The 113,736-nt window shown below is 72.4% G+C and carries 108 protein-coding genes, 2 pseudogenes and 1 riboswitch (1 of these 111 only partly in view); of the genes and pseudogenes, 73 read left to right on the forward strand and 37 right to left on the reverse strand.

Going from position 1 to position 113,736, the window contains the following annotated elements; translation table 11 throughout:
• Positions 1-101: 101 nt before the first annotated feature.
• The 4 genes and pseudogenes from ABZ406_RS23310 to ABZ406_RS23325 form a co-directional block, all read right to left on the reverse strand.
• Positions 102-359: pseudogene (locus ABZ406_RS23310) on the reverse strand (hypothetical protein); the annotation flags it as partial.
• Positions 360-1,548: 1,189 nt separating this feature from the next.
• A complete protein-coding gene (locus ABZ406_RS23315; protein ID WP_357765286.1) occupies positions 1,549-2,898 on the reverse strand; it encodes an NAD(P)/FAD-dependent oxidoreductase in 1,350 nt (449 codons plus the stop codon).
• A 109-nt stretch (positions 2,899-3,007) separates the two neighbouring features.
• Positions 3,008-3,322 (reverse strand): annotated as a pseudogene (locus ABZ406_RS23320) (TcmI family type II polyketide cyclase); the annotation flags it as partial.
• 130 nt (positions 3,323-3,452) lie between these two features.
• Complete coding sequence (locus ABZ406_RS23325) at positions 3,453-4,250, reverse strand: BTAD domain-containing putative transcriptional regulator (RefSeq protein WP_357765289.1); 798 nt, start codon at positions 4,248-4,250, stop codon at positions 3,453-3,455.
• Positions 4,251-4,674: 424 nt separating this feature from the next.
• On the opposite strand from ABZ406_RS23325, the gene ABZ406_RS23330 reads away from it, so the two are divergent.
• The 11 genes from ABZ406_RS23330 (at position 4,675) to ABZ406_RS23380 (ending at position 15,721) form a co-directional block, all read left to right on the forward strand.
• Positions 4,675-5,013 carry a TcmI family type II polyketide cyclase gene (locus ABZ406_RS23330; protein ID WP_357765292.1) on the forward strand — a complete coding sequence of 113 codons (339 nt, stop codon included), beginning with the start codon at positions 4,675-4,677 and terminating at the stop codon, positions 5,011-5,013.
• Complete coding sequence (locus tag ABZ406_RS23335; protein ID WP_357765295.1) at positions 5,010-6,770, forward strand: acetyl-CoA carboxylase carboxyltransferase subunit alpha; 1,761 nt, start codon at positions 5,010-5,012, stop codon at positions 6,768-6,770. Before ABZ406_RS23330 ends, ABZ406_RS23335 begins: the two co-directional genes overlap by 4 nt.
• Positions 6,767-7,285 carry an acetyl-CoA carboxylase biotin carboxyl carrier protein gene (accB, locus tag ABZ406_RS23340; RefSeq protein ID WP_357765298.1) on the forward strand — a complete coding sequence of 173 codons (519 nt, stop codon included), beginning with the start codon at positions 6,767-6,769 and terminating at the stop codon, positions 7,283-7,285. The genes ABZ406_RS23335 and accB overlap by 4 nt, the downstream gene beginning before the upstream one ends.
• 19 nt (positions 7,286-7,304) lie before the next feature.
• Entirely contained in the window at positions 7,305-8,735 is a 1,431-nt protein-coding gene (locus tag ABZ406_RS23345; protein WP_357765301.1) for an acetyl-CoA carboxylase biotin carboxylase subunit, read from the forward strand.
• The gene (locus ABZ406_RS23350; protein WP_357765304.1) at positions 8,732-9,487 is read left to right on the forward strand and encodes an SRPBCC family protein; all 756 of its coding nucleotides are present in this window, start codon (positions 8,732-8,734) and stop codon (positions 9,485-9,487) included. The genes ABZ406_RS23345 and ABZ406_RS23350 overlap by 4 nt, the downstream gene beginning before the upstream one ends.
• Positions 9,480-9,884, forward strand: a complete 405-nt coding sequence (locus ABZ406_RS23355) for a cupin domain-containing protein (protein WP_112587250.1) — start codon at positions 9,480-9,482, stop codon at positions 9,882-9,884. Before ABZ406_RS23350 ends, ABZ406_RS23355 begins: the two co-directional genes overlap by 8 nt.
• Entirely contained in the window at positions 9,881-11,155 is a 1,275-nt protein-coding gene (locus ABZ406_RS23360; protein WP_357765308.1) for a beta-ketoacyl-[acyl-carrier-protein] synthase family protein, read from the forward strand. The genes ABZ406_RS23355 and ABZ406_RS23360 overlap by 4 nt, the downstream gene beginning before the upstream one ends.
• A gap of 257 nt (positions 11,156-11,412) precedes the next feature.
• The gene (locus ABZ406_RS23365) at positions 11,413-12,666 is read left to right on the forward strand and encodes a beta-ketoacyl synthase N-terminal-like domain-containing protein (RefSeq protein WP_357765312.1); all 1,254 of its coding nucleotides are present in this window, start codon (positions 11,413-11,415) and stop codon (positions 12,664-12,666) included.
• Positions 12,666-12,983 carry an antibiotic biosynthesis monooxygenase family protein gene (locus ABZ406_RS23370; protein ID WP_357765315.1) on the forward strand — a complete coding sequence of 106 codons (318 nt, stop codon included), beginning with the start codon at positions 12,666-12,668 and terminating at the stop codon, positions 12,981-12,983. The genes ABZ406_RS23365 and ABZ406_RS23370 overlap by 1 nt, the downstream gene beginning before the upstream one ends.
• A gap of 157 nt (positions 12,984-13,140) precedes the next feature.
• The gene (locus tag ABZ406_RS23375) at positions 13,141-13,968 is read left to right on the forward strand and encodes a M55 family metallopeptidase (RefSeq protein ID WP_357765318.1); all 828 of its coding nucleotides are present in this window, start codon (positions 13,141-13,143) and stop codon (positions 13,966-13,968) included.
• A gap of 364 nt (positions 13,969-14,332) precedes the next feature.
• On the forward strand, positions 14,333-15,721 hold the full coding sequence (locus ABZ406_RS23380; protein WP_357765321.1) for a class I adenylate-forming enzyme family protein: 1,389 nt from the start codon (positions 14,333-14,335) through the stop codon (positions 15,719-15,721).
• On the opposite strand, the gene ABZ406_RS23385 is transcribed toward ABZ406_RS23380, so the two are convergent.
• A complete protein-coding gene (locus ABZ406_RS23385) occupies positions 15,649-16,335 on the reverse strand; it encodes a 4'-phosphopantetheinyl transferase superfamily protein (protein WP_357765324.1) in 687 nt (228 codons plus the stop codon). The two genes, ABZ406_RS23380 and ABZ406_RS23385, sit on opposite strands and share 73 nt — an antisense overlap.
• 15 nt (positions 16,336-16,350) lie before the next feature.
• On the opposite strand from ABZ406_RS23385, the gene ABZ406_RS23390 reads away from it, so the two are divergent.
• From ABZ406_RS23390 to ABZ406_RS23445, 12 genes are all read left to right on the forward strand, one after another.
• Positions 16,351-16,617 carry an acyl carrier protein gene (locus ABZ406_RS23390; protein ID WP_357765327.1) on the forward strand — a complete coding sequence of 89 codons (267 nt, stop codon included), beginning with the start codon at positions 16,351-16,353 and terminating at the stop codon, positions 16,615-16,617.
• A complete protein-coding gene (locus ABZ406_RS23395) occupies positions 16,617-16,862 on the forward strand; it encodes an acyl carrier protein (protein WP_357765331.1) in 246 nt (81 codons plus the stop codon). Before ABZ406_RS23390 ends, ABZ406_RS23395 begins: the two co-directional genes overlap by 1 nt.
• Positions 16,855-17,964 carry a beta-ketoacyl synthase N-terminal-like domain-containing protein gene (locus tag ABZ406_RS23400; protein WP_357765334.1) on the forward strand — a complete coding sequence of 370 codons (1,110 nt, stop codon included), beginning with the start codon at positions 16,855-16,857 and terminating at the stop codon, positions 17,962-17,964. Before ABZ406_RS23395 ends, ABZ406_RS23400 begins: the two co-directional genes overlap by 8 nt.
• Before the next feature lie 128 nt (positions 17,965-18,092).
• Positions 18,093-18,539: a beta-ketoacyl synthase chain length factor gene (locus ABZ406_RS23405; protein WP_357765337.1), complete on the forward strand. Its 447-nt coding sequence runs from the start codon at positions 18,093-18,095 to the stop codon at positions 18,537-18,539.
• Positions 18,536-20,152, forward strand: a complete 1,617-nt coding sequence (locus ABZ406_RS23410) for a class I adenylate-forming enzyme family protein (RefSeq protein ID WP_357765340.1) — start codon at positions 18,536-18,538, stop codon at positions 20,150-20,152. Before ABZ406_RS23405 ends, ABZ406_RS23410 begins: the two co-directional genes overlap by 4 nt.
• Positions 20,149-21,387 carry a beta-ketoacyl-[acyl-carrier-protein] synthase family protein gene (locus ABZ406_RS23415; RefSeq protein ID WP_357765343.1) on the forward strand — a complete coding sequence of 413 codons (1,239 nt, stop codon included), beginning with the start codon at positions 20,149-20,151 and terminating at the stop codon, positions 21,385-21,387. The genes ABZ406_RS23410 and ABZ406_RS23415 overlap by 4 nt, the downstream gene beginning before the upstream one ends.
• 74 nt (positions 21,388-21,461) lie before the next feature.
• Positions 21,462-22,553, forward strand: a complete 1,092-nt coding sequence (gene hppD, locus ABZ406_RS23420; protein WP_357765346.1) for a 4-hydroxyphenylpyruvate dioxygenase — start codon at positions 21,462-21,464, stop codon at positions 22,551-22,553.
• Between the two features lie 50 nt (positions 22,554-22,603).
• Entirely contained in the window at positions 22,604-23,512 is a 909-nt protein-coding gene (locus tag ABZ406_RS23425; protein ID WP_357765577.1) for a phytanoyl-CoA dioxygenase family protein, read from the forward strand.
• 1 nt (position 23,513) lies between these two features.
• A complete protein-coding gene (locus ABZ406_RS23430) occupies positions 23,514-24,305 on the forward strand; it encodes a DUF3050 domain-containing protein (protein ID WP_357765349.1) in 792 nt (263 codons plus the stop codon).
• Positions 24,302-25,273, forward strand: coding sequence for a thiamine pyrophosphate-dependent dehydrogenase E1 component subunit alpha (locus ABZ406_RS23435; RefSeq protein ID WP_357765352.1), 972 nt, complete (start codon positions 24,302-24,304; stop codon positions 25,271-25,273). Before ABZ406_RS23430 ends, ABZ406_RS23435 begins: the two co-directional genes overlap by 4 nt.
• 28 nt (positions 25,274-25,301) lie before the next feature.
• Positions 25,302-26,270 (forward strand): transketolase C-terminal domain-containing protein, encoded by a 969-nt coding sequence (locus ABZ406_RS23440; RefSeq protein ID WP_357765579.1) that lies wholly within the window; start codon positions 25,302-25,304, stop codon positions 26,268-26,270.
• Complete coding sequence (locus ABZ406_RS23445; protein ID WP_357765356.1) at positions 26,267-27,625, forward strand: hypothetical protein; 1,359 nt, start codon at positions 26,267-26,269, stop codon at positions 27,623-27,625. Before ABZ406_RS23440 ends, ABZ406_RS23445 begins: the two co-directional genes overlap by 4 nt.
• Positions 27,626-27,711: 86 nt before the next feature.
• On the opposite strand, the gene ABZ406_RS23450 is transcribed toward ABZ406_RS23445, so the two are convergent.
• Genes ABZ406_RS23450 through ABZ406_RS23465 form a run of 4 tightly spaced genes read right to left on the reverse strand, consistent with a single transcriptional unit; the run spans position 27,712 to position 32,239 of the window.
• A complete protein-coding gene (locus tag ABZ406_RS23450) occupies positions 27,712-28,392 on the reverse strand; it encodes an SGNH/GDSL hydrolase family protein (protein WP_357765359.1) in 681 nt (226 codons plus the stop codon).
• Between the two features lie 47 nt (positions 28,393-28,439).
• Positions 28,440-29,417: an aminoglycoside phosphotransferase family protein gene (locus ABZ406_RS23455; RefSeq protein WP_357765362.1), complete on the reverse strand. Its 978-nt coding sequence runs from the start codon at positions 29,415-29,417 to the stop codon at positions 28,440-28,442.
• A 42-nt stretch (positions 29,418-29,459) separates the two neighbouring features.
• Entirely contained in the window at positions 29,460-30,683 is a 1,224-nt protein-coding gene (locus ABZ406_RS23460) for an MFS transporter (protein WP_357765365.1), read from the reverse strand.
• Positions 30,680-32,239, reverse strand: a complete 1,560-nt coding sequence (locus ABZ406_RS23465) for an AMP-binding protein (RefSeq protein WP_357765368.1) — start codon at positions 32,237-32,239, stop codon at positions 30,680-30,682. Before ABZ406_RS23465 ends, ABZ406_RS23460 begins: the two co-directional genes overlap by 4 nt.
• 310 nt (positions 32,240-32,549) lie before the next feature.
• Between ABZ406_RS23465 and ABZ406_RS23470 the strand changes: the two genes are divergently transcribed.
• From ABZ406_RS23470 to ABZ406_RS23495, 6 genes are all read left to right on the forward strand, one after another.
• Positions 32,550-33,827, forward strand: a complete 1,278-nt coding sequence (locus tag ABZ406_RS23470) for an SGNH/GDSL hydrolase family protein (protein ID WP_357765582.1) — start codon at positions 32,550-32,552, stop codon at positions 33,825-33,827.
• Between the two features lie 70 nt (positions 33,828-33,897).
• Positions 33,898-35,109 carry a cytochrome P450 gene (locus ABZ406_RS23475; RefSeq protein WP_357765371.1) on the forward strand — a complete coding sequence of 404 codons (1,212 nt, stop codon included), beginning with the start codon at positions 33,898-33,900 and terminating at the stop codon, positions 35,107-35,109.
• A gap of 7 nt (positions 35,110-35,116) precedes the next feature.
• Positions 35,117-36,112, forward strand: coding sequence for an alpha/beta hydrolase (locus tag ABZ406_RS23480; RefSeq protein ID WP_357765374.1), 996 nt, complete (start codon positions 35,117-35,119; stop codon positions 36,110-36,112).
• Positions 36,105-37,208, forward strand: a complete 1,104-nt coding sequence (locus ABZ406_RS23485) for an alpha-hydroxy acid oxidase (RefSeq protein ID WP_357765378.1) — start codon at positions 36,105-36,107, stop codon at positions 37,206-37,208. The genes ABZ406_RS23480 and ABZ406_RS23485 overlap by 8 nt, the downstream gene beginning before the upstream one ends.
• Before the next feature lie 3 nt (positions 37,209-37,211).
• The gene (locus ABZ406_RS23490) at positions 37,212-38,528 is read left to right on the forward strand and encodes a PLP-dependent aminotransferase family protein (protein WP_357765381.1); all 1,317 of its coding nucleotides are present in this window, start codon (positions 37,212-37,214) and stop codon (positions 38,526-38,528) included.
• 67 nt (positions 38,529-38,595) lie between these two features.
• Positions 38,596-38,856: a hypothetical protein gene (locus ABZ406_RS23495; RefSeq protein WP_357765384.1), complete on the forward strand. Its 261-nt coding sequence runs from the start codon at positions 38,596-38,598 to the stop codon at positions 38,854-38,856.
• A gap of 122 nt (positions 38,857-38,978) precedes the next feature.
• Here ABZ406_RS23495 and ABZ406_RS23500 read toward each other — a convergent pair whose 3' ends face one another.
• Positions 38,979-40,415 carry a glycine hydroxymethyltransferase gene (locus tag ABZ406_RS23500; RefSeq protein WP_357765387.1) on the reverse strand — a complete coding sequence of 479 codons (1,437 nt, stop codon included), beginning with the start codon at positions 40,413-40,415 and terminating at the stop codon, positions 38,979-38,981.
• Positions 40,416-40,435: 20 nt separating this feature from the next.
• A riboswitch (ZMP/ZTP riboswitch) is annotated at positions 40,436-40,525 on the reverse strand.
• A gap of 149 nt (positions 40,526-40,674) precedes the next feature.
• On the opposite strand from ABZ406_RS23500, the gene ABZ406_RS23505 reads away from it, so the two are divergent.
• Entirely contained in the window at positions 40,675-40,809 is a 135-nt protein-coding gene (locus ABZ406_RS23505) for a hypothetical protein (RefSeq protein ID WP_357765390.1), read from the forward strand.
• A 338-nt stretch (positions 40,810-41,147) separates the two neighbouring features.
• Here the strand turns inward: ABZ406_RS23505 and ABZ406_RS23510 are convergent, their stop codons facing one another.
• The 4 genes from ABZ406_RS23510 to ABZ406_RS23525 all read right to left on the reverse strand — a co-directional run bounded on the left by ABZ406_RS23510 (position 41,148) and on the right by ABZ406_RS23525 (position 44,635).
• Positions 41,148-41,648, reverse strand: a complete 501-nt coding sequence (locus tag ABZ406_RS23510) for a hemerythrin domain-containing protein (protein WP_357765393.1) — start codon at positions 41,646-41,648, stop codon at positions 41,148-41,150.
• A gap of 78 nt (positions 41,649-41,726) precedes the next feature.
• On the reverse strand, positions 41,727-42,596 hold the full coding sequence (locus ABZ406_RS23515; RefSeq protein WP_357765396.1) for an NAD(P)H-hydrate dehydratase: 870 nt from the start codon (positions 42,594-42,596) through the stop codon (positions 41,727-41,729).
• Positions 42,580-43,311, reverse strand: a complete 732-nt coding sequence (locus ABZ406_RS23520; protein ID WP_357765399.1) for a histidine phosphatase family protein — start codon at positions 43,309-43,311, stop codon at positions 42,580-42,582. Before ABZ406_RS23520 ends, ABZ406_RS23515 begins: the two co-directional genes overlap by 17 nt.
• Before the next feature lie 52 nt (positions 43,312-43,363).
• Complete coding sequence (locus ABZ406_RS23525) at positions 43,364-44,635, reverse strand: N-acetyltransferase (protein WP_357765402.1); 1,272 nt, start codon at positions 44,633-44,635, stop codon at positions 43,364-43,366.
• Between the two features lie 196 nt (positions 44,636-44,831).
• Here ABZ406_RS23525 and ABZ406_RS23530 point away from each other — a divergent pair, with 196 nt between their 5' ends.
• Complete coding sequence (locus ABZ406_RS23530; protein ID WP_357765404.1) at positions 44,832-45,803, forward strand: DNA primase small subunit domain-containing protein; 972 nt, start codon at positions 44,832-44,834, stop codon at positions 45,801-45,803.
• Positions 45,804-45,812: 9 nt separating this feature from the next.
• On the opposite strand, the gene ABZ406_RS23535 is transcribed toward ABZ406_RS23530, so the two are convergent.
• Positions 45,813-46,319, reverse strand: a complete 507-nt coding sequence (locus tag ABZ406_RS23535) for an Lrp/AsnC family transcriptional regulator (protein WP_357765407.1) — start codon at positions 46,317-46,319, stop codon at positions 45,813-45,815.
• 72 nt (positions 46,320-46,391) lie between these two features.
• Here ABZ406_RS23535 and pdhA point away from each other — a divergent pair, with 72 nt between their 5' ends.
• The 4 genes from pdhA to ABZ406_RS23555 all read left to right on the forward strand — a co-directional run bounded on the left by pdhA (position 46,392) and on the right by ABZ406_RS23555 (position 51,800).
• Positions 46,392-47,591 (forward strand): pyruvate dehydrogenase (acetyl-transferring) E1 component subunit alpha, encoded by a 1,200-nt coding sequence (gene pdhA, locus ABZ406_RS23540; RefSeq protein WP_357765585.1) that lies wholly within the window; start codon positions 46,392-46,394, stop codon positions 47,589-47,591.
• Entirely contained in the window at positions 47,588-48,592 is a 1,005-nt protein-coding gene (locus ABZ406_RS23545) for an alpha-ketoacid dehydrogenase subunit beta (RefSeq protein WP_357765588.1), read from the forward strand. The genes pdhA and ABZ406_RS23545 overlap by 4 nt, the downstream gene beginning before the upstream one ends.
• Entirely contained in the window at positions 48,577-49,932 is a 1,356-nt protein-coding gene (locus ABZ406_RS23550) for a dihydrolipoamide acetyltransferase family protein (protein WP_357765591.1), read from the forward strand. Before ABZ406_RS23545 ends, ABZ406_RS23550 begins: the two co-directional genes overlap by 16 nt.
• A 188-nt stretch (positions 49,933-50,120) precedes the next feature.
• Entirely contained in the window at positions 50,121-51,800 is a 1,680-nt protein-coding gene (locus ABZ406_RS23555) for a right-handed parallel beta-helix repeat-containing protein (protein ID WP_357765594.1), read from the forward strand.
• Between the two features lie 88 nt (positions 51,801-51,888).
• Here ABZ406_RS23555 and ABZ406_RS23560 read toward each other — a convergent pair whose 3' ends face one another.
• Both ABZ406_RS23560 and ABZ406_RS23565 read right to left on the reverse strand, forming a co-directional pair.
• Positions 51,889-53,988 (reverse strand): PQQ-dependent sugar dehydrogenase, encoded by a 2,100-nt coding sequence (locus tag ABZ406_RS23560; protein WP_357765410.1) that lies wholly within the window; start codon positions 53,986-53,988, stop codon positions 51,889-51,891.
• Positions 53,989-54,010: 22 nt separating this feature from the next.
• Positions 54,011-54,976 carry a sugar phosphate isomerase/epimerase gene (locus ABZ406_RS23565; RefSeq protein WP_357765413.1) on the reverse strand — a complete coding sequence of 322 codons (966 nt, stop codon included), beginning with the start codon at positions 54,974-54,976 and terminating at the stop codon, positions 54,011-54,013.
• Positions 54,977-55,746: 770 nt separating this feature from the next.
• Between ABZ406_RS23565 and ABZ406_RS23570 the strand changes: the two genes are divergently transcribed.
• Positions 55,747-57,015, forward strand: a complete 1,269-nt coding sequence (locus ABZ406_RS23570; protein ID WP_357765415.1) for an Ig-like domain-containing protein — start codon at positions 55,747-55,749, stop codon at positions 57,013-57,015.
• Between the two features lie 178 nt (positions 57,016-57,193).
• Here ABZ406_RS23570 and ABZ406_RS23575 read toward each other — a convergent pair whose 3' ends face one another.
• On the reverse strand, positions 57,194-58,210 hold the full coding sequence (locus ABZ406_RS23575; RefSeq protein ID WP_357765418.1) for an SMP-30/gluconolactonase/LRE family protein: 1,017 nt from the start codon (positions 58,208-58,210) through the stop codon (positions 57,194-57,196).
• Positions 58,211-58,394: 184 nt separating this feature from the next.
• On the opposite strand from ABZ406_RS23575, the gene ABZ406_RS23580 reads away from it, so the two are divergent.
• Positions 58,395-58,781 (forward strand): STAS domain-containing protein, encoded by a 387-nt coding sequence (locus tag ABZ406_RS23580; RefSeq protein WP_357765421.1) that lies wholly within the window; start codon positions 58,395-58,397, stop codon positions 58,779-58,781.
• A gap of 119 nt (positions 58,782-58,900) precedes the next feature.
• Here ABZ406_RS23580 and ABZ406_RS23585 read toward each other — a convergent pair whose 3' ends face one another.
• Positions 58,901-59,293: an FKBP-type peptidyl-prolyl cis-trans isomerase gene (locus tag ABZ406_RS23585; RefSeq protein ID WP_357765424.1), complete on the reverse strand. Its 393-nt coding sequence runs from the start codon at positions 59,291-59,293 to the stop codon at positions 58,901-58,903.
• A 283-nt stretch (positions 59,294-59,576) separates the two neighbouring features.
• Between ABZ406_RS23585 and ABZ406_RS23590 the strand changes: the two genes are divergently transcribed.
• Positions 59,577-60,506, forward strand: a complete 930-nt coding sequence (locus tag ABZ406_RS23590; RefSeq protein ID WP_357765597.1) for a TerC/Alx family metal homeostasis membrane protein — start codon at positions 59,577-59,579, stop codon at positions 60,504-60,506.
• Positions 60,507-60,590: 84 nt separating this feature from the next.
• Here the strand turns inward: ABZ406_RS23590 and ABZ406_RS23595 are convergent, their stop codons facing one another.
• The 5 genes from ABZ406_RS23595 to ABZ406_RS23615 are packed head-to-tail and all read right to left on the reverse strand — an operon-like array spanning position 60,591 to position 62,994.
• Positions 60,591-61,316, reverse strand: a complete 726-nt coding sequence (locus ABZ406_RS23595; protein ID WP_357765426.1) for a helical backbone metal receptor — start codon at positions 61,314-61,316, stop codon at positions 60,591-60,593.
• A gap of 56 nt (positions 61,317-61,372) precedes the next feature.
• A complete protein-coding gene (locus ABZ406_RS23600) occupies positions 61,373-61,933 on the reverse strand; it encodes a hypothetical protein (RefSeq protein ID WP_357765428.1) in 561 nt (186 codons plus the stop codon).
• The gene (locus ABZ406_RS23605; RefSeq protein ID WP_357765431.1) at positions 61,930-62,451 is read right to left on the reverse strand and encodes a DUF6286 domain-containing protein; all 522 of its coding nucleotides are present in this window, start codon (positions 62,449-62,451) and stop codon (positions 61,930-61,932) included. The genes ABZ406_RS23600 and ABZ406_RS23605 overlap by 4 nt, the downstream gene beginning before the upstream one ends.
• Position 62,452: 1 nt before the next feature.
• Complete coding sequence (locus tag ABZ406_RS23610; RefSeq protein WP_357765434.1) at positions 62,453-62,806, reverse strand: Asp23/Gls24 family envelope stress response protein; 354 nt, start codon at positions 62,804-62,806, stop codon at positions 62,453-62,455.
• Positions 62,803-62,994, reverse strand: coding sequence for a hypothetical protein (locus ABZ406_RS23615; protein WP_357765437.1), 192 nt, complete (start codon positions 62,992-62,994; stop codon positions 62,803-62,805). The genes ABZ406_RS23610 and ABZ406_RS23615 overlap by 4 nt, the downstream gene beginning before the upstream one ends.
• A 164-nt stretch (positions 62,995-63,158) precedes the next feature.
• Here ABZ406_RS23615 and ABZ406_RS23620 point away from each other — a divergent pair, with 164 nt between their 5' ends.
• Entirely contained in the window at positions 63,159-64,034 is an 876-nt protein-coding gene (locus ABZ406_RS23620; protein WP_357765440.1) for a DUF2726 domain-containing protein, read from the forward strand.
• Between the two features lie 295 nt (positions 64,035-64,329).
• Positions 64,330-65,589, forward strand: coding sequence for a hypothetical protein (locus ABZ406_RS23625; RefSeq protein ID WP_357765443.1), 1,260 nt, complete (start codon positions 64,330-64,332; stop codon positions 65,587-65,589).
• A 127-nt stretch (positions 65,590-65,716) separates the two neighbouring features.
• Here ABZ406_RS23625 and ABZ406_RS23630 read toward each other — a convergent pair whose 3' ends face one another.
• Complete coding sequence (locus ABZ406_RS23630) at positions 65,717-66,064, reverse strand: Lsr2 family protein (RefSeq protein ID WP_088989485.1); 348 nt, start codon at positions 66,062-66,064, stop codon at positions 65,717-65,719.
• 144 nt (positions 66,065-66,208) lie between these two features.
• Positions 66,209-66,832 carry a response regulator transcription factor gene (locus ABZ406_RS23635; protein WP_357765446.1) on the reverse strand — a complete coding sequence of 208 codons (624 nt, stop codon included), beginning with the start codon at positions 66,830-66,832 and terminating at the stop codon, positions 66,209-66,211.
• An 83-nt stretch (positions 66,833-66,915) separates the two neighbouring features.
• Between ABZ406_RS23635 and ABZ406_RS23640 the strand changes: the two genes are divergently transcribed.
• From ABZ406_RS23640 to ABZ406_RS23655, 4 genes are all read left to right on the forward strand, one after another.
• Complete coding sequence (locus ABZ406_RS23640) at positions 66,916-67,647, forward strand: HAMP domain-containing sensor histidine kinase (protein WP_357765449.1); 732 nt, start codon at positions 66,916-66,918, stop codon at positions 67,645-67,647.
• Positions 67,648-67,725: 78 nt separating this feature from the next.
• Positions 67,726-67,842 carry a hypothetical protein gene (locus ABZ406_RS23645; RefSeq protein ID WP_357765452.1) on the forward strand — a complete coding sequence of 39 codons (117 nt, stop codon included), beginning with the start codon at positions 67,726-67,728 and terminating at the stop codon, positions 67,840-67,842.
• Positions 67,843-67,870: 28 nt separating this feature from the next.
• Positions 67,871-70,201, forward strand: coding sequence for an endopeptidase La (lon, locus tag ABZ406_RS23650; RefSeq protein WP_357765455.1), 2,331 nt, complete (start codon positions 67,871-67,873; stop codon positions 70,199-70,201).
• 145 nt (positions 70,202-70,346) lie between these two features.
• Positions 70,347-70,745: a DoxX family protein gene (locus tag ABZ406_RS23655; RefSeq protein WP_357765600.1), complete on the forward strand. Its 399-nt coding sequence runs from the start codon at positions 70,347-70,349 to the stop codon at positions 70,743-70,745.
• A gap of 53 nt (positions 70,746-70,798) precedes the next feature.
• On the opposite strand, the gene ABZ406_RS23660 is transcribed toward ABZ406_RS23655, so the two are convergent.
• Both ABZ406_RS23660 and ABZ406_RS23665 read right to left on the reverse strand, forming a co-directional pair.
• Complete coding sequence (locus ABZ406_RS23660) at positions 70,799-72,532, reverse strand: DEAD/DEAH box helicase (protein WP_357765458.1); 1,734 nt, start codon at positions 72,530-72,532, stop codon at positions 70,799-70,801.
• 96 nt (positions 72,533-72,628) lie between these two features.
• The gene (locus ABZ406_RS23665) at positions 72,629-73,519 is read right to left on the reverse strand and encodes a hypothetical protein (RefSeq protein ID WP_357765462.1); all 891 of its coding nucleotides are present in this window, start codon (positions 73,517-73,519) and stop codon (positions 72,629-72,631) included.
• Positions 73,520-73,651: 132 nt separating this feature from the next.
• On the opposite strand from ABZ406_RS23665, the gene ABZ406_RS23670 reads away from it, so the two are divergent.
• The 8 genes from ABZ406_RS23670 (at position 73,652) to ABZ406_RS23705 (ending at position 81,417) form a co-directional block, all read left to right on the forward strand.
• A complete protein-coding gene (locus tag ABZ406_RS23670; RefSeq protein ID WP_357765465.1) occupies positions 73,652-74,806 on the forward strand; it encodes a histidine kinase in 1,155 nt (384 codons plus the stop codon).
• Entirely contained in the window at positions 74,803-75,408 is a 606-nt protein-coding gene (locus ABZ406_RS23675; protein ID WP_357765468.1) for a response regulator transcription factor, read from the forward strand. The genes ABZ406_RS23670 and ABZ406_RS23675 overlap by 4 nt, the downstream gene beginning before the upstream one ends.
• 36 nt (positions 75,409-75,444) lie before the next feature.
• The gene (locus ABZ406_RS23680; RefSeq protein WP_357765470.1) at positions 75,445-75,963 is read left to right on the forward strand and encodes a 2'-5' RNA ligase family protein; all 519 of its coding nucleotides are present in this window, start codon (positions 75,445-75,447) and stop codon (positions 75,961-75,963) included.
• Between the two features lie 107 nt (positions 75,964-76,070).
• Positions 76,071-76,814 carry a winged helix-turn-helix domain-containing protein gene (locus ABZ406_RS23685; RefSeq protein WP_357765473.1) on the forward strand — a complete coding sequence of 248 codons (744 nt, stop codon included), beginning with the start codon at positions 76,071-76,073 and terminating at the stop codon, positions 76,812-76,814.
• 61 nt (positions 76,815-76,875) lie between these two features.
• Positions 76,876-77,904, forward strand: a complete 1,029-nt coding sequence (locus ABZ406_RS23690) for a cytochrome P450 (RefSeq protein WP_357765476.1) — start codon at positions 76,876-76,878, stop codon at positions 77,902-77,904.
• Positions 77,901-78,698, forward strand: a complete 798-nt coding sequence (locus tag ABZ406_RS23695; RefSeq protein ID WP_357765479.1) for an isocitrate lyase/phosphoenolpyruvate mutase family protein — start codon at positions 77,901-77,903, stop codon at positions 78,696-78,698. The genes ABZ406_RS23690 and ABZ406_RS23695 overlap by 4 nt, the downstream gene beginning before the upstream one ends.
• A 156-nt stretch (positions 78,699-78,854) precedes the next feature.
• Positions 78,855-79,823 carry a DUF5715 family protein gene (locus tag ABZ406_RS23700; RefSeq protein WP_357765482.1) on the forward strand — a complete coding sequence of 323 codons (969 nt, stop codon included), beginning with the start codon at positions 78,855-78,857 and terminating at the stop codon, positions 79,821-79,823.
• Between the two features lie 4 nt (positions 79,824-79,827).
• Entirely contained in the window at positions 79,828-81,417 is a 1,590-nt protein-coding gene (locus ABZ406_RS23705) for an asparagine synthase-related protein (protein ID WP_357765485.1), read from the forward strand.
• Positions 81,418-81,451: 34 nt separating this feature from the next.
• Here ABZ406_RS23705 and ABZ406_RS23710 read toward each other — a convergent pair whose 3' ends face one another.
• The gene (locus tag ABZ406_RS23710; protein WP_357765488.1) at positions 81,452-82,663 is read right to left on the reverse strand and encodes an SLC13 family permease; all 1,212 of its coding nucleotides are present in this window, start codon (positions 82,661-82,663) and stop codon (positions 81,452-81,454) included.
• 170 nt (positions 82,664-82,833) lie between these two features.
• The gene (locus ABZ406_RS23715; protein WP_357765491.1) at positions 82,834-84,279 is read right to left on the reverse strand and encodes a hypothetical protein; all 1,446 of its coding nucleotides are present in this window, start codon (positions 84,277-84,279) and stop codon (positions 82,834-82,836) included.
• Positions 84,280-84,417: 138 nt separating this feature from the next.
• Here ABZ406_RS23715 and ABZ406_RS23720 point away from each other — a divergent pair, with 138 nt between their 5' ends.
• The 4 genes from ABZ406_RS23720 to ABZ406_RS23735 all read left to right on the forward strand — a co-directional run bounded on the left by ABZ406_RS23720 (position 84,418) and on the right by ABZ406_RS23735 (position 89,676).
• Entirely contained in the window at positions 84,418-85,125 is a 708-nt protein-coding gene (locus ABZ406_RS23720) for a DUF305 domain-containing protein (RefSeq protein ID WP_357765494.1), read from the forward strand.
• A gap of 46 nt (positions 85,126-85,171) precedes the next feature.
• Positions 85,172-86,392, forward strand: coding sequence for a histidine kinase (locus ABZ406_RS23725; RefSeq protein ID WP_357765497.1), 1,221 nt, complete (start codon positions 85,172-85,174; stop codon positions 86,390-86,392).
• Positions 86,389-87,054, forward strand: a complete 666-nt coding sequence (locus ABZ406_RS23730; protein ID WP_357765500.1) for a response regulator transcription factor — start codon at positions 86,389-86,391, stop codon at positions 87,052-87,054. The genes ABZ406_RS23725 and ABZ406_RS23730 overlap by 4 nt, the downstream gene beginning before the upstream one ends.
• A gap of 147 nt (positions 87,055-87,201) precedes the next feature.
• Positions 87,202-89,676: an ABC transporter permease gene (locus tag ABZ406_RS23735; RefSeq protein WP_357765503.1), complete on the forward strand. Its 2,475-nt coding sequence runs from the start codon at positions 87,202-87,204 to the stop codon at positions 89,674-89,676.
• Between the two features lie 97 nt (positions 89,677-89,773).
• On the opposite strand, the gene ABZ406_RS23740 is transcribed toward ABZ406_RS23735, so the two are convergent.
• On the reverse strand, positions 89,774-91,036 hold the full coding sequence (locus ABZ406_RS23740) for a nucleotide sugar dehydrogenase (protein ID WP_357765506.1): 1,263 nt from the start codon (positions 91,034-91,036) through the stop codon (positions 89,774-89,776).
• 123 nt (positions 91,037-91,159) lie between these two features.
• On the reverse strand, positions 91,160-92,533 hold the full coding sequence (locus tag ABZ406_RS23745; protein ID WP_357765509.1) for a protein kinase: 1,374 nt from the start codon (positions 92,531-92,533) through the stop codon (positions 91,160-91,162).
• A gap of 536 nt (positions 92,534-93,069) precedes the next feature.
• Here ABZ406_RS23745 and ABZ406_RS23750 point away from each other — a divergent pair.
• The 10 genes from ABZ406_RS23750 (at position 93,070) to ABZ406_RS23795 (ending at position 100,890) form a co-directional block, all read left to right on the forward strand.
• Entirely contained in the window at positions 93,070-93,702 is a 633-nt protein-coding gene (locus ABZ406_RS23750; protein ID WP_357765603.1) for an RNA polymerase sigma factor, read from the forward strand.
• Between the two features lie 16 nt (positions 93,703-93,718).
• Complete coding sequence (locus tag ABZ406_RS23755; RefSeq protein WP_357765512.1) at positions 93,719-94,543, forward strand: hypothetical protein; 825 nt, start codon at positions 93,719-93,721, stop codon at positions 94,541-94,543.
• A gap of 158 nt (positions 94,544-94,701) precedes the next feature.
• Positions 94,702-95,937 carry an ergothioneine biosynthesis glutamate--cysteine ligase EgtA gene (egtA, locus tag ABZ406_RS23760; RefSeq protein ID WP_357765515.1) on the forward strand — a complete coding sequence of 412 codons (1,236 nt, stop codon included), beginning with the start codon at positions 94,702-94,704 and terminating at the stop codon, positions 95,935-95,937.
• Positions 95,938-96,017: 80 nt separating this feature from the next.
• Positions 96,018-97,355 carry an ergothioneine biosynthesis protein EgtB gene (gene egtB / locus ABZ406_RS23765; RefSeq protein ID WP_357765606.1) on the forward strand — a complete coding sequence of 446 codons (1,338 nt, stop codon included), beginning with the start codon at positions 96,018-96,020 and terminating at the stop codon, positions 97,353-97,355.
• A 43-nt stretch (positions 97,356-97,398) separates the two neighbouring features.
• The gene (gene egtC / locus ABZ406_RS23770; protein WP_357765609.1) at positions 97,399-98,199 is read left to right on the forward strand and encodes an ergothioneine biosynthesis protein EgtC; all 801 of its coding nucleotides are present in this window, start codon (positions 97,399-97,401) and stop codon (positions 98,197-98,199) included.
• On the forward strand, positions 98,196-99,161 hold the full coding sequence (gene egtD, locus ABZ406_RS23775) for an L-histidine N(alpha)-methyltransferase (protein ID WP_357765518.1): 966 nt from the start codon (positions 98,196-98,198) through the stop codon (positions 99,159-99,161). Before egtC ends, egtD begins: the two co-directional genes overlap by 4 nt.
• A gap of 217 nt (positions 99,162-99,378) precedes the next feature.
• Positions 99,379-99,966, forward strand: a complete 588-nt coding sequence (locus ABZ406_RS23780; protein ID WP_357765521.1) for a TMEM165/GDT1 family protein — start codon at positions 99,379-99,381, stop codon at positions 99,964-99,966.
• 39 nt (positions 99,967-100,005) lie between these two features.
• Positions 100,006-100,368 carry a DUF1622 domain-containing protein gene (locus tag ABZ406_RS23785; RefSeq protein ID WP_357765524.1) on the forward strand — a complete coding sequence of 121 codons (363 nt, stop codon included), beginning with the start codon at positions 100,006-100,008 and terminating at the stop codon, positions 100,366-100,368.
• A complete protein-coding gene (locus ABZ406_RS23790) occupies positions 100,368-100,688 on the forward strand; it encodes a hypothetical protein (RefSeq protein WP_357765527.1) in 321 nt (106 codons plus the stop codon). The genes ABZ406_RS23785 and ABZ406_RS23790 overlap by 1 nt, the downstream gene beginning before the upstream one ends.
• Positions 100,689-100,692: 4 nt before the next feature.
• On the forward strand, positions 100,693-100,890 hold the full coding sequence (locus ABZ406_RS23795; RefSeq protein ID WP_357765529.1) for a hypothetical protein: 198 nt from the start codon (positions 100,693-100,695) through the stop codon (positions 100,888-100,890).
• 69 nt (positions 100,891-100,959) lie between these two features.
• Here ABZ406_RS23795 and nhaA read toward each other — a convergent pair whose 3' ends face one another.
• Positions 100,960-102,315 (reverse strand): Na+/H+ antiporter NhaA, encoded by a 1,356-nt coding sequence (nhaA, locus tag ABZ406_RS23800; RefSeq protein WP_357765532.1) that lies wholly within the window; start codon positions 102,313-102,315, stop codon positions 100,960-100,962.
• Positions 102,316-102,655: 340 nt separating this feature from the next.
• Between nhaA and ABZ406_RS23805 the strand changes: the two genes are divergently transcribed.
• Positions 102,656-104,119 carry a polysaccharide biosynthesis tyrosine autokinase gene (locus ABZ406_RS23805; RefSeq protein ID WP_357765534.1) on the forward strand — a complete coding sequence of 488 codons (1,464 nt, stop codon included), beginning with the start codon at positions 102,656-102,658 and terminating at the stop codon, positions 104,117-104,119.
• On the opposite strand, the gene ABZ406_RS23810 is transcribed toward ABZ406_RS23805, so the two are convergent.
• A complete protein-coding gene (locus tag ABZ406_RS23810; RefSeq protein WP_357765537.1) occupies positions 104,100-104,654 on the reverse strand; it encodes a low molecular weight phosphatase family protein in 555 nt (184 codons plus the stop codon). The two genes, ABZ406_RS23805 and ABZ406_RS23810, sit on opposite strands and share 20 nt — an antisense overlap.
• 168 nt (positions 104,655-104,822) lie before the next feature.
• Here ABZ406_RS23810 and ABZ406_RS23815 point away from each other — a divergent pair, with 168 nt between their 5' ends.
• The 4 genes from ABZ406_RS23815 to ABZ406_RS23830 all read left to right on the forward strand — a co-directional run bounded on the left by ABZ406_RS23815 (position 104,823) and on the right by ABZ406_RS23830 (position 109,797).
• Positions 104,823-106,070 carry a glycosyltransferase family 4 protein gene (locus tag ABZ406_RS23815; RefSeq protein WP_357765541.1) on the forward strand — a complete coding sequence of 416 codons (1,248 nt, stop codon included), beginning with the start codon at positions 104,823-104,825 and terminating at the stop codon, positions 106,068-106,070.
• A gap of 102 nt (positions 106,071-106,172) precedes the next feature.
• Entirely contained in the window at positions 106,173-107,951 is a 1,779-nt protein-coding gene (locus ABZ406_RS23820; protein ID WP_357765544.1) for a DUF4012 domain-containing protein, read from the forward strand.
• Between the two features lie 14 nt (positions 107,952-107,965).
• Positions 107,966-108,595 carry a hypothetical protein gene (locus ABZ406_RS23825; protein WP_357765547.1) on the forward strand — a complete coding sequence of 210 codons (630 nt, stop codon included), beginning with the start codon at positions 107,966-107,968 and terminating at the stop codon, positions 108,593-108,595.
• 641 nt (positions 108,596-109,236) lie between these two features.
• Entirely contained in the window at positions 109,237-109,797 is a 561-nt protein-coding gene (locus tag ABZ406_RS23830; protein ID WP_357765550.1) for a hypothetical protein, read from the forward strand.
• A 162-nt stretch (positions 109,798-109,959) separates the two neighbouring features.
• Here the strand turns inward: ABZ406_RS23830 and ABZ406_RS23835 are convergent, their stop codons facing one another.
• Both ABZ406_RS23835 and ABZ406_RS23840 read right to left on the reverse strand, forming a co-directional pair.
• On the reverse strand, positions 109,960-111,393 hold the full coding sequence (locus ABZ406_RS23835; protein ID WP_357765553.1) for an MFS transporter: 1,434 nt from the start codon (positions 111,391-111,393) through the stop codon (positions 109,960-109,962).
• Positions 111,394-111,478: 85 nt separating this feature from the next.
• A complete protein-coding gene (locus tag ABZ406_RS23840; protein ID WP_357765555.1) occupies positions 111,479-111,715 on the reverse strand; it encodes a hypothetical protein in 237 nt (78 codons plus the stop codon).
• Between the two features lie 147 nt (positions 111,716-111,862).
• On the opposite strand from ABZ406_RS23840, the gene ABZ406_RS23845 reads away from it, so the two are divergent.
• Positions 111,863-113,023 (forward strand): geranylgeranyl reductase family protein, encoded by a 1,161-nt coding sequence (locus ABZ406_RS23845; RefSeq protein WP_357765560.1) that lies wholly within the window; start codon positions 111,863-111,865, stop codon positions 113,021-113,023.
• A gap of 84 nt (positions 113,024-113,107) precedes the next feature.
• Complete coding sequence (locus tag ABZ406_RS23850; protein WP_357765563.1) at positions 113,108-113,281, forward strand: hypothetical protein; 174 nt, start codon at positions 113,108-113,110, stop codon at positions 113,279-113,281.
• A gap of 54 nt (positions 113,282-113,335) precedes the next feature.
• Here the strand turns inward: ABZ406_RS23850 and ABZ406_RS23855 are convergent, their stop codons facing one another.
• On the reverse strand, positions 113,336-113,736 hold the end of the coding sequence (locus ABZ406_RS23855; RefSeq protein ID WP_357765566.1) for a 5'-nucleotidase C-terminal domain-containing protein. Its footprint extends 1,390 nt past the window's final position; the window shows 401 of its 1,791 coding nt (coding positions 1,391-1,791); the start codon falls outside the window, past its right edge — the gene reads right to left on this strand; its stop codon occupies positions 113,336-113,338.

Here is a 113,736-nt window from a genome sequence, read left to right on the forward strand (position 1 = left end):
TGCCGGGTCGGTGGTCCGCGCGTCGGGGCCCCGTCTGCTGTTCGGGCCTCCGCGCGGGCGCGGGTCGTCACGACGGCGCGCCGAGGGCTCGGAACGTGCGCTCAGGCCGGGTTGCCGGTCGGCAGCACCGCGGCCATCTCGTCGCCGGCACCGGCGAGCACCCGCGCCTGCTGCGGCCAACTGGCCAGCCCCGGTGCGGCCCGCAGGCCGGCGGCCCGGATCAGGTCCCGCAGCGCCTGCTCGTCCAACTCGCCGAGCTGCCGGTACGTGCGCACACCAGCGTCCTGCAGGGCCGCCGCCATCTTTGGCCCGACTCCCTGGATCCGGCGGAAGTCGTCGGCCGGGCCCGTCGGGTCGGCGTCGGCGTCGGCGTCACTGATCGTCGTGTCGGCGTTCGACCGGACCGGAGAGGTTGCGGTGTCCACCGGACGGACCGGCGGCGTCGCCACCGCCGCCACCTGCTCGGCCTCCGTGGCGTCGACTGCGGACTCGGCCTGGGCCGGCTCGGCGGTCTCCGGCGTCGCTGCCGGGTCGACCGTCGTGGCCGTGCTCTCCGCGTCGCCGGACGCCGGCGCGTCGCCGGCCGGCGACGCTTCGGCGGGAGTGCTGTCGGCGGGAGTGGCAGCGACCGGCGCGTCGTCGACGGACGTCGCGACGCCCGACGTGGTGTCGACGGGCGTGTTGTCGTCGGGCGTGGCGTCGACGGGCGTCGCGTCGACCGCTGTCGTGTCGACCGGCGCATCGTCGATCGGCGTGGTCGCGGCCGGCGTCGTGTCCAGCGGTGCCGTGTCGGCGGGCGCGATGTCGTCCGCCGGCTGGCGGGGGGCGACAACGGCCGCCGGGGCGGGCTGCTGGTCGACGGTGGCGGGCTCGAGGGCCGGCTCCTGCCGCAGCTCACCGGTGTCGGACGGCTCGGCGTCCGGTACCGGCGGCGGGTCCTCGGTCAGCGCCATGTCCGCCGGGTCGACGGTGCTCGGGGCGTCCGCCGGCACGGGCACCGGCGTCGGACCGTCCGGTGCGGTCACCGCGGCCGGCTCGCTGACCGTGTCGACCGGCACCGGCTCGTCGGCGACAGCGGTGGGTGCCGGGTCGACGGCGGCCACCGGCTTAGCCTCATCGGTGGTGGCAGCCGGCGTGGGCGTGGAGATCACGGCCAGGCCGGCGACGGGGTCACCATCCACAATCGAACTACCCTGTACGCCCCGCCGGCCGCGCAGCAGCCACCCGGCGGCCAGGCCCAGCAACACTGCCAGCACCACTATCAGCGAGTGTCCGAAAGACCACGCCACGGCGAACCTCCCTCTCAGCTCGTTGCAAAAGTCACGAGAAAAACTCGCCGCAGCTTCGCACACGCGTATTGCCGGCGACAGGCAGGATCGGTCGTCAGTGGTGCGGGGAGGCCGGCCACCTCAGCCGGTGCCCGTCGGGTGACACGGCGTCGTCCGTCACCGCGAAACGCGTCCGGATCGGACCAGGCCCGGCAGATCTCGGACGCGACGAGACCCGGGCCCGGCGAGGGACGCCGAGCCCGGGTCGGGCGATGCGGGCTCAGTCCCGGTCACCCTCGTAGGTGTGGAACTCGTCGACGAACCGGCGTCGCAGCGGTGGCACCCGGCTGGTCACTCCGAAGTAGCCGCGCGCGCCGAGCAGCGCGAGCCGACCCACCACCGGCCGGTACATCCGATCGTCGCCGCTGGTGCCGCTGCGGTTCAACGATTCGGCCACCCGGGCGAAGCCGTACGGCGCCATCACCGCCTCGTAGTCGGCGACCGCCTGAAGCAGTGTCTTGTCGCCGGCGGTGAAACGGCTGAGCTGCGCACAGAGCAGGCGGGCGTCGCGCAGCGCGGTGTTCGCGCCCACGCCGCGACCAGGGGTCATGGTGTGGATGGCGTCGCCGAGCATCGTGACGGTGCTGCTCTTCCAGGGCGGCACGGGCTCGGAGGTGGACACTCTGATCGGTAGGGCGCTGGCCGGGTCCGCGCGGGCGAGCAGTTCCCGTAGGTGCGGGTGCCAGTTCGCTGTGAGGTCCAGGGCGACCCGCACCAGGTCCTCGCCGCGGCGTTCCATGATGTCGGTCGGGAAGCGGTTGGCCGCACTCCAGATGATCAGGTTGATGTTGTCGGTGGTGGTGTCGTGGGCCAGGCCCGGCCAGTCTCGGAGCAGCGCGGCGTCGGGTTCGCTGACGTCGGGCTTGATCCCGCGTCCGGCGTCCCACTTGAACTCCATGACGTGCAGCACGCCCATCATCCCGCCGACTCCGAAGATCAGCGAGATGCCCTGCTGGACCCGCTCGGGGATCAGACCGCGGGTGTGCGGGGTCAGCGGGATGCGGGTGGCGATGTTGATCGTCCCGGCGTCGCTGACGACGGCGTGCGGCAGGTACTGACGGCGTACGGCGGAGTGGGTGCCGTCGGCCGCCACCAGCAGGTCACCGGTGGCGGTGGTGCCGTCGGCGAAGTGCGCGGTGACCGTGCCGTCGTCGCGTTGCTCGTACCGGGTGAAGGTCTTGTCGAACTGCACCACGTCCTCCAGGCCGGTCAGCAGAACCTGGCGCAGCACCATCCGGGCCACCGAGTGTTCGGTACGCACCGGGTCGGCGCTCGGCCGCAGCGGGAACGACGCGGTCTGGCGGAGCCCCTGGGTGACGACGTTGAAGTAGTGCGGCGGACGGGCGCACGTGGCCAGGAAGGTGGCGAAGAGCTCCGGCGGCAGGCACTCCCGCAGTGCCCGGCTACCGGTGGGCCCGATGCCGACCCGGTAGCCGAGCAGCCCTTCGGCGCGGTCGCGGTGTCGTTCGTAGACGGCGACGCTGATCCCGGCGCGACGCAGGCCGTGCGCCAGGCACAGCCCGCCCGTGCCCGCGCCGATGATCAGGACGTGCGGCGGCGCGGCGGACATGTCAGCCGGCCGGGTGTGCGGCGGGTGCCTCGGTGCTGGCCGGGCGCGGGGCGGGCGTCTCGACACCGGCCGGGGGAGCGGTGGTGTCGGCGGTGGGCGTGCTGGTGACGTCCCACCGGTAGAAACAGCCGGCGATCGCGTCCCGGGGCGAGCGCCAGGTCGGCAGGTACGGCGACGTGTGCGCGGAGAGCCGTTCGTTCACCTGCTTGAAGAGCGGGTGGTTGCGGGCTGCCGCCAGAGCGTCCGGGTCGACGTCGTCCGAGGTCTCCAGCACGTGTACGCACAGGTCGTGCAGGCAGTACAGGGATCGGTGCGTGACGCCGGTCAGGCCGGGGAGTTCGGTGGCGTCGGATTCGGCGAAGATCTGCGCGACCCGCCCCTCCGCTCCTGGGATGATCCGGCTGACGATCAGTAGACGACTCATGGGACCCCTTCCGCCGGTGGCCTTCCCGACCCCTCGGGAGTCGGCGCCACGTGCTCTGTGCGCCCACCGTGCCGCAGTGCCTGTCACATCACCGTCACGTACGCCGACCGGTCGGTGACGGGTGGTGCCGTCAGGGACGCCGGACGGCCGGTGACGGTCGGTCGGTGACGGCCTCGCGGGTGGCCTGCCGGATCGGGGCGAGGGTGTCGTCGAGCAGGGCGCTCATGGCGGGGCTCGGCTCCAGCCGTAGTTCCCGGCGCAGGAGGTCCCGGTAGACGTAGAAGGCGTGCACCGCCTCGAAGGCGTTGCCCTCGGCCAGGTGGATGCGGACCACCAGCCGGTGTGGTGTCTCCCGTAACGGCTCGGCGGCCATCGCCTCCAGCGCCGCTTCGAGGGCCTCGCCGTGCCGCCCCGCGGCCAGGTGGTGCCCGGCCACCCGCTCCAACATGTGCAGGCGCAGTTGGCGCAGGCGCTCCCGGTCCAGCAGCACCCAGTCGTCGTACCAGCCGGGGAGAAGGTCGTGCCGCCCGGCGGCGAGCGCACCGGCAGCGGTGCGGGGGTCGTCGCCGTCGCGGACCCGGGCCGCGGTGCCGACCAGGTCGTCCACGTCGAGCCGGACCGCCGGGCCGAGGCGGACGGTGTCGCTGGCCACTGTCATCGGGCAGCACGGGTCCTGTCGGAGCCGCCACAGGGCGGTACGCAGGGAGGACAGCGCCCGTTCCTCCGACGCGTCCGGCCAGAGCAGCCCGGCGAGCTGGCTGCGGGTGGCGCCGGGGCGGAGCCCGATCAGCGCGATCACCCGTTGCAGCCCGCGCGGCACCACGACGGGCACCGCCTCGCGGAGGAGTCGAAAGCCGCCGAGCAGGTGCAGTGAGACGCCCTTCTCGGGCGGGTCTCCGGCGGTCGGCACGGACGGATCAGCGGCCACGGCGGCACCCCCTGCGGAACGCTCGTCCCGACTGTCTGCTGTGTCCCGGATCGGTTACCCGCGACGCCACTGTCGACCCCGCCGATCGCGGCGTCGCCGGACGGGACCCCGCCCGCCGAGGCGCCGGGCTGACCAGGCTGAAGATTATCAATAACGGTCACGTTGCGTCAACGTCAGCGTGGACCTTCTATCTGCGCCGGTCAACCCGAGATCGGTTCTGAACTGCATAAACATTAGTGCTTCCCGCACGTCGGGCACATAGCTGATACACAGGTTGCGTCAACGCAGCGTCACCGTCAGGCGTTGCTGGTCGGCCCGTCACGGTGACGCCGCCGTGACGAGGATCGGCGCATCGTGTCCGCAGTCGTCCAGCGCGTCCGGGGGCCACCCGTCGCCGGCCGGACGCCGTGGGGGGAGGCCCAGTATGGACCGATCGCTGATCATCGCGAAGGTGGATCCGACCGCCGAGGAGCGGGTCGCCGAGATCTTCGCCGAGTCGGACGCGACGGAGCTGCCGCGCCTGGTCGGCGTCCACCACCGCTCGCTGTACCGACTGCACGACCTCTACGTGCACCTGCTCGAGACCGCACAGCCGGCGGAGGGCGCGGTGGAGGCCGCTCGTGACCACCCCGAGTTCATCCGGGTCAGTGAGCGCCTGCGCCCGTACGTCTCGCCGTACCTGTCGACCTGGCGTTCGCCGCGCGACGCCATGGCGCGGTGCTTCTACCGGTTCGACGCCCCGGACAACGGGCGGCGGTCGTGACGGCCACCGCGCCGCGTGAAGAGCAGCTCTGGTTCCGCTGCGCGGGCTGCGCCAGCCTGCTCTACCGCAAACGGCTGCGCCGTAACCTCGACGTCTGCCCCGAGTGCGGAGAACACGCCCGACTCGGCGCGCCGGAACGCCTGCGCCAACTGGTCGACCCGGGCTCGCTGCGCCTGCTGCCCGACCGGCTGCCGGAGGCGGACCCGCTCGACTTCGTCGACGTGCTGCCGTACCCGCACCGGCTCACCGGCGCGCGGGCCGGCACCGGCCTGGCCGAGGGGGTCGTCTGCGCCACCGCCACCATCGGCGGGCACCCGGTGACCCTGGCGGTGATGGACTTCCGCTTTCTCGGCGGCAGCCTGGGCTGTGCGGTGGGCGAGCTGATCACCCGGGCCGCCGAGCGGGCGCTGGACGACCGCACCCCGCTCGTCCTGGTCACCGCCTCCGGCGGGGCGCGGATGCAGGAGGGCGCGCTGTCCCTGATGCAGATGGCCACTGTCAGCCAGGCCATCGCCGCGCTGCGCGAGGCCGGGCTGCTCAGCGTGAGCGTCCTCACCGACCCGACCTACGGCGGGGTGGCCGCCTCGTTCGCCACCAACACCGACCTGGTCCTCGCCGAGAGCGGTGCGCGGATGGGCTTCGCCGGCCCCCGGGTGATCCGCCAGATCACCGGGCGGGCCCTGCCGGAGGGCTTCCAGACCGCCGACTTCCTGCTCCGACACGGGCAGGTCGACATGGTGGTGCAGCGCCGGTCGCTGCGCGGACGACTGGTGGCGCTGCTCGCCGCGACCCGCGCCGGCCGTCCGACGCCTCCGCCCGTACCCCGGCAGGAGCCGGCCGCCCGCCACGAGCGTCTCGCCGACGACGGCGCGGCGGTGACGCGGCCGGCGGTCGAGGGAGCCGGCGGCACCCCCACCCCCGGTGACACCAGTGCGGTACGCGACGCGTGGGACACCGTCCGGATGGCGCGGCACCCCGGGCGACCCACCACACTCGACTACCTGGACTCCGTCTTCGACGGGTTCGTGGAGCTGCACGGTGACCGGCTCGGCGCGGACTGCCCGGCCATCGTGGGTGGGTTGGCGCGGCTGGCCGGCCGGCACGTGATGGTCATCGGCCACCAGAAGGGGCACACCACCGCCGAGCTGGTCGCCCGCAACTTCGGCATGGCCAGCCCGGCCGGGCACCGCAAGGCGCTGCGGCTGATGCGCCTCGCGGCCCGCCTCGGCCTGCCCGTGGTCACCCTGGTGGACACCCCCGGCGCCGACCCCGGGGTCAGCGCCGAGGAACAGGGTCAGGCCGCCGCCATCGCCGAGAACATCCTCACCCTCACCGTGCTGCCCACCCCCGTGCTGACGGTGATCACCGGTGAGGGCGGCAGCGGCGGCGCGTTGGCGCTCGCGGTGGCCGACCGGGTGCTGATGCTGGAGAACGCCGTCTACTCGGTGATCAGCCCGGAGGGGTGTGCGGCGATCCTCTGGCCGGACCGGTCCGCGGCGCCGCAGGCCGCTCGCGCGTTGCGACTGACAGCGCCCGACCTGTGCCGGCTCGGTGTGGTCGACGAGATCGTGTCGGAACCGTCGAGCGCCGCGCACGACGATCCGGCGGAGACCGCCCACCGGCTGCGCGCCGCCCTGCTGGCCAACCTTCTTCCGCTGCTGGACGTGCCACCCGCCATGCTGGTCCGCCTGCGCCGGCAACGCTTCCGCCGGTTCGGTGGCGCGAACCGCGCCGGCGCCGGGGTGGGTCGGCGATGACCGCCGGAGACGGGACGGTGTCGACAGTCGACGCGTCCGACGAGGTCGGGCTGGACGGCGAGGAGGCGCTGGCCGGCCTGCGCCGGCAGGCGCAGCACCTGATCGCCGAGCTGGCCGGGCCGGTGCGCCGGATCCGGCTGCGCAGTGGGCCGGCGGTGCTGGAGGTCGAGTGGCATCCCGACGAGGCGGCCCGACCGGATCGACCTGCCGTACCGGCCCAGGCGACTCCGGCAGCAAGCGCCCCGCCCGCGGTGCTCCGGCCGTCGGTTCCCGGGCGGGCCACCGTGCGGGCACCGATCGTCGGCACCTTCTACCGGGCGCCGGAGCCCGGCGCCGGGCCGTTCGTCGCGGTGGGCGACCTGGTCCGCCCGGGTCAGCCGGTCGCCATCGTCGAGGCGATGAAGTTGATGAACGAGGTCACCGCCGACCGGGCCGGTCGGGTGGCCGCGATCCTCGTCGAGGACGGCCAGCCGGTCGAATACGACCAGCCGCTCGTCGAACTCGACCCGGCGTGACGGCGCGGGGTGGTTGACCATGTTCGAGACCGTGCTGATCGCCAACCGGGGTGAGATCGCGTTGCGGGTGCTGCGCGCCTGCAAGGAGCTCGGCGTCCGGACGGCGGTGGTCTACTCGGCCGCCGACGCCGACTCGGCGGTGGTGCGCCGCGCCGACCAGGCCATCCGGATCGGGCCGGCGTCCAGTCGGCGCAGCTACCTCAACGCCGCCGCCATCGTGGAGGCGGCCCGGCAGGTGGGCGCGCAGGCCGTCCACCCCGGCTACGGCTTCCTCTCCGAGGACGCCGACTTCGCCGAGATCTGCGCCGACAACGGCTTGGTCTTCATCGGCCCGCCGCCGGCGGTGATGGCCGCGCTCGCCGACAAGTCCTCCGCCCGGGCGTTGATGAGCCGCGCCGGCCTGCCGCTGTCGCCGGGCAGCGTCGCGCCGGTGCCGACCGCCGCCGCCGCGGCCGAGGTGGCCGAGAGCGTCGGTTACCCGGTGATCGTCAAGGCCGCCGCCGGTGGCGGGGGCCGGGGGATGACTGTGGTGCGCACCCCAGGCGAGCTGCGCCGGGCGTACGCGCGTACCCGGGCCGCCGCGCAGGCCGCCTTCGGTGACGACCGGGTGTACGTCGAGCGGTACCTCACCGAGGCGCGGCACGTCGAGGTGCAGGTGCTCTGCGACACCCACGGCAACGGGGTGCACCTGGGCACCCGGGACTGCTCGGTGCAGCGCCGGCACCAGAAGCTGGTCGAGGAGGCGCCCGCCCCGGCGCTGCCCGCCGCGGTCCTCGACACCATCGCCGAGACCGCGTTGCGGGGTGCCCTCCAGGTCGGCTTCGTCGGTGCCGGCACGCTGGAGTTCCTTGTCGACGCCGAGGACAAGTTCCACTTCCTGGAGATCAACTGCCGGATCCAGGTGGAGCACCCGGTCACCGAGATGGTCACCGGAATCGACCTGGTGCACGAGCAGCTGCACATCGCCGCCGGGGTGCCGCTGCGCTGGCGGCAGGAGGAGATCCGCCTGCACGGCGTCGCCATGGAGTGCCGGGTCAACACCGAGGACCCCGAGCGCGGCTTCGCCCCCACCCCCGGCCGGTTGGAGCGGTTCACCCCACCCGGCGGCCCGTTCACCAGGGTCGACACCCACGCCAGTGCCGGTTACCTGGTCGGCCCCTGGTACGACTCGCTGCTCGCCAAGGTGATCGTCTGGGCGCCCGACCGGGAGTTGGCCCTCAACCGGCTGGAACGGGCCCTGGACGAGTTCGACATCGCCGGTCCGGGCATGCACACCACCATCCCGTTCGTGCGGCGGGTGCTCGACGACGCCGCCTTCCGCAAGGGCCGCTACACCACCGGCCTGGTCGACCGTCTGCTCACCGCGCCCGCGCGGGGGCCGGCGGCCACCCCCGCACCGCGCACCGCGCCCGCCGCAGATCCCGACGCAACCCACAGGAGGACCCGATGACCGTCACCCATGGTCGCCCGATGACCGCCGAGATCACCGACATCCTGGTGGCGCACTGCGGGCTGGACGCCGACGCCGCGGCCCGGGCGCCCGCCGCGTCGCTCGAGGAACTCGGCATGGACTCACTCGCCCTGCTGGAACTGTCGGCGGTCGTCGCCGACCGCTGGCAGGTGAGCATCCCCGAGCAGGCCGGGCAGTTGAGCATCCCGGCGGTGGCCGACCTGGTCGCCCGCCGCGCCGACCCGCCCGGGCACACCGAGAACAGCGTGGTCATCGACGCGCCGCTGGGGCTGGTCTGGGAGATCACCAACGACGTGGCGAACTGGACCGAACTGTTCACCGAGTACGCAGTGGTGGAGATCCTGCACCGCGAGGGACACACGGTGCGGTTCCGACTCACCATGTACCCCGACGAGAACGGGGTGTCCTGGAGCTGGGTCAGCGAACGCACCGCCGACCCGGTGAGCAGGCAGGTGCGGGCGCACCGGGTGGAGACCGGACCGTTCGAGTACATGCGCATCCACTGGCGCTACACCGAGGAGGCAGGCGGCACCCGGATGACCTGGACGCAGGACTTCGCGATGAAGCAGACCGCGCCCGTCGACAACGCCGGGATGACCGAGCGGATCAACACCAACAGCGTGATCCAACTCGCGGTCATCAAGGACCGGTTGGAGCGGATCGCCTTCCAGCGCGCCGACCAGGGGACCCTCACCACGAGCGACGCCCGCACGGAGGCCGACGATGAGTGACCTGAGCACCCGCCCGATCGCCGCCCGGGACGTACCCGCCGACCGCCGTCGCGGCGGCGAACTGCGGGTGCTGCTCGGCCCCCGCACCGTCGGCAGCACCTCGGGCTTCCTCGGGGTGGCAACCCTCGAACCGGGGGAGCGGATCGCCGAGCACTACCACCCGTACAGCGAGGAGTTCCTGTACCTGGTGCGCGGCGCCATCACCGTCGACCTGGACGACCAGCCGACGTTGCTGGCCGCCGGCGAGGGGCTGTTCGTGCCGGTGAACGTGCGGCACCGGCTGCGCAACACCGGCGTCGAGCCGGCCGAGGTGGTCTTCCACCTGGGCCCGCTCGCCCCCCGGCCCGAACTGGGTCACGTCGACACCGAACTCGTCGAACAGCGAGGCGGCTCATGACCGGGCGCCGCACGGTGGTGACCGGCATTGGGGTGGTCGCCCCGGGCGGCGCCAGCCGGGACCGCTTCTGGAAGACCATCACCGAGGGGCGGACCGCCACCCGGCGGATCAGCTTCTTCGACCCGTCGGCGTTCCGGTCGCAGATCGCGGCGGAGTGCGACTTCAACCCGGTCGCGGCGGGGCTCAGCGACGCCGAGGTGCGGCGGGCCGACAGGTACGTGCAGTTCGCGCTCGCCTGCTCCGCCGAGGCCGTGGCCGATGCCCAACTGGTCCTCACCGACGCGGAGCGGGACCGGGCCGGGGTGGTGCTGGGCACCGCGGTCGGCGGCACTATGGCGTTGGAGCAGGAGTACGTCACCGTCAGCGAGCACGGCCGGCGTTGGCTGGTGGACGGGGCGCGCGGTGGCCCGTACCTCTATCAGGCGTTGATTCCCAGCAGCCTCGCGGCGGACGTGGCGTGCCGGCACGGGCTGCACGGCCCGGCGCAGGTGGTCTCCACCGGCTGCACCTCGGGCATCGACGCCATCGGGTACGCCCACCAGTTGATCGTGGACGGTGAGGCGGACGTGATGCTCGCCGGTGCGGCCGACTCACCGATCTCACCGGTCACCGTCGCCTCCTTCGACGCGATCAAGGCGACCAGCCCGGACAATGACGACCCGGCGCACGCCTCCCGCCCGTTCGACGCCGACCGGCACGGGTTCGTGCTGGCCGAGGGTGGGGCGGTGCTGGTGCTGGAGGAGGCGGGGCACGCCCGGCGGCGGGGAGCCCACATCTACTGCGAGGTGGCCGGCTATGCCAGCCGCAGCAACGGCTTCCACATGACCGGGCTGCGGCCGGACGGGCTGGAGATGGGCCTCGCCGTCACCGACGCGCTCCGGCAGGGCCGCATCCTGCCCGAACAGGTCTCCTACATCAGCGCGCACGGCTCGGGCACCCGGCAGAACGACCGGCACGAGACCGCGGCGTTCAAGCGGGCGTTGGGCGAGGCGGCGTACCGGATACCGATCAGCTCGATCAAGTCGATGGTCGGGCACTCGCTCGGCGCGATCGGGTCGATCGAGATGGCCGCGTGCGCCCTCGCCATCGAGTTCGGCGTGGTGCCGCCGACGGCGAACTGGAGTACCCGGGACCCGGAGTGCGACCTGGACTACGTACCCAACGAGGCGCGGGAGGTCCCGGTGGACGTCGCCCTCTCGGTGGGCAGCGGGTTCGGCGGCTTCCAGTCGGCGATGGTCTTCCGGCGGCTCCTCGGCGCGGTGGCGACGTGAGCGAGCGGAGTGCTGGCGTGAGCGAGCGGAGTGAGCGAGCCATCGGGCACAGCAGCGTGGCGTCTCGGGCCGGCGCGGAGCGAAGCGGAGTGCTGGCGTGAGCGAGCGGAGTGAGCGAGCCATCGGGCACAGCAGCGTGGCGTCTCGCGCCGGCGCGGAGCGAAGCGGAGTGCTGACGTGAGCGAGCGGAGTGAGCGAGCCATCGGGCACAGCAGCGTGGCGTCTCGCGCCGGCGCGGAGCGAAGCGGAGTGCTGGCGTGAGCGCCGAGGTCGCCCGTGCCGTGGTGACCGGCATCGGGGTGGTCGCACCGAGCGGCATCGGCGCGGACGCGCACTGGCGTACGGTCCTCGCCGGCACCCGCCGGACCGGGCCGATCACCCTGTTCGACCCGTCCGGTTATCCGACCCGCTTCGGTGGTGAGGTGCCCGGCTTCACCGCCGACTCGTACGCGGACAGTCGACAACTGGTGCAGACCGACAGGTGGACGCACCTCGGCTTCGCCGCCACCCGGTTGGCGTTGGCCGACGCCGGCCTGCCCGACCGGGCCCCCGACCCGTACGGCTACGCGGTGACCCTGGCCAGTTCGTCCGGCGGCAACCTGTTCGGTCAGCGGGAGCTGCAACGGCTGTGGGGCGGCTCGTCGCGCACTGTCGGGGCGTACCAGTCGATCGCCTGGTTCTACGCGGCGAGCGTCGGGCAGCTCTCCATCCACCACCAGTTCAAGGGCCCGAGCGGGGTGCTCGTCGCGGAGTCGGCCGGCGGGCTGGACAGCCTGGCGCACGCCGCCCGGGCGGTGCGCCGGGGCACCCCGGTGGTGATCGCCGGGGCCACCGAGTGCCCGTTGAGCCCGTACGCGCTGGCCTGCCAACTGCGCTCGGGGCTGCTCAGCGACGTCGCGGACCCGGAGCGGGCGTACCGGCCGTTCGACGCCACGGCCAGCGGTTACCTGCCGGCCGAGGGGGGCGCGGTGTTCGTGGTGGAGGAGCTGGGGCATGCCCTGTCCCGGGGCGCCCGGGTCTACGGCGAGGTGAGCGGGTGGGGTTCCACCCACGACGCCGCGCACACCACGGCGGACAGCACCGGTGACCCGGCCCAGTACGCGCGGGCGATGCGCCTGGCCCTGGATCGGGCGGGCGTCGCCGCGGCCGGAATCGACGTGGTGCTGCCCGACGCGCTCGGGGTGCCCCGGTACGACCGCAGTGAGGCCGAGGCGCTGCGGGCCGTGTTCGCCGACCGGCCGCCCCCGGTGACCACCCAGAAACCGCTCACCGGTCGGGCGTACCAGGGCGGTTCGGCGTTGGACGTGGCCACCGCGCTGCTCGCCTTCGCCCACGACACGCTGCCCGCGTCCGCAGGGCCGGACCAGGTGGCCGAGGGTTGCGAGCTGGACTTCCTGCGGGAGCACCGCCGGCCGCGCAGCCGGCTCGCGCTGGTCTGCGCACGAGGCTTCGACGGGTTCAACAGCGCGCTGGTCCTTCGCGGGGCCGCGCCGATGAGGGAAGAGGCGTGATGAGCGACAAACGGGCCCGGGTGGTCTTCCTGGTGCGGGTGCCGGTGCCGCGCACCGAGCAGTTCCTGGCCGCGTACGAACAGGTGCGGCACCTGGTCGCCGGTGGTGTGCCGGGGCACCTGGTCGACCAGGTGTGCCGCTCGTCGACCGACCCGGAGCAGTGGTTGATCACCAGTGAGTGGGCGAGTCTGGCCGACTTCGAGGACTGGGAACGCACGCCGGAGCACCGCGACCTCGTCCGCCCGATGCGGGAGTGCTTCACCGACGCCCGTTCGCTGCGCTTCCACATCCACGCCCAGACCCCACCCCTGCCCTGAGGCCTAACGCCCGCTCTCTCCCGGCGATCTTGCACTTACTGTCGCGACAAAGGGGTGCAAGTCGCGCGTCTCGGCGACCGAAAGTGCAAGATCGGCGCGGTGGGGCGGCTACCGGCCCGGTCGACAGTGCGGCGGGAGCGCGTAGGGTCCCAGAACCATGAAGGTGCTGATCTCGGTGGACCTGGAAGGCATCTCGGGGGTCGTGCATCCCACCGAGACGAACCCGGATCGGTACGACTATGAGCGGGGCCGGGCGTTGATGACCGCCGAGGCGAACGCGGTGATCGCCGGGGTGCGCGATGCCGAGCCCGACGCGGTGGTGTGGGTCGCCGACGCCCACGGGACGTTTCGAAACATCCTGCCGGAGGACCTCGACCGGCGTGCTCGCCTGGTGCGGGGCAAGCCCCGCCCGCTGGGCATGCTGGCAGGGCTGGACGAGGACACGGATGCGGTGCTGCTGGTCGGTTACCACGCCCGGGCCGGTGCCGGGCCCGCCGTGCTGGCGCACACGATGAGTGACGCCATCCTCGACGTCCGGGTGGCCGGACGGTCGCTGGGCGAGATCGGCCTCAACGTCGCCATGGCCGGGCACCTCGACGCGCCGGCCGTGCTGCTCAGTGGGGACGACACCGCCTGCGCCGAGTTCAGCGACCTGGTGCCCTCGGCCGTCACCGTCGCCGTGAAGCAGACCCTGGGCCAGGCCGCCGCAGTGGCCCTGCATCCGCAGGAGGCACGGGAGCGGCTACGGCTCGCTGCCGCCGACGCGGTCGCCCGGCGCGCCTCGATCCCGCCGATGAAGGTGGCGGGGCCGCTGGACGTCGAGGTCGACCTGTACGGGCCGTACATGGTCGACCTCGCGGTCCTGGTGCCGGGTGTGACCCGCGCCGGTGGCGGCCGGACGGTCGCCTTCCGCGCCGCTGACGTCGCCGAGGCGTACCGGCTGGTCCAGCTGCTCGTCCAACTCGCCAGCATCAAACCGGCCTGACCGGCGGCGTCCCCATCCTGGGCTGAGACCGCGGCCGCACGGTCACCTCTGCCGGGCTCGCCCGGGCAGGTGCCGTGACGGGCCGCGCTGGTCGGGCTCACCCGCTGAGCGCGACGCCATCGGCCGTCCGGCTGGGGTCGGGCGACGGTTGTGCGTGGCGTCATGGCTCGGTGACGCTCTGCCGAATCACCCGCCTGATCCTGCCCGCCGAACGGGCTGTCGGCAATCCGGCTGGCCGCTGCTTTTGATCCATCCATTCGCATCTAGCAATGGTCCGGTGGGAGTCGTATGGTTCCCCGCAGCACCCCGACAAGCGTACCTGATGGGCGGATTCGCCCTCTTTCATGCTGGGCGGTGAACGGCAGTGACGGCAGAAGATCCTACGGCGACAGACCCCGGCTGGGTGGACGACGTCCTCTTTGCGGGCCACCCGACCGACGTTTGTCTCCGTCTGCCCGACCCCGTCGACCGGGCCACACTGCACCGGCTGGTCACCACCGCGCAGGCGCGGTTGACCGCCGCCGGACTGCGCCCCGGTGGCGCCGCGGCGCTGCGGTTGCCGCCGTCGCTGGCGTACGTCGTGAACCTGCTGGCCACCTGGCGCGCCAGTGGACAGGCGATCCTGCTCGACCACCGGCTCACCGACCACGAGGTGGAGCGCGCGCTGCGTCGGCTGACCCCGCAGGTGGTTGTCGCTCCGGTGCGTACCGGCGGCGGCGCGCTGAAGATCTTCGTCGACGTCACCGAGGGCGTCACAGGGTACGCCGACCGGCCGGCGGTCAGCGGCCACGCCGTGATCCAGCTCAGCTCCGGCTCCACCGGCCCGTCGAAGGTGATCGGCCGTACCGCCGCCGACCTGGTCGCCGAGGTGCACCGGTACACCCGGATCGACGGGGTGGCAATGCCCGGCGAGCGGATCATCCTGCTGCCCTCGATGGTGCACGTGCTCGGCCTGGTCGGCGGCCTGCTCTACGGGCTGCACGCGGGCGTGGAACTGGTTCCGCCGGAGCGGCTCAGCGGCGACGCCGTGCTGGCCGCGATCAGCGCCGACACCACGCCCGCCACCGTCCTCGGTGTGCCGTTCCACATCGGCCTGATGGCCTCCACCCGCCCGGCCGGGCCGCTGCCGCAGCTACGGCGGATGACCACCGGGGGCGAGTTGGTGCCCGCTGCCGTCGCCCGGGCGTTCACCGACCGGTACGGGGTGCCGCTGGGCAACATGTACGGGATGACCGAGGTCGGGGTGATCGGCACCGACCTGCACGGGGCACACCGACAGTCGATCGCCCCCGCTCCCGGGATCGAGGTCCGGGAGTCCGGAGGTGAGCTGTGGGTGTCCTGCCCGGCGTCGCCGTACGTCGGGCTGAGCGACCCGACCCGGTGGTCCGACGGCTGGCTGCACACCCGCGACGCCGGCACCGTCGACGAGGACACCGGCCTGGTCACGGTACGCGGTCGGCTCGACTCGCAGGTGTCCGTCGGCGGGATGAAGGTCGACCTGACCGAGGTGGAGGCCACCGTCGCCGAGCTGACCGGGGTGGCCGCCGCCGTGGTGGTCTGGGACGACGGCATCACCGCGTACGTCCAGCCCGACGGCCCGCTGTCGGAGGAGACGGTCGACAAGCTCCTCGCCGAGCGGCTGGCCGGCTACAAACGACCCCGGGTGCTGCACCTGCTCGATCAGTTGCCCCGTACCACCACCGGCAAGCTGGTCCGCTCGACCGACGCGCTGCGCTCGGCGGTGACCCGGTGACCGGGCCGCTGCACCACCTCGACGTCGACAGGCCCGCTCGCGTGCACGGCGACCGCCAGGACGAGGCCCTCACCGATCTGCGGGTGACCGACCCACAGGGGCTCGGCGCCGGGCACCGGCCGCACCGGCAGCCCCGGCGTCGGCATCAGCCGGCGCAGCCCACCGTCGCGCAACCCCCGCCCGAGCGCCTTGCCGACCGCCTCCTTGGCCGTCCACAACCGCAGGAAGTCGACAGTCCGGCGGGCCTCGGGCCGATCGCCCAACCAGGCCACCTCGGCGGGCGGGAACCAGCGCTCGGCGAGTTCGAGCGCCGGCAGCGGACGGACCAGCTCCACGTCCACCCCGACCGCGCCGGCCCGACGCGCGGCGACCGCCACCAGCCCGGCGGTGCGGCTGATACTCACCGCCAGCTCGACCGGCCTGGTCGCCTCGTCGACCCGCACGACCGGCCGTCCTTCCCGGTCGTGCGTCAGCACCAGTTCGGTGTCCACGCGACCGAGCAGCAGGGCACCCGCCAGCCGCACCAGCACAACGGCCGGATCCGGCTGACCGCCGACGTCCCGGCCGACCCAGATGTAGGCGGTGTCCCGACCGGACACCGTCAGCTGATCCACGCAGAGAGGGTATCCATGAGAGCCGAGGTCCGCGCCTTCGTCGTCGAGCAGCTCGCCGACATGAACTACGACGTCGAGGGGCTCGACGACGACACCACGCTCGGCCCGTCCGGCGTCGACCTGGAGTCCCTCGCCCTGGCTGACCTGTCCGTCCGGGTCGAGGACCGTTACGGCCTGACGTTCGCCGACGACGAGTCGGAGCAGATGGCCCTCATGACGGTCGGCGAGTTCACCACAATGGTCGCCAATCGCGTCACCCAGGCGACGAGCGACAGATCCTGATGAGCGGTCAGCCCGATCTGGGGCGAGCTGACCTGATGACCATGCTCGCCGAACTCAGCGCGAAACCGGCTGCCGAGGCGTCCGACCGGATCGGCTCGATGGAGCTTGCCTGGCTGGTGCACCTCGTCGAGCAGCGTTACGACCGCCGGCTCGACCTCACCGACGACCAACTGGCCGGTATCCGCACCGTCGATGACGCCCTGGTGGTGTTCCGGGCGTCGCTCACCGCCTCCGCGGATGGTTAGGGCGCGCGTCGCCCAGCTCACCGGCGTGTACGCGGTAAGTGCCCTGGGGCGGGGCGCTGATGCGCAGCTCGCCGGTGCGCTGGCCGGGGCGCCGGCGTTCGGGCCGGTCGACCGGTTCGACACCGCCGCCCGCCGGGTCACCGTGGCGGCCACCCTGCCCGAGGTCGGCTCGCTCCCCGACGAGCTGGCCGCCGCGATCGACGCGGCCTGCCGGGCGGCCGGTCTGGACAGTGCGCGGCGTGCGGGGTGTGCGCTGCTGCTCGCGGTGCACGGCGGTCCAGCCCTCGCCGCGGGCCCGACCCCGACCGTGCTCGCCGGGCAGCTCGCCGCCCGGTGTGGACTGTCCGGTCACACCCGGGTCTACACCAGCGCCTGCGTGTCGGCGAGCACGGCGGTTGCCGACGCGGCAGCCCGGATCACCAGTGGTGACGTCGAGCGGGTGGTGGTAGCTGCCGGTTACCTGGTGGAGTCGGACCAGTTCGCGCTCTTCGACGCCGGTCGCGCCCTCGCTGTCGACGGGGCGGTCCGCCCGTTCAGCGCCGGTCGCCGGGGGTTGCTGCTCGGCGACGGCGTGGCCGCCGTGGTGCTGGAGTCGAGCACCGACCGGCGACGCGGCGTCCATCCGGTGGCCACGGTGGCCGGGTGGGGACGGGCCGGCGACGCCTTCCATCCCTGCCAGCCGGAGCCCGGCGGCACCGGGTTGGCCCGCGCGGTCGACGCCGCGCTGCGCCGGGCCGGGCTGCCACCGCAGGCCGTCGGCTACGTCAACGCCAACGCCACAGGCACCGCGCAGAGCGACGCCGCCGAGGCGGCCGCACTGCACCGGGCCTTCGGGGGGTACGCCGCCGAGGTCCCGGTCAGCTCCACGAAGTCGGTGCACGGGCACGCGCTGGAGGCGTCCGGGCTGCTGGAACTGGTGGTCACCGCCCTCGCGCTGCGACAGGGCGAGTTGCCGGTGAACGCCGGCTGGCTGGGCGCCGACGACTCCTGCCCACTGAATGTGGTGACGAACCGTCCCCGAAGGACGGAAGCCACCCACGCCCTGACCCTCAACGCGGCCTTCGGCGGCGCCAACACCGCTCTGCTGGTCGGCGTCGGATGAGCGCCCCGAGCTCACCGCGATGGCGCACGTCTCACAACGACGACTCCGACCGACCACCCGAGACCGCACGATCGCCGGGGGAGAGAGCACGAGCCCGGTGGCCCGAGGCTGAGGACGTCGGGAGCACCGTGGCGGCGGTGCCCGGGTTCGTGCACTCGGACTTCGCGCCGGTGGTGGTGGCCGTCGCCGAGCGGTGTCTGCGCCGGGGATACGGGGCGGACGGGGTGCCCGCCGGGACGCGGACGGGAATCGTGCTGGTCAGCGCCAGCGGCGATCTCGCCAGCGCCCGGCACGTGAGGGAGACCGTCGAGGCCGGCGGGCGGGTCGGCCCGCTGTTCTTCTTCCAGTCCGTGCCCAACAGCGTCGCCGGGCACGTCGCGGCCCGCTGGCACCTGCGCGGCCCGGTGGTCTGTCTCAGCCCGACCGGCGACCCGTACACCGACGGGGTCGCCGAGGCCGACCTGCTGCGCGACGACGGCGACGCCGACGAGGTGTTGCTGATCCTGATCGAACAGGCACCCGACGGGCCGACCGAGGCCACCGCGGTGCTGCTGGGGGGAGGAGCACGACCATGAGGACACGGGGACTGCGCGGCGCACTGGCCGCCGACACCGAGCTGGGTGCGGGAAACGTCCTGGCCCGGGTACTGGCGCACGGCGCCGACCCGGACGGGCCCGGCCTGACCTTCGACACCGCCGTCGACGGGCAGCCCGCCGAGACACCACTGACGCTGGGACTGCTCGACGAGCGGGTCGCCGCCCGCGCCGCCTGGCTGCACGAGCAGGGGGTACGCCCCCGCGACCCGGTCGCCGTCTGGGCCACCGCCGCCGCCGACATGGTGCTCAGCTTCCTGGCGCTGGCCCGGCTCGGCGCGATCCCGGCGCTGATGAACGGCAAACTCCGCCCGGAGATCGCCGCCGAGTACATCCGCCGACTGCGGGGCGTCGGTGTGCTGGCCGACGACGCGCACACCGCGCTGCTGGCCGGGCACGACCTGGGCGTACCGCTGCTCGGCACCCCCGCGCAGGCCGGCGCTGGTGACCCGGCCGCGGCCCCGGCGCAATACCGGCACCACCCGGACGACCCGATCGTCATCACCCACACCTCCGGGACGACCGGGGTGCCCAAGGCGGTGCTGCACTCGCACGCCAGTCTCTTCGCGGCCACCCGGCACCTGCTCACCATGCCGCAGGCGCAGGGCACCACCCGGATCCTCAACGCGCTGCCCGCCCCGCACACCGCAACGGTGCTGATGGTCAACCAGGCGCTCGGCAACCGCGCGCAGATGTTCCTGCTGTCCGATCAGGGCGGCGAGCGGGTGCTGGACGCGATCCAACGCTGGCGCCCCGACGGGGTGTTCGGTTTCTCGGTCACCTGGGCGGAGCTGGCCCGGTTCGACCTGTCCGGGTACGACCTGGACTCGGTGCGGTTGTGGTTCAACACCGGCGACGCCTCGCACGAGCCGCACATCCGTCGCCTCGTCGGTGTCGGTTGGCACGACACCGTCACCCGCGACGGGGTGGCGAGGGTGCCCGGCTCGGTCTTCATCGACGGGCTGGGCTCCAGCGAGATGGGACACTCGATGTTCCACATCACCCACCGCGCCGACACCGACAGGTACGGCCGCTGCATCGGGCGCCCGTACCAGTTCGCCAGGGTCGCCGTGCTCGACGCCGACGGCGAGCCGGTGCCGGTCGGCGAGGTGGGTTTCCTGGGCATCGACTCGCCGTCGCTGTTCCGGGGCTACTGGAACGACTCTGTCACCACCTACCGTTTCCGCCAGCGCGGCTGGTACCTCACCGGCGACCTGGTCCGCGTCGACGCCGACGGCCGCTACTACCACCTGGACCGGGCGGTGGACTCGGTCGACGCCGGTGACGGGCGGCGCCTCTACACGGCGCTGTCCGAGGAGCGGATCCTCGCCGCCTGCCCGGACGTCACCGACTGCACTGTGGTGATCGTCGCCGAGGCCGGCGAGGTCGTCACCGACGTGCTGCTGGAGCTGGCCGCCGGCGCCGACGAGGCCGAGGACCGTACCGAACGGGTCCGCGCCGCCCTCGGCCCGGACGTCGGGGCAACCCTGCGCCGGGTCGTGCCGGTGCGCTCCTCCGACATCCCGGTCACCGTGACCGGCAAGGTCCGCAAGGTGGTCCTGCGCGAGCGCTACCTCACCGAGGCCCGTCCATGACCGCGTTGATCACGGGGATGGGTCTGTTCACCCCGGTCGGGCGGGGCGTCGAGGAGACCTTCGACGCGCTGACCACCGGCCGGTCCGGGCTGACCCGCCCGCCCGAGGGACATCCGGCCAGGGAATCGCTCGACGTCGCCGGCCTGTTGCCCGACATCGACCCGCGGACCGTCGCGTCCGGGCCGGAGACCAGGGTGCTGGACCGGATCGTCGTCCTCGCCCTGCTCGCCGCCGCCGACGCCCTCGCCGACGCCGGCATCGAGGTGGGCCGCGACGTCGACAGCGACCGGATCGGCGTGATCGTCGGTGGGGTCGGGGGAATGGCCACCCTGGAGTCGCAGGTGCTCGCCCGGGCGGCCCGTGGTCGGGCGGCGGTCAGCCCGTACCTGCTCACCGGGATCCTGCCGAACATGCCGGCGGCGCGCATCGCCATCGCGCACCACATCCGCGGCTACAGCTCGTCGGTCGGCACCGCCTGCGCCTCTGGCGCCCAGGCGATCGCCGACGGGGTCCGGCTCATCGCAACCGGAGAGGTCGACGTGGTGCTGTGCGGAGCCAGCGAGGCGCCGCTCTTCCCGACCTTCGCCGACACCTTCGGCAACGCGCGGGCGTTGGCGCGCGCCGGCACCGACCCGGGCCGGGCGAGTCGGCCGTTCGACACGTCCCGCAGCGGGTTCGTCCTGTCCGAGGGCGCCGCGCTGCTGGTGCTCGAACGCGCCGAGCACGCGGCGGCGCGCGGCGTGGCCGGGTACGCCGAGGTGGCCGGACACGGCGCGACGACCGACGCGTACCACCCGACCGCCCCCCGCCCGGACGGGGCCGGCGCGGCGGCGTGCATCCGACTGGCGTTGCGCAGCGCCGGTGTCCCGGCGGCGGCGGTCGGCTACGTCAACGCGCACGGCACCGGTACGAAGCTCGGTGACATCGCCGAGACCACCGCCCTGGCCGACGTCTTCGGCGTCGGTGGCGTGCCGGTCAGCTCCACCAAGGCGCTCACCGGTCACCTGCTCGGCGCCTCCGGGGTGTTGGAGGCGGCGGCCACCGCGATGGCGCTCGGTCGGGGGCTGCTGCCGCCGACGTACCACCTCGACGATCCGGACCCGGCCTGCCCGGCGGACCACATCCGTGGCACCCCCCGCAAGGCCGACCTGGAGTACGCGGTCACCAACTCGTTCGGGTTCGGCGGCCAGAACGTGAGCCTGCTGCTGGCCCGTGTCGCCGAGCCGAGGGGGTGATCGGCGCGGCATCCCGGGCGGGGCGGGCCCGGACGGCAACAGGGGGAATCGGGTGGGAAGGGTTTTGAGGGGACATGGACATCCGTGGTATCGACCACATCGAACTCTACGTGGGGGACGCGCGGCAGGCGGCCTTCTACTTCAGCACCGCCGTCGGCTTCGACATCTGTGGCCAGGGTGGCCCGGAGACCGGGCTGCCGGGGCAGCGCTCGCTGCTGCTCTGCCACGGCGACATCCGGTTGCTGCTCACCTCCGGGTTGAGCGCCGAGCATCCGGCCGCGCGGTACGTGCAGCGCCACGGTGACGGCATCGCTGTCGTCGCGGTCGAGGTCGACGACGTGCCGGCCGCGTACGCCGAGCTGCTGGAGCGGGGTGCGACCGGCGTGACGGCGCCGACCACCCGCACCGGCGCGGACGCCGAGGTGGTGATCGCCGAGGTGGACGGCTTCGCCGACGTGCGACACCGGCTGGTACAACGCCGGGGCGGTGGGAGCGAGTTCCTGCCCGGCGCCATCACGGCGGCGCCCTCCACGGCGGACGACCACCCGCCGGTGCTCGCCGAGATCGACCACCTGGCGGTCTGCGTGCCGCCCGGCCAACTCGACGAGACGGTCCGGCACTTCGAGGCGCTGTTCGACTTCGCGCAGATCTTCGAGGAACACATCGAGGTCGACGGCCAGGCGATGAACTCCAAGGTGGTGCAGAGCCCGTCCGGGCGGGTCACTGTGGTCCTGCTCGAACCGGACCAGACCCGGCGGCCGGGGCAGATCGACGCGTTCCTCGACCAGCACGCCGGTGGGGGAGTGCAGCACCTGGGGCTGCGTACCGACGACATCGTCGGCGCGGTGGAGGCGCTGTGCCGGCGCGGGGTGCGCTTCGCCGGCACCCCGGCCAGCTACTACGACGCCCTGGAGGCGCGGGTCGGTCGGGTGGAGGCCCCACTGGACCGGCTGCGTGAGCTGGGGGTGCTTGTCGACTCCGACCACGACGGTCAGCTGTTGCAGATCTTCGCCGAGTCGATGCACGTGCGCCGCACGCTCTTCCTGGAGCTGATCGAGCGGCGCGGCGCGCGGGGCTTCGGCAGCGGCAACATCAAGGCGCTCTACGAGGCCAAGGAACGGGAGTTGGCCGCCGTGGCGGCCACGCCGCAGGGGGTGGGGGCGTGAGGAGTGAGCCGGGTCTGCGCGACCCGCAGTCGCGAACCGAGGAGGGCACAGTGAGCCTGACCGCCGAGGAGCAGGCGTTGCTGCCGTCCGACGACGACGTGCGGCACTACGCCGAGCACGGCTGGTACCTGTCCGGGAAGGTGTTCACCGACGACGAGGTGGACGCCCTCGCCGCCGCCACGCAGCGCTACTACGACGGGGAGCGGGACCGGCGGCTGCCGGTACGCCCACCGAAGCTGGTCTACTGGGAGCCGGCCATGGGCCCGGTGCAGCGGCACAACGACTACGTCCACCACGAACACGACGGGCTCGGTGCGATCCTGCGCAAGCCGCTGATCGGCGCTGTCGCCGCCCGGCTGGCCGAGGCCGACGAGATCCGGGTCTTCCAGTCCACGCTCATCTACAAGCCGCCGATCTCCGGCGAGCCGAGCAACATCGTGCCCTGGCATTTCGACAAGCACTACTGGGCGTCGTCGTCGTCGGAGAAGATGCTCACCGCGTTCATCCCCTTCCACGACTGTGGGGAGGAGATGGGCACCATCACCATGGTCGACGGTTCGCACCGGTGGAAGGAGATCGGCGCGGACGACACAGTGGTGCGGCACTTCGCCGACCGGGACCGTAGCCAGTTGGAGGAGATGCTGGCCGAGAACGCGGCGTACAACGGCGCGGAGATCCGCAAGATCCCGATGGTGATTCCCAAGGGGCACGTGAGTTTCCACCACTGCCGGACCTACCACGGCAGCGGCCCCAACGTCAGCGGTCGCCCCCGACAGGCGATCTCGCTGCACCTGCAGGACGGCGACAACGCCTGGCGGGAGTTTCCGCTCTCCGACGGCACGCTCGCCTCGTACAACCACGACGTGCTGGTCCGCCGCACCCACGACGGGCGGCCGGACTACGCGGACCCCGACTACTGCCCGGTCATCTGGCGCCACCGCGCCCAGCAGGGAGGCTGACATGTCACGGTACGACTGGGGTAAGACGCACCCGGGCATCGAGCGGTTGGAGCGGGCGGTGACCGACAGGCGCGACGCCGTGGTCAAGCACCCGCTCTACGCCAACCTCGACACCCACGAGGCGCTCGTCACCTTCATGGAGCACCACGTCTTCGCGGTCTGGGACTTCATGTCCCTGCTGAAGTCGCTGCAACGGCAACTGACCTGCGTCACCGTTCCGTGGATCCCGACCGGCCCGACCGGCAGCCGCCGCCTCATCAACGACATCGTGATGGTCGAGGAGAGCGACGAGTTGGGCGGCGGCTACATCAGCCACTTCGAGCTGTACGTGGGGGGCATGGCCGAGGCCGGCGCGGACACCACTGCGGTGAACACCCTGATCGACCTGCTGCGCAGCGGCCGGCCGGTCACCGAGGCACTCGCCGAGGCCGGGGTGCCGCAGGCGTCGGCGAGGTTCGCCGCGACCACCTGGCAGATCATCGAGTCCACCCCGGTGCACTGCCAGGCGGCGGCCTTCGCGTTCGGCCGGGAAGACCTGATCCCGGACATGTTCACCCAGGTCGTCTCGGTCAACGAACGCAGCAACCGGCTGCACACGTTCGTCGACTACCTGGAGCGGCACATCGAGGTCGACGGCGAACAGCACACCCCGATGGCCATGCAGATGCTCGCCGACCTGTGCGGCGACGACGACACCAAGTGGCAGGAGTGCGCGGACACCGTCAACACCGCCCTCGCTGCCCGGGCCCGGCTCTGGGACGACATCCTGGCCGCCATCAAGGGGCCCGCGTGACCGACGCCGACAGGGTCCGGCTCTACCGCACGGTCCGGCTGATCCGCCGGTTCGAGGAACGGGCGGTGGAGCTGGTCCACGGCGGGCAGATCGTCGGCGGCATCCACCCGTACCTCGGTCAGGAGGGGATCGCCGCCGGCGTCTGCGCGGCGCTGGGCGCCGACGACGTGCTCGCCGGCACGCACCGCGGGCACGGGCACGTCCTGGCCCGCGGTGCCGACCCGGCCCGGATGCTCGCCGAGCTGTGCGGCCGGGTCACCGGCCTCAACGCCGGCCGGGGCGGTTCGATGCACGCCGCCGACCTGAGCATCGGCGTGCTCGGCGCCAACGCGATCGTCGGCGCCTCCGGGGCGATCATCACCGGCGCGGTCTGGGCCCACCGCCGTCGAGGCCGCGACACGGTCGGGGTGAGCTTCTTCGGCGACGGCGCGGTCAACGAGGGGATGCTGCTGGAGGCGTTCAACCTGGCCGCGCTGTGGCGGGTGCCGGTGCTGTTCGTCTGCGAGAACAACGGCTACGCCACCACCATGCCGGTCGCCGGTGCGGTGGCCGGCAGCATCGCCGGCCGAGCCGCCGCGTTCGACCTCCCAGCCGTCGTGGTCGACGGCCAGGACCCCGAAACGGTACGCGTCGCCGCGGCCGCCGCCGTCGGCCGGATGCGCGCCGGTGGCGGCCCCGAGCTGATCGAGGCCCGGACCTACCGCTTCGACGTGCACCACACCTTCGAACACGCGGTACGCCTCGACTACCGCCCGCCCGACGAGGTGACCCGGGCCCGAACCCGGGACCCGGTCCGCATCCAGGGTGAACGCCTCACCGACACCGACCGCGCGGCAGTGGACGCCGAGGTCGAGGCGACAGTCGACGCGGCGGTGCGGTTCGCCCTGGACAGCCCGGAACCCGACCCGGCCGACGCGCTGACCTACCTGTACGCCAGCGGTCTGACCGCCCGCACCGGAGGTGGCTGAATGACCGCACACACCGGAGGTGGCTGAGGTGCCCCGACTGTCGTACCGGCGGGCGTTGACCCGGGCCCTCGCCGACGAGTTGGCCCGTGACGAGGCGGTGTTCCTGCTTGGCGAGGACGTCCAGGTCGGGGCGTCGCTGGTGACCACCGGGCTGGCCAAGCGGTTCGGCACCGAACGGGTCCGTGACACCCCGCTGTCCGAGCAGGCGTTCACCAGCTTCGCGACCGGGGCGGCGCTGGCCGGGCTGCGACCGGTGATCGAGTTCCAGATCCCGTCGCTGCTGTTCCTCGTCTTCGAACAGATCGTCAACCACGCGCACAAGTTCCCGCTGATGACCGGCGGGCAGTGCAGTGTCCCCGTCACCTACCTGGTGCCCGGGTCCGGCTCGCGGACCGGGTGGGCCGGGCAGCACTCCGACCACCCGTACAGCCTCTTCGCCCACGTCGGCGTGGTCACCGTCGTGCCGGCCACCCCGGCCGACGCGTACGGGCTGCTGGTCACCGCGATCCGCCACGACGACCCGGTGGTGGTGTTCGCACCGGCCGCCGCCATGGACGTGCGTGAGGACGTGGACGACCTGACGCCGGTGCCGCTGGGCCGGGGCCGGATCCACCGTTTCGGCGACGACGTGACAGTGGTGGCGGTCGGGCACCTGGTGCACGACGCCCTCGCCGTCGCCGAGGAGGTGGCCGACCAGGTCTCGGTGGAGGTGTTCGACCCGCGCACCCTGTACCCGTTCGACATCGACGGCCTCACCGAGTCGGTGGCCCGCACCGGGCGGCTCGTGGTGCTCGACGACGGCAACCGTTCCTGCGGGATGGCCGCCGAGATCATCACCTCGGTCGTGGAACGGGTCCGGCTGCTCGCCCCGCCGCGCCGGGTCACCCGGCCGGACGGGGCGGTGCTGCCGTTCGCCCCGGCACTGGACCGGGCCGTCCAGCCCAGTCGGGACCAGCTCGCCACCGCCATTCACCTGACCATGAAGGACGGATCATGACCGACCCGAACTACCAGTGGCCGGCGGCTGACCGGGCCTGGACCAGCCTGCCGGAGCCGACCCGACGGGCCATGGTGGCCAGCGGGGCGGCCGCCTGGGAGCAGGTCTTCCACGGCCGGGCCACCTACAACAAGCAGTGGCGGTTGGCCCGCCCCCCGGTGCTCGTCGCCGATGCCTGGCGGGAGCTCAACGACGTCTGTGACCGGCTCGCCCAGCTCATCCTCGACGCCTGCCGTCGTCGGGCCGGCACCGCCGGTGAGCTGCGCCAGCTACTCGGGGTACCGGCGGGGGAGACCCGGCTGCTGGACGAGGCCGAGCCGCTGACCGAGGCGCTGCTGGCCGCGTACCGCCCGGACGTGATCTTCTCCGACGGGGTGCCGAAGTTCGTCGAGTACAACATCGACAGCAGCCTCGGCGGTGGGTTCGACGCCGACACCGTCATCCAGCGGTACGCGCGCCTCTACCAGGAGCAGGGCATCCTCGACGACCTGCCGGTGCGGGCCGCGCCGTCCCTGCTCGACCAGCGGTTCGTGGCGATCCGCGAGGAGCTGCGGCTGCCCGAGGGCGCCCGGGTGGCGCTGCTGATGGACTTCGACGGTGACTACCCGGGCCTCGACGACCCGCAGACGTTCATCCGGATCCTCGACCCCCTCGCCGTACGGGCCCGGGACTTCGGCATCGACCTGGTCATCGCACCGGTCGCCACCGCCACGGTGGACGCCGACAACCGCCTGGTCGTGGACGGCGCGCCGGTCGACGCGTTGTTCCGGCTCTTCGTGCCCAACCGGGTCACCCCGACCGCCGGCCTGGACGCGGTGGCAGTGGCCCTCGCAGCCGGCACCCTACCGATGTACGTGTCGGCGGCGGCCTGGCTGCTCGGCAACAAGACCACGTTCGCCTGGCTGTGGGAGGACGTGGACGGGCTGCCCGCCGACGACCAGACGCTGATCCGTCGACACGTGCCGTACACGGTGTCGTTGACCGCCGCGGTGCTCGACCGGGCCCTCGCCGAGCAGGCCACCCTCGTGGCGAAGCCGGCCGACGGTTCGGCCGGGCACGGCGTGCTGCTCGGCCCGGAGTTGGGCGCGGCGGACTGGGCCGACGGGGTGCGCGCCGCCGTCGACCAGGGCGGCGCCATCCTTCAGGAGTACCTGCCGACCGACCGGGTGTCGATGGACTTCGTCCAGATCGAGACCGGTGAGACGGTCACGGCCGACGTCCCGTACTCCCTGGCCCCGTACCTGTTCGGTCGCCAAGCCTCCGGCGGCCTGGCGAGAGTCGGCTACCCGGGCTGCGACGGAATCCTCAACCTGGCCCACGGCGTCCTCCTAACCGGAATCCTCCTAACCCCCTAACCCCCTGACCCCCTAACCCCCTTTGCTTGCGGTGATCAAGGGGTTTCGGTCACGACACGCCGGGGTCGTTGACGCAAACCTCTTGATCACCGGGGACGGCGGTGGGGGGAGAGGGCGCGGAGGGTTTCGGCCGTTGCTATGGCGTCGCTGCGGGCGCTGCCGTGGCGGCCGTCGGTGCTGTAGAGGGTGGGGTCGGCCGTCAACGGGTGGTCGGTCAGGTGCACGTGGATCGTGTTCAGGCGTTCGGCCAGGGCGGCCGTGTGGGCCGACAGGCGGCGCATGCGTTCGCCCAGGCCGGGCCGGAGGTGCGCGGGTACCGCCGGGCTGTGCGAGACGTCGAACATGCCCACTGTGATCACGTCGGCGCCGACCTCGCGCAGCGCGGCGATCATGGCGGTCAGCTCGGCGTCCACCGCGCCCGCGTCGTACGCCGGGTGGAAGGCGTCGTTGCCGCCGCAGACGACCAGCGCCAGGTCCGGTGCGAGGGCCAGCGCCGGGGCGAGCTGGGTGGCCCGCACCTGGTGCGCGCGCAGCCCGCGCCGACCCAGATTCCGGTACGCCAGCTCGGGGCGAACGGCGGCCAGCTCGGCGGCGATCCGGTCGACCCACTGGACGTCCGGGTAGCCGGGTGTCGGCTCACACATGCCCTCCACGACGCTGTCGCCGAGCGCCACGAACCGCCGCCACGGGTGCCTGTTCAGCAGTTCGGTGGCCTCCCCGGGGCGCAGACAGTACGGGTCCGTCGATTCGGTGAGGGTCGATGGCATGCCGGCACGCTAGCCGACCGTTGGCCTGCTGGGCCAGGCTCAGCCGGTCAGGCTGACCTCGACCAGGTGCGCACAGGTCCGAGCACGCCACCGCCGACCGGTCGGGTTTCAGCGCGGTGCTCGGCGAGCAGTTCGCCGAGCACCCGCTCGGCCCACTCGGCCTTGGCGGGGTCCCGATCGTCGAGTGTGATGAGCGCCTTCCACAGCGCCCAGCCTCGTCCCCGTTCCCAGGCGGCGTCGTCGAGACCGAGCGCGGCGCGGAAGGCCGCCCGGCTCGGGCCTTGCAGCAGGGTCCAGGCGATCACGGTGTCGCAGGCCGGGTCACCGACGGCGGAGCAGCCGAAGTCGATGACCGCGGTGAGTCGGCCGTCGCGGACCAGCAGGTTGCCGTCCGCGACGTCGCCGTGGAACCACACCGCCGGCCCGGCCCAGGGGGCGTCGAGGGCGGACTGCCAGATCCCGGTGACCACGTCGACGGGGATGTGGTCGTGGTGCGTCTCGATCGCCGCCCGGGTCTCCGCGTCGTAGGTGGACAGGGGACCACCCCGCCAGGCGCTGTGCGGGCCGGCCGCCGGGCCGTCGGTGGCGTCCACGCCGCGTAGGGCGCGCAGGAAGCCGGCGAGGTCGGTGGCGAACCGGGTCAGGTCGCCGATCCGCTCGCGTCGGGCGGTCCGCCCGTCGACCCAACGGTAGACCGACCACGGGTACGGGTAACCGGCAGCGGGACGGCCGTGGGCCAGCGGCACGGGGATCGGCACCGGCAACTGTGGTCCGAGCACCGGCAGCCAGCGCTGCTCCTTGGCGACCTGGAGGGCGTACCCGGCGCCGCTGGGCAGCCGCACGGTCATCTCCTCGCCCAGGTGGAAGGTGCGGTTGTCCCAGCCGTCGACCTCGACCGGGCGGATCGGCAGCTCCGCCCACCGGGGAAACTGCTCGGCCACCAACCGGCGGACGAGGGCCGTGTCGATCCGGTCGGCCACGGCGGCGTCGGACACCGGCACGCCGTACGTGGGTTGTTCGCTCACCGGCCCGAGCCTGCGGCAGCCGGGTCGGGCCCGCAACCGGGTTTACCGGGTGGCGACGGCCGTGCGGGGCGCCGGCGCCTCCGGGCCGGATGCCCGGCTCAGCAGCGGGTACGCGGTGACCACCAGGCACGCCGCCGCCATGGTCAGCAGGGCCGGGGTGAGCCCCAGGGCGTCCACCGACCAGCCGCCGAGCAGCGCGCCGACCGGCAACCCGACGAACGCCAACGACCCGGCGATGCCGATCACCCGGGTCTGCAACTCCGGTGGTACCCGCTCGTAGAGGGCCACCCCGAGCAGCGGGTTGACCGCCGCGATGCCGATGCCGGACAGGAACGTCACCACGAGCACCACCGGTAACTCGTCGCTTATCGCCAGGGCGACCAGCCGGGGTGTGCCGGCGACCAGCGCGCCGACCAGGAACGTCAACCGCCGGGGCAGCCGGGGCCCGAGTGCGGTGAACACCAGGTTGCCCAGCAGCGCTCCCGCCGAGAACGCCGCCAGCACCAGGCCGAGACCGCTCGGGCCGTGCAACTCCCGGGCCACCCAGACCGGGATGTAGACGGCCACGCTGGCGTTGGCCACCATGTTCAGTGCCGAGATGACGGCAAGCATGCCGAGCAGCGGCCGATCCCGGCCCAGGTAGCTGAAGCCACCTCGCAGGGCGCGCAGATAGCTCTCCGGCTGCGCGGGTTGGGCCGGGGCGGCCGGTGGGCGGACCAGGACGCCGATGAGCAGCGCGCAGACGCCGAAGCTGGCGGCGTCGATGAGGATCGCCTCGGTCACCCCGAACACGGCGATCAGCAGGCCGCCCACCGCGGCGCCGAACAGGGTCACCACCCGGCTGAGCCCGTCGTACGCGGAGGTCAGCCTGATCAGCGGCACCCCGGCGGCCTCCGCGGCCGGGCGGAACATGACGTGCTTCACCCGGTCGCCGATGCCCCGCAGCGCGCCGGCCACCGCGACGAGCGCCACCAGCGGCGCGAAACCCAACCACGGGGTCAACGCGACGACGACCATCGCCACCGCGCTGCCCGCGTCGCAGAAGATCGAGGTACGGCGCAGACCGATCCGGTCCGCCCAGGGCGTGCCCAACGCGCTGGACAGCAGGTACGGCAGGGTCTCGGCGAACGCGACGAGGCCCATCTTGGTGGGGCTGCCGGTGGTGACGAGCACCAGCCACGGAATGGTCACCACCGAGATGCGGGTGCCCAGATTGGAGATCAGGTCGGCGCTGACCAGGACGACCAGTTGCCGGCGGGGGTTCACGCCCCGACCGCCGCCGCCCGACGGGCCGCGTACCGCGCCCGCAACGCCCGCTTGTCCACCTTCATCGACCGGTTCACCGGCAGCCGGTCGACGAACTCCACGGCGGCCGGTGCCCACATCTCGTTGAGTTCGGCGGTCACCAGGTCGATCAGTTCCGCCTCGCTGACCGTCGCGTCAGGCCCGAGCACCACGTACGCGTGCGGCACCTCCCCGACCGTCTGGTCCGGTACGCCGATCACGGCGGCGGCCCGTACCTGCTGGTGCCCGACCAGCACGTCCTCGATGGGACGGCAGAAGATCGCCCAGTTCCGGCGATGCGTCACGATCATGTCGTGCGCCCGGTCGACCAGGTAGAGGTAACCGTCGTCGTCGAGGTGGCCGATGTCGCGGGTCCGCACCCACCCGTCGACGAGCGTCTGCGCGGTCAGCTCCGGCTGGCCGTGGTAGCCGGCGAAACTCAGTCGGGTGTGCACCCACACCTCGCCGTCGCGGCCGGTCGGCAGCACCGTGCCGTCGTCGTCGCGGATCTCGACGCGGACGTCGCCGTAGGGCCGCCCGCAGGACCGCAGCCGCTCCGGGTGCTCCGGATCGTCGGTCAACCCGGGCAGCGCGGTGATCACGACCGCCTCGCTGAGGCCGTACACGATGCGCAGCACCGGGCCGAACCGTGCGATGGCCTGGCGCAGCCGGGCGGGCGCGGCGGGCCCGGCGCCCACGTTGAACATGAACATGGCGGAGAAGTCCGCGCCGACGAGCGCCGGGTGGTCCAGCACCTCGTAGAGCATCGGTGGGGTGACGAACGTGGAGTTGATCCGCTCCCGCTGCACGGTGTCCACGAAGGCCACCGGGTTCCAGTCGTCGCGCAGGAACAGCACGCCTCCGGTGAACAGGTTGAACAGCGTGGTGATCTGCCCGCTGGCCAGCCACATCGGTGAGTGCGACAGGTGCCGCAGCAGCGGAAACCCGGCGGCGCGGAAGTCGGCGGCCAGGGTGAGGATCTGGGCGTAGAAGCTCTCCCGGTGGTGCACCAGTTTGGGGCTTCCGGTGGTGCCGCTGGTCTGGAGGAACGACTCGGGCGCCGGCACCGACGACGGCAGGCCCGTCACGTCGGCGTCGACGGTGAGGTCGGGGCCGGCGCCGCCCGCGCCCAGACAGCACACCGGCGTGCCGGGGAGCGCGGCGGCCAGCTCCGGGCCCAGACCGGCCGGGTCCCGGGCGTCGTAGACCAGGGCGTCCGGACGGGCCAGGCTGATGAACTCGTCGACCTCCCGGCGCGCGGTCACCGGGGCGACCCACATCGTCCGGCAGCCCAGCAGATGCAGGGCGAGTTGCAGCAGCGGACCCTCCACCGCGTTCGCGACAGTCACCAGCACCGCCGACCCGGGCCGTACGCCGTGCCGGGTCAACGTCGCGGCCATCGCCCGAACCCGCGCGGCGGCCTCGGTGTAGGTGAGTCGCCGATCGGCGCCGACGAGCGCCTCCCGGTCGCCGAATTCGGCGAAGAGGTCCAACACCCTGTGCACGTAGGTCGTCGTGTGCCCGGGTCCGTCAGTCATCCGGCAGCCCCCATCCCAGATTGGCGGTCCCCGGGCAGCTCCCGGTGACGACGCGACGGTGGCGCGCTCGGCGACCGCACCGCCGCCGCCTGGAAGCCTAGGCGCGAAACGGCTGGTCGGAACCGTGCCGAAGGGCGATCCCGGCGGCCCGCCGGACATTTGATCGCGTCGATCAGGTTGATTGACGCCTGTCAGCGGCGGCGGCTAGGTTTCTGGACCATCGTCCAGGCGGGCGCCGTCAGCGGACGGCCCTGGGCTGCCCCACGATGGAGGTTCCATGGCAACGGCAACCCCGAAGAGATGGCCCGTGATCGCCGCCGCGGCCGCGCTGTTGGTCGCCGGCACACCCGCCGTCGTGGCCAGCGCCGGTCCGTCCGGCACCGCGGCCGACCGACCCGACCGCGCCGAGTGGGCGGGCAGCTGGGCCACCGCTGTCACCCGGGGCAACTCGGTCGGGTTGACGAACACCGGCCTCAGCAACCAGAGCGTCCGGATGATCGTGCACGTCTCGGTGGGCGGCCCGGCGGTGCGGGTCCGTCTGAGCAACCTCTACGGCGAGCAGGCGGTGCAGGTCGGTCGCGCCACCGTCGCCAGGCCGAACACCGCCACCCCCGACGACGTCTCCGACATCGACGCGGCGTCGGTGCGCCCGCTGACCTTCACCGGTGCCACCACGGCGACGATGAACCGGGGAGCGGAACTGCTCAGCGACCCGTTGGCCTTCCCCGTCGCGGACGACAGTGACCTGGTGGTCACCCTGCACTTCCCGACGCCGACCGGCCCGACCACGTTCCACGGGCAGTCCCAGCAGGCCAACTTCATCGGCGCCGGGGATCTGACCGGGGCGGCCGAGGGCACCGGGTTCACCACCCGTCCCACCTGCTGCTGGTTCTTCCTCTCCGGCGTCGACGTGCAGCGCAAGGGCAGCCCTGGCGCGCTTGTCGTGCTCAGCGACTCCATCGGCGACGGCAACGGCAGCACCGTCAACGCCAACCGGCGCTGGCCCGACCTGCTGTCGGACCGGCTGCTCGCCGACCGGCCGGACAGGCGCACCCCGGGGGTGCTCAACCTGAGCCTGGCCGGCAACCGACTCAACCACGAGGGCACCGAGCCCGGCGACGGTAACTACCCCGGCTACTACCAGCTCGGCCCGAACGCGGCGGCCCGGCTCAACGAGGACGTCTTCCCCCAGACCGGGGTGCGGACCGTCGTCACCCACCTGGGCATCAACGACATCTGGATGTCGAACGACACCCCCGAGGCGATCATCGGCACCCTGCGGCAGATCAACCAGCAGCTCCGGCAGCGTGGGCTGACCAGCCTGGTGGCCACGTTGACGCCGTACGAGGGGCACGGGGCGCCGGGGGTGTGGACGCCGGAGAAGGAGGCCACCCGCCAGGCGGTGAACGCGTACCTGCGGGGCAGCCGGGAGTTCGACGGTCTGCTCGACTTCGACCGGGTGCTGCGTGACCCGGCCCGGCCCAGCCAACTGTTGCCCGCCTACGACTCGGGGGACCACATCCACCCGAACGACGCCGGCAACCAGGCACTGGCCAACGCCGTGCCGCTGCGCCTGCTCGACCTGTGACATCGACCGGGGGCGGCGGGTGATCCCCGCCGCCCCCGGCGGCCACCGACATCCTGGGGAGGAGTTGGCCGTGGACGTGCAAGAGTTACTCACCGGCCTGTACAGCGAAGAGGGCAGACAGGATCCGTACCCGTGGTACGCCGGTCTGCACCGGCTCGGCCCGGTCAGCGCGGTGCCGGCCCGCGCCGAGCACCGTACTGTGGCCGCCGTCGCGGTCGGCTACGACGTCGTCGACGGGTTGCTGCGAGATCCGGAGTGGACGAAGCAGCCGCCGCCGGGCTGGGAGGAGCAGGACATCCTGCGGACTTTCCAGACCTCGATGATGTTCGTCAACCCGCCCGATCACACCCGGATGCGGCACGTCTTCTCCCGCACCTTCACGCCGCGGCGCCTCGGCGCGCTGGAACCGGTGATCGTGCGGGTGGTCGACGAGCTGCTGGACCGGATGGCGGACGCCGGGGATGGCGTCGTCGACTTCGTGGCCGACTTCGCGTACCCGATCCCGGCCCTGGTGATGGCCGAGTTCATCGGCATCCCGGCGGCCGAGTTGCCGTGGTACCGCGAGCGGGTGGAGTGGATCGACGAGTTCCTGGACGTGGCGGGGAAGACCCCGCAGCGGCTCGCCGCTGCCAACACCGCCGCCCAGGAGTTGCGGGCGTTCTACCGGGAGTTGATCGGGCACCGCCGCCGGGTGCCGGGGGACGACCTGCTCAGCGGGTTGGTCGAGGCGCTCGACTCCGGGGAGGTGGAGCTGACCGAGGATGAGCTGATCAGCAACCTCATCGTGCTGTTCAACGCCAGCTTCGTCACCACCGTGTACATGTTCAGCAACGGGCTGCCGTTGCTGCTGGCCCACCCGCGGACGGTAGCGGCGCTGCCCGCCGACGCGACACTCGCGCAGGGCTGCGTCGACGAGGTGCTGCGGTTGGCGAGCCCGGTGCACTTCCTGGCCCGCGCCGCGCCGGTCGACACGGTGCTGCACGGCATCCCGGTCGCCGAGAACGACAACGTGCTGATCATGATCGGGGCGGCGAACCGGGACCCGGCCCGCTTCCCGGCCCCGGACACCTTCGACCCGACCCGTCCCGGCCCTCCGTCCCTGGCCTTCGGGGTGGGTCTGCACTTCTGCCTCGGCGCGGCGGTGTCGCGGCTGGAGGGTCGGCTCGCGCTACCCCGGCTGTTCGCCAGGTTCCCCGCGCTGACGGTCACCGAGACACCGACGTACAGCGGCAGCCTGTTCCTGCGCGGCATCGACAAGCTGCTGGTCAGCACCGGCGGATAGGAGCGACATGGCAGTGCACCCGGAGGTGGCCGCGTACCGGGCGGCCCGTGCCACGGCCGGCACCCCGCCGCTGTACGCGCAGACCCTCGCCGAGGCGCGCGCCGCGGACCTGGCGGCGATCCGTGCCGGCGCCGGCGCGGTCGAGCCGGTGACCGAGGTACGCGACGAGCTGATCCCCGGCCCCGCCGGGGAACTGCCGGTGCGGGTGTACCGGCCGGCCGGGTCGGGTCCGCTGCCGACGCTGCTGTACTTCTTCGGCGGCGGCTGGACGCTCGGCAGCATCGACACCGCCGACGGCATCTGCCGGCGGCTGGCCAACACGGTGCCCTGCCAGGTGATCACCGTCGGCTACCGCCTCGCCCCGGAACACCCGTTCCCGGCGGCGGTGCACGACTGTCACGCGGCGACCTCGTGGATCGCCCGCAACGCCGACGAGTGGGGCGTGGACCCGACCCGGCTGGCGGTGGGAGGGGACAGCGCCGGTGGGAACCTGGCCGCCGCTGTCACCCTGCTCAGCCGTACGGACGGGCCGGCGCTCGCCGGGCAACTGCTTGTCTACCCGAACACCGACTCCAGCGGCGAACCGACCGGCGACGACGACCCGGCGCTGTTCAACAGCCGATCGGTCGCCTGGTACCGGACGCACTACTTCGCCGACCCGGCGCACGCCACGGATCCGCTGGCGTCGCCGCTGCTCGCTGACGACCTGTCCGGGCTGCCGCCGGCTCTGGTGATCACCGCCGAACTGGACCCTCTGTGCGCCGAGGGCCAGCGGTACGCCGAGCGGCTGCGCGACGCGGGGGTGTCCACCCGGTTGGAGCACTACCCGGGCATGATCCACGGGTTCTTCGCCATGCCGGGAACCTTCACCGACGGGCGACGGGCGCAGGGGAGCGCGGCGGCGTTCCTGCGGGAGCGCTTCGGGCTGCCTTCCACGTCGGACGAGCTGGCGGGCCCGGGCGAGGCGGCTGCCGCTACGGGTGCGGCGGCGGGCGATGGGTGAGCGGGTGCTGGCCGACGTGCCGGCCGTGTCGCTCGCCGACTACGCCGAGCGGGCCCGCGCCACGCTGCCGCCGGACGTGTGGGACTACCTGGCCGGCGGGAGCGCGTCAGAGGTGACCCTCGCCGCGAACCGGCGCGCCCTGGACCGGGTGGCGGTGCTGCCCCGGGTGCTGCGCGGGGTGGACACCGTCGACCTCGGCGCTCACCTGCTCGGCCGCCGGTACGCGATGCCGGTCGCGGTGGCACCGATGGCCTACCAGCGGCTGGTGCACCCGGACGGGGAGCTGGGTCTGGCGGCCGCCGCCGGCGCGGCCGGTATCCCGTACCTGGCGAGCACGCTGGGCAGCACACCCATCGAACAGGTCACCCGAGCGGGCGCCGACGTCTGGTTCCAGCTCTACTGGCTGCGGGACCGGGCACTCGTCCGCGACCTGCTGGACCGGGTCGTCGCGGCCGGCTGCCGGGCGCTCGTGGTCACCGTGGACGTCCCGGTGCTCGGCCGACGCCCCCGGGACCTGCGCAACGCGTTCCGGCTGCCGGACGAGGTGGTCGCCGCGAACCTCCCCGACGGGCGCGACGCGTTGGCGCACGCCGGTGCCCCCGGGGTGTCCGCGATCGCCGCACACACCGCCGCGTCGTTCGCACCGGCGCTTCGCTGGGCGGACCTGGCGTGGCTGCGGGAGCAGGTCGACCTGCCACTTGTCGTCAAAGGGCTGCTGGACCCGCGCGACGCGACCGAGGCGGTACGCGTCGGCGCGGACGCGGTGGTCGTCTCCAACCACGGAGGGCGGCAACTGGACGGCTCCCCGGCGAGCGTCACCATGCTGCCGGAGGTCGTCGACGCGGTCGGGGACCGCTGCCAGGTGCTGCTGGACAGCGGCATCCGGGGCGGCACTGACGTGCTGCGGGCGCTGGCGTTGGGCGCGGCCGGGGTGCTGGTCGGCCGACCGCTGCTCTGGGCCCTCGCCGTCGGCGGCGAGGCCGCGGCCCGAACCGCGTTGGCCCTGCTCGTCGCCGAGCTGACCGACGCGCTCACCCTGGCCGGCTGCGCCGACGTGGCGGCGGCGGCCGAGCTGCGCACCCTCGGGGTGGGCTGAGAGGTGGCCACCGAACCGGTCGACCTGACCGCCGCCGACCTGCACCCGGCGCTCGGTGACCCGGCGCTGACCTCGATGAACTTCCTCAACGAGGTGTCCGAACGGTATCCGGCCGCGGTGTCCCTCGCGGCCGGTCGGCCGTACGAGGAGTTCTTCGATCTGGCGGCGGTGCACCGGCACCTGGACACCTTCCACAGGCACCTCGTCGACGACCTGGGACACCAGCCCGAGCAGGCCCGGCGGCTGCTGTTGCAGTACGGCCGGACCAAGGGCATCGTGCACCACCTGATCGCCCGCAACCTCGCTGTCGACGAGGGGCTCACGGTCGACCCGGAGGACGTCGTGGTGACCGTCGGCTGCCAGGAGGCGATGTTCCTGGTGCTGCGGGCGTTGCGGGCCGGGCCGGCGGACGTGCTGCTCGCGGTCGCCCCGACCTACGTCGGACTGACCGGGGCGGCCCGGCTTGTCGACCTGCCGGTCTGGCCGGTCGCCGGTGGTCCGTCCGGGGTCGATCTGGCCGACCTGGCCGCTCAGGTACGCCGAGCCCGGGCGGCGGGGCTGCGGCCGCGCGCCTGCTACGTGATGCCGGACTTCGCCAACCCCTCCGGCGTCAGCATCGACACCGCCCACCGGCAACGGTTGCTGGACCTGGCCACGCAGGAGGATCTGCTGCTGCTGGAGGACAACCCGTACGGCCTGTTCCACAGCGACGACGGGCCGCGCCCGCCCACCCTGAAGGCGTTGGACACCGGGCGGCGGGTCGTCTACCTGGGCTCGTTCGCCAAGACCGTGCTCCCCGGCGCCCGGGTCGGTTACGTGGTGGCCGACCAGCGGGTGGCTGGCCCGGACGGACGGGTCGGCCCGCTCGCCGACCAGCTCGCGATGATCAAGAGCATGGTCACTGTGAACACGTCACCGATCGCGCAGGCGGTGATCGGTGGCCGGCTGCTCGAGCACGGGTGCAGCCTGGTGACCGCGAACACCCGGGAGCGATCCGCGTACAACCGGAATCTGCGCCACCTGGTGGCCGGCCTCGCCCGGCGCTTCCCGGACCGGCCGGGGGTGGTGCGGTGGACGGTGCCGGCCGGTGGGTTCTTCGTGGTGGTGACGGTGCCGTTCCCGGTCGACGACGCGCTGCTGGACCGCTCGGCGCGCGACTACGGGGTGCTGTGGACGCCGATGGCGCACTTCTACGACGACACCGCGCCGGTGTGCGCGTTGCGGTTGTCGGTGAGCGCCGTCACACCGGAGCAGATCGATGTCGGGCTGGATCGCCTCGCGGCGCTGATCACCGACGAGCTGACCCGTCGGGCGGGTTGACACAGCGCGTTCATCGGATGGCAATGCGCGACGACCCGCGTGCGGCCGTCCTGGGTGGACGGTCATAATGAGCCGCATGGTTGCCTGGGAGTACGCCCTGCTCGTCCGTCGCTATCAGGGACAGGGCCGCAATTTTCACGTCTCGTTCGTCTGGTATGCGCCGGACGGGTCCCGCAAGGACATCACCGCCTACGGCGACACCGCCATCGCGCACCTCAACCGCGCCGGTCGCGAGGGGTGGGAGCTGGTCTCGGCGGCCGAGGACGTCAACAACGTCCAGGGCAGCACCGAGGTCCACCGCTACCACCTGAAGCGCCCCTTGGGCTGAAGCCCCGCCCCGGGGCGCCGCCGCCCGTCCGCGTCGATCATGGAGTTGTGGTGGTGGACAACAGCCGCTGACCACACTGATCCGGGCACCACAACTCCATGATCGACACGAGTCGGCTCGGCTCAGCTCAGGTCGACGCCGGGGTAGAGCGGGTACGTGGCCAGCAGATCGGTGGCCTGCCGGGCGACCTTGTCGGCCAGGCCCGCGTCCAGGGTGTACTTCGCCTTCGACGGGGTGCCGTCGGCGTTCGCCCCGGCGGTGGTCTGGGTCAGCACGGTGTGGATCAGCTCGGCGGTCTGGTCCATCTCGGCGGTGCCGAGACCCCGGGTGGTCAACGCCGGGGTGCCGATCCGGATGCCGGACGTGTACCAGGCCCCGTTCGGGTCCTGCGGAACCGAGTTGCGGTTGGTGACGATGCCCGAGTCGAGCAGCGCCTGCTCGGCCTGCCGGCCGGTGAGCCCGTAACCGGACACGTCGATGAGCACCAGGTGGTTGTCGGTGCCGCCGGTGACAAGCGTCGCGCCCCGACGCAGCAGACCCTCGGCGAGGGCCTGCGAGTTGTCCACGATCCGCTGGGCGTAGTCGGCGAAGTCGGGCCGGCGGGCCTCCGCGAGCGCGACCGCCTTGGCGGCCATCACGTGTGGCAGCGGACCGCCGAGCACCATCGGGCAGCCCCGGTCCACCTGGTCGGCCAACTCCGGCTGGCAGAGCACCATGCCGCCGCGCGGGCCGCGCAACGACTTGTGCGTGGTGGTCGTGACGATGTGGGCGTGCGGCACCGGGTCGAAGTCGCCGGTGAACACCTTGCCGGCCACCAGGCCCGCGAAGTGCGCCATGTCGACCATGAAGGTGGCGCCGACCGAGTCGGCGATCTCGCGCAGGATCCGGAAGTTCACCTTCCGGGGGTACGCCGAGTAGCCGCCCACCAGGATCAGCGGCTTGAACTCGCGGGCCGCCTCGGCCACCCGGTCGTAGTCGATCAGGCCGGTCGCCGGGTCGGTGCCGTAGCTGCGCTGGTCGAACATCTTGCCGGAGATGTTCGGCCGGAAACCGTGCGTGAGGTGGCCGCCCGCGTCCAGCGACATGCCGAGCATCCGCTGGTTGCCCAGCTCGCGGCGCAGCGTGAACCAGTCGGCCTCGGTGAGGTCGTTGACCTGGCGGACCTGGGCCTTCTTCAGGGCGGGGGACTCCACCCGGTCGGCCAGCACCGCCCAGAAGGCGACCAGGTTGGCGTCGATGCCCGAGTGGGGCTGCACGTACGCGTGCGCGGCGCCGAACAGTTCCCGGGCGTGCTCGGCGGCGAGCGCCTCGACGGTGTCGACGTTCTGGCAGCCGGCGTAGAAGCGGCGGCCGACGGTGCCCTCGGCGTACTTGTCGCTGAACCAGTTGCCCATCGCGAGCAGGGTCGCCGGGGAGGCGTAGTTCTCGCTGGCGATCAGCTTGAGCGACTCCCGTTGGTCGGTCAGCTCGGCGCCGATGGCATCGGCGACCCGCGGCTCGACAGCCCGGATCACCTCAAGGGCACTGCGGAATGCGGTGGACTCGGCGTTGCGGGACATGCGACCTCCAACAGAACGTGCGGGAAGGCCCAGGCGCTCGGCAGACGTCCACGTGACGAGGCCGCTCCCCGATGGTTGTCCATCCCCACGCGCCAGTAACGGCCCGAGCCGATCCTACCGGGCCGGAACCGGCCGTTCGGGCCGCCCTCCGGGAGGCGACCCCGCCGACGTGGTTGGGCGTTGCGTCGCGGGGCACACAAAAGGTGACCACCGCGCCGTCACGGGTGCGGCCAGGGTTCGCACAGAAGGAGTCGAGAACATGGCCACACCCACCACCGACCGACCGCTCGCCCTGGTGACCGGGGCGTCCAGCGGAATCGGGTACGAGCTGGCGGCGCAGTTCGTCGCGCACGGCTTCGACCCGGTGATCGCGGCCAGGGCTTCGCGGCGATGATGAAGGGAGAATCAGACGGTCACCGCCGGCTCCCTGGTGAACAAGGTGCAGACCGCCGCCGGCAAGATCATTGCGGACAAGCTGAAGTCCGAGCAGCACCGCCGGATGGCCGAGCCCGGCTCAGCAACCTGACCCCGCCCTCACCCCTCCCCCTTCTTCCCCGCGCGATCTTGCACTTTCTGTTGTTGGTTTGCGGCGATTCGTGCCTTTCGTCGCGACAGAAAGTGCAAGATCGCGGGCCGGGGCCGGGGCCGGGGTGGGGTGGGGTGGAGGGCTTTTGGTTGGGGCGGGCGAAGGGCCCGGCGGATGCCGGGCCCTTCGGGGGTGCGCGGTGACTCTCAGGCCGTGACCGCGTCCACTGCCTTCTTGATCGCCTTGGGGTCGGTGGGGGTGCGGGGAGCGTCCGCGCGCAGCGCGATCATCTTCTCGCCGATCTCCTGGAGCTGCTTACGGCCCAGCGCGTCGCGGACCTTGGGGAACCACTCTTCCTCTTCCTCCTCGACGTGGTGGGTGACGTTCTCGATCAGCACCGTCGTCTTGGCGTTGAACCGCTCGTCGCCCGCGTCCATGCTGGCCAGTTCGGCGCAGAGCACGTCGGCGACGTGGTGTTCCTCGTACGACTCGAGGATGTCGTCCTCCAGGTCGGGCAGCAGTCGGCGGACCTCCGGGTACATCACCTCGTTCTCCAGATAGGTGTGCACCGTCAGTGCCTCCAGGATCTGGTCCACCAGCTTCTGCCGCTGGCTCGCCGGCCCCTCCTCGGCGTCCTGGAAGGCCTTGAACAGCCGGCGCATCTCCTTGTGGTCCTCTTTGAGCAGGACGATGGCATCGGTCGACACCGGTATGACCTCCCTGAAAAGTCTGGCTGGTGGGGTTCCGGTACCCCCACGTCGCACGCGGAAACAGGTGAAACCGCCTCAGACCATCGCCAGGGTGCGCGGGATCTCGTCGAGCAACTCGCGGGCCAAAAAGCCGATCCGGCCGTAGCGGGGGATCAGCCGTTGGCCGCTCACCGAGTGCGCGAACGAGCCCCAGCAGGCCGCCTGGGCCGGGTCGGCGCCCCTCGACAGCAGGCCTGCCAACAGCCCGGCGAGCACGTCTCCGCTGCCGGAGGTGCCCAGCCCGGCGTCGCCGCTCTCCTCCCGCCAACGCCGTCCGTCCGGTGCGGCCACGTGCCCGTACAGGGACACGACGGCCTCGTACCGGGCGGCCAACTCGGCCGCCTCGGCGTCCAGGTCGTCGCCCGGGTCCCGCCCGAGCAGGTGCCCGGCCTCGGTGACGTTGGGGGTGAGCACCACCGGCCGGCCCGACCCGACCAGCAGGTCCGGTGCGTGGCTGAGGGCACCGAGGGCGTACGCGTCGAGCACCAGTGACGTGTCCGGACGGGCCGCCTCCAGGACCAGGGCGAGCAGGCGGTTGGTCTCGTCGATCGCTTTCAGGCCGGGGCCGAGCGTCACCACGTCGGCCTCCGTGACAAGGGCACCGAGTTGGCCCTCCCGGTCGGCGGCCACCGCGCCGTCCGCGGTCTCCGGCAGACCGATCACCAGCGCTTCGGGCACCTGGATGCTCAGCGCGGCGGCGCTGGACTCGGCGGCGGCCAGTTGGAGCACCCCGGCGCCGGCGCGCAACGCGGCGACCCCGGCGAGCAGCACCGCACCCGGGGTGAAGCGGGAACCGCCGACCACCAGAACGGTGCCCCGGTTCTCCTTCCCGCCGACCGGCACCGGCAGCGCCCAGTCGCGCAGCAACGCCGGCGTGATCACCTTCACCTCAGACCGGCTCGGCATGGATCTCGTCCTCCCTGGTGGGTTGGGCGCCCTGCTGACGCAGGTGCTCGACATGGTTGAAGGCGGTGAGCGTCAGCCGGTCCTCGCTGTCCGCCGACCACTCGGTGATCGAACAGTTGGCGATGACGTCCTGCCGGGTGAGCGCCATCAGCTCGTCCTCGGTCAACCCCTCCACCAGATAACGAAGCAGGAAGACCAGCGCGTCGTGACCGAAGAGCAGCACCCGGCAACCCTCGTGGTCCCGGCGCAGGTCGCCGAGCAGCGTCCGCAACCGCAACGCCACGTCCGTCCAGGACTCCCCGCCCGGCGGTCGGTAGTAGAACTTCCCCAACCGCTCCCGGCGGTGGGCCTCGTCCGGGTAGCGTCGCCGCACCCCGTGCCCGGTCAGCCCGTCGAGGATGCCCAGCTCCCGGTCACGTAGCCGCTCGTCGCGGTGCACGGGAATGTCGGTGCCGGCAAGCGCCAGCCGGGAGGTCTGCACCGCCCGCAGGTATGGCGACACCACCGCGACGTCCGGACGCTTCGCGTCCGGCAGTTGGGCCAGCCAACGGCCGGTGGCCCGCGCCTGCTCCTCGCCGGTAGCGGAGAGCGGCACGTCGGCGTCGCGGTGGGTGAGGTCGATCAGCTCCGCGCCCGACGCCTCGGCGTTCGTCGCCGCGACGTTCGCGGTGCTCTCGCCGTGCCGGACGATCCAGAGGGTTGCCAGTTCCGCCATGCGGCCCCCCTACCCGGCGCGAGCGTCCGGTAATCGGACCGCCGCCCGCTGGCTAGCGGCGGCTCTGCCAGGGACGCAGCCCTACCCGGGGTGTCGACTCGTCGCGCCGGCGGAAGAGATACGTGAAGGACAGTGCGGCCAGGGCCAGGAGTACGGCTCCCGTCCAGGCCCAGGGAACCGTCGGGGCGGGGTGACGAACCGCGAGGACGCCCAGCACCGGCGCGGCGGCGACGAGGAGGGACAGGGCGGTCGTGCTGACGGTTTGGCGAAAGCGTGCCGAGATGGCGAAGCTCGACCGGTCGTAGACGAGCAGGGATGCGCCGAAGAGGGCTGCGGCAGCCAGGGCGACGCCCACCGAGGAGGTGATCTTCGCGAAGGTGACCGGTAGGGCGATGAGGAACGGGAAGACACCACCGAACTCCGACAGCACGTTGCCCCACTTGGTGTACCGGCCGAAGCTGTTGGTGCGCAGCCGGGCCAGCTCACCGGAGGTGTTGGCATAGATGATCAGCGACGCGGTGGTGGCCAGGGCGGAGCACATCAGCAGCACCCGCACCCCGTCGGGATAGGCCGGGGAGGTGAACGACAGGCCGAGCACGAACGCGATCGACGCCAGGATGCCGCTGGAGAAGGCGATCCCGGCGGCGCTCTCGTCGGACTGCAGGGCCGCGAAGTCGTCCTTCTCGAACCGGGACAGTTCCAGGGCCGGCCCGGCGGGGAGGTTCACCAGCCCGGTGATGACGTTCTGCTCGCCGGCCAGCAGGGTGGCGATCTGCGCCGACGCGGCAACCGGGATCAGGTAGCGCTCGTCGGCGTCGACGTACTCCACGCGCGACTTGTGCTGGCAGTAGTAGCGGTCGCGTCCCGGGCCGAAGTAGTCCGGGACGATGGTGCGCACGACGAACCCGCGGGACAGCAGCAACCCGAGCATGGCCAGGTTCTCCGGGCTGGTCACCGTGGAGATGGTCGGGTGGGGTTGCACCCCGACCGTCCGTGCCCGGGCGACGAAGTCGTCGAGCAGTGCCGCGCCCACACCGGTGCGCCGGTGATCCGGGTGCACCCCGAGCCCACTCAGATAGAGGTGATGGGCGCTCGGCAACTCGTACTGGAGGAAGCCGACGATCTCCGTGCCGGCGCGGACCACCCGGACGTGCCCGGCGGCGACGCCGTTCTCGATCTCGCTCGGCGCCGCTGGCTCGTGCGTCGGGTCGCCGGGCGGGAAACAGAGCGCGTCGAGGGCGAGCAGGGCGGGGATGTCCTCGGCCGACGCGTCGTCGATCTGGACGGTGGGTGCCCCGCCCGATCTGGTCTTCTGCTGGCGCACGACGCCATACTGCCCCACCGGGTCAAGGGGTTCGATCGACGCCGGCCGGTGCCCGGCCGGGGCCTTCGAGCCGCTGTGGTGGTCGCGGTCGGGCCGGTTCGCGGTGGCTGGCGGCGACTCCGTCGTTCGGTCGGGAATGGCGCTGATGGTGGTCGGTGCCCTGCTGACGACCTGACCGCCGGGTACCCTCGGTGGCGTGGCAACGCCCGCGGAGGAGATCCAGGTGGGGGAGCGGCTGGTCCGCGTCTCCAGCCCCGACAAGCCGTACTTCCCGGAGCGTGGGCTGACCAAGTTGGACGTGGTCAGGTACTTCCTGGCGGTGGGCGACGGCATCCTGCGGGCGCTGCGGGACCGGCCGACGATGCTGGAACGGTGGCCCCGCGGTGTCTTCGAGGGCGCGACCATCGCCACCCGGCAGACCAACCGGGGTGACGCGTTCTACCAGAAGCGGCTGCCGGCGGGCGCGCCCGAGTGGGTGCGGACCGCGCACATCACGTTCCCCAGTGGCCGTACCGCTGATGAGATCGCGCCGAGCGAGTTGGCGGTGGTCATCTGGGCCGCCAACCTGGGCACCCTGCGGTTCCACCCGTGGCCGGTGACCGCCGGCGACGTGGAGCGTCCCGACCAGTTGCGCATCGATCTGGACCCGATGCCCGGCGTCGGTTTCGAGCAGGTGGTGCCGGTGGCGCACGAGGTGCGGGCGTTCCTCGCCGAGCTGGGCATGACCGGCTACCCGAAGACCACGGGTGGTCGGGGCCTGCACGTCTACCTGTCGATCGAGCCGCTGTGGAGTTTCGGTGACTGCCGGCGGGCGGTGCTCGCCCTCGGCCGGGAGATGCAGCGCCGGCTGCCCGACCTGGTCACCACCACCTGGTGGCGTGAGCAACGGGACCGGCCGGTCTTCGTCGACTACAACCAGATGGCCCGGGACCACACCGTGACCTCGGCGTACTCGATCCGGCCGACGCCGGCCGCGCTGGTCTCCGCGCCGCTGGACTGGTCGGAGCTGGATGAGGTCCGCCCGGAGGACTTCGACGTGCTGAGCATGCCGGCCCGGTTCGCCGAGCGCGGCGACCCGCACGCCGGCCTGGACGGGGACCGGCACTCGCTGGAACCGCTGCTGGAGCTGGCCGACCGGGACGGGCTGGAGGCCCCGCCGGAGCGCTGAGCCCAGCGGTCACGCCCAGGGGCTGCCCGCCCCGTCGAACTCCTCGAACACCAGCCAGGTGCGGGTGGACAGCACCCCGGGGATGCCCTGCACCCGGCCCAGCACCACGTCACGCAGCGCGGCGTTGTCCGGCGCACGCACCAGCGCGAGCACGTCGTGGTCACCGCCGAGCAACGCCGCGTGCTCGATGTAGCGCACCTGGGCCAGCTCGGCCGACACCTCCCGCCAGGTGTTCTGCTCGATGGTCAGGGCGATGTACGCCGAGGTGCCCAACCCGGCGGCCTCGGGCGCCACCTGGGCCCGGAACCCGGTGATCACCCCGTCGCGGAGCAACCGTTCCACGCGCGCGTACGCGTTCGTGCGGGAGATGTGGATGCGTTCGGCGAGGGTGCGCACCGACGTCCGGCCGTCGCGGACCAGCTCGTCGAGGATCCGCCGATCCACCTCGTCCAACGTTCGGGCCGATCGTCCCGATCCCGTGCCCCGGCTCGCTTCGTCGGCGGTCTCCTGGCTCACCGCTGGGCCTCCCGCATGCCAACCGTCCCGCCTTCTGTGTCGATCTTGAGTCAATCATCCACAAGCGGAAGCATAGGCTCACCACACGTCCCAGGAGGTTCCGCCGTGACGACCACTCCCCAGGCGGTCCGCAGGGCATCCCCGCGCACCCGTCGAACGGTCACCCCGCCCGACCCGGCGCGCTCGTTGCTACCGGACGCCGAGCCGGTCCGCCTGCTCGCCGAGAACGGCACGCCGCTGCCCGCCCGCGCCGACTACCCCGAACCACCCGCCGAGGTGCTGCGCGAGATGTACCGCCGGATGGTGCTCGGCCGCCGCTTCGACACCCAGGCGACGGCGCTGACCAAGCAGGGCCGGCTCGCCGTCTACCCGTCCTCCCGAGGTCAGGAGGCCTGCCAGGTCGGCGCGGTCCTCGCGGTCCGCGACACCGACTGGGTCTTCCCCACCTACCGCGAGTCGATGGCGCTGGTTGCCCGAGGCATCGACCCGGTCGAGGTGCTGACCCTGCTGCGCGGCGACTGGCACTGCGGCTACGACCCGACCGAGGTACGCACCGCACCGCAGTGCACCCCCCTCGCCACCCAGTGCGTGCACGCCGCCGGCCTGGCATACGGCGAGGCGTACCAGGGTCGCGACACGGTGGCGCTGGCCTTCATCGGCGACGGTGCCACCAGCGAGGGCGACTTCCACGAGGGGATCAACTTCGCCGCCGTGTTCAAGGCGCCGGTGGTCTTCTTCGTGCAGAACAACAGGTACGCGATCAGCGTCCCGCTGTCGCGCCAGACCGCCGCGCCGTCGCTCGCCTACAAGGGCGTCGGGTACGGCGTACCCAGCGAGCAGGTCGACGGCAACGACCCCGTCGCGGTGCTCGCCGTGCTCACCCGCGCGGTCGCCCACGCCCGCGCCGGCAAGGGGCCGTTCCTCGTCGAGGCGCACACCTACCGGATGGAACCGCACACCAACGCGGACGACGCCACGCGTTACCGTGACGGCGCCGAGGTCGACGCCTGGCGGGACCGGGACCCGGTCGCCCGGCTGGAGACCTACCTGCGCGCCCGCGGTGTGCTCGACGACGCGGCGGTCGCCGAGATCGCCGAGCAGGCCGAGGCGTACGCCGCGGACCTGCGGCCCCGGATGAACGAGCAGCCGACCGTCGACCCGCTGAGCCTCTTCGACCACGTCTACGCCGAGCCCACCCCGCAGCTGATCGAACAGCGTGAGCAGGTTCGTGCCGAGCTGGCCGCCGCGCACGCCGAGGAGAGTGACGCCTGATGGCCACCACCATGGCGAAGGCTCTCAACGCGGCGCTCGCCGACGCGCTCGCCGCCGACGACCGGGTCGTCGTCTTCGGTGAGGACGTCGGCGCGCTCGGTGGCGTCTTCCGGATCACCGACGGCCTGCAGGCCCGCTTCGGCGAGAAACGGTGCTTCGACACCCCCCTCGCCGAGGCCGGCATCGTCGGCTTCGCCGTCGGTCTGGCCATGTCCGGCCTGCGCCCGGTGGTCGAGATGCAGTTCGACGCGTTCGCGTACCCGGCGTTCGAGCAGATCGCCTCGCACGTGGCGAAGCTGCGTAACCGCACCCGGGGGGCGCTGAGCGTGCCGATCGTCATCCGTGTGCCGTACGCGGGCGGGATCGGCGGGGTCGAGCACCACTGCGACTCGTCCGAGGCGTACTACGCGCACACCCCCGGGCTCAAGGTGGTCACCCCGGCGACCGTCGACGACGCGTACTCGCTGCTGCGCGAGGCGATCGAGGACCCCGACCCGGTGGTCTTCATGGAGCCCAAGAAGCTCTACTTCGCCAGCGACGAGGCGTCCCTGCCGACCCGCACCGAGCCGTTCGGCCAGGCGGTCGTGCGGCGGCCCGGACGCGACGCCACCCTGGTGGCGTACGGGCCGGCGGTGCCGGTCGCGCTGGAGGCCGCCGAGGCAGCCCGGGAGGAGGGGTGGGACCTGGAGGTCGTCGACGTGCGCACCATCGTGCCGTTCGACGATGCCACGATCACCGCCTCGGTCCGCCGCACCGGTCGGTGCGTGGTGATCCAGGAGGCGCCCGGCTTCGCCGGCGTCGGCGCGGAGATCGCCGCCCGGGTGCAGGAGCGCTGCTTCCACGCGCTGCACGCCCCGGTGCTGCGGGTCGCCGGGCTGGACATCCCGTACCCGGCGCCGATGCTCGAGCACACCCACCTGCCCGGTGTGGACCGGGTGCTCGACGCGGTGGCCCGTCTCCAGTGGGACGACCAACCGGACGCGCGTTGGGCGGCGGCATGACCATCGTCGAACGGACGCAGGTCTTCCTCCTGCCCGACCTGGGTGAGGGGCTGAGCGAGGCCGAGATCGTCGAGTGGCGGGTCGCCGTGGGTGACGTGGTCACCGTCGACCAGAGCGTGGTCGAGGTGGAGACCGCCAAGGCCGTCGTCGACGTGCCCTGCCCGTACGCCGGCCGGGTGGTCACCCTGCACGGCGCGGCCGGTGAGGTACGCCCGGTCGGCCAACCATTGATCACCATCGCGCCGCTGGACGGGGGCGACGAGCCCACCGGGCACGCCACCTACCGCGAGGAGGAGCGGGCCGGCTCGGGCAACGTGCTGATCGGGTACGGCACCGGGCACGGCGGCGCCACCCGCCGTCGGCGTCGACCCCGCCTGGCGGTGGCCCCCGAACCGGCCGACGTCGGCCCGGCGGCCGGCGCCGTTACCGAGGCGTCCGGCGACCCGACCCGGTCGCCCGCCGCCCTGGTCATCTCGCCCATCGTGCGGCGGCTCGCCCGCGAGCACGGCGTCGACCTCGACACGGTGCGGGGCACCGGACCCGGGGGAGTGATCCGCCGCGCCGACGTGGAGGCCGCGCTGAGCGCGCCCGCCGCCCGGCTCGCCGCCGTGCCGGACCCACAGGTCGGGTCGGCCCCGGTCGGCGACGGCGACGTGATCGTCCCGCTCACCGGCGTCCGCAAGGTGATCGCCGACAAGCTCTCCCGCAGCCGGCGGGAGATCCCGGAGGTGACCATCTGGGTCGACGTGGACGCCACCGGCCTGCTGGAGACCCGCGCCGCGATCAACGCGGCGACCCCCGACGCGCCGGTGAGCATCCTGGCCCTGCTGGCCCGGATCTGCCTCAGCGGGTTGCGCCGGTTCCCGCAGCTCAACGCCCGGGTCGACACCGAAGGACAGCGAATCATCCAGTCCGCCGGGGTGCACCTCGGCATCGCCGCGCAGACCGACAGAGGTCTGCTGGTGCCGGTGCTGCGCGACGCCCAGCGGCTCACCACCGCCGAGCTGGCCGCCGAACTCGCGGCGACCACCGCCGCCGCGCGGGCCGGCAGCCTGCCCCCGGCCCGGCTGACCGGCGGCACCTTCACCCTCAACAACTACGGGGTGTTCGGCGTCGACGGCTCCACGCCGATCATCAACCACCCCGAGGCGGCCCTGCTCGGGGTCGGGCGGATCGTGGACAAGCCGTGGGTGGTCGACGGCCAACTCGCCGTCCGCAAGGTCACCCAGCTCAGCCTCACCTTCGACCACCGGGTCTGCGACGGCGGGGTGGCCGGCGGCTTCCTGCGGCACGTCGCCGACTGCGTGGAGCGCCCGGCGCTGCTGATCGCCGCCGTCTGACGCGTACCCCCTCGGCCCCGGCGCTGCCCGAACGGCGCCGGGGCCGACACACGTCCGGGCCTCGCGGGCGGCGGGCACGGGTCGGGGTTTCCGGCCGGCGGGCACGGCCGGGGTTTCCCGGCGGCCGCACCGGGAAGTCGGCCCCGCCGGAACGCACCGGACGCGTCGAAGGGAGCCGGCCTGTGGCCGTGGCGAACGAGCTGCTACTGAACTCGGTCCGGGTACGACGGCCCGCCTCGGCCGGCGCCCCGCTGTACTGCGACGCGCTGGAGTACGGGCTGACCGGTGACGGCGCGACGAACGACCAGCCGGCGCTCGCCGCCCTGGTGGACCGCCTCGGCGCCGGGTACGCGTCCGACGGGCGAGCCCGGGTCATCTACTGCCCGCCGGGCATCTACTCGATCCGGGACGCGGGCACCGTGTGGCGCAGCGGTGTGTCGCTGATCGGCGCCGGCCCGGCGGCGACCCGGTTCATGCTCAGCAACGAGGGCAACCGGGCCGACCCCACCCCGTTGGCGTTCTGGACCACAGTGCAGCACGGCGCCGACCGGGACCGGCACATCGCCGACTGCACCTTCTCCGACTTCCAGATCGACGGCTCCGGCGTCGCCATGGCCGAGTACAACTACCTGGCCAAGGGCCTCGGCCTGCAGTACGTGGTGCGGGGCGTCTTCCGCAACCTCTACATCCACCACACCGCCGCCACCGGTCTGGGCTGCGACTTCCTCCAGGACTCCCTGATCGACGGCGTGGTGGTGGTCGGCTGTGGCCGACTGGACAACGGCGAGCAGATGGGCGGCGCCGGCATCGGGATCGGCATCGGCGGCTGGGGTGCGGTGGAGCGGCTGACCATCGCCAACTGCACCGCGCTGGCCAACGGCACCAACGGCATCTTCCTGGAGTTGCAGAAGGACTACTGGTCGCCGCCGCGCGGCTACCGCATCATCGGCTGCCACAGTCAGGGCAACCGCTTCGGCATCTCCGACTGGGGCGCTGACGGCCTGATCGTCTCCGCCTGCACGATGACCGGGAACCTGGAGACCGGGTTCGACGTGTCGGCGCAGGGCACCTCCGCCGTGGCCGGTCGCGGCGGGCTGCTCACCGACTGCGTCATCGACGGCAACATGTGCGACGGGGTCAGCATCGGCAACAGTCCCGGCCCGTACACCGTCCGGGGCAACCGGATCAGCGGCAACGGTCGGTACGGCTACCACTCGCACGACTTCGGGCGCGGGTACCGGGGCTCCGTGCGGGACGTGGTGATCGAGAGCAACGAGTTCTGGGGCAACGGCCTCGACGCGATCCGGATCGACCACCAGATGACCGACGCGGTGGTGCTGAACAACCGGATCCGCAACAACGGACGGCAGTACGGCGAGGGCGCCGGCGGCACTGGCGACGGCGTCCGCTACAGCGAGCGGTGCCTGGTGGACCGGTCGGCCAACTGGCCGCACGACGGACACCGGGGCAAGGTCCTGCGGGTCGGGAAGGCAGTGGCCATGGTGGCCTCCAACACCGGCGACGAAATCACCCTCGCCCCGGTCCGCCCGGACGCGTTCACCGCGTGGAGCGGGGACGTGCCCCCGCCGGGATGCGGATACGAACTGGCCGCCGCCCCGAAGCTGCGGGCCGGCATCACCATCAACGCGCCGTTCGACTCGGCCACCGTCCGGGGCAACCGGATCTGGGACAACCACGACAACCCCACCCAGACGCACGGCCTCTGGATCACCGAGCGCGGCAGTTGCGTGGACTGCCGGGTCGAGGACAACGACCTGGCCGGCAACGCCGACGACGGAATGCGACTGGACACCCCGCCGGTGAGCGGACGGTGGCGGGACAACCACGTCGACAGCGGCTGGAGCTGACCGGCCCGTCGGGCGCTCGGCCCTCAATGACGTGCGGCGGCGGCCGGATCGCTCCGGCCGCCGCCACTGTCTCGGTTGAGCTAGCTGGTCAGCCAGCCAGACCGGCCACCGGCGTCGGGTCGAGGACCACCGTCACCGAAGCGGACTGCGCGGGTACGCCCGGGTCGGTCGGCGCGTCGGTGTACTCCGCCACGAACACCGCGGTCAGGTTGTCCGCGCCGCTGTGCCCACCGTCCAGGAAGGTGGGAATGGTGCCGGAGCAACCCGTCGACGTGGACAGCGGGTGCCCGTGCTCGTCGTGCCCGAGCACGTAGGTGACCTTCACCCGGGAGCAGTCCACTGGCAGGTCGTCGGTGACCTTCACCTCGTACGCGACCGTCTGCCCGAACTGGAACGGCTGCCCGGCCTCGGGGGTGACGAACTCGATGACCGGCGCGGTCGGCCCGACGACGAGCGGCAGTGATGCCGAGGCGGACCGTCCGGTGCGGTCGGTGACCTTCAATGTCGGCAGGTACGAGCCGTTCTCCGGGAACGTCCAGGTCGCGTTCGGGTTGGTGCTGTCCACCGAACCGTCCGCGTTGAAGTCCCACGCGTAGCTCAGCTTGTCACCGTCCGGATCGGTCGTGCCGGCGCTGGAGAAGGACACCGTCAGCGGAGCCTGCCCAACGGTCGGCGTGCCGCTGATCTTCGGGATCGGCGTGCGGTTGCCCCGGACGAAGTCGATCCGGGACAGCTGGGCGTCCGGGTTCTCGGCGAAGTAGCCGTCGCCGTACTCCAGGACGTAGAGCGCGCCGTCCGGGCCGAACTCCATGTCCATCGGGTTGTCCACCACCAGCGACGGTGCCACCGGACGGATGTCCGCGACGTCGCCGTCGGAGTCGAGACGGAACTCCTTGATGTAGTCGCGGGTCCACTCGTAGAACAGCGGCACCCCGTCGTAGTAGGCCGGCCAGCGGGTACGCGACGTGCTGGTGCCGTCGTACTCGTACGCCGGGCCACCCATCGGGGCGATGCCGCCGGTGCCCAGCTGCGGGAACTCGGCCGAGGGGGCAGCCGCGTACCAGACCTCCGGCTGCTCGACCGGAGGCAGCACGCGCTTGCCGGTGTTGTGCGGCGAGTCGTTGACCGGGCGCGCGCAGTTGAACTTCGCGCCGGACTCGCCGGTGGCGAAGTCGTAGTCGCGGTAGGCGATCGTCGGCGTCACGCAGTACGGCCAGCCGTAGTTCGCCGGCTTGTCGACGCGCATCCACCGGCCGTGACCGGCCGGGCCTCGCTCCGGGTTCGGGTTGGAGGCGTCCGGCGAGTAGTCGCCCACGTACACGTCGTCGGTCCGCCTGTCGACGGCGAACCGGAACGCGTTGCGCAGCCCCATCGCGTAGATCTCCGGACGCGTCTGCGCAGTGCCCGGCTTGAACAGGTTGCCGGACGGCACCGTGTAACCGCCACCGGCCTTCACCTTGATCCGCAGCAGCTTGCCGCGCAGGTCGTTGGTGTTCGCCGCGGTGCGCTGGGCGTCGTACGCCGGGTTGCGGTCGGCCCGCTCGTCGATCGGGATGTAGCCGTCGGAGGCGAACGGGTTGGTGTCGTCACCTGTCGACAGGTACAGGTTGCCCTTGCTGTCGAAGTCGATCTGACCGCCGACGTGGCAGCAGATGCCCCGGTCGGTCGCCACGTCGATGATCTGCTGCTCGCTGGCGAGGTTCAGCTTCGTCCCGTTCAGCTTGAACCGGGACAGCCGCAGCGCGCCCTTGAACCGCTGCCAGTCCGCCTCGGTGCCGGTCTCCGGCGCGTCGCCCTCGTTGACGCCCGGGGTCGCCGGGTCGTCGACCGGAGTGTCCAGCGGCGGCGAGTAGTACAGGTACACCCACTTGTTCTGGGCGAAGTTCGGGTCGATGGCGACCCCCTGCAACCCCTCCTCGTCGTGCTCGTACACCGGAATGTCGGCGGCGAGGGTGTTCAGGCCGGTGCGCGGGTCGTGGATGCGGACCTCACCGGTGCGGGAGGTGTGCAACACCCGCAGGTCGGGCAGGACGGCGAGGCTCATCGGCTCGCCCGGGAAGTCGTTGAGTGTGACTTTCTGGAAGCTGCTGTCCGGCGGTGGGGCCGGCGCTGCCGCCGCCGCCGACGGTGGAACGGCCAGACCGGCCGTCACCAGCAGCAGTGCGGACGCGAATGCGGTCCTTTTCATCAAGTGAGTCCCCCGGGTGGTTTCAGTACCGAAGTGAGGCGAGATAGTCGAAGCCGACGCGAGCGGTGTCCAGGGCGTCGGCGGGGGAGCGCGGCGCGGTGCCCGCGTCGTCACGCTCCACGATGTACTCCTCGATGCCGGCTTCCCGCTCGTGGGCGAAGATGCGGCCGAAATCGATAACGCCGTCGCCGAGGTCGGCGAAGCCACCCTCGACGTCGAGGTCCTTGACGTGCACCTGGCGGATCCGGCCACGGTTGGCCCGGATCACGTCGACCGGGTCGTGCGCACCCCGCCAGGTCCAGTAGAGGTCGAGCTCGAAGTGGACCAGCCGGGGATCGGTCTGGGAACTGAGGATGTCGAACCCGGTCGAGCCGCCGGTCAGCGGCACGAACTCCAGCTGGTGGTTGTGGTAGCCGAAGTCCAGCCCCGCGCGTTCGGCGAGCCGGCCGGCGCGGTTCAGGTCCCGGGCCAGGGCCCGGTAGACCGCGGGGTCCCGGATCGGCTGACCGCTCGCGTCCCGACCGAAGTACGGGTGGACGATCTTCTTGCAGCCCACGATGTTGGCGTCGGCGAGCGCCTGTTCCCAGGTGGCCTCGTCGAACGGCTGCGGGATGCCGACGTGTCCGGAGGTGGACCGCAGCCCGGCCTCGTCGAGCGCGGCCCGGAACTGTGCGGCGGTGCGTCCGACGAACCCGGCGTGCTCCACCCGCCGGTAGCCGATGCGGCGCAGCCCGTCCAGGGTTCCGGGCAGGTCGGCGGCCAGCTGGTCGCGCAGCGTGTAGAGCTGGATGCTGATCCGGTCGACCGGCACCCGACGCCGGCCCTGGGCCTGTCCGGTGGAGGCGGCGGGCGCGGCGACGGCCGGGCCGGCGAACAGGCCGGCGGCGCCGACGGCGGCCGCGGAAACGGTCGCGGCGCGCAGCACTCCACGCCGACTGACCGGCTCGGAGGCCGGTGCCGGCCCCGGTCGGTTGAGTTGTTGATCCATGGTGGTGGTCCCTTCCTGACGGCTGGTACGCCGTCGGCGGCGGTCGACCTGACTGCCGTCTGCCGGACGCGCCGAACCGGCCGGAGGCGGGCTCCGGCTGGACGGTGAGGAACAGCGCGCGGGTGCGGCCCGGACCCATCGGGGGGCGGAACGCGGCGACCCGGCAGGGGTGGCGGCAAGTTGATCGACGAATGGGCAACCCTCTATCTAGATCCAGACCTTACCCTTGCTTCCGGACGAAGGCAAAGCTTCGTCGCGTTCGGCAGAAGTTTCGCTTCAAATGACAAAAGTCGGCCCCCGAGGTGCGCCACCGGGCCTGACCTTCTCCTTCCCTCGCCCGCTGCGACGCGCCCCGCCCACCGCACCGACCCCGCCACCCAGTGGCCCCGCCCGCAGCCGGCGCGTGATCGACTCGGCTTCACGGAAGTCGCGGTATCCCGGTCGGCCGGACACCCCGACATCAACGAACCCGAGTCGATCAAGCGCGGCCGACCACACCGGTATCCCAGATCCGGCCACGCGCGGTTCGAGGGCGGCCGGAGGCAGGTCCGCGTCGCTCCCCACCGCCTGAGCATTCGGACAGTCGAGGTCGGGTCGCTCAAGCGGAGCAGAGCGCACGACACGGGTCGGTTGATCCCCTGTTCCGCCAACCGGAACATTGTTGGAAAATGCGCCGATAAATGCGCCGCCGATTATTCCGAATGCCGCAAATGGTCTGCTCGGGCGGGCAAGAATGTGGCGGAGGGAAGTCGAAAACGGGGGGATGAAACATGACGTCTAGGCGGCGATTGACGCTGTTGGCGGTAACCATCGCGGCCGCACCACTCGTCCTGGGTGCGTGCACCGCCGACCGGGGTTCGGCGACCGGTTCGGCCAAGAAGCACGCCGCCGCGCCGGAACTCGCCGTGACACCGGGGGACAAGGCCCGGGACGTCCCGATCAGCGCCGAGGTGGGCACCGTGGTCAAGAACGGGCGGGTCACCGGCGTACGCCTCACCGATGACAAGGGCAAGCAGGTGAACGCCGAGCCGCGCGACGACGGTTCGGGTTGGGTGCCGAACGCTCCGCTGCAACCGCGACGGACGTACACGGCCGAGGTGACCGCGACAGGTGACTCGGGCGCCACCACCACCCGCACCACGACGTTCACCACGATGGCCAAATCGACCAAACCGCAGATCACCAGCACTCTCTATTTCAACGGCAATCGGACGTACGGCACGGCGATGCCGGTAACGGTGGCGTTCGACCCGGGAATTCCGAAAGCGGCCAGAGCGGATGTTCAACGCCGGTTGTTCGTGAAGACCAATCCACCCCAGCCGGGTGCCTGGTCGTGGCTCGAGGATGGAAGTCAGGTCTATTACCGGGCACCCGATTTCTGGAAGCCGGGTACGACAGTGAGCGTTCGCGCCGGTCTGGAGGGTCTGCCGATCGGAAAGGACCGGGTCGGCGACGCGGAGCGGACCGCGACCTCGAAGATCGGACGACAGGTCTCGTTGGAGATCGACAACGCCACCAAGCAGATGACGGTGCTGCGCGACGGCAAGCAGGTTCGCCGGATCCCGGTCAGCCTGGGTAAGCCGAGCACGCCGAGTTCCAGCGGCAAGATGGTGATCATGGAGAAGCACGAGCGGGTCACGTTCGACACCCGGGGTGAGCCGAACGGTGGCTACGTGGTCGACGTCGACGACGCCCAGCGCTACACCTGGGGCGGCGAGTTCATCCACTCCGCCCCCTGGTCCGAGGGGGACCAGGGCAACACGAACGTCTCGCACGGGTGCGCGAACGTCTCCGCCACCGCCGCCGACTGGTTGATGGGGGTGACGCAGGTCGGTGACCTGGTCACCGTGAAGGGCACCGAAGTGGAGTTGCAGCCGGGCAACGGCTGGACCGCGTGGAACGTGAGCTGGGACGAGTTCGCCCGCGGCAGCGCCCTGCCGGTGCCGCCCGGCCTCAAGCCGGCTCCGGTCGCTCCGGCGCACCCGGGCGCGGTGGCCGGCGGGTCGCCCGCACCGGCGCCCTCGGTCAGCGGTCGCTGAGACACCCCGAGCGGCAGAACGGGCCGGCCCGCCACCACGGCGGACCGGCCCGCCCGTAGCCGGAAGATGGACACCCCATCGCGTCGATCTTGCACTTACTGTCCCGACATGGAAGACATTCCACGCATAACGGCGACGGGAAGTGCAAGATCGATGGAACGGGGGTGGGGGCGGGGTGTCAGGGCAGGGGTACGCGGGCGACCCCGGAGCCGGTCAGGCTGCCCAGCCAGAGATGGTCGTCGTGCTGGCGTACCCCGGTGATCATCGAGTAGTGCCCGCTCGGACCGTGCAGCGTCCGGCGGACCGCGCCCGCGTCGTCGACCAGGGCGACCAGCCCGTAGCGGCGGGGCTGCGGTTGCATGGCGTCGGGCAGCAGCGCGGCGATCTGGCGCAGCCGCGGATGGGGCAGCAAGCGCTCGGCGATCGGCACCCGTGGGCTCGGTAGCGCGATCCAGTACGTCCCGTCACCCACCGAGGCGAGGTTGTCCGGGTACGCGGGCAGGTCGGCGAGGACCCGCACGCCGCCGCTCAGCTCGACGCGCAGCAGGCGGTGCGTGCTGGTCTCCACGAGCATCAGCGCCGACTCGTCAGGGGTCAGCGCGATCCCGTTGGGAAAGTACAGCCCGTCGGTCACCACCTCGGTGCGGCCGCTGCCCGGGTGGTGGGCCAGCACCCGGCCGTTGGGGCGGTGTTCCAGCAGGTCCCGCTTCCAGTGGGAGACCGGGAACCGGTCGGAGCTGTCGGTGAAGTAGATGGTGCCGTCACGGCCCACCGTCGCGTTGTTGGCCAGGTGCACCGGGGGTGCCGTCCCGGTCAGTTCGCGAACCCCGCCGTCCGGCGTGACCCGCAGCAACCCGCGGTACGCGTCGCAGACCACCAGGGCCTCGCCGGACGGGTCCAGTTCGATGCCGAGCGGACGGCCACCGGTCTCGGCCAGCAGCCGGGGTTCCGTGCCGGCGGGCGCGTCGACCGGCCACCACCAGAGCCGACCGTCCTCGTCGCCGCTGATCACCCGCCCGGCGTCGTCGACAAGGACGTCCTCGGGGCCGACCGCACCGGCGGGCAGGGGGAACAACTCGGCCTGGTCGAGCCGGCGGTCGGTGGGGGCCCAGGCCCCGGCAAGCGCCGGTGGGCTGGTCGCCGGCTCGCGGACGGGGCGGATCAGCCGGGGCGGACGGGGCCGGGGGATCAGCATCGGCCTATTCTCCACCCCGGTGCCGGCCGACCTCCGGGTTCCGCGCCCGCGCGGCGTGCCGCCCGGGCCCCCGGGACTCCACCCCGAGAGGGAGGCGGGGAGCCTCGGGGTATGCCCCTGGGCGTACCCGGAATCACTCCGCGGAGGGGCGAAAGTGTCGGTGGTGCCGGCTAGATTTCTCAGCATGGAACAGCACAGCGACCGGCTCGACGTGCAGGTCAGCGTGGGTGACCAGATGGTCCTCGTGCGGGTGGCCGGCGAGGTCGACATCGCCACGGTGGCCGCGTTCCGGTCCGCGCTGTGGTCGGCACCGGCGCGCCCGGTGCTGCAACTGGAGATGTCCGGGCTGCGGCTGCTCTCCGCCGCCGGTGTCCGCACGCTGCTCGCCGCGCATCTGCGCGTGCGGGCCTGCGGTGGCGAGCTGGTCCTGGTCGACCCGAGCCCGGTGGTGGCGCGGGTGCTGCGCGTCAGCGGGCTGCACCGCGTGATGCCGATCCTGGAGCTCGTCCCGCCGATCGAGGCCGCGCGCCGCCCCGTGGTCGCGACCACCGACCTGCAACTGGCCGCCTGACCCCGACCGGCAAGTCGGCCCTCACCTGACCGCCTGGTCCCGGTGGACGAGGTCGCCCCGCCGCCACTCGTGGGCGCTGTGTGGGGCCGCCGGCCTGATCCGGCGACCCCGACGATCGGTCAGCGCACGCCGAGCAGGTCGACGACGAAGACGAGCGTCTCGCCCGGCTTGATGACGCCACCGGCACCCCGGTCGCCGTACCCCAGGTGCGGCGGGATGGTCAGGCGGCGGCGACCGCCGACGCGCATGCCGGCGACGCCCTGGTCCCAGCCGGCGATGACCTGACCGCCGCCGAGCGGGAAGTCGAACGCGTCGCCCCGGTTCCAGGACGAGTCGAACTCGGCACCCGTGGAGTGCGAAACGCCCACGTAGTGCACGCTGACCAACTGGCCCGGCTCGGCCTGCGGGCCGTCGCCCACGGTGATGTCCTCGATCACGAGGTCGGCCGGCGGTGCACCCTCGATCGGACCAACCTCGGGCTTGCCCGAACGGGCGCCTGCTGCCTGGGTCATGCGGGGATCTCCTGCCGTGTTGGGTGATGTGTCCGGTCGTCGTCGATCCTGCCGGATCACCCCTCACCGATGTGCGGCGGACCCGCAACCTGCTCTGCACGCCCATCCGCCGTCCACCGTCGGTGGCGCCGAGCGCGACGGTTCGCGGCGCCCGACCCGAGTGCGACTTCGGCGGACCGTCCGATACCGGGTGGGGTGTTCACCTAGGCTCGGACAAGGCCGGCGGGCCTGGTTCACGGGCGGTGCGCGGTGGTCGATGCGGAGGGCCTCGGTGGCTGAGGCGATGGTCGCGGTCCCGCTGTGGGCCTGGGCGGCGGTCGGCGCGGTGATCGCGGTGCTGCTCACCGTGGACGTGCTCCTGCACCGGGACAACCATGTCATCGAGCTCCGCGAGGCGCTGCTGTGGAGCGCGGTCTGGATCGGCGCGGGCCTGGTGTTCGGGTTGGTCGTCTGGTGCGGCCTGGGCGACGACCCGGCCATCGCGTACTTCTCCGGCTACCTGCTGGAGAAGGCGCTCTCGGTGGACAACGTCTTCGTCTTCGCGCTGCTCTTCGGCTACTTCCAGGTGCCGCCGGGCTACCAGCACAAGGTGCTGTTCTGGGGTGTCGTCGGTGCGCTCGTCTTCCGGCTGCTGTTCATCTTCGCCGGTGCGGAGCTGCTGGAACGGCTCACCTGGGCGGCCTTCGTGCTGGGCGCGTTCCTTATCTGGACCGGCTGGCGGCTGGCCGTACGAGGGAAACCGGACGTCGACCCGGAACGCAACCTCGTGGTGCGGGTGTTCCGGCGGTTGGTGCCGACCGACGCCCGATACCACGGCGACCGCTTCACCGCCCGGGTGGCCGACCGACGGGTGGCGACGTTGCTACTGGTGGCGCTCGTCGCCATCGAGGCCACCGACGTGGTCTTCGCCATCGATTCGGTGGCGGCGATCCTCGCCATCACCACGAACACCTTCCTGGTCTGGACGGCCACCGCGTTCGCCGTCCTGGGGCTGCGCAGCCTCTACTTCTGCCTCGCCGGCCTGCTGCGACACTTCGGCTACCTGCGGTACGGGCTCGCGCTGCTGCTGGCCTTCGCCGGGCTGAAGCTGATTCTCGCCGAGACGCCGGTGGGCAAGCTGCCGGTCTGGTTGACCCTGGCCGTGGTGGTGGTGACGCTGGCGGTCTCCATCGGCGCCAGCACGATGGCCGCCCGCGGCCGGCCCGCCGGCTGAGCTGCCGGGCCGGCCCGCCGGCTGAGCTGCCGGGGCGTGGCGTTGCGCCGGGTCGCGTCGTGAGCGTCGGGCGGCGGTCGGGGGTCAGCCGACCAGCACCGGCCGGGACAGCTGGTCGGCGAGCAGCGCGGGTGCCTCGGCCAGCGACGGGCCGTACCAGGTGAGGTGCCGGCCGGAGAGCAGGGCGCACGGTACGCCGGGAAACGCCTCCGGCCCGTCGTCGGCGGTGAACCGGTACGGCTCGTCGGGCAACACCACCAGGTCGGGCTCGCTGTCGCGTAGCTCGGTGAGGGTAGGACGGGGATACCGCTCGGGGTGCCCGTCGTAGGTGTTCAGCACGCCGAGGCGCCGCAGGACGTCGCCGGCGAACGTGTCGCCGCCGAGCACCACCCACGGTCGTCGCCACACCGGCACCACCGCTCGGCGGGTCGACGCCGGCCGGGGTGGCGTGGCCCATGCCCGTCGGGCGGCCCGGAGCCAGTCCGGCTCGGACGGCGCACCCAGCTCGGTCAGCAGGTCGCCCAGCTCGGTCAACGCGCCGGGGACGGTCTGCGGATAGGTGACCCGCACCGGTACACCCGCCGCCCGCAATGCCTCCGCGTCGGCCTTGCGGTTCTCCTCCACGTTCAGCAGCACCAGGTCCGGCCGCAGGGCGCGCACCCGGTCCAGATCGGGGTACTTGCTGCCGCCGACCCGGGTCACGTCGAGCCCGGCCGGGTGGCTGCACCATTCGGTGGCCCCGACCAGCACACCCGGCACTGTCAGCGCCACCGCCTCGGTCAGTGACGGCACCAGCGACACCACCCGCACCCGCGTACCTCCGTTCGCCGCCCGCACCGATCATGCCCCCTCGGGTGGGCGTCGGGTCAGGGGTGGCCGGGCTCGATGCGGGCGGTCACGTCGAGGTGGGCGGGCTGGCAGCCGGTCGTCGCCGCGAATCGGCGGACCGCGGCGCGCACGTGCTCGCGTACGCCGGCGGCCCGCGCGTCGGCGGTGAGGTCCACCCGGATCCACACGTCGGGGTGCGGTGGCGCGCCGGTGAGCACCACCCGGGCCCGGCGTACCCCGGGGTTGCCGGTCAGGTCGCGGACCAGCGCGTCGGTGAGGACGTCGGCGGCCAGTCGGGTGCGGCCGGGCCGGCGCCCGGGGTGGCTCAGGGTGCCGCGCAGCGTGCCGTCCGGATTGCGCAGCTCCCCGGCCAGCAGGCGCTGCCCGGCCAGCGCGAACAGCAGGCCGGCAACGGCAGCGGCCAGGGTGCTCCACGGTGCGGCCATCCGCCACCTGTCGATCAGGTCGGCGCCCAGCAGCAACGCCGTCGGGTCGGTGCCGGGCAGCGTGCCGAGGCTGGCGGCCAACGCCGTCGCCCCGCCCGCCACCAGCAGCAGCGCGATGATCGTCCACAACAGTCGGTGCCCGGCGTTTGTCACGCCGTCCGCCGACGAGGCGACAGCCGGACGTCTATCCGGGCGGGACGGGGCGCGGTGAGGCGGTGCAACTCCTGGTGCACGGCGAACTCGATCTCCGTCCGGGCGGCCGGGTCGCCGGTCGCCTGGACCCGTGGACGCCACTGGCCGCCGCGGCGTCGGACCCGCACCCGGGCGCGCCGGATGCCCGGTACCGCGCTGACGGCGTCGGCGAGCCGCCGCTCCACACAGCGTCGGTGCAGGTGCCAGCCGTCGTGGTCGTGGGTACGGAGGCGATCCGGCGTCCAGCGGCGCAGCTGGGCCACGAGGACGGCCAGGCCCAGCAGGAGCGCCCCGCCCGCGATGATCCGGACGGTGGGGTCCCGCCACCGGGTGCCGCTCAGCGCGTCGAACCAGCCGGTGGTGTCGAGCGGCGTCGGGTGGTGCAGGGTGAGCAGTAACGCCTGGACGGCCACCGCCGCCCCGCCGATCAGCAGGACGGTCGCCAGCAGCAACGAGGCAACCCGGTTGGCGGCGCGCATCTCAGTCGTCCTCCGGCACGGCGGGGTGCCCGTCGACGCCGGGAACGAGCAGGTCATCGACGGTGACTGTCACCACCGCCACGCTGAGCCCGGTCCGGGCGGCCACCCGCTCGGCGACCACCGCCCTTACCGTCTCGGCGATCGTCGGCACGCTGTGCCCGTACCAGGTGATCAGATGCAGGTCGAGTGCGACGGACCCGTCGTCCAGGCGGACCGCCGCCGGACGGACGACGGACACGCCAGGTACGAGGCTGGCCGCCTGCACCGCGATCTGTGCGACGTCCGCGGCGTCGCCCGGACCGGTCGCGGCCAGTTCGGTGCGAGGGTTCGTCCCCGTGGACGGGCGGGTGGTCATCGGCGTCGCCGAGCGTCGGCGCGGCGGTCGCCGAGACCTGTCACCGCGAGGTCACCGTCGAGCACCCGGACGACCAGCCAGCCGAGCAGACCGGCGAGCACGGCGAGGGCGGCCACACCGAGGCCGGCGAGCGCCCAGACCGCCACGGCGAGGAACCCGGCGAGGAAGCCGAACTGCTGTCGCGACATGGTCACCTCCGAGCCGGTCGGGTGCCGGCGGTGGCTGGATACACCCGGTGGCCATCCCTGGAACGTCGGCGCTACTGTGATCCCGGTCACATCGGAAGTCGATCGCCGATGATCGACCACCTAGACTCGGCCCGGATCGACCGACCGGCGGATGGATCAGGCAGATGACGAGCACCGGGACCGACGACCGCGGTCGGTTGCGGGCGATGCCCGCCGAGGCGGAGCGCGGCGCTCTGCTCAGCCGCGCCGGCCACCAGGTCCTGTCGGCACGCCGGCTGAGCGACCTGGTCCAGGGTCGACCACCCGGTGTCACCGGCAGTCAGTGGACCTCGGCCAGCCGCGCCAGCTTCGACTTCGTCGTCTACGCCGCCGACAGCGGCCTGCCTGTCGTCGCCGTCGAGATCGGCCCGGTGCCACCCGCCGGCTCGGCGGAACAGCGGGCGGAACGACTCAAGGACGCCGTGAGCGCCGCCGCCGGCCTGCCCGTCCTGCGGATCGGTACGCCGACATTGCGCGCCGCCGAGCACGGCCGCCGCTTGGTCGAGTACGTGATCGACGCGCGCGGCTACGCCGCCGGCGGAGTCACCGCCACCGGCACCGAACCGGCGCCGGTGGGCTTCCGGGACATCCTGGGCCGGCTGCCGGACGGGCGTACCGGGGCGGTGAACGACCTCGGTGCGCTGACCCGCGCGGCGGCCTTCGAGGCGTACGTGGCCGGGCAGGTGGCCGATCCGATCGTGCGAGGACTGCACGTCCGCTGGGTGGACGGGCCGGCGCAGGGGTGGAGTTGGGTGCAGGTACGCCCCGACGCGTGCCTCGTCGAGCGGGTCTCGGTGACCGAACACCGCTTCTCCTGCGGCATCGACGCGGCCCGGCTGGCCGAGGATCTCGCCACCGTCGCCGTCGGGGAGCGACTGCGGGAGAACGCGGTCGCCGATCTGCTGCCGCGCGCCGAGTGGACCGCCCAGATCGCCGCGCTCAGCCAGCGCCGCCGCGAACTGGTCGGCGGGTTCGCCTTCGACCACCTCTGCGCCGACTGAGCGGCCCTCGTTTCACCTGCTGACCCCTGCTCCGCACCGGCTCCGCGTCGGGTCGCGGCAATTTCCTGTGCGTCTGTTGAACCTTCCCGGCCGCCGCCCCGTACTCCTGCGCGAATGAACAGGATCTCCCCATCCGCGTCCACCAGGCGCGGGAGACGGTGCGGAAAGGGCATCGTCGGCCATCGACGCATTACCAGGTGGGTCACGGCGGGTCCCCGCCGCGACGTGCCAACTCACATCCGTCGGTCCGCCGAGGGCAGAAATCCACTACCGGATCGAGAAGGAGAGCAATTCGATGCGCAGGTCCACTCGGGCGCGCCGGCCTTCCGGCAACGCGCGGAGCAAGCGTCTGCTGGCAGTTGTCGGCACGCTCGCGGTCTTCGGCGGAGTTGTCGCCGTGACTCAGATTTCGTCGGCCCAGGACCGGCGGACAAATAAGCCCCGTCCGGTCGCCGGTCAGTGCGTGGAACCGAGCCCGGGCGCTACCGCGCCGACTGGCGGCGGCTCGACCAGCCGGACCTGGCAGAACGGTCGGTGGGTGCGTAACCACTGGGGTGACGGGCAGCAGTCGGTCCCCGAGTGCGAGGACGGCAAGGACGGCACCGTGGGCACCGGCACGGCCATCGCCTGTCCGGACGTGGCGGCGAAACTGCCGCAGGTGCCGAACCGGGCTCGGGCCGAGGTGGACCGCAACCTCGCCCAGTTGCAGGCCCAGATCGCCGAGGCGGACCGTCGGTTGGCGGCCGAGGGCAACAAGGGTGAGGCGTTCATCCGCAACGCGATCCTGCAGCCGTTGGCCGACAAGCGGCGTGCCGTGCTGGACCGGATCACGACCGCCATCGACCGGGCCGGACCGCGGCCGCAGGGTCTCGCGCAGCTCGCCCAGTGCCAGGTGCAGCCCACTGGGAACACGGGTGGCAACAACGGTGGCGGGAGCACGCCCACCACGACCCCCGGTGGCGGCAACACCGGCGGTGGGAACACCGGCGGTGGCACCGAGCCGGGCGCCGGGCTCGGCGTGCTCGCCAACGACTGCGACGAGAGCCGGCTCGAGCCGCACGACGGTTTCCAGAAGGGCAACCGTTGCGTGAGCACCGAGTTCGGTGAGGTCGGCGCGGCCGCCAACAACCCGTCCCTGCTGATCACCCAGTTCCCCGAGCAGGTCGGCCAGAACCAGGCGTTCACCCTGCGGGTCAGCACCCGCAACCTGATCCGGGACCGCTTCCTGGCCGCCGGTCAGGGTGGCTATTACGTGGAGAGTTCCCTGCTCAACGACCAGGGCCTGGTCCGCGGTCACTTCCACACCGCCTGCCGGATGCTGGACAGCCTGACCGCCCCGCCGGAGCCGCAGGAGGTGCCGGCGTTCTTCGTCGCCACCGAGGACGGTCGTGGCGGCGCCCAGCCCGACGAGGTGACGATCCAGATTCCGGGCCTGCCGGAGTCGGGTACCGCCCAGTGTTCCGTGTGGGCCGGTGACGGTTCGCACCGCCTGCCGATGATGGAGCGGGCCAACCAGACCCCCGCCTTCGACTCGGTGCGCATCGACGTCAACTGAGCTGACGTGCCGGCGGCGGCCGGCCACCCCTGGGGACGACCCGGGGTGGCCGGCCGCCGCCTCGCCACTGGTGCCCGGACACACGACGGGGCCCCACCGTTTGCGGTGGGGCCCCGTCGAAGTCGGGTCAGCGGCTCTTGTACGCCTCGACGACCTCGACCGGGATCCGACCCCGCTCGGAAATCTTGTAGCCGTTCTTGACGGCCCATTCCCGGATGGCCCGGTTCTGCTCCCGATCCATTCCCGCGCCGGCGGGTCGCCCCGGCCGTCGGACCGATCGGGCACTCTCCACCGGACCGCGCCCGATCCGCCGACCCGCATTGATGTACGGATCGAGCGCCTTGCGCAGGACGCCCGCATTTTCGTCGGAGACATCGATCGTGTAGGCCACGCCGTCGAGACTGAACTCAACCGTCCGGTCGGCCTTCCCACCGTCGAGGTCGTCGGTCAGGACCGTGATTACTTTTCTCGCCATTGCCGATTACTCCCTGTGTGCGGCGGGATGTGTCCAAAGTCTGACCTATCACCCCGGTAATCCGCAACAATATGCCTTCCATTCATTCGGCGCGTCGCGATTCCGTTACCTGGCAAAACCGTGAATCAGTCCGGTGACGAAGCCTCATTCCCCGAGGATGCCGCGGTGACCGGCGACGGCGGCCGCCTCGGCGCGGTTCGAGACCCGCAACTTTCGCAGCAACGCGGCGGTCATCCGTTTCACAGTCCGTTCGGAGACGTGCAGTTCTTCGGCGATGTCGACGGTGCAGCGGCCGGCGGCGATCGCCCGCAGCAGCCGCCGTTCCTCGCCCTCCAGGTCGACGGGCGCGAAATGGGTGGGCCGCAGCATGGCGCGCAGCAGTTCGGCAGGCAGCACCGCCCAGCCGTCGAGGATGGCCAGCAGCGGAGGCAGCAACTCCTCCGGTTCGCTGGTCTTGGGCAGGAAGCCCTCGGCGCCGGCCCGCAGTGCCTCCACCGCCGGCCCGGGATCGGTGGAACCGGACATCGCGACCACCCGTACGCGAGGGGTGGTCCGCCGGATCGCGGCCACCGCCCGGACGCCGCCGGGCGGCGGCATGTGCAGGTCGACCAGCGCCAGGTCGGGGCGGCAGTTGCTGACCAGCGCCGCCGCCGCGGCGGCGTCACCGGTCGAGGCGACCACTTCGGCGCGGCCGTCGGTGGTGATCGGGAGCAGCAACTCCAGGCCGCGGACGAAGAGGGGGTGATCGTCGACGACGACGAGTCGCAAGGTGGAGGCTCCCGGCATGTCTGCGCCGTTCCCCAGCGGGTACCGATCATGCGGGTTCGCACCAGACGAGAGGAGTCGGGTGGATGCGCGTACGGCACGGTTTGCGGGACCTCCTGCGAGGGTTGCGGCCCATCGAGCCGACCTGGGGCGGGAGTCGACCCGCGGCGGCCGATTCGGATTTGCTGCTGAGGGTGCTGTGCCACGAGTTCCGCACGCCGATCAGCACCCTGACCTCGCTGACCCGCGCGCTCGCCGACGAGCGTCGCGAGCTGACGGGCGACGACCGGCGGGCGTTGAGTGAGCTGGCCCGCGACCAGGCCGCCCACCTGCAGAGCCTGCTGCGCGACGCGACGGCCGGCACCGGAGTCCTGACGCTGCCGCCGCGTCCGGAGCCCGCCGTCGCGCTGGCGGGCATCCTGCGGGAGGCCGCCGCGCTGGTGCCGGCCGGCCGACGGCGGGCGCGGACCACCCGGCGGGCGGCCTCCTGTCCGGTGCCGGCCGGACGCACCCGACAGGTCCTTGTCAACCTGGTGCAGAACGCGTTGCGGCACGGGCCGCCGGACGGGCAGGTCGGTCTGTACGCCACGGTGCGTGGTCCCGATCTGAGCATCCTGGTCACCGACGAGGGTCGGGTCGACGACGCGCTGCTCGTCGCGCTGCGGCGTCCGGCGCCGGCGGTCGGAATGACCGGGCTGGGTCTGTGGATCGTCCGGCAGCTCGTCGCGACGGACGGGGGAGCGTTGCGGGCGCACCGGCTTCGGCCCCGGGGCGTGGCGCTGGAGGTCCTGCTGCCGATGGCGCGCCCGCCGCGCTGACCCGGCCGGGACACCCGTTGGCCGACTTCCACCTGAACGTTCACCGCCGAGGCGCAGGGCCGTCTCCAGGTGGCCCGGTTGTTCCACCTGACCGACGGCCCCGGCATCAAGCAGATGCTGCGCTTCCTGCTGGCCGGCGGGCGAGTGGTCTGGGTCACAGGCCGGAACAAGGGGAACGCTTTGTTACTTGAGTGAGACACGCTCAACTAACGCGAGGTGTTCGATGGCAACTCTTCCGGTACTTCCCCTGACCGACGCCGTGCTGCTGCCCGGCATGGTCATCCCGGTGACCCTCGACCCGACCACCCAGGCCGCTATCGACGCGGCGCGGGCGACCGGCGACCGCAAGCTGCTGGCCGTGCCGCGCATCGACGGCGAGTACGGGCCGGTCGGCGTGGTCGCCACCATCGAGAAGGTCGGCCGGCTGCCCGAGGGTGAGCCCGCCGCCGTCATCCGTGGCCTCTCCCGGGCCCGGATCGGCTCCGGCGTGCCCGGCCCCGGCGCCGCCCTCTGGGTCGAGGCGACCGAACTCGACGAACCCGCCTACGCCGGCCGGGCCCGCGAACTCGCCCGCGAGTACCGCGCACTGGTGACCTCCGTGCTCCAGCAGCGGGGCGCCTGGCAGGTCATCGACGCGGTGGAGCGGATGACCGACCTCTCCGAGCTGGCCGACTCGGCCGGCTACGCGCCCTGGCTGACGCTGGAGCAGAAGACCGAACTGCTCGCCGCGCCGGACGTCACCGCCCGGCTGGAGCTTCTCGTTGGCTGGGTGAAGGACTACCTGGCCGAGCAGGAGGTCACCGAGCAGATCAACAGTGACGTCCGCGAAGGGCTGGAGAAGTCCCAGCGCGAGTTCCTGCTCCGTCAGCAGCTCGCCGCCATCCGCAAGGAACTGGGCGAGGACGAGCCGGACGGCTCCGCCGACTACCGGTCCCGGGTGGAGTCCGCCGAGCTGCCCGAGAAGGTCCGCGAGGCGGCCATGCGCGAGGTCGGCAAGCTGGAGCGGGCCAGTGACGCCTCCCCGGAGGCCGGCTGGATCCGTACCTGGCTGGACACCGTGCTCGAAATGCCGTGGGGCACCCGTACCGAGGACAACACCGACCTGGCCGCGGCCCGGGCGGTGCTCGACGCCGACCACGCCGGCCTGGCCGACGTGAAGGACCGCATCCTGGAGTACCTGGCGGTGCGCAACCGGCGGGCCGAGCGCAACCTCGGCGTCGTCGGCGGCCGCGGCTCCGGTGCGGTGCTGGCCCTCGCCGGCCCTCCCGGCGTCGGCAAGACCAGCCTCGGCGAGTCCGTGGCGCGGGCGCTCGGGCGTAACTTCGTCCGGGTCTCGCTCGGCGGCGTCCGCGACGAGGCGGAGATCCGCGGGCACCGGCGCACCTACGTGGGGGCGCTGCCCGGTCGGATCGTCCGCGCGCTGCGCGAGGCCGGTTCGATGAACCCGGTCGTGCTCCTCGACGAGGTGGACAAGCTGGCCGCCGGCTACGCCGGTGACCCGGCCGCCGCCCTGCTGGAGGTGCTCGACCCGGCCCAGAACCACACCTTCCGGGACCACTACCTGGAGGTCGACCTCGACCTGTCCGACGTGCTCTTCCTGGCCACCGCGAACGTGGTGGAGTCCATCCCCGGCCCACTGCTGGACCGGATGGAGCTGGTCACCCTGGACGGGTACACCGAGGACGAGAAGGTCGCCATCGCCCGCGACCACCTGCTGCCCCGGCAGCGGGAGCGGGCCGGGCTGACCGTCGACGAGGTGGGCGTCGCCGACGAGGCTCTCGCGCTGATCGCGGGGGAGTACACCCGGGAGGCAGGTGTGCGGCAGCTCGAGCGGGCCCTGGCCAAGATCCTGCGCAAGGTGGCGGTGACGCTGGCGACGGACCCGACGCCGGTACGCGTCGGCACCGACAACCTCGCCGGTTACCTGGGTCGGCCGAAGTTCACCCCGGAGTCGGCCGAGCGTACGGCGGTGCCCGGCGTGGCCACCGGCCTGGCCGTCACCGGCGCCGGTGGGGACGTGCTCTTCATCGAGGCGACCAGCATGGAGGGCGAGCCGGGGCTGACCCTGACCGGCCAGCTCGGTGACGTGATGAAGGAGTCGGCGCAGATCGCGCTCTCCTACCTGCGCTCCAACGGGCGGCGCTTCGGCATCGACCCGAACGCTCTGGCGGGACGTCGGATCCACGTCCACTTCCCGGCGGGCGCGGTGCCCAAGGACGGCCCGAGCGCCGGCATCACCATGGTCACCGCCCTGGCGTCGCTCGTCACCGGTCGCCCGGTCCGGCCCGAGTTCGGGATGACCGGTGAGGTGACGCTCTCCGGCCGGGTCCTGCCGATCGGCGGGGTGAAGCAGAAGCTGCTCGCCGCGCACCGGGCCGGCCTCACCGAGGTGATCATCCCGGCGCGCAACGAGCCCGACCTGGACGACCTGCCGACCGAGGTGCGCGAGGCGCTGACCGTGCACACCCTGGCCGACGTGGCCGACGTGCTCGCTCTGGCGTTGCGCCCGGCCGACGTGAAGACGCTCGACGGTCCGGCGCTCTTCGCAGTCTGACGTACGACCCGGCAGGCCCTCGCCGTCCACGAGACGGCGGGGGCCTGCCGCTCTGTACGTGTCCCGCCGGACCGTACTGTCGTGCTTGAAAACTCAACTACCTCTCCGCCGTGCGGCGGTACCCCCGGAGGAAACCCCTGTGAACATGGTGCTGTGGATCGTTCAGATCCTGCTCGCCGCCATCTTCGGCGGCATCGGCGTGGTCAAGCTGACCCAACCCAAGGAAAAGCTGCACGAGACGATGGGCTGGACGAAGGCCGCCACGCCGATCCAGGTCAAGGCCATCGGCGCCCTGGAACTGCTCGCCGGCATCGGGCTGGTGCTGCCCGCCCTCACCGGCATCGCCACCGTGCTCACCCCGCTCGCCGCGCTCGGGCTCGTCATCATCATGATCGGCGGCATCGTGGTGCACCTGAACGGCGCGCGGAAGGCCACCGCGCCGGAGCGACGCACGGTGGAGATCCAGGGGATCGTGACGTGCGTGGTGCTGCTCGCCCTCGCCGCGCTGGTGGCCTGGGGCCGCTTCGGCCCGTACTCCTTCTGATCGGAGTCGCGCCGTCGGCGACCGTCGTACTCCGGCGGTCGCCGACGACACGCTCAGCGCTCGTCGCCGCCGCGGTCCCGGCGCACGGTGGCCTTGCGGCCCTTGATCGTGCTCTGCCGCAACCCGGAGATGACCTCGTCGGCCACCCCCTGCGGCACCTCCACCAGCGAGAACCGGTCGGCGATCTCGATCGAGCCGATGTCCCGGCCGCGGATGCCGGTCTCCCCGGTGATCGCGCCAACCAGATCCTGCGGGCGCACCCCGGCGCGTCGACCCAGGCCGACGAAGACCTGGACGGTGTTGCCGCCGGCGGAGCGCGGCCGGCCCCCGCCCCGCCGGTCGCCACCCCGGCCGCCGGTCTCCGGTCGACCCTCGCGCGGTCCGCGCACCGGAGCCTGCGGGATCTCCACCTCGTCGTCGGAGCCCGGCGACGTCACCTCGTGGGCCAGCTTCACGGCCGCGAGGGCGACCTCCATCAGGTCGAACTCGTCGGTGAGTGTCTCGACGATCACCCGGAACGGGTCGAGGTCGTCTTCCAGCAGGCTCTCGCGCAGGGCCGCCTGGGTCAGTTCCAGCCGTCGGGTGCGCATGTCGGCCACGGTGGGGATCTTGTCGATGCTGATCCGCTGGCCGGTGACCCGCTCGATGGTCTTGAGCATCCGGTGCTCACGCGGCTCGGCGAGGGTGATCGCCACGCCCTCGCGGCCAGCCCGACCCACCCGACCGATCCGGTGCACGTACGACTCCGGGGCGGACGGCACGTCGTAGTTGACGACGTGGGTCAACTGCTCGACGTCCAGCCCCCGGGCCGCCACGTCGGTGGCCACCAGCAGGTCGGCGGTGCCCGCCCGCAGCCGGCCCATGACCCGGTCGCGTTGCTCCTGGCTCATGCCACCGTGCAGCGCCTCGGAGCGGTAGCCCCGACCGTTCATCGTCTCGGTCAACCTGTCGACCTCCTCCCGGCTGCGGCAGAACACGATCGCCGCCGTCGGGGACTCCACGTCCAGCACCCGGCCCAGCGCGGCCGGCTTGTGCGCCCGGGTCACGATGTACGCGCTCTGCCGCACCCGGGGCGCCTCACCGGCGACCTGCTGCTCCCGGCCGATCTCGATCCGCACCGGCTCCCGCAGGTGCTGGCGGGCCATCCCGTCGATGCGCGACGGCATGGTGGCCGAGAAGAGCACCGTCTGACGCTGCGCCGGAGCGTGCTCCAGGATCGCCTCGATGTCCTCGGCGAAGCCCATGTCGAGCATCTCGTCGGCCTCGTCCAGCACCACCGTCGCCAGACCGCCGAGGCGCAGGGTGCCCCGGGCGATGTGATCGAGGGCCCGCCCCGGGGTGGCCACCACCACGTCGACGCCGCTGTCCAGTGCGCGCAACTGCCGGCCGATCGGCTGCCCACCGTAGATCGGCAGCACCCGGGCCCCCAGGTCCTTGCCGTAGCGGTGGAACGCCTCGGAGACCTGCACCGCCAACTCCCGGGTCGGCACCAGCACCAGCGCCACCGGGTCGCCGCCCTGACGGTGGGGTGTCATGAGGTTCAGCAGCGGCAGCGCGAACGCCGCCGTCTTGCCGGTGCCGGTGGCCGCCTGACCCAGCAGGTCCCGACCCTCCAGCAGCGGTGGGATGGCTTCCCGCTGAATGGGGGTCGGCTCCTCGTACCCGAGGGCGGAGAGCGCGCCCAGCAGTTCGGCGCGCAGCCCGAGGTCGGTGAAGGCACTCACCTCGTCGGTGCCGTCGGGGGTGGCGTCAGTCGGTGCGTCGTGCTGTGCAGGTGCGGAACTCATGCGTCAAGCTTTTCATCACGCCGTCCGGGCCGTTGCGGCGACTGCCACAAGAGCGGTCGCCGAGCTCGTTCCGCGACCCCGGCGGCGGGGCATCGGTCAGGCCTCGGTGGTGAGGATGGCCAGCACCATCACCCCGGCGAGGGCCACGTCGAGCACCACGCAGAACTCGGCGTACCCGCGCGGCACCACCCGGCCGGTGCGGTGGTTGACGAGGTCCCAGCCGGCGTGCGTCAGCCACCCCAACGCCACCAGCCACGCGGCCGTCCGCCCCCCGACCGCGACGGCGACAAGCGTCAGGGCGCCCCAGGCGACCAGACCGGCGACCTGGATGGCGAGCACGCGGCGCCCGCCCAGCTTGCGGCGGGCCGCGCCGATCAGCAGGTAGCCGCCGGGCAGCACCAGCATCGTCCACGGGCTGAGCACCGTCGGGTCGACCCACATGTCCACCGTCAGCAGCAGCGCCAGCCCGCTCGGCCAGTGGCGGGCGAGCGCCACCACTGCCGGATGCCGGCGGATCGGCACCGGCGTCTCGTGCCGATGACGCACCGCCACCAGCACCATGGCCGGCACCATCAGCAGATGACCGCCGAGCATCAGGGCGTCGGCACCCACCAGGCCCGCCCACCACGGCACGAGCAACAGCAGGAACGGTACGTACATCGCGGCGGCCATCTCGACGACCCCACGCCAGTGGTGCGCCCGGTAGCGCATCCACACCGTCATCCCGACCGTCATGTTCGTCGCCATCACCAGTGCGGCGACGTCCGGCCGGGCCAGCGCGTCGCCGACGCCCAGGGCGGCGCCCGTCACCTCCCACAACGGCCCGAGCAGCACCATCCCGGCGACCATCGCCAGTGCCATCTCGGCCAGGTGCCACAGCAGCCGCCGCCTGCTGCTGGTCGGGGCCGCGGTGGCGGTGGCGGTGGGCAGGGGGGCGCGTGACGGTAGGGCCGTGACGCTGTCCGCGTACATCCTGGTGTTTTCCATACCTCGACCCTGCCGGTGCCCCCGGTGCGGCCGGCAGCCCCGATCGTCACGGGAAAACCGTGCGGACCGCACGGTCCGACCATGACAGTTCGCACTGGTGGACAGTGCCGGGGTTGGTCCTAGGATCGATGCGTGGCGAGCGAAGCGGTGACACCCCGGGCGGACCGCCGGCTGCGCCGCGCCCGGCAGGCGACGCTCGCGTCGCTGGCCACCGGCGTCTGGGCGAGCGTCCTGCTTCCGGCCGTCGGCCTGACCCACGAACCCGACCAGGGCCGGGTGGCGCTCGGCGCGGTCGGCGTCCTCGCCTTCGTGATCACCCAGACCGTCGTCCTGTACGCGGCGGTGACGCCGTGGCTCGACCCGCGCTGGCGCCGTCGGGCCGAGCTGGGCCTGGTGGCGGTGGCGGTGGCGACCGTTCCGCTGGTGGGTCCGGTGGCGGCCGGCAGGTGGCCGACGTGGGCCTGGCTCGGCGCGGCACTCATCGGCATGACGCCGCTGCTGGTGCGGTGGCGGGTCGCGGTGGCGGTGGCGGTCGGCGTCCTCGCGGTGTCGGTGGCGGTGGCGTTCTGGACCGGCGGCTCCGTTGCGCGCCACCTCGTCGTGACCGGTGGGATCGGGGTGGCCGTCGCCGCGGTCAACGGGTTCCAGGTCTGGTTCTGGGGCCTGCTCGTGGAAGCGCGGCAGGGCCAGGCCGCCCAGGCCCGGCTGGCCGCCGCCGAGGAGCGGCTGCGCTTCGCCCGCGACGTGCACGACGTGCTGGGGCACCACCTCACTGTGATCGCGTTGAAGGCCGAACTCGCCGCGCGGCTCGCCGCCGTCGACCCGGACCGGGCCGGGCGGGAAGCCGCCGAGGTGCAACGCCTGGCCGCCTTCGCGCTGGGCGAGGTGCGGGAGACGGTGCACGGCTACCGGGCCGTGGACCTCGACGAACAGCTCGCCGCTGTGGTGGGGGTGCTGCGCTCCTGCGGGGTGCGGTGCACTGTTCTGCCGCTGCCGGTGGACCTGCCACAGCCCGCCGCCGTCGAGTTGGCGGCGGTGCTGCGCGAGGCGAGCACGAACGTGCTGCGGCACAGCCGGGCCGACTGGTGTCGGATCCGCATCGACCGGGAGGATGACGTGGCCAGGATGACGGTGGCCAATGACGGCGCCGACGGCGGTGGCCCGGACGCGCACAGCCACGGCCTGCGCGGGCTGGCCGAACGGCTCGCCGCTGCCGGGGGCGAGTTACGGGTCCGTCGGGAGGACGCGATCTTCACCCTCGAAGCCACAGTGCCGGCGGCGTCGTGATCCGCGTCCTGCTCGCCGACGACGAGGATCTGATCCGGGTCGCCGTCGCCGCGCTGCTCGGCCTGGAACCGGACATGGAGGTGGTGGCGCACGCCTCCGACGGGCCGACAGCCGTCACCGCGGCCCTGGCGCACCGCCCCGACGTGGCGGTGCTGGATCTGGAGATGCCCGGCCTGGACGGCATCGCGGTGGCCGCCGAGCTGACCCGGGTTCGACCCGACTGCGCGGTGGTAGTGCTCACCGGGCAGGGTCGGCCCGGTCACCTGCGCCAGGCGCTGACCGCCGGTGCCCGGGGGTTCCTGCCCAAGGGTGCGCCGGGTGGGGCGCTCGCCGACGTGATCCGCCGGGTGCACGGCGGCGGCCGTTACGTCGACCCGTCGCTCGCCGCCGACGCGTTGACCCTTCCCCCGTGCCCGTTGACCCCCCGGGAGCTGGAAACGCTGCGGCTGGCCGAGGTCGGTGCCCCGGTCGCGGTGATCGCCAGGCGGGTACACCTGTCCACCGGCACCGTGCGTAACCATCTGTCCGCCGCCGTGCAGAAGCTCGGCGCCGCCGACCGGGCCGAGGCGGTGCGCACCGCACGGGACAACGGCTGGCTCTGAGCATCGCCGTCGGCGTCGTCCCGGTAGCGTGTCGAGGTGCGTACGGTGGAGTTGGTCTGCTCGCCCGGTCTGGAGGTCGCGGTCCGGGCGGTCTGGGGTCGACTGGCCGCCGCCGGGTTGCCGAGCCTGGCCCGCAACATCCATCCGACCAACCGGCCGCACCTCACCCTCGCCGCCGTCGACGAGTTCCCGCCCGGTGTCGAACATCGCCTGATTGAGCTGTTCGACGCGGCGCTGCCGGTGCCGGTGACGCTCGACCGGGTCGTCGTCCTCGACGGCAGCGCCCCACTGGTCTGGCTCGTTCGACCCACTCCGGCGCTGACCGCACTGCACGCCGCCGTCTGGGACGTCCTCGCCGAGGCCGACGGACACCGCCCGTGGCACGCGCCGGACGCCTGGGTGCCGCACCTCAGCCTGGCCCTGCGGTTCCGCAACGCCGACCTGAGGATGGCCCGCGCCGTCACCGGTGGGCAGCGCCCGACGGGCGATTTCGACGCCGCCCGCAGCTACGACGGCACGGACCGGACGGTGACCGCGTTGAGCCGTCGCGGATGACCACCGTCGCGCGGCCGCACCACCAGCCCGAGCGTCTTCGTCCACGTGAGGGAGGCCCCCCGGGTAGTCGTTCACCGGCCCGGCGCCTGCCTTCCTAGACTGGGGCGATGAGCGTTGGGACCGACGGTCGGGGGATGGCCGAGCTGGCGGCCCTGTTGGCCGACGGCACCCGCGCCGGGATGTGCGTGGCGCTGCTCGACGGGCGGGCGTGGACCGCCGGTGAGCTGGCCCGGCGCGCCGGGGTCGCCCCGTCGACGGCAAGCGACCACCTCACCCGACTCGTCCGGGCCGGGTTGCTCGTCGAGGAACGGCAGGGCCGACACCGTTACCTGCGGCTGGCCGGGCCGTCGGTGGCCCAGTTGATCGAGGATCTGGCTGGGCACGCCCCGGCCGCGCCCACACCGACCGGGTCGCTGCGCGCGGCGACCGTCACCGCCTCCCTGGCGTACGCCCGGACCTGCTACGACCATCTCGCGGGGCGTCTCGGTGTGCTGATGTACGACGCGCTGCTGCGCGAGCGCCGGCTCGACCGGTCCAGCGGGCTGGCGCTGACGCCCGACGGGTGGGCCTGGGCGGCCGGGTTGGGCGTACCCGTGGAGGTGCTGCGTGCCGCCCGCCGCCCGGTGGTTCGCGACTGCCTCGACTGGACCGAACGGCACCAGCACCTCGCCGGGGCGCTCGGCGCGGCGCTGTGCCGCCGCTTCACCGACCTGGGTTGGATCAGCCAGGGCACCGGCCGCGCCGTGCGTCTCACTTCCCGCGGCCGCCCTGGGCTGGCCGCCGCCCTGGCCATCCCCGAACACACCCTCGACCCGCCGGCAGCCCCGCCGGCCACGAGCGGCCGCGCCTGACCGGCGACCGCGGCGGGATCGTTCGGTCCGGGGCGAACGGTTCGCGCCCTACGGTCGGGCGGTGACTGACACCTGGCCTGTTGTCGCGCCCGCCCCCGGAACCCCCACGTGTGGGCCGCCCTCGTTCGCGTCGGAGCGCGGTTGGTGGGTGACCCGGCACGCGGACGTGCTTGCGGCGCTGACCGACCCGGCGTTCCAGGTGCCGTCCGTCGACAGCGGCCCGCCCGGCACCCTCGCCTGGCTGCGCGCCACGGTCAGCCGGTTCAGCCCACCCGAGCGGCACGCCGAGCGTCGGGCGGTCGCGGCGGTGGCGCTCGCCACCGTGGACCCGGACGAGCTGCGGGACGACGCGGCACAGCTGACCGGGGCCGTCCTCGACCGCGCCGGCGACCGCGTCGACGTGATGCGGGACCTGGCCCGGCCGGTGCCGCTACGGGCGTTGGCCGATCGCCTCGGCTTCGCTGATCCGGCAGCCGCCGGTACGGCGGTCGCTGTCGTCGCGGCGGCGTACCACCCGGGGGTGGATCCGGCGTTGACCGCGCGGGCCGACCATGCGGTCGCGGCGCTGCTGGCGCTCGCGCCGCCGGCCCTGCCGGAGGTACTGGCGAACCTGATCGGTCTGCTGGTCCAGACGTGCGACGCGACAGCCGGCCTGATCGGCGCCGCCGCCCATCACCTGCTGCCCCCGGGTGGTGCGCCGACCGCGGCGCGGACCGCCGACCTGCTGGCCGAGGTGCTGCGGCTCGACCCGCCGGTCCGGGCCACCCGACGGGTCACCGTCGTCGGGGTACGCCTGGGCGGGCGGGACCTGCCTGAGGGCAGCCCCGTGCTGCTGCGCTTCGACGCGGCCAACCGTGACCCGCTGGTGTTTCCCGAGCCTGCGGCGTTCCGGCCCGGTCGGCCCGGTGCCGGGCTGTTGACCTTCGGGGCGGGGGAGCGGGGCTGTCCGGGCGACCGGCACGCGCTGGCGCTGGCCACCGGGGTGTTCGACGCGCTGCGGGGCCGCTGCCGGCGCGGCCCGAACCCGTTGCGGCACGAACCGCACCCCACCCTGCGGGTGCCGACGAGTCTGGAGGTGAGCATCCGATGACCGACAGTCGTGCCGCGTTCCACGCCCTGCACCGGGCCGGCCACCCGCTGCTGTTGCCCAACGCGTGGGACCACGCTTCGGCCGCCGCGCTCGCCGCGCGTGGGCATCCGGCCATCGGCACCACCAGCCTCGGTGTCGCCGCGACCGCCGGCCTGCCCGACGGCGTGGCGGCCACCGCTGTGGAGACCCTCGCGCTGGCCCGCCGGCTGGCTCGGCTGCCGGTGCTGCTCACTGTGGACGTGGAGGGCGGGTTCAGCGACGACCCGGCGGAGGTCGCTGGGTACGTGGCGGAGTTGGCCGGTCTCGGCGTGGTCGGGATCAACCTGGAGGACGGTCGCGCCGACGGCACCCTCGTCGACACCGAGGTCACCGCTGCCAAAGTCGCGGCGGTGAAGGCGGGAGTGCCGGAGGTGTTCATCAACGCCCGCACGGACACGTGGTGGCTCGGGGTGGACGACCCACTGCCGCGGACCCTTGCTCGCGCTCACGCCTACCGGCTGGCCGGTGCCGACGGGATCTTCGTGCCCGGGACCGTCGACCTGGCCGTCCTGCGCGTCCTCACCGAGCGGATCGACGCTCCGGTGAACGCGCTGTACCAGCCGGGCGGGCCGGGGTTGACCGAGTTGGGCAGGGCCGGGGTGGCCCGGGTCAGCACCGGCTCGCTGCTGTTCCGGGCCGCGCTGGGCGCCGCCCTCACCGCAGCCGACGCCGTCCGCCTCGGCGGGTCCGCCGCACCGACGCGACTGCCGTCGTACGCCGAGGTGCAGGCCCTGGTGCCGGCGGACGGCGACTGACGGTGGTGGCCAGCGCCCGGTCCACTCTGACGGATGCGTCATCCACGCACCCTTCGAGGGGAGATAGGAGGAATGTTCGGTCCGGTCCGGTCCTGATGATTACGGTGTGTTTCAGGGCGAACCACCCAGTGCCGTGACCGGAGAGAGGGACCCGTCATGCGAGTGCCCAGCCGTAGCCCGGGACAGCAGCCCGGTTCGCCTCCGCAGCCCACCGCTCCGGCCCGCCGTCGCCCCTCCGGCGCGACCCCCCGCCGCGTTCCCGCCGCCGCCCCCGACCTGGCCGCCTACCGGGCCGCCGTCGCCGAACTGTTGGTCGAGGTCGGCGCCCTGGCCGACGCGGCGAGCACCCGGGCCCGGCAGGTGCTCATCGACGAGCGACTGCGCGAGCCGGCGCTCGCCGCGGTCCTCGACGCCACCCCGCAGGGGCTGATCGGCGCGCGCGAGACGCTGCTGTTGGAGATGGCCCGCTACCAGCCGAACGACCGCACCTCGGCGGGTGACCTCGGCGCGCTGGTCCGGATCTACCTGCTCTCCCGCATCGACGTGCTGTGGTGGCAGGACGCCCCGACCTTCGTCACCGACGACCAGGTCAACGGCAGCGCCGAGCTGGTCGACCTGGAGTGGCTGCGTCGCCGCGACCTGCTGCGCTTCCGCTATCAGCAGCAGCCCGCCACCATCCTGGGCCGGGCCGCGCGCGGGCTGCGTCGCCGGCTGCGCCCCGACGCCACCCCGCGCACCGCCGGGCTGCTGTTCCGCCGCGCCCGGCGTGAGGTGGTGGCGCTGCTCAACGACATCGGACGGGAGTTCACCGCCGCCGCGCCGCCGGCCACCCCGCCGCTCTGGGTCACCAGCCTGGTCCGCAGCGCCGAGCACCAGTACCGGCTGCGCCGCCTGGGCTACGCGGCGATGCTGCCCAGCGGGCACTGCCTCGGCTACTCGGCGGACGTCGAGCTGGCCTGGTTCGAGCGTTTCGGCGCGCGGGACACCCTGGCGGAGCTGCTGCTGAGCCGGCAGGAGGCCGGCGAGCTGAGCGTCATCGACGAGGGGCAGGCCTGGCACCTGTGTCTCGCGCCCACCGCCCGGCGTCGCCTGCGCCGGGCGTACGAGGCCGAGATGGGGGTCTGAGCCGGTGTGCGGCATCGCGCTGAGCATCGGCCCGGAGGCCGACCCGGCGACCTTCCGGCGAATGCTCACCGCCCTGGCCCCGCGCGGCGAGGTCACCGAGACCCGGTCCGAGAGCGGGCTGCTCGCCGGCACCCGCCGGCTGCGCGTCGTGGACCGGGACCGGGCGGTGCAGCCGTGGACGTCGACCGACGAGCGGTGGCTGCTCTGCTTCAACGGCGAGATCTTCAACTACCGGGAGTTGCGGGCGCAACTGACCCGCCTGGGGCAGGCCTTCCGCACCGAGAGCGACACCGAGGTGCTGCTCGCCGCGTTCCAGCAGTGGGGCGAGGCGGCGGTGACCCGGCTCCGCGGTGAGTACGCCTTCGCGGTCGTCGAACGGGCCACCGGCCGGGCGTACCTGGCCCGCGATCCACTCGGGGTCAAGCCGTTGTACTGGTCCCGTCGGCCCGGCTGCCTGCACCTCGCCTCCGAGGTCAAGGCGCTCGTCGGGCACGGCGCCCCGATCGCCGAGGTGCCGCCCGGGCACCACGGTTGGGCCGAGGTGGACGGGCACGTCCGCCTGAGCCCGTACGTCGACCTGCTCACCATCGGTGACGGCCTGCCGGTCATCGACGACCCGGACGAGGCCGCGCTGCTGGTCCGCGCCGCGCTCAGCGACGCGATCCGGATGCGGGTGGAGACCGACCTGACCGTCGGGGTGGTGCTCTCCGGTGGCCTGGACAGCTCGTTGACCCTGCGGCAGGTGCGGGACATCCACCCGGACTGCGTCGCGGTGACAGTCGGAGTGGCGGACAGCCCCGACGTGGCGTACGCCCGGCGGCTCGCCGCCGACCTCGACGTGCCGCACGTGGTGGTCGAGCTGCGTCCGCGTGACATCCGGCTCGCCGACGTCCGCGAGGCCATCCGGATCTCCGAGTTGACCGAGTACGGCGACATCATCAACGCTGTCGTGTCGGTGCCGATCTTCCGGCGGCTCCGCGACCTGGGCATCAAGGTGGTGCTGACCGGCGACGGCTCCGACGAGCTGTTCGGCGGGTACCCGATGTACCACCAGGTGGGCCCGGCGGCGTCCCGCAGGCTGTTCCTGCACCGGATCCGCAACCTGTGCCGCACCGAGTTGCAGCGCGTCGACCGTGCCGCCATGGGACACGGGGTGGAGGCCCGGGTGCCGTTTCTCGACCTCAGCGTGGTGGAACTGGCGATGCGGCTGCCGCTGGACCTGAAGCTGCGCGACGGGCAGGAGAAGTGGATCGTCCGCCGGGCGTTCGCGGACGTGCTGCCCGACTACATCCTCCGCCGTCCGAAGAACCCGATGTCGTACTCGTCGGGGTTGCACGAGCGGGTCCGGCTGTACAAGCCGCTCTTCGCCCGGCTGCACCGCTCGTTCGGATACGACCTGCAGGAGCCGGTCCGCCGGGACTTCGACACGGTGCTCAGCCGCTGCGACAACGACCTGGACCGGGCCATCGCCGCGGGGCTGACCCGCACCGACTACACGGTCCTGGAGCATGCCCGCGACCTGGTCGGCGCGGCCAAGTGGAACGCCGCCCCGATGGTCCGTCGGCTGGTCGGCCCGCGCCCGGCCCGGCACTGACTGCCGCCTGCGCCGCGTCGCGACGATCGCCGGATCAGGTCACCAGCAACAGCGCGCCGACCGCGGCGAGCGTCGCGGTGACCGCGAGCAGGGTGCTGGTCAGCACGAACCGGGTCACCGGCACCGCCACCCGGGCCGCCCGGCAGCGCTCGAACCAGAGCAGGGTGGCCAGCGACGCCCAGGGGGCGGCCAGCGGGCCGACGTTGGTGCCGATCAGCAGGGCCAGCAGCCGGGTGTGGTCACCGGTGGGCAGCACCGACTCGCCGGCCAGGTAGGCGGGCAGGTTGTTCACCGCGTTGGCGAGCAACGCTCCCGTGCCACCGGCGCGCAGCGCACCCCACGCGCCGCCGTCGTCACCGAGCAGGGTGCCGACCAGGTCGTCGAGCCCGTGCCGGCCGAGGGTCTGCACGACCAGGAACAGGCCGGTGACGAAGAACAGCAGGCGCACCGGCACCAACCCGGGGCGCAGCGTGGCGCGGGAGCGGACCAGGAACCCGACAAGCACCAGCGCGAGCGCGACGGTGGAGGCGATCTCGATCTCCACGCCGGCGAGGATGCCGGCGACGAAGATCAGGCAACCGGCGAGCGCCGTACGGTGCAGCACCGGGTCGGGTGGCACGTGCCGGGTCGGCGGGACGAAACGTCCACCGGCGGGCCGCTCCCGCCGCCACCACCCGAACCAGAGCAGCGCCATGGTGACCGTCACGGCGGCGAGCTGCGGCACCGCCATCCGGGCCGCGTACGCCAGGGGTGCCAGCTCCACCCGGTCGGCGGCGAGCAGGTTGGTCAGGTTGGAGACCGGCAGCAGCAGGCTCGCGGTGTTCGCCAGCCAGACGGTGGTGACGGCGAGCGGGGCGGCGGGGATCCGCAGGTTCCGGGCCAGCGCGAGCAGCACCGGGGTGAGCAGGACGGCTGTGGTGTCGAGGTTGAGCACGAGGGTGGTCAGCGTGGCGAGTCCGCCGCAGAGCAGGAACAGGGCCGCCCAACTGCCCCGGGAGGCGATCGCCAGTCGGCTGGCCAGCACGTCGAAGACACCTGCCACGGCGGTCAGTTCGGCGAGCACGATCACGGTGCCGAGGAACAGCAGCAGGGGCAGGATCCGGTGCAGGGTGGCGGTGGTCTCCGCGCGGGGGAGTAGACCGCTCAGCGCGCAGGCCGTGCCGACCACGGCGAGGAAGGCCGCCACCAGGTCCAGCGGGTGGGGCCGCCGGCGTGTGGTCGGTTCGGGCGGGGCGGCAGGTGTCACATCTGCTCACGTTGGCACAGCCCCTTGTCGGCTGCCTGGTAACCCCGTGCGCTGGTGACCGGCCCCACCGTTTGCGCGAGTTGCGGGCGGCGCGACGCCGCTCCCGCCCGGACGCGGCCGGGCCCGGCCCCCGAGGATGGGGGGACCGGGCCCGGCGTCGTGCGAGGTGCCTACCAGCTGAGGTAGCTGGGCTGGGTCTGCACGTTGAGCTCCGGGTAGCGGATCAGCTTGGCCGTCCAGGTACGCCAGTCGTTCAGCTCCAGGACGTCCAGGCCCTTCACCATGTCGTTGGAGTAGATGTGGCCGTTGTAGTAGTACGCGGACCAGGTGCCGCCGCCGACGAACGTGTCGGCCGAGAGCGGGCCGCGCTCCCAGAAGGCGATCTCCTTCGGGTTGGCCGAGTCGGTGAAGTCGAACACCGAGATGCCACCCTGGTACCACGCCTGGACCATGATGTCCTTACCGAGCACCGGGATCAGCGAGCCGTTGTGCGCCACGCAGTTCTCGGTGTCGGCGTTCGCCCGGGGGATCTTGTAGTAGCTGCGGAAGGTCATCGTCCGGGCGTCGCCGCGGCCGGTGACGTCGTAGATGGCGTCCGCGCCCCGGTTCGGGCCGACGGCCTCGTTGCAGGTCGCCGCCCCGCCACCACCCAGCTCGTCGGTGAAGATCACCTTGGTGCCGGAGTTGTTGAAGGTGGCCGAGTGCCAGAACGCGAAGTTGACCTCGTCCCGGACCCGGTTGATGACCCGGGGCGCCTCGCGGTTCTTGATGTCGAGCAGGATGCCGTCACCCATGCAGGCGCCGGCGGCCAGGTCCTTCGACGGGTAGGCGGTGATGTCGTGGCAACCGGTGGTCGCCGAGCCGGTGTCGCTGCCGGGGAAGCCGCCGTCCGGGAAGAGGTTCGGCGTCGCGACGACTGCCGCGTCGGTCGGCTTCTTCACCGGCACCTTGATGATGGAGATGGAGTCGTGTGGCGGCTGGCAGTCCGGGAACTCGGCCCGCGGGCTGTACGACGAGACGTACAGGTAGACGGCCTTGCGGTCCTTGCCCGGCACGAGGGTGTGGGTGTGTGAGCCGCAGGCCGTCTCGACGGACTTGATGTATCGCGGGTTGGCCTTGTCCTTGATGTCGAAGACCTTGATGCCCTCCCACGACTCCTTCACGTTCGCTCCCTGCGTGGTGCTGTTGCAGGAGTCGTCGCTGCGGGACGAGTCGGTGGAGAGGAAGAGCAGGTCACCGTGGACGGAGATGTCGTTCTGCGACCCCGGGCAGAGCACCCGGGCCTTGACCGTCGGGGCGCTGGGCCGCGAGATGTCGTAGATGACGAAGCCGTTGTAGTTCCCGGCGAACGCGTACTTGCCCTGGAAGGCGATGTCGCTGTTCGTCGCGTCCAGCGGGGCGACCTTCGGCAGGTTGGCGATCTGGCGCAGGTTGGGGCTGCTCACGATCTCGTCGACGCCGGGGATGGTGTTGGTGAGCGCGGGAGCCGTGGCCGCCTGCGGCACCGTCTGGGCGTTGCTCGCCGGGGCGACGAGGGCGCTGGCGACGAGGAGGCCGGTCGTGGCGACCGCCACGACACGCAGTTGTCGTAACCGTGGCTTGTGGAGTCTGATCATCGGCGGGGCCCTTCGCAAGGGGGAGACGATTGTTGACACGTTACCGTCCGACGAAGATCGTCGATGTGAGCCGGATCACATGAATGTGGGTTCTTCAATGGATAGCATCGCGATGACCTCGACTGCAGGGAGTGGCCCATGACCAACCGCCGCGCACGCACCCTGGCGGTCGTCACACTGGCTCTCGCATTGCCCCTCGTGGTGTTCGTGATGATCCGCCTCGGCGACGACACCGGCACGGGCACCCGACGGCCGGTCTCCGCACCCGCCACCTCCGCCGCGTCGCCGACGGTCAGCCCCGTCCCCACCGACCTGACCGTCATCGCGCCCGGCCGTCCGGGCGAGACGGCGGCCACCCGCCCCGCGCACGAGGTCAGCGACGCCGGCCCCGCCCCGCACAACTCGCTGGACGTCTGGTTCGTCCGGATGATGATCCCGCACCACGCGCAGGCCCTGGCGATGGCGGAGCTCGCCCCCGACCGGGCCGCCGACCCCGACGTCCGGGCCATCGCCGACCGCATCCGGGCCAGCCAGGGGCCGGAGATGGGCATGATGCGCGGCTGGCTGCAGACCCGTGGCCTCCCGGCGGAGGAGCGGGGGCACGACCACGGCACCATGCGGGGCATGCAGTCACCCGAGGCGATGCGGCAGCTCGCCGCCGTCCGTGGCGCGGACTTCGACAGGCTCTTCGTCCAGATGATGACCGCACACCACAAGGGCGCCATCGAGATGGCCACCAACCTGCTGACCGTCGGCTCCGACCTGACGCTCAACGAGTTCGCCAACTCCGTCGCCACCGAACAGACCGTCGAGATCGACCGCATGCGCGAGATCCTCAGCCGCTGAGCCCCGTGCGGGCTGCGAGAGCCGAACCTCCCGGCACGTACGCTGGGTGACCGTGAGGACCACCCTGTTCGGCCGTCCGCTGCGCGGCGTCGCCTTCGACGTGGCAGTCGCCGCCCTGGTGGTGCTCCTCTCCCTGGCCGCGGCCGTCAACCAGCCGGGTGGTTGGGCGGCCACCGCCGTCGGCGTGGGGATGGCGGTGGCGCTGCTGTTCCGCCGCACCCACCCGAGCGCGGTGACGGTGGCCATCGCGGCGCTCGCTCTGATCCAGGTGATCGCCCGCTGGGGTCCGCTCGTCTACGACGTGGCCGTCCTGATCGCGCTCTACAGCGTGGTGAAGTACGGTCGACGTCTGCGCGACGGCGTCCTGGCCGGCGCGGTCGCGGCCGTCGGCGTGCTGCTGGCCGCCGCACAGACCCCGAACGTCATCCAGTGGTGGGTGACCGCGCTGTGGTACGCGCTGGTCACCGGCGCGGTCTGGTTGGTCGCGCTGAACGTGCGAACCCGCCGCCTCTACGTCCTCAGCCTTGAGGAACGGGCCACCACCCTGGAACGGGAGCGGGAGGCGGAGTCCCGGGCGGCCGTCGCCGAGGAGCGCACCCGGATCGCCCGTGAGCTGCACGACGTGGTCGCCCACAGCATGGCCGTGATGATCGTCCAGGCTGACGGCGCCCGGTTCATGCTCGACCGTGACCCCGCCCAGGCGCGTACCGCGGTCAAGGTGGTCGCGGACACCGGCCGGCAGGCGCTGGAGGAGATGCGCCGCCTCGTCGGCGTCCTGCGCGACGCCGGTCCGGCCGGCGCGGACGGCACCGACGGGTTGGCGGTGGCGGCCGACCCCGCGCACCGACGCCTCGCCCTGGCCGAGCTGCCCGAGCTGCTGGCCCGCTTCGACGACGCCGGGCTGCACGTCCGCAGCACCGTCACCGGTACGCCACCGGCCCTGCCCCCGGGCCTGGAGCTGACCGTCTACCGGGTGGTGCAGGAGGCGCTCACCAACGCGCTCAAGCACGCCGGCGTCGGTGCCACCGTCGAGGTCGTCCTGTCGTACACCGCCGACGCCGTCGTGGTCCGGGTGGTCGACGACGGTCACGGCCGTCCGCTGGTCAGCCCGGCGCCGCCCGGCGGTCACGGCCTGCTCGGCATGCGGGAGCGGGTGACCGTGTACGACGGCAGCCTCACCGCCGGTCCCCGGCTGGGCGGGGGCTGGCAGGTCGAGGTCCGGCTGCCGCTACCGTCAGAGCCGGCAACGGAGGTGATCGCGGCATGACGGTCCGGGTAGTGATCGTGGACGACCAGGCGCTGGTTCGCGCCGGGTTCCGGATGGTCCTGGACTCCCAGCCCGACCTGGAGGTCGTCGGGGAGGCCATCGACGGCGCGGACGCCCTGCGGGTGCTCGCCCGCACCGAGGCCGACGTCGTCGTGATGGACATCCGGATGCCCACCATGGACGGGGTGGAGGCGACCCGGCGGCTCTGCGCCGATCGGCCCACCGGTCTCCCTCGGGTGCTGGTGCTGACCACGTTCGACACCGAGGCGGACGCGTTCGCGGCGCTCCAGGCCGGGGCGAGTGGTTTCCTGCTCAAGAACGTCCCGCCGGAGGAGTTGCTGGCCGCCATCCGGGTGGTGGCGCAGGGCGACTCGGTGGTCGCCCCGTCGATCACCCGGCGACTGTTGGACCGGTTCGCCGGGCAGCTCGGCGCCGCCCCGAGCGCCGACCCTCGACTCGCGCAGCTCACCGACCGGGAACGGGAGGTGCTGCTGCTTGTGGCCCAGGGGCTGTCCAACGCGGAGATCGCCGCCCGGGTGCACGTGGCCGAGGCGACGGTGAAGACCCACGTCGGCCGGATCCTGGCGAAACTCCACCTGCGCGACCGGGTCCAGGCGGTGGTCCTGGCGTACGAGAGCGGGCTCGTCACGCCCGGCGGATGACGCCGCGTACGACCTGGGTCGTAGCGGCCGGCGGGTGCACCGCGACCCGGGGTGCACGCCTGGCGAGCGCGTAGGTGGAGGTGCACGGACCGGTGCCGGCCATAGCGTCGGAGGGGTCCGATCCGCCACCCGCTCCGGGAGCCCTCCATGATCCGCCTTACCCTGCGTTCGCTGCGCGCCGAGGCGCTGCGCATGCTGCTCTCGGCGCTCGCCGTCGTGCTCGGCGTCGCGTTCGTCGCCGGCACGATGATCTTCGTCGACGGGATGCGGGCCGGGGCGTACCAGCGGGCCGGCACCTTCGACCGCCACACCGACCTGGGGGTCTACTCGGCCGGCCGGGAGGTGCTGCCGCCAGCTCTTCTCGAGCGGGTGCGGACTGTCGACGGGGTGGCCGCCGCCGCCGGTGAGTTGACCAACACCGCCGGGATCGTCGGTGCCGACGGTCGTCCGGTGCTCGGCTTCACCATGCTCGTCTCCGTTCCCACCGAGGAGGCGTTGCGGTCGTACGACGTGGTCGCCGGCCGCTTGCCCGACCGGGCCGGGGAGGTGGTGCTCGACGCGCCGACGGCAGCCGAGCAGGGCTTTCCGCTCGGCGCGGCGGTGCGGATCGGCGCCACCGGCGGGGCGGCCCGCCCGTACACACTGGTCGGCACCGTCGACGTGGCCGGCACCGCCCGCGATGTCGGCGGTCCCTTCGTCGGCCTGGTCGGGCCGGACGCGCTGGCCCTCACCGGCGAGCGGGGCTACGGCCGGATCATGGTGGCGGCCCGACCGGGCGCCGACGTCGCGGCGCTGACCGGGCGGGTACGCGCCGTGATCGGTGCCGAAGCCACTGTCAAGAGTCGACAGCAGATCCTCGACGAGGCGGTGGAGGACGCGGTCCGTGACGTCGACCAGTTCCGCATGCTGTTGTTGATCTTCGTGGGGATCGCGATCGTGGTGGCCGGTTTCGTGATCGCCAACACCTTCGCGATCGTGCTGGCCCAGCGCACCCGACGGACCGCGCTGCTGCGCCTCGTCGGCGCCACCCGGGGGCAGGTCTTCCGGTCCACGGTGCTGGAGTCGGCAGTGCTGGGCCTGGCCGCCTCCGCGCTCGGCGTGCTGCTCGGGGTGGGCCTCGCCGGCGGGATGCGGCTGCTGCTGTCCCGACTGGACGTGCCGGTCAGCGGAGACCTGACAGTGACGAGCGCGACAGTGCTGACCGGCCTGCTGCTGGGCACCGGCCTCACCGTGTGCGCCGCCCTGCTGCCGGCCTGGCGGGGGACCCGGATCGCGCCGGTGGCCGCGCTCACCGACGCCGCAGTGCAGCCCGGCCGGGGTGCGGGTCGGGTGCGACTGAGCATCGGCGCGGTGGTGCTCGCCGTCGGTGTCGCCGCGCTGGCCGGCGCCGCCAGCGCCGGTCAGTTGCTGCTGGTGGCGGCCGGTGGGGTGCTCACCTTCTTCGGGATCGTGCTGTTCGGGCCGGTGCTCGTCCCGGCGCTGATCCGGGTGTTCGGCTGGCCGGCACGACGCGTGCTCGGCGCCACCGGCGAGCTGGCCGTCGCCAACACGGTGCGCAACCCTCGGCGGGTGGCAGCGACGGCCACCGCACTGGTGATCGGTATCGGACTGGTGTCGGCCTTCATGGTCGGCGCGCGCAGCACCAAGGACGGCATCGAACGCAGCGTCGACGCCCAGATCGGCACCGATTTCGTGGTCAGCGGAATCGGTCAGGACCTGCCGGCAGCGCTCGTCGGCGAACTCGCCGCCCGCCCCGAATTGGGTGTCGTGCACGAGCAGCGCGCCACTGTCGTCGGCGACGTCGAGATCCGCGCGGCCCACCCGGCGCTCGTCGGCCGAACGCTGAGCGGGGTGCTGGCCGGCGACGCCGAGCGGGTCGGGCCGGGGCAGGTGCTCGTGCACCGCGAGCTGGCACGGGCCCGCGGCTGGCAGGTCGGCTCGCCGGTGACCGTCCGGGGCAGGCAGTTCCGGGTGGCAGCCGTGGTCACCGACGACACCCCCGGTGGCGACGCGCCGGCGGGCCACGTCATCGACCTGTCCGACCAGGACTTCGCCGCACTCTTTCCCTCCCAGCGCGGCTACCTGGCCGAAATCGACCCCGCCGCCGGGGTGAGCCCCGAACGTGCCCGCGAGGCGATCACGGCAGTGCTCGGCCGCTACCCGACGGTGAACCTGATGGACCAGGGCGCATACAAGAAGATGCTCACCGGCACCGTCGACATGCTGCTCGCGTTCGTCACCGCGCTGCTCGGCCTGGCCGTGGTGATCGCCCTGGTCGGCGTGGCGAACACGCTGAGCCTGTCGGTCGTCGAACGGACCAGGGAGAACGCCGTGCTACGGGCGGTCGGGCTCACCCGAGGGCGGATGCGGGCGGTCCTCGCCGTCGAGGCGGTGCTGATGGCGCTCGTCGGCGCGGTGCTCGGCATCGGGCTCGGCACCGGAGTCAGCGCGTCCACGATGGCCCTGCTGGACCGCCTCGGTGGCGACTTCCACGTGGTGCTGCCGCTCGGCCAGCTCGGGCTGATCCTCGGCGTCGCGATGCTGGCCGCCCTGCTCGCCTCGGTGTTGCCGGCCCGTCGGGCGCTGTCCCGCCCGGTCGTCGAGGCGCTCGCCGACCAGTGAGCCCGAACCGGGGGGTTTCGTCCCGTCCACCGGACGGACATCCGCCGGCCGGTCCCGCCATCTTCCCCGGCGGCGGGACCGGCCAGCGGTGCCGGGTCTACAGGCGTTCGACCATTGGGCCGACGCACCGGTTACGGGTGTCGAAGACGTAGCGGGCGTGCTTGACCACGAGGTCGTAGTCGAAGGTGTCATGGTCGGTGACCACCACCACCGCGTCGGCCGCCCGAATCTCCCGCTCGGTGAGCCCCACCACGGTGACCCCCGCCGGGATCTGGTGCGCCTCCGCGTACGGCTCGACGGCGTGCACCTCGGCCCCGAGGGCCTGGAGCCGGCGCGCCACGTCGACAGCGGGCGAGTCGCGCATGTCGCCGGTGTTCTTCTTGTACGCCAGACCGAGCAGCAGCAGTCGGGCGCCGCTGACGGCACGACTGTCCCGGTTCAGCCCCGCCATGATGCGCTGCGCGACGTGTTCGGGCATCTCGTGGTTGACGTCGTTGGCCAGCTCGATGAACCGGAACTGCCGTCCGAGGCGGCGCTTGACCTGCCACGACAGGTAGCACGGGTCGATCGGCAGGCAGTGCCCTCCGACGCCGGGGCCGGGCCGGAACGGCAGGAAGCCGAACGGTTTGGTCGAGGCGGCGTCGATCGCCTGCCAGACGTCGATGTCGAGGTGGTGCGAGAGCATGGTCAACTCGTTGATCAGCGCGATGTTGACCTGGCGGAAGGTGTTCTCGATCAGCTTGGTCAGCTCGGCGACGCGGGTGGAGTCCACCGGAACGGTGCGTTCCACGAGGCGCTGGTAGAACTCGTCCACCCGGGCCAGCGATGCCGGGTCCACCCCGGAGACCACCTTCGGGGTGTTCTCCAGCCGCCAGGTCGGGTTGCCCGGGTCGATCCGCTCCGGGCTGTAGCCGAGGTGGAAGTCGCCGGGGCTGGTCAGCCCGCTGGCCGACTCCAGCAGCGGGCGCAGCAGTTCCTCGGTGGTGCCCGGGTACGTGGTCGACTCCAGGATCACGGTGCAGCCAGCCCGGACGTACGGGCCGATACCGATGCCGGCCTGCTCGACGAAGCTCAGGTCCGGGGTGCCGTCGCGCAGCGGGGTCGGCACCGTGATGACGCAGATGTCGAACCCGTCCGCGTCGGTGTACTCGGTGCTCGGGTGGTAGCGGCCGCTGCCCAACGCCCGGCCCAGCCGATCGGCCGGGATGTCCTCGACGAACGACTCGCCGGAGGCGAGGCGCTTCACCCGGTCGGCGTCGACGTCGAGACCGACCACGTCGAGCCCCGCCTCGACGGCCCGCATGGCCAGCGGTAGTCCGACATACCCCTGACCGATGACGACCAGCTTCTCAGCGCTCACCCAGGCTCCCACGGCAGATGGTGTAAATGGCCTGCTGAGAGCCTAGAGGCGTCTTCGGCGACGTAAGTCCGTTTTGGGGATATCGGTGCTCGTGGGACTGGCGCGTCGGCGACAGAGGGTGGCTCAACCGCCCGCCGGCACCTCCGGATCGACCGGGGCGGTGGACGTGGGGGACGGATCGGACGGCGGCGCACCTGTCGTCGGCGGCGCGCCGGTCGTGGGTGCCGCGCTGGTCGGCGGCGCCGCCGTCACGCCCACCGTCGGCGACGGGGGGCCGACAGTCAGGCTGGGCTGCGGGCTCGGTGTGGCCGAGACCGAGGCCGACGGGGCGTTGCCGGGGACGTGCGGCTTTCCCGGCCGGCCGGGTTCGACGCTGGTGACCTGCTCGTTCGCGGCGGGCAGGTCGACGGGGCCGCTCGGCGCCACCGTCGGCGGGGTGGTCGGCAGGTGGACTGCCGGGTTCTCACCGGCGTTGCGGGCCGCGGCCAGTGCCGCACCGAGCCCGACCAGCGCCACCAGCACGACAGCGGCAGCGCCGACCAGCGGAGCCCGGCGCCGCTGGGCACGCGAACCGGTCGCCACGGCCGCGCCCGCCGGCACGTCGGTGCGGGTGCTGGGACCACCGTCGCGAAGCGCGAGCGGCGTGGCCATCGCCGTCGGCGGCTCGCCGCCGGTGACCGCCGTCCGGGCGGCCTCGGCCATCGCCGCCCCGCTGGTGAACCGCTCCAGCGGGTCCTTGGCCAGGGCCCGCGACACCAGGGCGCGGACCGCCTCGGGGATCTCGTGCGGCAGCTCCGGCGGCTCGTCGTCCAGGTGCCGCACGGCGACCTGGAGCGGATTGTCCCCGGTGAAGGGCGGACTGCCGGTGAGGCAGCAGTAGGTGACCGCACCCAGGGCGTAGATGTCGGTGGCACCGCTGACCGGCCGGCCGGCGGCCTGCTCGGGAGCCATGTAGAGGGCGGTGCCCGGCACCGCGTTGGTGCTGGTGATGCTCGTGATGTCGGTGGAGCGGGCCACGCCGAAGTCCACCAGGACGACTGTGCCGTCCTCCTGCACCAGCAGGTTGCTGGGCTTGACGTCGCGGTGCACGATGCCGCCGCGATGCGCCGCGTTGAGCGCTGCGGCCGCCTGCGCCACGATCGACATCGTCTCGGCCACGTCGAGCCGCCCGGCCGCCTCGATCCGCTTGGACAACGGCTCACCGGCGACGAACTCCATGACGAGGTAGTCCGCCCGACCGCCGCCGGGCAGGTCGTCCTCGCCGCAGTCGAAGACCTGCACGATGCCCGGGTGCCGCAACGCCGCCATGATCCGAGCCTCGGCGCGGAACCGGGCGATGAAGTCGGGGTCGGAGACCAACGCCGGCAGCAGGACCTTGACCGCGACCTGCCGGCCGAGGATCAGGTCGGAGGCACGCCACACGTCGCCCATGCCGCCCGTGGCGACACGTTCGTCCAAGCGGTAGCGACCGCTGAGCACGACCTCCGATGACAACACCGCATTACCGTACCCAGAGTGGCGCGGGCCGGCGCGCTGCGGCCGGGCCACCCGGCGGCTGGTTCGGCAGTGCTGGTCCGGCTGACCAGTGTGGACGCTCGGTCCCGGTGACGCTACGGAGGTGTGCTGTCACGAAAAGCGACAATTTCCGTCGTCCGAGCCCTGAAAGGTAGCTGGGAACCCTCTCTGGAAGCCATTGGCGTCTCCTGCTCACGCGCCGTTACGACAACGCGCCGTCGCGGCGGGTTGATAATTGTCACTCTTCCGTGACACGACGCCGACTTGTCGCTTCGAGGGCCCCCTCTTAGCGTTAGCCCGGCTCGGGCCCGCCCGCTTACCTCTGCGGGCAGCGCGGCGATCGACCACCCTGGCGTCGGCCCCGGACACGACAGTCGGCAATCATTGTCGCGGGCGCAATCAGAGCGGCGGAGGGCGGTGTGGGTGCGGGTGCTGATCGGACGGACGGTTCGTACCGTGCGGCCTGCCCCGGCGCGTTGGGCCGGGTCGGCACGTTCCCGGCGATGCGTGGGCCGCTCATGACCGCCGACCTGTCGGAGGCGGTCAGCGCCGCGCAGGCCGGAGACGAGGAGGCGTTCCGCTTCCTCTACCGCAGCCTCCAGCCCGGGCTGCTGCGGTATCTGACCGCGCTCGTCGGGGCCGACGCCGAGGACGTCGCCTCCGAGACCTGGCTCCAGATCTCCCGTGACCTGCCCGGCTTCACCGGAGGTGAGTTCCGGGCCTGGGCGGTCACCGTCGCCCGTAACCGCGCGATGGACCACCTGCGCCGGATGCGCCGCCGCCCCGCGCTCCCCGTCCCGGTGCAGTCGCTCGTCGATCTGGCCAGCGACGCGGACACCGCCGAGCGAGCCAGCGAGACGATCGGCACCGAGACCGCCCTCGCGCTGATCGCCACCCTGCCGCCCCGGGAGGCCGAGGCGGTCCTGCTGCGGGCCGTGATCGGGCTGGACGCGGGATCCGCCGGCCGGGTGCTGGGTCGCCGGGCCGGTGCCGTGCGGACCGCCGCCCACCGCGGCCTTCGGCGGCTCGCGGTCCTGCTCGAGCGGGACCACCCGGCCGGGTCACCGACCGGGGTCGAGGCGGTGCCCCCACCGCGCACCGGGGGCGGTCCCGCCGTACGGGCATCGCACGTCGAACCGGCGGACGGCTGACGTGAGGGGACTCCCGATGAACCCGTTCCGGCGGGCCGACCGCGCCGACGCCGAGCGGCTGCTCGACTCGGCCCACGCCCGGCTGGACGCCACGCCGGATCAGGCCCGCTCCGCCGCGCCCCCGCAAGCCGAGGCGAGGGCACCCGAGGCGCCTCCGGGTGCCCCGAACGTGCCCCCGGCCGAGCCGGTGGCCGCGTTGCTCGCCGCGGCGGCCGGCCCCGTCCGCCCGGGCGAGTTGGCCGGCGAGGAGGCCGCGCTTGCCGGGTTCCGGGCCGCCCGGGCCGACCCGTCGCCGGCCGTGCCGCAGCGGCCCCACCGCCGCCGGGTGACCACCGGCGCGGTCGCCTGGATCGGCGCCGTGGCGGCCACCGCCACCGCCGGGGCCGCCTTCGCCGCTGTCACAAGGGACCGGGCGCCGGACCCGGTCGTCCCGGCGCCGTCGCGCCCGTCACCCTCGCCGCACCACAGCGAAACCCGTTCGGCCGCGACCGGTCGGCCGGTCACCCCCGGTGCCCCGTCGCCGGTGGCGCCCTCGCCGGTCACCGCCACACCACCGGTCAGCCCCGCCCCTGCCGAGCAGTTGCACGGGCTGTGTCGCGCGTGGCGGGCGAAGAAGCCCGAGCAGCGGGAGAAGGCACTGCGCACACCTGCCTTCCAGCGGCTGGTGACCGCCGCCGGCGGCCCGGCCGAGGTCGAGGCGTACTGCCAGCGGCTGGTGGCCGAACCGAAGCCGACCGAATCGGTGCCGGTCGCGCCCTCCGAGTCGGCGAAGGGCAAGCCGTCCCCATCGACGAAGGCGCCACCGTCGCCGCCGCGACCGGGGCACCGCACGGGCGGTTGAGGGACGGGCCGGTTGCGGCGGTGTGGTTCCGCCCTGTACCGGAAATTCGTCTGTTAGACAGAGGTTGGTGGCACCGTGCTCGCCCCCGACGGTGTCGGTGGGTGGGTTTACGGTGGCACAGTGTGCCGGACCCGGCGCACGGAGAGGGGGCAGGACCCTTGGTGACGTCACCCGACCTGGACCGCAGCGCCATTCTGCGCGAGTCCGCAGCCGCAGTCCGACACCTGGCTCGGATCTGCTTCAAGACCGGCCCACCCACCTACACCGGCGTCGAACTGGAATGGACCGTGCACGACGCCGCCGATCCCGCCCGACCCGTCGACGTGACGCGGCTGCGGGCGGCGCTGGGGCGGCACAGCCCCACCACGCTGGATGCGACCAGCCCGGCCGAGCCGCTACGACACGGCGGGATGGTCACCCTGGAGCCGGGTGGCCAGTTGGAAATCTCCACCCCGCCCCGCCCCTCGGTCGCCGCGCTGATCAACGCCACCGAGGCCGATATCGCCCAGGTCACCGACCTGCTGGCCGCCGCCGGGCTGATCCTCGGCCGCAGCGGCATCGATCCCCACCGACGGCCCCGCCCGGTGGTGGAAACCCCCCGCTACAGCGCGATGCGCGTTGCGTTCGACCGCCGTGGCCTGGCCGGCCGCACAATGATGTACAGCACCGCCGGCCTGCAGATCTGCCTCGACGCCGGCGAGCCCGACCAGGTCGCCGACCGCTGGGCCGCCGCCCACGCGGTCGGGCCCGCCCTGCTCGCGACGTTCGCCTCCGCCGCTCGACACGCCGGTCGACGCACCGGTTGGGCTTCCGCCCGGATGGCCGCCTGGCTGGCCATCGACCCGGCCCGCACCCGTCCGGTCTGGTCGCCCGCGCGTGCCGGGGACGATCCGACCGACACCTGGATCAGCTACGTGCTGGCCGCGCCGCTGCTCTGTCTGCGCCGACACGACGCCGACTGGGCCGCGCCACCCGGCGTGACCTTTGCCGACTGGCTCGACGGCGCGCTGCCCCAACCGCCCACCACCGACGACCTCGACTACCACGTCAGCACTCTCTTCCCGCCGGTGCGGCCGCGCGGCTACCTGGAGTTGCGCTATCTGGACGCCCAACCCGATCGGGACTGGCGGCTGCCGTTGGCGGTGCTGACCGCCCTGTTCGGTGACCCGGGCACCGTGCGCGAGGCGTACGCGGTGGCCGCGCCCGTGGCGGAGAGCTGGTCGGTCGCCGCCCGGCACGGCCTCGCCGACCCGGCGCTGGCCGCCGCCGCGGCGGCCCTGCTCGACCTGTCCCTGACCGCCCTACCCCGGCTGGAGCTGTCGGCCGGCACCCACGACGAGATCCAGCGAGGTGTACGACGGCGGCTGGCCGCCGCAGAAAGGGGAGACCAGTGAGCGCGAGGAGTGAGCCGGGGTTGCGAGCCTCGCAGTCGCGAACGGAGGGCGGCTCGGTGAGCGCGAGGAGTGAGCCGGGGTTGCGAGCCTCGCAGTCGGGTCGGGTCGACGGGGAGCGGTTGCGCGACCGCATCGCTGTGGAGTTGGCCCGGGCCCGGGCCCGCACCACGTTGTTGACCGAGGTGGTCGACGACGGCGATCTGATGAGCCAGCACTCGCCGCTGATGTCCCCGCTGGTCTGGGATCTTGCCCACGTCGGAAATCAGGAGGAGCTCTGGTTGGTGCGGGACGTCGGGGGCCGGGAGCCGGTCCGGTGTGACATCGACGAGTTGTACGACGCGTTCAAGCAGCCGCGCCGGGACCGCCCGGCGTTGCCCCTGTTGGCGCCCGCGGAGGCGCGCGCCTATCTGGCGACCGTCCGCGACAAGGTGCACGACCTGCTCGACACGGTGACCTTCACGGAGCGACAGTTGGTGGCCGACGGCTTCGCCTTCGGCATGATCGTGCAGCACGAGCAGCAGCACGACGAGACCATGCTCGCCACCCACCAGCTGCGCGAGGGGCTGACGGTGTTGCACGCCCCGGCGCCGCCTGAGCCGTCGGCCCGGGTCGGCGCGGAGGTGCTGGTGCCGGCCGGTGCGTTCACGATGGGCACCGACACCGACCCGTGGGCGTTGGACAACGAACGTCCGGCGCACCGGGTCGACCTGCCGGCGTACGTCATTGACGCCGCCCCGGTGACGAACGGCCAGTACGCGGCGTTCATCGCCGACGGTGGCTACTCCGAGCAGCGTTGGTGGAGCCCCGCGGGTTGGGAGCATCGTGTTCGGGAGCAGCTCATCGCCCCGATGCACTGGCGTTCCGACGGCGACGACTGGTCGTACCGGCGTTTCGGTCAGTGGGCGCGGGTGCGCGTCGACGAGCCGGTGGTGCATGTGTGCTGGTACGAGGCGCAGGCGTACGCGGCGTGGGCGGGTAAGAGGCTGCCGACGGAGGCGGAGTGGGAGAAGGCGGCCCGGTGGGATCCGGCGACCGGGCGGTCACGCCGTTACCCCTGGGGGGACGACGACCCGACCGAGGCGCACGCCAACCTCGATCAGCGCCATCTGCGCCCGGCGCCGGTGGGCGCGTACCCGGCTGGGGCGTCGCCGTTGGGTGTGCACCAGCTCATCGGGGATGTCTGGGAGTGGACCTCGACGGCGTTCGACGGGCATCCGGGGTTCTCCGCGTTCCCGTACCGGGAGTATTCGGAGGTGTTCTTCGGCGGTGACCACCGGGTGCTGCGCGGTGGCTCGTTCGGCACCGATCGTTCTGCCTGTCGGGGCACCTTCCGCAACTGGGACTATCCGATCCGCCGGCAGATCTTCAGCGGTTTCCGCTGTGCCCGGGACGCGCGACCGGACGAGTCGGACCGGTGAGTCGCCGTACGAGCGGCGGCCCGACGGCGGGCCGGGGGCGCTGATGTGTCGCCACCTTGCCTACCTGGGGCCGCCGGTCACCCTTGCCGAGTTGTTGTTCGACCCTCCGCACTCGCTGGTGCGGCAGTCCTGGGCGCCTCGTGACATGCGGGGTGGCGGCACGATCAACGCCGACGGGTTCGGTGTGGGCTGGTACCCGGGTGCGGGTGAGCCGGTGCGGTACCGGCGGGCGCAGCCGATCTGGAGTGATCCGACGATCGCCCAGCTCGCGGCGGTGACCCGCAGCGCGGCGGTGGTGGCGGCGGTGCGTTCGGCCACTGTCGGGATGGCGGTGCTCGACGACGCGGCGGCGCCCTTCGCCGAGGGGCGCTGGCTGTTCAGCCACAACGGTGTGGTCCGCGGCTGGCCGGACGCTGTGGTGCCGCTCGCCGCCGGTCTGCCGGTGCGTGACCTGCTCACCCTGGATGCCGCCACCGACTCGGCGTTGCTCTGGGCGCTGGTGCGGCACCGGTTGCGCGCTGGTGCCGACCCGGCCGAGGCGGTGGGGCGGACGGTGACCGACGTGGCCGCCGCCGCACCGGGGTCGCGCCTCAACCTGCTGCTCACCGACGGGCAGCGGGTGGTGGCAAGCGTGGCGGGGCATGGGTTGTCGGTCCGCGAGACGCCGAATTCGGTGCTGCTCGCCTCCGAGCCGCACGACGACGATCCCGGGTGGCGGTCGGTGCCGGAGGGGCACCTCGTCGTCGCCACCGCGGGTGAGGTGCGGGTACGTCCACTGCCGACCCCGGTGCGCCGTCCCGGGCCGGTCGACGACTGTTTGTCGAACAAAGGAGCGAGCCGATGACCGCGGAACCCCTGGAGATCTACCTCGAAGAGGGCGACCTGGAGCGCGGCCTGCGCGACGACGTCCGGGCCGGGCTGAGCGCCGGGCGGAAGTGGCTGCCGCCGAAGTGGTTCTACGACGCCCGGGGCAGCGAGCTGTTCGAGGAGATCACCCGTCTGCCCGAGTACTACCCGACCCGTGCCGAACGGGCCGTGCTGGCCGCGCACGCCCCCGACATCGCGACGTTGACCGGGGCCAAGACGCTCATCGAGTTGGGCTCCGGGTCGTCGGAGAAGACCCGGCTGCTGCTGGACGCGTTCACCCGTCGGGGCGGGCTTGGCACGTTCGTTCCGCTCGACGTGTCGGTGAGTGCGCTGCGCGGGTCCACCGCCCAGATCGCCGCCGACTATCCCCGCCTGCGGGTCCGGGGCATCGTGGGGGACTTCACCCGGCAACTGGACCGGTTGCCCACCGGCGGACGGCGGTTGGTGGTGTTCCTCGGTGGCACCATCGGCAACCTGTTGCCCGCCGAGCGGGCCGAGTTCCTGGCGGCGATGCGCGCCGCGCTGGAGGTCGGCGACTGGCTGTTGCTCGGCACGGACCTGGTGAAGGACCCGTCGGTGATGGTGCCCGCGTACGACGACGCCGCCGGGGTCACCGCCGAGTTCAACCGCAACGTGCTGCACGTGATCAATCGGGAGTTGGCAGCCGACTTCGACCCGGCGGCCTTCGAACATGTCGCCGTCTGGGATCCGGACCACGAGTGGATCGAGATGCGGTTGCGGGCGACCCGGCCGATGAGCGTGCGGGTGCTGGGGCTGACTGTCGACTTCGCGGCGGGGGAGGAGCTGCGGACCGAGGTCTCGGCGAAGTTCCACCGGGAGGGGATCGCCGCGGAGCTGGCGTCGGCGGGCTTCGCCACGGCGGAATTCTGGACCGATCCGGACGGGCTTTTCGGCGTGACGCTGGCGCGAGCGCGGTGAGCCAGTTCACCCGGCACGACCGGGCTGGGCGGTGATCCGATAGGCTTGTCCCGCGAAGGGGAGTAGCCCCCAATGTCGTGGTCGACATACTGGTGCGTTCCGCATCCGGCCACGCGGCCCCGGTTCTCCCGGGGCGGGCGAGACCTTCGACTCAGGCTGTTGCAGCCGGGTCGAGGGCGCCCCTGTACCTCCTCCCGGCCAGAACGGGAAGGACGTCATGGAGGGATTTTTCGCCGCGCTGGTCGTCAGCTTCGGCGTCATCTTCGTCGCCGAGCTGGGGGACAAGTCCCAGCTGATGGCGCTTACCTTCGCCACGCGGTTCAAACCGATACCGGTATTGATCGGCATCACCGTCGCCACGGCGGTGGTGCATCTGGCGTCGGTCGCGATCGGGGTGGGTCTCGGGGCGGTGCTGCCGACCGACTGGATCTCCCTGGTGGCCGGTGTGGCGTTCCTCGGGTTCGGTGCGTGGACGCTGCGCGGGGACAAGCTCACCGAGGAGGAGAAGGGTAAGGCGGAGAAGACGAGCAAGACCGCGATCGTGGCGGTGTCGGTGGCGTTCTTCCTCGCCGAGTTGGGCGACAAGACGATGCTCGCCACGATCACGCTCGCCACCAAGTATGGCTGGTTCGGCACCTGGCTCGGCTCCACCATCGGCATGGTGGCGGCGGACGCGCTTGCCATTCTGGTCGGCCGGATGCTCGGCCGCCGGTTGCCGGAGAAGACCATCAGGTACGGTGCCGCGATCCTCTTCGCCATCTCCGGTCTCTGGCTGATCCTGGAGGCGGTGAACCAGCTGACCTGAGCGCCGACTAGCTGCCCCGTGGGCGGGTAACGGCCCGGGGTGGAGCCGGCCGAGTTGTTGCGCCACGGCGACCAGGTGCTGGTGGCAGTGGTGGAGGTGGCCGGCGCGCTGGTGATCTTCGTTGGTGCGGTGTGGGCGGCGGTGCGGTTCGTGGTCGAGGGGCTGCGACACCGCACCGCCGCCCATTTCACGCCGATCCGGCTGTCGCTGGGTCGCTTCCTGACCCTCGGCCTGGAGTTCCAGCTGGCGGCCGACGTGCTGCGGACGGCGGTGTCTCCGTCGTTCGCGCAGATCGGCCAACTGGCCGCCATCGCGACGATCCGAACGGCCCTGAACTATTTTCTGGGCCGCGAGATCCGTCAGGAGCAGCGTCAGGTGGCCGAGGGGGAGCGTCGGCCGTGATGGCCGTCCTGGTCACGGCGGTCACCGCTCTGGCGCTTGTCAGCGGGGTGGTCACCACGCTCAGCACCGGGGCCCTGCGCAGCGGCGTCCGGGTACTGCTGGACCTGCTCACCGCGGCCGGCCTGCTGCGGCTCGCCGGCGAGCCGGGTTGGAACGGTCTGGCTGGCGCGGTGGCGATCATCGCACTGCGGCAACTGCTCGGGGCGGCGCTCGGCGGGGCACCGCCGTGGTCCGGTCGACAATCGTCGGCGCGCTGCGCCGACGACGATCACCACCTACCGTTGGCCTCGACACGTAAAACGGGAAAAGCGGGAGGATGACCACATGGGCCGGCATGACGAACCCAACGAGTACGGCTTCGCCGGCGATGGCACCGCTCCGGAGCCGCCGCCGGGCGGGAAGGCCGACGAACAGGATCGCGTCGAGGCGGTGGCGGTGCCGGGCGACGATCTGACCGAGCCGACGGCCGACGCGCTTGTCGAGGAGACCGAGGACCTGCCGCCCGCCGACCGTCGCCGCTGAGCGACAACCCGCGGCGGGACGCCGGACCGGGGCGTACCGCGCCGCCGCTCGGGGCCGAGCCGGGGGCGGTCAGCGCGCGTCGGGGTGCTGGTAGACGTCGGGTACGCCGTCCCCGTCGGCGTCCAGCCGCTCCCGTTCGGCCACCCTCCGGTAGGCCACGTTGCGGCGGGCGAGCACCGTGGCGGCCAGCCCGGCGGAGATCAGCGAGCCGAGCAGCACTGCCGCCTTGACCCGGTCGTCGGCGATGCTGCCCGCCCCGAAGGCCAGGTCGCCGATGAGCAGCGAGACGGTGAAGCCGACGCCGGCCAGCAGGGCGATGCCGAGCAGGTCGGCCCAGGTGATGTCCTCGTCCAGTTCGGCGCGGGTGAACCGGGCCAGCAGGTACGTCGAGCCGAAGATGCCGATGCTCTTGCCGAACACCAGGCCGGCGACGATGGCGATCACCATCGGGTCGCTGAGCAAAGCGCCCAGGTCGGTGCCGCGCACTGTGACCCCGGCGGCGAACAGGGCGAAGATCGGCACCGCGATGCCTGCCGACACGGGCCGCCAGCGATGTTCCAGCCGTGCGGCGAGCCCGGCCTCGGCCGCATCCGGCACCGTGTCGCCGGTGGTCGACCGCTCGCCGGTCGGCCGGCGGGCGAGCACCGGGACCGTGAAGCCGAGCAGGACGCCAGCCACTGTGGCGTGCACGCCCGAGGCGTGCATCAGGGTCCAGGCGGCGATGGCGAGGGGGATCAGCGCCCACCACCAGGTACGCCCCCGCTGCACCAGGACCGCGAAGAGCCCGACCGCCGCCACCGCCGCGAGCAGCGCGACGGGATGGAAGTCGGCGGTGTAGAAGATCGCGATGATGGTGATCGCGAACAGGTCGTCGACAACCGCGAGGGTGAGCAGGAATGCGCGGAGGCCCTGCGGCAGATGTGAGCTGACCACAGCGAGCACGGCGAGCGCGAAAGCGATGTCGGTGGCGGTCGGAATGGCCCATCCGCGGAGCCCTTCGCCGCCCGCGCTCAGCACCACCGCCACGTAGATCAGCGCCGGCAGCAGCATCCCGCCGAGCGCGGCCGCGATCGGCAGGGCGGCCCGACGTGGGTCGCGAAGCTCACCGGCGACGAACTCTCGTTTGAGCTCCAGGCCCACCACGAAGAAGAAGATGGCCAGCAGGCCGTCCGCCGTCCAGGTGGCCACGTCCAGGTCGAGGTGCCAGGGCGCGCCGCCGGGCCAGGGCACGGCGGCGCCGAGCCGGGTGTACGAGTCCGACCACGGTGAGTTGGCCCAGATCAGCGCGATCACTGCCCCGGACAGCAGCAGCGCGCCACCGACGGTCTCGGTACGCAGCACGTCGGCCAGGTGCCGGGCCTGCGGCCAGGACGATCGGGAGAAGAGCCGGGGACGCGGCCCGGAGGGTGGGGTGCGGGGGGTCATCTACGGGCTCACCTACGGCGGTCGGGACGGCAGGAATCCACTCGCCGACCAGACTTCCCGGCACACCGCTGTCGACCCTATCCGGCGGGGCGGTCGTCGGCGACCGCTGGGCCCGATCCGACGCCGCCGATCCGGCCTTCAACTTTTTTCCCCGTTGTCGCCGCAGCCGAATGGACGTTTGTCGGGTTGGTCATGCGGGAGCACATCTCGCTGCCGAAAAATAGGTAACTCCGGACATAAGCCGTATGAACCGCTTTAATGGTTTCACGAGTTTAAAGACGACCTTGGGGGTTTTCGTGAAGTTCTTTGCCGTAGCCGGACCGGCACGGGGGCGCTCCTGATGGACCTGCTCCGCCAATTGCGCCACGTGCGTCGGCACTGGTGGGTCGCGCTGGTCACGGTCATGGTGGCTCTCGGCGTCTCGGCGTTCCTGACCGTACGGGCCCAACCTCGGTACGTCGCCTCGGTGACCTTCTTCGTCACCACCCCCAGCACCGGTGTCACCGACGCCTACCAGGGCGGGCTCTTCCTCCAGCAACGCGTCAAGTCGTACGCTGACCTGCTCAGCAGCGACCGGCTGGCGCAGAGCGTGGTGGCCGAAACTCCGGTCGGCCTCACCGCCGACGAGGTGCAGCGCCGGGTGAGCACCTCCACCGAGACCGGCACCGTCCTGCTGCGGGCGACGGTCACCGACACCGACCAGACCCGCGCGTTGCGGGTGACGGAGACCCTCGCCAAGAAGTTCGTCGAACTCGTCGAGAAGGTCGAGACGACGCCGGAGGGCAAGACGCCGATCAAGATCGAGATGGTCAGTGGCCCGCGGGTCAGCGCCAACCCCGTCTCGCCGCAACCGGTCCGCAACCTCACCCTCGGTGGCCTGGTCGGCCTGATCCTCGGCATCGGCCTGGCGATCCTGCGCGGCGTCGCCGACGTCCGACTGCGCGACGCCGCCGGCCTGCAACGCGCCACCGGCAGCCCGCTGCTCGGTGAGATTCCGTTCGAGGCCAACGCCCGCAGCGCCCCGCTGATCGTCGGAGACGCCGCGACCTCGGCACGCGCCGAGGCGGTGCGCAAGCTGCGCACCAACCTGCGTTTCGTGGACGTCCACGAGCCGGCCCGGGTCATCGCTGTGACAAGCGCCCTGCAGGGTGAGGGCAAGACCACGCTCTCCTGCAACCTGGCGATCGCGCTGGCCGAGGCCGGCTGGCGGGTGCTGCTCGTCGACGCCGACCTTCGTCGCCCGAAGGTCGACGACTACCTGGGCCTGGACGCCGGCGTCGGCCTCACCGACGTGCTGGTCGGCGACGTGAAGGTGGGCGACGTCGTGCAGCGCTGGGGAGACAAGTCGCTGCTGGTGCTGCCCAGCGGGTCGGCCCCGCCGAACCCGAGCGAGCTGCTCGGCTCCAAGGCCATGTCGGACCTGCTGCTGGCGCTTCGCGAGTCGGCGGACATCGTGATCATCGACACCGCGCCGCTGCTCGCGGTGACTGACGGCGTGGTGGTGGCGGTGCAGGCCGACGGCGCGCTGCTGGTGACCCAGCAGGGCCGTACCTCACGGACCCAGGTGGCCGCGGCGGCCCGGTCGCTGCACTCGGTCTCGGTCCGCCTGCTCGGCTGCGTGCTCAACATGGCGAAGGTGGCGAAGGCGGAGGCGTACCAGTACGAGGCCTACCGGGTGGTCGCCTCGACCGCCGAGGCGTCGGTGCCGGCCGACCGGGCCGCGTCCGGCCGGCACAGCGCGACAGCCGACGGGGTCAACGGCGTCCCCGACCACACCCAGGAACTCACCCGGCTGCCCCGATGAGCGCGGCGAGGGGTCGCAGCGACCGTTCGATCTCCTCGGCGCAGCGTCGGAAGTCGGCCACCGTGCCGCCGATCGGGTCCCGAAGGTCGTCCTCGTCCGGGGCGGCGGGTTGCAGCCGTCCCCGGGCCTGGGCGGCGGCGGCGATCGCCGCCCGCAACGGGTCGTCGGCCGACTCGGTGGGCGGTTCGGCCGCCGCGGCCAGCCGGCCGAACTGGCGCAGCGTGAACGTCCGGTGCAGCGCCCCCGGCGCCAACGCGGTGCAGACCGAGCGTTGGCGTCGGGTCGCGGTCAGCACGAGCGTCGCGTCGACCAGGTACTCCTGGCGCAACCCCCGGGTCCGGAACGCCGCCGGGTCCGGGCCGCTCTCGGTCGCGACCTCCATCGCGTACGGGTGCATGGCCAGGCCGTCGATCGCGTCGGTGCCGGCGCTCGCCACCTCGACGGGTCGGTCGGCCAGCAGCCGGCGGGCCAGGTACTCCGCCATCGGCGACCGGCACAGGTTGGCGTGGCAGACGAACAACACGCGATCGGCCATCGGTGCCCCTCTCATCGGTACGGACACGGGCGCCCGCACCGCGGGGGCGGTACGTCGACGCCGGTGGTCGTGCGGGGAGGGGTTGTCGGCATCGTACGCGCGCCGGGCGCGCACCGGTCGTGGTGCCGCGCCGGCCGTCGGCGATCCCGGCGGGACGGAGGCGTACCGGTGAAGATCGGCATTCTCTCGTACCACTTCCCGCCCGAGCCGGCCTTCATCCCGGGGAGCCTCGCCGAGGAGTTGGCAGCGCGTGGGCACGAGGTGCGCGTCCTCACCGGCTTCCCGGACTACCCGGGTGGGCACGTCTATCCCGGCTGGCGCCAGCGCTGGTACCACGAGACGCACAGCCAACGGCTGAGCGTCCGACGGGTGCCCCGGTACCCCGGGGGCTCGGCGTCCGTGGGCGGCCGGATGGCCAGCTACCTCTCCTTCGCCGGCAGCGCGGGCCTTGTCGCTCGCCGGTTCCTCGGCGACGTGGACGCGCTCTACGTCTTCCAACTACCGGCGACCACGTTCGCCGCCGCCGGGGTGCTCCGGTTGCTCGGGCGGGTGCCGGCGGTCCTGCACGTGCAGGACGTCTGGGCCCGCGACGGCGCGGACGAGAGGGGCGAGGGTCGCTGGGCGGCTCGGATGGGCAACACGATGACCCGGCTCTACCGGACCGCGGCGCGAATCGCTGTCGCCGCGCCGTCGATGCGGGACCTGGTGGTCGCCGCCGGCGCCGACCCGGCCCGCGTCCAGTTGGTGCTGAACTGGACCGACGAGCGGATCTTCCACCCGGCGACGCCCGGAGCGGCGGCCCGCCAACTGATCCGTCGGGACGGTCGGTGCGTGGTGATGCACGCCGGGACGATCGGGGCGCGGCAGGGGCTGGAGACAGCGGTCCGGGCGGCCGCGGCACTGGACCGGACGATGGATCTGGTCCTGGTCGGTTCGGGCGCGGCGGAGCGGCGGGTGCGAGGGCTCGCCGCCGAGCTGGGCGCGGAGAACGTGCGCTTCCTGGAGCGGCGATCGCCCGTCGACATGCCCGAGCTGTACGCCGCCGCCGATTATCAGCTGGTCATGTCGCGGGACCTTCCGGAGCTGCGCGGCACGGTGCCCGGCAAGCTCCAGGCCGCGCTCTCGTGTGCCGCACCGGTGATCGCGTCGGCCGGCGGGGACACTGCTGAGCTGGTCGAACGGGTTCGGGCCGGGCTGTCCTGCCCACCTGAGGACTGGGCGGCGCTTGCCGACAGGTTCTGGTTGGCCGCCACCATCCCGCCGCCGACCCGCACCGAGATGGGTCGCCGGGGGCGCGCCGCGTACCTGCGCGAGATGTCGCTTCCCGCCGGCGTGGACCAGATCGAACAGCTGTTGCACGAGGCGGCGGGACGCGTCGCGCAGCCCGCTGCGGAGCCGCGAAGGAAACTCGCTTAAAGGACGACAACCGCGATAACGGTACGAAGTTCCCTCGAACGTGCTAAGAACGTCAGGGAATCGACAGTCTGTCCGGTTCCGCGAACGGAGTGTGGTGTGACGGTGAGCGAACGACCGATCCGGCAGCGGAGCCGGTCCCGGCGTCGTCGGCGAGCCCGACTGCGACGGGCCCTCCTTGGCGCCCTGGTGGTCGGCTCGCTGCTGCTGGCGACCGGTGGCTGGATCGGCTTCCGCGGCTGGCAGGCCCGCACTCACCTGCTCAATGCCGCCGGCCTGGCCCGGGAGTTGAGCGCCCAGATCGTCGGTGGGGACACCGACCGCGCCCTGCGCACGCTCGCCGCCCTCCAGGAGCAGGCCGGCGCGGCCCGGACGGCGACGGCCGACCCGAGTTGGCAACTCGGACGACGTACGCCGATCGCCGGCGACGACCTCGACGCCGTCGCGCAGATCGCGGTGGCCATCGACGAACTGGCCCGACACGCGTTCCCGACCCTGCTCCGGACGGACCTGACCACCCTCGTGCCGTCCGGCGGTCGGGTGGACCTCGCCCGGCTCGCCGCCGTCTCCGCGCAGCTCACCGACGTCCACGACTCGGTGCAACGGACACGCCAGAACCTGGCGGCGGTGCACGCCGACGGTCTGGTCAGCCAGATCCGGCAGGCGCTCACCGACCTGCGCGACGAGATCGACCGGCTGGCCAGCCTGACCACCGCCGCCGACCAGGGAGCCCGCCTGCTCCCGCCGCTGCTCGGCGCGAACGGCCCACGCCGCTACCTGCTCGTGTCGCAGAACCTCGCCGAGTTGCGCGCCACCGGCGGCATGTTCGGCGCCTACGCCATGATCGAGGCGGAGAACGGCACTGTGAAGATGGGCAAGCAGGGCAGCAGTGCCTCGCTCGGCCGGTTCACCCCGGCGGTGAAGGTGCCCGCCGAGACCCGCGCCCTCTGGACGGACCTGCCCGGCATCTACCCCGCCGACGTCAACCTGTCCCCGCACTTCCCGACCGCCGCGGCGCTGTACCGCGAGATGTTCCGCCGCAGCACCGGCACCACTGTCGACGGGGTACTCGCCGTCGACCCGGTGGTGCTGTCCTACCTGCTCAAGGCGACCGGCCCGGTGCTGGTGCCCGGCGGGGTTCCGCTCGCCAGCGAGAAGGTCGTGCAGACCCTGCTCAACGACAGCTACCAGCGCCTCGACGTCAAACAGCAGGACGACTTCTTCGCGGCCTCGGCCGCCTCGGTGTTCGACACCTTCTTCAAGAAGAATGTCAACCCACGGGTGTTGTTGTCCGCATTTGACCGTGCTATCACCGAACGACGGATATTGTTCTGGAGTGCCCGACCTGAGGAACAGCGGACGTTCGGCGAGAGCCGGATGGCCGGGACGCTTCCGGAACAGGACACCGTGCCCACTGTCGGCGTGTTCCTCAACGACGGCAGCGGCGCGAAGCTCGGCTACTACCTGCGGGCGACGGCGAACCTGACGGTCGGCGAGTGCCGGTCCGACGGCCGCCGTGAGCTACGGCTGCGGGTGACCCTGCGCTCGACGGCACCGAAGTCGGGACTCAGCGAATCCGTGCTGGGTCTGGGCCTGGCTGGCGATCCGTACACCGCCCGCACCTTGGTGTCGATCTTCAGCCCGGCCGGTGGTGCGGTGCTGGAGGCCCGACTGGACGGGGCCGAGACGGCGCTTGGCAGTGGCACCGAACGCCGCCGCCAGGTGGCGACGGCCAGCGTCGACATCGGCCCCGGCGTCGAGCGGGCGCTGGAGGTCACCGTCCTGACGGCCAAGACCGGCGTCGGACAGGCCGAGCTGTGGCTGACCCCCACTGCCAGCCCTTGGACCACCCAAGTTCATTCCGCACCAAGCTGTGATCAGTAGGAGGGAACCAAATTATGCGGCTATCCCGCATCATCATGGCGCTCACGGTCGGCCTGGCCGTGGTGGCCGTGCCGACGGCAGCCGGGGCGGCAGCGCCGCAGCCGACGCCGAGCGCGACCACCGACCCGCCGCAACCGCCGCCGTACCCGCCGACCGCCGCGTCGCTGACCGTCAACCGTCCGACGATCTACCTCGGCGAGACGGTGGTGCTGACCGGCACCAACTTCGGCCCGAACGAGACCGTCGACATCAACGTGACTGTCACGCCGCAGGCTGCTCCGGCCCGCGGTGCGGCTCCGGCTCGGCGCAGCGACGGCAGCACCGTGGCCATGGCTCCGGTGGCCTACCAGGCGAGCGCGCCCCTGCACTTCACGGCCTACACGAACGGCCAGGGCCGCTTCACCAAGAGCTACAAGCCGTCGGTGACGGGTCTGCTGACCTTCACCGCCACCGGTCGGGAGTCCGGCCGTACGGCCAGCACCGAGCTGCGGGTGCTGCACAAGAAGCAGCCGCTGCCCGTCACCGGTGACAGCATCGGCACGCCCATGAAGCTTGGTGGCGGCCTGGTCGGCGCCGGAGCGGTCATGCTGCTGCTGACCCTGGCCTGGCGTCGCCGCCAGCGCTTCGGTGGTGCGGCGCACTAGTCCACTCCACCGGGCTGCGCCCGGGTCGCACGGAAGCTGGCGCCCGTCGGATCATTCCGACGGGCGCCAGCTCGTCCGTTTCGTCGGTTTCATGTGCGTGGCCGCGCCGTGATCGACTCGCGTTCCTTGATGTCGGGGTGTCCTGCCGTCCGGGATGCCCCGGTTTCCGTGAACGCGAGTGGATCACGCGGGTGCGGGCCGGTTGCACGCCGTCGTGTCGGGGTGGTGTGGGTGGTTTGTCCGGTGTCGGGTGGTGTGGGGGTGTGACCGGGTGCACCGGTGGGCTGGAATCATGGCCCGGCCGGGGTCGTTACACACCCTGACGATCGCAGCACCACCGCCGGCCTCCGGCCTGGTCACCCGGGTGGGAATGCCCGCCACCCCCCGGTCGTTACAGTCCCCACGAACGACCGCAGGCACCACCACGACGAGGGTGCCGACGGGCGGGCCGACCCCGGAATGACCCAGGCCCCCGGGTCGTTACGGTTCCGGCGCCGCGAGCCCTCCGGCTTGCCAGGTCGCCGACCTCCCAAACTTTTTCCCCGTTTGTTCGTGCAGCGCCGGACGAGGTGCTCACACCCCTTGCCACCGCCCCCTCTTTGGTGGTGGGGGGTGTTCTACCCCCGAAGGAGCTACCCCTGATGAACACGATGTTCCGTAAGAGCATGCTGTCTGTTGCTGGTCTCGCGTTCGCCGGTGGTGTGTTCGCCGGCCCGATCGCCGCCCACGCCAACCCGGTGGACGCCAAGCCCGTCGCGGTGGCCGTGCAGTCCGCCGCGCCGAAGCCGCAGGGCGACCAGTCCCACCTCACCCTCAACGACGAGCAGACCGCCAACGTCAAGGCGATCATCGCCGCGACGAAGAAGGCCGGCCTGCCCGAGCGGGCCGCGGTGATCTCCATCGCCACGAGCCTGCAGGAGTCGAAGCTGGTCAACCTGGGCCACCTCGGCGACGCCAACGACCACGACTCTTTGGGCCTGTTCCAGCAGCGCCCCACCAGCGGCTGGGGCACCCCCGAACAGATCACCAACTCCGAGTACTCCACGACGGCGTTCCTGAAGGGTTTGCAGCAGGTCGACGGGTGGCAGGACATGCCCCTGACCCAGGCGGCGCAGACCGTGCAGGTCTCCGCGTACCCGGACGCCTACGCCCAGTGGGAGCAGCAGGCCACCGACCTCGTCAGCCAGCACTGGAACAGCTGACCCGAAGCACAGCACGCCAGCACGACCCGTACGACCCGTACGACCCGTACGACCCGTACGACCCGTACGACCCGTACGACCCGTACGACAGAGCAGCACAGCACCACACCGACCGCTGGCCGGCACCCGCAACCCGGGGTGCCGGCCAGCGGCGTACCCCGGTCAGGTCTTGTGGTTGTGGCTCCGCCAGATGTCGATCAGCGCGGTGATCAGCGCGAGCGTGATGATGACGGTGGCCAGGATGAGGGACTGTTCGAAGGCGGAGGTCCAGTCACCGCGGCTGTCGGCGAGCTTCGAGAAGAACAGCGAGCCGACGGCGGCGATGCCGGCGGCGGCACCGATCCGCTGACCGGTCTGGAGCATGCCGGCGCCGCTGCCGGCCTGCCCGACCGGAACCTCGGAGAGGGTGATCGTCTGGTTGGGGGCGATCACCAGCCCGCTGCCGATGCCGGCGATGAGTAGCGGGCCGGTGGTGACCCAGGGCGCCGGGGCGTCCGGGAAGAGTCGCAGTGCGATGACGGTGGCGGCCAACCCGATCACGACGGTGAGCAGTCCGATGGCGACGAGTGGTCGGCCGAAGCGGTTGACGATGCGCCCACCGAGTACGGCGGCGGCCGCCGAGCCGAGGGCGAAGGGGGTAATGGCCAATCCGGCGACGAGCGCGCTGTAGCCGAGGCCCATCTGCAGGAACAGGGTGAAGATGAAGAAGATCGCGGTGAAGCCGCCGAAGTAGACGAGCGCCAGGATCGATCCCAGGGTGTACGACTGGAAGCTGAACAGTCGAAGGTCGAACAGGGGTTGGTGCTGGCGTCCGTACCGTCGCTCCCAGAGCCCGAAGGCGACGAGCACCGCCAGGCCGGCCGGGATGAGCGCCCATTTCCAGGGGGTCTTCCACTGTTGTTCCTGCACGAGTGGCAGCAGGACAAGCACGACGCCGACGCCGAGCAGGAGGACGCCGACGGGGTCGAGTCGATGCCAGCCGGGTTGACCGCTGGGGCGGCCGGGCAGCAGCCGCCAGCCGAGGATCACCGCGAGGATCCCGACGGGCACGTTGACGAAGAAGACCCAACGCCAGCCGTGTTCCTCTCCGCCGACGGCGATGAGCAGCCCGCCGAGCAGTGGCCCGACGGCGGTGGAGATGCCGATGGTGGCGCCGAGCAGCCCGAACGGGCGGGCGCGTTCGGGCCCGCGGAACAGTTGCTGGATCATCCCGATGACCTGCGGGTTGACGATGCCGGCGGCGGCGCCCTGCAGTAGTCGGGCGATGACCAGCCAGGTCGGGGAGGTGGCGAGCCCGGCGAGCGCGCTGGTGATGGTGAACAGCGCGATGCCGAAGACGAACGCGTTGCGCCGACCGCGGGCGTCGCCGAAACGGCCGGCGGGCACCAGCACGAGGCCGAAGGTGAGCGCGTACCCGGAGAGGATCCACTGCAGATCGCTCGACGACGCGTGCAGCGCCCGGTCGATCGACGGCACGGCGACGTTGACGATGCTGACGTCGAGCAACGTCATGAACGCGGCGACGAGTCCGACGCCGACGGCCTGCCAACGTCGGCGGTTGTCGGCGTCGGTCACCGGCGTCGGCGCCGTGCTCATCGTGCCCCCCGTCGGCCCTCGGTCGTGCGTGGTGGACTTCCACCCGGGTCTTCGGGGGGCGAACCGTGCCGGCTGGCTGCGCGGCTCACGCCATCTGGCGGGCGCAGAACCGGGGGCCGAAGTCGAGGCCGGCCATCGGTGAGTCCTCGCGGTGCAGCAGGCCCTTCTCGGTGAGCAGGTGCAGGGGGCTGACCACCTGCTCCTCGGTGAACCCGGACTCTTCGGCGATCAGGTCCGGGTAGGGCACCTGGCCGCGTGCCTCCAGGGTGGTGACCGCCTGGTACACCCGTTGCTCGGCCTCCGACAGTTGCACCTGCTGCATGGTTCCTCCTCTGCTCGTCCGCCACTGCGGTGGCGGTTGCCGGGCGGGGGTTACCCCCTGGGTGCCCGAAGATGCACACCCGATCGGGCGGTCGCGACGGCGGGCGGGTCCGGCGGGCGTGGCGGGGCGGTGCCCTAGGCTGCTTCCGTGATCATGTGGGATCTCGTCGTCGTCGGTGCGGGCCCCGCGGGGCTGTCCGCGGCGCACGCCGCTGCCCGTGCGGGCGTCTCCACCCTTGTGGTCGAGCGAGCCGTGCACCCGAGGTACAAGACCTGCGGCGGTGGCCTGATCGGCACCTCGCTGGCGGCCGTCCAGGATCGGATCGACGTGCCCGCGCACGACCGGGTGGACCGGGTGACGTTCACCCGCGACGGCCGCCGGGAGTTCACCCGCCGCCACGACAGTCCGGTGGTGACGATGGTGCGCCGGGAGGAGTTCGACGACCGGCTGCGCGCGGCGGCGGTCGCCGCGGGTGCGCAGGTGCGGGAGCGGGTCGCGGTCCGCGCGATCGAGCAGGACCCCGAGGGGGTACGCCTGCGGCTGGCCGACGGTACGACGATCGCGGCGCGTGCCGTGGTCGGGGCGGACGGCTCGTCGGGGGTGACCGCCCGGCACGTCGGGGTGCGGTATCGGCAGGTGGATCTGGGTCTGGAGTTGGAGATTCCGGTGCCGCCCGCCGAGCAGGATCGGTGGCGGGGTCGGCTGCTGCTGGACTGGGGCGACATGCCGGGCTCGTACGCGTGGGTCTTTCCCAAGGGTGACCGGTTGACAGTCGGCGTGATCGCCGGTCGGGGCGCGGGGGAGGGGACCCGGGACTACCTGCGACGGTTCGTCGACCGGTTGGGTCTGACCGGGTTGCCGGCGGAGCACGACTCCGGTCACCTGACCCGTTGCCGTACGGAGGATTCACCGTTGCGTAACGGCCGGGTGCTTGTCGTGGGCGATGCGGCGGGTCTGCTGGAGCCGTGGAGCCGGGAGGGCATCAGCTTCGCGTTGCGCTCCGGTGAGCTGGCGGGAGCGGCGGTCGCGGCCGGTGATCTGGCCGGGTACGAGCGGGCGGTGGCGGAGCGTCTGCTGCCGGAGATGCGGGCCGGGTTCCGGCTGCTCGACGTGTTCACCCGCCGCCCTGACGTGTTCCACGCCCTGTTGGCGACCCCGCCGGGCTGGCGGATGTTCGTGCAGTTCTGCCAGGGGCGGGCGAGCTTCGACGAGATGCTGGGCCGTCGCCCCATCCGGGTCGCCCTCGCGGTGCTCGACCGGTTGTCGCATCGGTCGCGCCAGGCCACCACCGCTCACCCAGGATCCTAGGACGCTCTACGGGGTGTGCGCGCGGCTACTGGTGTCGAGCGATCCGGTCGACGGACAATCAGGGCGGAGCAGGAGGAGACGCTGATGGCCGAGCAGCCGTTCACCGACGACGAGTACGCGTTTCTGCGCCACGCGCGGTTCGGGGAGTTGCCGCCCGCCGTCCGCCCCGACGAGCGGGTGGCGTTGACCGAGACAGATCCTGGGCGCGACCGGCCGGAGGAGTCCGAGGACCCGATCCGCTGGAACGTGCAGGGCTGAGAACGGGCGACGGGCCGCGGGTGTCGCCACCCACGGCCCGTCGACGGGTGGTGATCAGAAGACCGGCACGCCCTCGCGCACCAGTCGCCAGTTCTGCTGGAAGAAGTCGGCCGGGTCGATCGTCCCCCTGGCCTGCGCCCAGTCGATGAGCAGCTGCCGGATTTCCTGCTGCGCGTTGTAGACCTGGGTCTTCACGATGCCGGGGAAGTTGCCGCCGCCACTGCGCCGGTAGTTGTTCACCGCCACCACGAACTGGGCGTTGTCCGCCACCGGAGTGTCGGTGCCGGCCAGGACCAGTCGGGTGATCCGCTGCCCGACCGGCTTGGAGATGTCGATGTCGTAGTCCAGGCCGGAGAAGACGTCGTAGTTGTAGTCCGGCACCGCCGGGTCACTGATCTGCTCCGGGTCGGCCGGCGCGCCCGGCGCGAGGGTGCGGAAGAACTTCGCCGAGTACT

It is taken from the genome of Micromonospora sp. NPDC005710, assembly GCF_040630995.1.
Lineage (GTDB): Bacteria > Actinomycetota > Actinomycetes > Mycobacteriales > Micromonosporaceae > Micromonospora.

Bases quoted from the DNA above. Each gene is read 5' to 3' on its own strand.
- ABZ406_RS23315 (WP_357765286.1), bottom strand. From the start codon at position 2,898: ATGTCCGCCGCGCCGCCGCACGTCCTGATCATCGGCGCGGGCACGGGC.
- ABZ406_RS23330 (WP_357765292.1), top strand. From the start codon at position 4,675: ATGGACCGATCGCTGATCATCGCGAAGGTGGATCCGACCGCCGAGGAG.
- accB (WP_357765298.1), top strand. From the start codon at position 6,767: ATGACCGCCGGAGACGGGACGGTGTCGACAGTCGACGCGTCCGACGAG.
- ABZ406_RS23345 (WP_357765301.1), top strand. From the start codon at position 7,305: ATGTTCGAGACCGTGCTGATCGCCAACCGGGGTGAGATCGCGTTGCGG.
- ABZ406_RS23350 (WP_357765304.1), top strand. From the start codon at position 8,732: ATGACCGTCACCCATGGTCGCCCGATGACCGCCGAGATCACCGACATC.
- ABZ406_RS23355 (WP_112587250.1), top strand. From the start codon at position 9,480: ATGAGTGACCTGAGCACCCGCCCGATCGCCGCCCGGGACGTACCCGCC.
- ABZ406_RS23360 (WP_357765308.1), top strand. From the start codon at position 9,881: ATGACCGGGCGCCGCACGGTGGTGACCGGCATTGGGGTGGTCGCCCCG.
- ABZ406_RS23370 (WP_357765315.1), top strand. From the start codon at position 12,666: ATGAGCGACAAACGGGCCCGGGTGGTCTTCCTGGTGCGGGTGCCGGTG.
- ABZ406_RS23375 (WP_357765318.1), top strand. From the start codon at position 13,141: ATGAAGGTGCTGATCTCGGTGGACCTGGAAGGCATCTCGGGGGTCGTG.
- ABZ406_RS23390 (WP_357765327.1), top strand. From the start codon at position 16,351: ATGAGAGCCGAGGTCCGCGCCTTCGTCGTCGAGCAGCTCGCCGACATG.
- ABZ406_RS23395 (WP_357765331.1), top strand. From the start codon at position 16,617: ATGAGCGGTCAGCCCGATCTGGGGCGAGCTGACCTGATGACCATGCTC.
- ABZ406_RS23400 (WP_357765334.1), top strand. From the start codon at position 16,855: ATGGTTAGGGCGCGCGTCGCCCAGCTCACCGGCGTGTACGCGGTAAGT.
- ABZ406_RS23410 (WP_357765340.1), top strand. From the start codon at position 18,536: ATGAGGACACGGGGACTGCGCGGCGCACTGGCCGCCGACACCGAGCTG.
- ABZ406_RS23415 (WP_357765343.1), top strand. From the start codon at position 20,149: ATGACCGCGTTGATCACGGGGATGGGTCTGTTCACCCCGGTCGGGCGG.
- hppD (WP_357765346.1), top strand. From the start codon at position 21,462: ATGGACATCCGTGGTATCGACCACATCGAACTCTACGTGGGGGACGCG.
- ABZ406_RS23430 (WP_357765349.1), top strand. From the start codon at position 23,514: ATGTCACGGTACGACTGGGGTAAGACGCACCCGGGCATCGAGCGGTTG.
- ABZ406_RS23445 (WP_357765356.1), top strand. From the start codon at position 26,267: ATGACCGACCCGAACTACCAGTGGCCGGCGGCTGACCGGGCCTGGACC.
- ABZ406_RS23450 (WP_357765359.1), bottom strand. From the start codon at position 28,392: ATGCCATCGACCCTCACCGAATCGACGGACCCGTACTGTCTGCGCCCC.
- ABZ406_RS23465 (WP_357765368.1), bottom strand. From the start codon at position 32,239: ATGACTGACGGACCCGGGCACACGACGACCTACGTGCACAGGGTGTTG.
- ABZ406_RS23480 (WP_357765374.1), top strand. From the start codon at position 35,117: ATGGCAGTGCACCCGGAGGTGGCCGCGTACCGGGCGGCCCGTGCCACG.
- ABZ406_RS23485 (WP_357765378.1), top strand. From the start codon at position 36,105: ATGGGTGAGCGGGTGCTGGCCGACGTGCCGGCCGTGTCGCTCGCCGAC.
- ABZ406_RS23495 (WP_357765384.1), top strand. From the start codon at position 38,596: ATGAGCCGCATGGTTGCCTGGGAGTACGCCCTGCTCGTCCGTCGCTAT.
- ABZ406_RS23500 (WP_357765387.1), bottom strand. From the start codon at position 40,415: ATGTCCCGCAACGCCGAGTCCACCGCATTCCGCAGTGCCCTTGAGGTG.
- ABZ406_RS23505 (WP_357765390.1), top strand. From the start codon at position 40,675: ATGGCCACACCCACCACCGACCGACCGCTCGCCCTGGTGACCGGGGCG.
- ABZ406_RS23515 (WP_357765396.1), bottom strand. From the start codon at position 42,596: ATGCCGAGCCGGTCTGAGGTGAAGGTGATCACGCCGGCGTTGCTGCGC.
- ABZ406_RS23520 (WP_357765399.1), bottom strand. From the start codon at position 43,311: ATGGCGGAACTGGCAACCCTCTGGATCGTCCGGCACGGCGAGAGCACC.
- ABZ406_RS23560 (WP_357765410.1), bottom strand. From the start codon at position 53,988: ATGAAAAGGACCGCATTCGCGTCCGCACTGCTGCTGGTGACGGCCGGT.
- ABZ406_RS23565 (WP_357765413.1), bottom strand. From the start codon at position 54,976: ATGGATCAACAACTCAACCGACCGGGGCCGGCACCGGCCTCCGAGCCG.
- ABZ406_RS23570 (WP_357765415.1), top strand. From the start codon at position 55,747: ATGACGTCTAGGCGGCGATTGACGCTGTTGGCGGTAACCATCGCGGCC.
- ABZ406_RS23575 (WP_357765418.1), bottom strand. From the start codon at position 58,210: ATGCTGATCCCCCGGCCCCGTCCGCCCCGGCTGATCCGCCCCGTCCGC.
- ABZ406_RS23580 (WP_357765421.1), top strand. From the start codon at position 58,395: ATGGAACAGCACAGCGACCGGCTCGACGTGCAGGTCAGCGTGGGTGAC.
- ABZ406_RS23585 (WP_357765424.1), bottom strand. From the start codon at position 59,293: ATGACCCAGGCAGCAGGCGCCCGTTCGGGCAAGCCCGAGGTTGGTCCG.
- ABZ406_RS23590 (WP_357765597.1), top strand. From the start codon at position 59,577: ATGGTCGCGGTCCCGCTGTGGGCCTGGGCGGCGGTCGGCGCGGTGATC.
- ABZ406_RS23605 (WP_357765431.1), bottom strand. From the start codon at position 62,451: ATGCGCGCCGCCAACCGGGTTGCCTCGTTGCTGCTGGCGACCGTCCTG.
- ABZ406_RS23610 (WP_357765434.1), bottom strand. From the start codon at position 62,806: ATGACCACCCGCCCGTCCACGGGGACGAACCCTCGCACCGAACTGGCC.
- ABZ406_RS23615 (WP_357765437.1), bottom strand. From the start codon at position 62,994: ATGTCGCGACAGCAGTTCGGCTTCCTCGCCGGGTTCCTCGCCGTGGCG.
- ABZ406_RS23620 (WP_357765440.1), top strand. From the start codon at position 63,159: ATGACGAGCACCGGGACCGACGACCGCGGTCGGTTGCGGGCGATGCCC.
- ABZ406_RS23625 (WP_357765443.1), top strand. From the start codon at position 64,330: ATGCGCAGGTCCACTCGGGCGCGCCGGCCTTCCGGCAACGCGCGGAGC.
- ABZ406_RS23630 (WP_088989485.1), bottom strand. From the start codon at position 66,064: ATGGCGAGAAAAGTAATCACGGTCCTGACCGACGACCTCGACGGTGGG.
- ABZ406_RS23640 (WP_357765449.1), top strand. From the start codon at position 66,916: ATGCGCGTACGGCACGGTTTGCGGGACCTCCTGCGAGGGTTGCGGCCC.
- lon (WP_357765455.1), top strand. From the start codon at position 67,871: ATGGCAACTCTTCCGGTACTTCCCCTGACCGACGCCGTGCTGCTGCCC.
- ABZ406_RS23655 (WP_357765600.1), top strand. From the start codon at position 70,347: ATGGTGCTGTGGATCGTTCAGATCCTGCTCGCCGCCATCTTCGGCGGC.
- ABZ406_RS23660 (WP_357765458.1), bottom strand. From the start codon at position 72,532: ATGAGTTCCGCACCTGCACAGCACGACGCACCGACTGACGCCACCCCC.
- ABZ406_RS23665 (WP_357765462.1), bottom strand. From the start codon at position 73,519: ATGGAAAACACCAGGATGTACGCGGACAGCGTCACGGCCCTACCGTCA.
- ABZ406_RS23685 (WP_357765473.1), top strand. From the start codon at position 76,071: ATGAGCGTTGGGACCGACGGTCGGGGGATGGCCGAGCTGGCGGCCCTG.
- ABZ406_RS23695 (WP_357765479.1), top strand. From the start codon at position 77,901: ATGACCGACAGTCGTGCCGCGTTCCACGCCCTGCACCGGGCCGGCCAC.
- ABZ406_RS23700 (WP_357765482.1), top strand. From the start codon at position 78,855: ATGCGAGTGCCCAGCCGTAGCCCGGGACAGCAGCCCGGTTCGCCTCCG.
- ABZ406_RS23715 (WP_357765491.1), bottom strand. From the start codon at position 84,279: ATGATCAGACTCCACAAGCCACGGTTACGACAACTGCGTGTCGTGGCG.
- ABZ406_RS23720 (WP_357765494.1), top strand. From the start codon at position 84,418: ATGACCAACCGCCGCGCACGCACCCTGGCGGTCGTCACACTGGCTCTC.
- ABZ406_RS23730 (WP_357765500.1), top strand. From the start codon at position 86,389: ATGACGGTCCGGGTAGTGATCGTGGACGACCAGGCGCTGGTTCGCGCC.
- ABZ406_RS23735 (WP_357765503.1), top strand. From the start codon at position 87,202: ATGATCCGCCTTACCCTGCGTTCGCTGCGCGCCGAGGCGCTGCGCATG.
- ABZ406_RS23750 (WP_357765603.1), top strand. From the start codon at position 93,070: ATGACCGCCGACCTGTCGGAGGCGGTCAGCGCCGCGCAGGCCGGAGAC.
- ABZ406_RS23755 (WP_357765512.1), top strand. From the start codon at position 93,719: ATGAACCCGTTCCGGCGGGCCGACCGCGCCGACGCCGAGCGGCTGCTC.
- egtC (WP_357765609.1), top strand. From the start codon at position 97,399: ATGTGTCGCCACCTTGCCTACCTGGGGCCGCCGGTCACCCTTGCCGAG.
- egtD (WP_357765518.1), top strand. From the start codon at position 98,196: ATGACCGCGGAACCCCTGGAGATCTACCTCGAAGAGGGCGACCTGGAG.
- ABZ406_RS23780 (WP_357765521.1), top strand. From the start codon at position 99,379: ATGGAGGGATTTTTCGCCGCGCTGGTCGTCAGCTTCGGCGTCATCTTC.
- ABZ406_RS23790 (WP_357765527.1), top strand. From the start codon at position 100,368: ATGGCCGTCCTGGTCACGGCGGTCACCGCTCTGGCGCTTGTCAGCGGG.
- ABZ406_RS23795 (WP_357765529.1), top strand. From the start codon at position 100,693: ATGGGCCGGCATGACGAACCCAACGAGTACGGCTTCGCCGGCGATGGC.
- nhaA (WP_357765532.1), bottom strand. From the start codon at position 102,315: ATGACCCCCCGCACCCCACCCTCCGGGCCGCGTCCCCGGCTCTTCTCC.
- ABZ406_RS23805 (WP_357765534.1), top strand. From the start codon at position 102,656: ATGGACCTGCTCCGCCAATTGCGCCACGTGCGTCGGCACTGGTGGGTC.
- ABZ406_RS23810 (WP_357765537.1), bottom strand. From the start codon at position 104,654: ATGGCCGATCGCGTGTTGTTCGTCTGCCACGCCAACCTGTGCCGGTCG.
- ABZ406_RS23825 (WP_357765547.1), top strand. From the start codon at position 107,966: ATGCGGCTATCCCGCATCATCATGGCGCTCACGGTCGGCCTGGCCGTG.
- ABZ406_RS23830 (WP_357765550.1), top strand. From the start codon at position 109,237: ATGAACACGATGTTCCGTAAGAGCATGCTGTCTGTTGCTGGTCTCGCG.
- ABZ406_RS23835 (WP_357765553.1), bottom strand. From the start codon at position 111,393: ATGAGCACGGCGCCGACGCCGGTGACCGACGCCGACAACCGCCGACGT.
- ABZ406_RS23840 (WP_357765555.1), bottom strand. From the start codon at position 111,715: ATGCAGCAGGTGCAACTGTCGGAGGCCGAGCAACGGGTGTACCAGGCG.
- ABZ406_RS23850 (WP_357765563.1), top strand. From the start codon at position 113,108: ATGGCCGAGCAGCCGTTCACCGACGACGAGTACGCGTTTCTGCGCCAC.